Origin of the sequence: Streptomyces sp. NPDC051105, from assembly GCF_040682795.1 — a bacterium.
Classification (GTDB): domain Bacteria; phylum Actinomycetota; class Actinomycetes; order Streptomycetales; family Streptomycetaceae; genus Streptomyces.
The window spans coordinates 172503-286946 of sequence record NZ_JBFBBR010000002.1; the positions used below are offsets into that span (position 1 = coordinate 172503).

Here is a 114444-nt window from a genome sequence, read left to right on the forward strand (position 1 = left end):
GCGCCGAACCTGTACAAGAACATCGGCATCACCGACCAGATCACCAGCACCGGGCACGTCAACATGTACGTGATGGGCGTGATGGTCAATTCCAAGACCAAGCACACGCCGGCCGCCGTCGCCTTCGCGCACTTCGTGACCGACGCGCAGAACCAGATGTCCTTCGCCAAGAAGGTCGCCATCTTCCCCAGCACCGCCGGCTCCCTCGACGACCCGTACTTCACCGAGGAGGACGGCACCGACGAGACCCGGGTGCGGGTCGCCGCCGCCAAGTCCCTGGAAAGCGCGGTCAATTACACGCCGGTGCTGTTCAGCGAGCAGATGAAGACCGCGCTGCGCAACGAGGTCGCCAGGGCCCTGCAGGGCAAGGAGAGCCCCAAGACGGCTCTGGACAACGCTGTCAAGGCCTGCGACCAGCTGCTCCAGCAGCAGGGCTGAGGGGCGAGGCATGGCCGGCGTGTCCCGCGTGCGGCGTCAACTGCCCACCAGTCCGTGGCTGTTCGCCGCTCCCGGGCTGCTGGTCATCGGCGCCTTCGTGCTCTATCCGTTCGTCTCGACGGTGGTCAACTCCTTCACCGACCGCCGCACCCTGATCCCCGGCGGGTTCGTCGGCCTCGCCAACTTCCGTGAGCTGATCCACGACGACATGTTCTGGACCGGTCTGCGCAACAGCACCCTGTACGTCGTCGTGGTCGTACCCGCCCTCGTCGTCCTGCCGCTGCTGCTCGCGCTGCTGGTGCAGAAGAACATCCCGGGCATCACCTTCTTCCGGTCCGCCTTCTACACCCCGGTCGTCGCCTCCATCGTCGTCGTCGGGCTCGTCTGGGTCTGGCTGCTCGACGAACGCGGCCTGGTCAACTCCCTGCTGGAGACGGTCGGGATCGGCCGGATCGGTTTCCTCAGCGATCAGTGGCTGCTCCTGCTGAGCGCCATGGCCGTCACGGTCTGGAAGGGCCTCGGCTACTACATGATCATTTATCTGGCGGCGCTCGCCAACGTCCCGCGCGAGCTGCACGAGGCCGCCGCCGTGGACGGCGCGGGGGCGGTGCGCCGCTTCCTCTCCGTCACCGTGCCCGCCGTACGTTCCACGATGGTGCTGGTCGCCGCGCTCTCCTCGGTCGCCGCGTTCAAGGTGTTCTCCGAGGTGTACCTGATGGCCGGCCCGAGCGGCGGCCCGGCCGGCGAGGACACCACCCTCGTGATGCTCGTCCAGCGCACCGGCACCGGACTGACCGGCCGCGTCGGCTACGCCTCGGCGCTCTCCGTCGTGGTCTTCGTCGTCACCGTCGCGCTGATGCTCCTGGTGCTGCGCGCCGACCGGAGGGACCGCCCGTGAGCGCCCACCGGGCACGCCTCACCGACGAAAACGGGCGCCGCATCCGGATCGGCGAGCTGGTCCTGCGCTACGCCCTGCTGCTGCTCGTGCTGGCGGTCACCGTCGGACCGTTCCTGTGGCAGCTGTCCACCTCGCTCAAGGGACCGACCGAGGACATCTTCAGCTCGCCCCCGAGCTTCCTGCCCGAGCATCCCACCCTGCACAACTACCAGCGGGTCGCCGACACCATCCCCGTCTGGGACTACGCCCTCAACTCGCTGAAGGTGGCGAGCGCGAGCGTCGTCACCAACTGCGTCGGCTCGGCGCTCGCCGGATACGCCCTGGCCCGGCTGCGCTACCGAGGGCGCCGGACCGCCACCCTCGTCTTCGTCCTCGCGATGCTCGTGCCGGTGGAGGGGATCATCATCGCCCAGTTCACCACCATGCGGGAACTCGGCCTCAACAACACCCTGATCGGCGTCGTGCTGCCCGGCTCCATCGGCGCCATGAACGTACTGCTGATGCGCAACGCCTTCCTCAACCTGCCCTACGAGATCGAGGAGGCCGCCTATGTCGACGGCGCCGACGTCTGGCAGCGGTTCCTGCGGATCGCCCTGCCGTCGGTGAAGGGCACCGTCGCCGTCGTCGCGATCTTCGCCTTCATGGGCGCCTGGGACGACTTCCTCTGGCCGCTGATCGTGCTCAGCGACCCGTCCAGGTTCACGCTCACCATCGGACTCAACTACCTGCACGGCACCTTCGCCAACGACGAACGCCTCGTCGCCGCCGGCACCGTGATCGCCGTGGCCCCGCTCATCGCCCTGTTCGCCTGCCTCCAGCGGTACTTCTTCCGCGGGGTCGGCGAAGGCGCCGTCAAAGGCTGAACCCCCGTTCCCGCAAGGAGACCGCATGCCTCCGGCCGTGCGCTTCGGCGTCAACTACACCCCCAGCGAAGGGTGGTTCCACCACTGGCTCGACTTCGACCTGGACTCCGTACGCGCCGACCTCGACTCGATCGCCGCTCTGGGACTCGACCACATCCGGGTCTTTCCGCTGTGGCCCTACTTCCAGCCCGACCGCACCCTGATACGGCCCCGCGCGGTCGAGCAGCTCGTCGCCCTCGCCGACGCGGCCGCCGAACGCGGTCTCGACGTCAACGTGGACGGACTGCAGGGGCACTTGAGCAGCTTCGACTTCCTGCCGGCCTGGACCCGGACCTGGCACCGGCGCAACCTCTTCACCGACCCCGAGGTCGTGGCGGGGGAGACCGCCTATCTCCGCACCTTGGCCGCGGCGCTCGCGGACCGGCCCAACTTCATCGGCATGACGATCGGCAACGAGGTCAACCAGTTCGCCGCGGGACCGCATCCGGATCCGGACCGGGCCACCGAGGAGGAGGCGGAGCGCTGGCTGGTACGGCTGCTCGCCGCCTGTGCCGAGGGCGCCCCCGGCAGGCTCCATCTGCACGCCTCCTACGACGCCGCCTGGTACCAGGACGACCAGCCCTTCACCCCCGCCCAGTCGGCCCGCCTCGGCGACCTCACCGCCGTGCACTCCTGGGTGTTCGACGGCACCGCCCAGCGCCACGGCCGTACCGCGCCGCAGACCGAGCAGCACGCCGCGTATCTGGTGGAGCTGAGCAAGGCCTGGGCCGAGGACGCGCACCGGCCGGTATGGCTCCAGGAAGTGGGCGCGCCCGCGCCGCTGATCCCCGCCGAGCACGCGGCCGCGTTCACCGAGGCGACCCTCACCGCCGTGCTGGACTGCCCCGATCTGTGGGGCGTCACCTGGTGGTGCTCGCACGACGTCAGCCGGAGCCTCGCCGACTTCCCCGAACTCGAATACGGGCTCGGTCTGTTCACCAACGACCGCAAGCCCAAGGACCTCGCCCACGCCCTCGCGGCGGCCGAGCCCAGGGTGGCGAGCGCACGCGACACCGCGCTCGTCGTGCCCTCCGACCCGGCCCGGCGCTCCCGGTGCGCGCCCGGCGGGCCCGTCTTCGACGCCTGGTTCCGGCTCGCCGCCGACGGCGCCCGCCCCACCACCGTCCTCGACACCCATGCGGACGACCAGAACCATCTCGCCGCGCGGGGCATCACCGAGGTCGTCACTCCCGATCAGGTACTCCCCACCCCACCAGGAGGCACCCGCTCGTGAACCCCAGCAGACGTACCGTCCTGATCGCCGCCACCGCGGCGGCCCTGGCCCGCTCCCTGCCGGCGACGGCAGCGACCGAGGCGACGGCAGCGACCGAGGCGGCGGCCGTCACCCCGCCGCACGCCTCCTACTGGTACCCGGACTCCTTTCCCTCCGGCAGCCCCGGTGCCGGTATCACCTGGCGCAGCCTGAAGAGCTGGACGGCGGCGGGTGACACGGACCTCGCCTTCAACGCCGCCTCAGTGCCGCTGGCCGCCCGCTTCACCCCGACCCCGGCCAACACCACCGCCCGCTCCGGGCAGGCCCGCGTCCAGGCGCTGGTGTCCTTCGGGCCCACCTCCAGCAACCCCTCCCAGGGCTCGGCCACCGCCGACTACTACGCGCTCACCCACTGGTCCTACCTCGACGAGCTGGTCTTCTGGGGCGGCTCGGCGGGGGAGGGGCTCATCCTCGCCCCGAACGCTCCGATCGTCGACGCCGCCCACCGGCACGGCGTGCCCGTCCTCGGCAACATCTTCCTGCCGCCCACCGCCTACGGCGGCCAGCTGCAGTGGACCCGCGACCTGGTCCAGCAGGACTCCACCGGGCACTGTCCACTCGCCGCCCAACTGGTCGCGGTGGCCGCCGCCTACGGCTTCGACGGCTGGTTCGTCAACGCCGAGACCGGCGGCGGCAACACCGCCCTCGGCACCGCCATGCTCGGTTTCATGACCGAGCTGAAGTCCCTCGCCGCCGCCCGGGGACAGCGGGTCACCTGGTACGACGCGATGACCGTGAACGGCACGGTCAGCTGGCAGGGCGCGCTCAACAGCCAGAACCAGGCCTTCTTCCAGGCCGCCGACGACATGTTCGTGGACTTCCGCTGGAGTGCCTCGACGCTCGCCGCGTCGGGCACGAAGGCGGTCCAGCTCGGCCGCAGCCGCTACGAGCTGTGGGCCGGCGTGGACGTCGAGTCCAACGGCTCCAACACCTCCGTGAACTGGGACGCGATGGTGCCCAGTGGCTCGGCGCACATCACGTCCGTCGGCTTCTACCGGCCCGAGTGGACGCGCAACCACCTCCCCGCGAGCCGTACCCCCGGTGACTTCCACGCCGCCGACGACCGGTTCTGGACCGGGCGGTCGCTGGACCCGTCCCGGCCGGACGGCACGGACCCGTGGCGGGCGCCGGCCGTGTCGGTGGCGGACCGGTCGACGGTCTCGGCGGTGCCGTTCGCGAGCGTCTTCAACACCGGGCACGGGCTGCGCTGGTACGAGGACGGCGAGGTCACCTCGGACGCCGCCTGGAACCACCTCGGTCTGCAGGACCGGCTGCCGTCCCGGCGGTGGGCGGTGCGGACGGCGGGCACCAGGCCGACCGTGACCTTCGACTTCGCGGACGCCTGGCGGGGCGGCAGCAGCGTGCTGGTGAACGGTGCGCTGGACCAGCCCGTCGTGCTGGACCTCTACGCGACCCAGCTGCCGATCTCGGCCCAGACGGTTGTCGAACTGACCTACCGGACCGACGCCGGCGGCGTGGACGTCGAGCTCGCCGTCGCCACCGCCGAGCCGGGCAGCGCCGGTGCGGCACCGCCGTACACCTATCTGCCGGTGGACCCGGGCGACGGCTGGTCGACCGCGACCGTCCCGCTCACCGGCCTCTCCGGCACCGTCCACGCCCTCGGTGTCCGGCTCACCGCGACCGGCGGGCCCGTGCGGTGGCGGCTCGGCGCGATAGCCGTGCGGGAGGCGGTGAGCACCCCCGCCGCCCCCGCCGACCCGGCGATCACAGCGGCCGACGGGGGTTCCCTCCGCTTCGCCTGGAGCGCGGCGCCCGGGGCCGACGACGAAGTAATGGCGTCAGCCCCACGGCACTACACCCTGCACCGGCTGCTCCCCGACGGCACCCGGCGCTTCCTCGGCGCCACCGGCCAGCGGGCCTACTACCTGACGGGGCTCCAGCCGGAGCAGGGCGAGGCGTCGGCACGGTTCGAAGTACGTGCGGTAGGGGAGCTGTACACCTCGTCGGATCCCGTGACCGTCACGCACACCTGGTAACCGGTAACGAACAAACGGAGCACCCCACATGCATGACGACCGCAGCTTGGTGGAAGCCCGCCTCAGGCGCGTCCTCGACGAGCGCGTCCGCCCCGCCGTGTACCCCGAGTCCGTGCCGCTCGACGTCGCCGTGTGGCACGCGCCCGGCGAGCCCGTGCCGGTCGCCGAAGGGCTCGCCGCCGAGCCCGGGCCGATCGAGGTGGGCGCCCGGTGGGGTGCTCCGTGGGGCACCAGCTGGTTCCGGGTGACCGGAACCGTCCCCGAGGAGTGGGCAGGGCGGACCGTGGAGGCCCTGCTCGACCTCGGATTCGACGAGAACATGCCCGGCTTCCAGTGCGAGGGCCTGGTCTACCGGCCCGACGGCACCCCCGTGAAGGGCCTCAACCCGCGCAACCAGTGGGTCCGGATCGGCGCCCCGGTGGCGGGCGGCGAGCAGGTACGGCTGCACATCGAGGCCGCCTCCAACCCCGTCATCCTCGACTACCACCCCTTCCGGCCCACGTGGCTGGGCGACAAGGACACCGCCGGGCACGAGCCGCAGTACACACTCACCCGGATGGACCTCGCCGTCTTCGACGAGACCGTCTGGCAGCTGGTGCTCGACCTGGAGGTGCTCGGCGAGCTGATGGCCGAGCTGCCGGCGGACGCACCACGCCGCTGGGAGATCCTGCGCGCGGTCGAGCGGGCCCTGGACGCGATCGACCTCCAGGACGTCAACGGCACGGCGGGGCAGGCGCGTGCACGGCTCACCGACGTGCTGTCCGTCCCCGCCGCGCCCTCCGCGCACCGGATCAGCGCCGTCGGTCACGCGCACATCGACTCGGCGTGGCTGTGGCCGTTGCGCGAGACGGTCCGCAAGGTGGCCCGTACGACGGCCAACATGACCGCCCTCATCGAGGACGAGCCCGACTTCGTGTTCGCCATGTCGCAGGCCCAGCAGTGGGCGTGGGTGAAGGAGCACCGGCCCGAGGTGTGGGCGCGGGTGAAGAAGGCGGTCGCGGACGGCCGGTTCGTGCCGGCCGGCGGGATGTGGGTGGAGTCGGACACCAACATGCCGGGTTCGGAGGCGATGGCCCGTCAGTTCGTGCACGGGAAGCGGTTCTTCCTGGACGAGTTCGGCATCGAGAACGACGAGGCGTGGCTGCCGGACACCTTCGGCTTCGCCGCCGGGCTCCCGCAGATCATCAGGGCGGCGGGCTCCACCCGGCTCCTCACCCAGAAGATCTCCTGGTCCCAGACGAACAAGTTCCCGCACCACACCTTCCAGTGGGAGGGCATCGACGGCACCCGGATCTTCACCCACTTCCCGCCCGTCGACACCTACAACTGCTCCATGAAGGGCAGCGAACTCGCCCACGCCACCCGCAACTTCAAGGACAAGGGCCGGGCCCGGCACTCCCTCGCGCCGACCGGCTGGGGTGACGGCGGCGGGGGCACGACCCGGGAGATGGTGGCGAAGGCGGCCCGGGTACGGGATCTGGAGGGCTCGCCGGCGGTCGTCTGGGAGACCCCGGCGGAGTTCTTCGAGAAGGCGGAGGCCGAATACGCGGACCCGCCCGTCTGGGTGGGCGAGCTGTATCTCGAACTCCACCGCGCCACCCTCACCAGCCAGGCCAGGACCAAACAGGGCAACCGGCGCAGCGAACACCTCCTGAGGGAGGCCGAGCTGTGGGCGACCACGGCCGCCGTACGGACCGGATTCCCCTATCCCTACGAGGAGCTGGACCGGATCTGGAAGACGGTCCTGCTCCACCAGTTCCACGACATCCTGCCCGGTTCGTCGATCGCCTGGGTGCACCGCGAGGCCCGGGCGACCTACCAGCGGGTCGCCGCCGAACTCGACGGGATCATCGACGCGGCCCAGCGGGCCCTGGCGGGGCAGGGGACGCGGAGCCTGGTCTTCAACTCGGCACCGCACAGCCGCCATGGCATCCCCGCCGGGGGCGCAGGCGAGGAGGAGCCGCCCGGGGAGGTGACGATCTCGGAGCGCCCCGAGGGCGGCCGGATCCTCTCCAACGGCCTGCTGCGGATCGAGATCGACGCCCGGGGCCTGGTCGTGTCCGTGTACGACCTCGCCGCCGACCGCGAGTCCGTCGCCCCCGGTACGGCCGCCAACCTGCTCCAACTCCACCCGGACTTCCCGAACATGTGGGACGCCTGGGACGTCGACGCCTTCTACCGCAACGCGGTCACGAACCTCACGGACCTCGACAGCCTGACCGTCGGCGAGGAGGGTCATTCCGTCCGGATCATGCGGTCCTTCGGCTCCTCAGGGGTCACCCAGGTGCTGTCGCTGCCGCCGGGCGAGCGCCGGCTGCTGATCGACACGGAGGTGGACTGGCACGAGACGGAGAAGTTCCTGAAGCTGGCCTTCCCGCTGGACCTGCACGCCGACCGCTACGCGTCGGAGACCCAGTTCGGCCACTTCCACCGCCCGACCCACACCAACACCTCATGGGAGGCCGCGAAGTTCGAGGCCTGCAACCACCGCTTCATCCACCTGGACGAGCCGGGCTGGGGCGTGGCGATCGTCAACGACTCCACGTACGGCCACGACGTGACCCGCACGGTCCGCACCGACGGCGACCGGGGCACGACGACCACGGTCCGCGTCTCCCTGCTGCGCGCCCCGCGCTTCCCCGACCCCGAGACCGACCAGGGCGTCCACCGCTTCCGGCACGCACTGGTACCGGGCGCGGGAATCGCGGACGCGGTGCGGGAGGGGTGGCGGATCAACCTGCCGGAGCGAAGGGTGGCAGGCGGGCATGAGGTGGCTCCGCTGGTCACGGTCGACGACGACGCCGTGGTCATCACCGCCGTGAAGCTGGCCGATGACGGCAGCGGCGACGTGGTGGTCCGCTTCCACGAGGCGCACGGGGGCCGCGCCCGCGCGACGCTGACGGCTGGCTTCGAGGTCGCGGGAGCCGAGGTGACGGACCTGCTGGAACGACCGTTGCCTGACCTTCCCGAGTGGGCGGGAAACCGCGTCTGTGTGCGCCTACGGCCGTTCGAGTTGGTGACTCTGCGACTGGCGCGGGTCTGAGCGCCCCTTCAGGGGCGCGGGGCTGTATCCATGGGCGGCTACCGCCGCGTGGGCGCGACCAGCCACAACGCACCCGCGGCCGAAGTCCACGGTCCTAACCCCTCAGCTGCACCCGCAACCACTCCTCCACCTCACCCACATGCGCAGCCGCCGCAGCCCTCGCCGCCTCCGGATCCCGGGCGACGAGGGCCCGGTGGATCGCCGCGTGCTCCCGCCGCGTCCGCGCGAACGCCCCCTCCTCCTGAAACCCCCGCCACACCCGGGCCCGGAACGTCCGCGACGACAGTCCCTCCAGGATCGCTGCCATCGTGTCGTTGCCGGCGGCGCCGGCGATCACCCGGTGGAACGCGAGGTCGTGGGCGAGGATCTCCTCCGGGTCGTCCGTGGCGTTCATCGCCGTCAAGTGCTTCTCCACCTCGGCCAGTTGATCGGCCGTGATGCGCGCGGCGGCCAGCGCCGTCGCCGTCGACTCCAGGACCCGCCGCACCTCCAGCAACTCCACCAGCTGCGGCCCGCGTGACAGATCGGCGACCACCCCGAACGTCTCCAGCAGGTCACCCGCCTCCAACTGGGTGACGTAGATGCCGGAGCCGTGCCGGGCCTCCAGGACGCCCAGGACCGTCAGCGCGCGGATCGCCTCGCGCATGGAGCTGCGGGACATGCCCAGCTGGGCGGCGAGATCCCGTTCTGTCGGCAGCCGCTGGCCCGGCTCCAGGCGGCCCTCCCCGATCATCGCCTTGATCCGCTCGATGGCGCGCTGCGTCACCGTGCCCTTCTGCGGGGCCGGCCCGTCCACACCGCTCTCGTCCACACCGCTCCTCCTGTCGCCGGTGCGCCGCAGTCTAACCAGCGATGTGGTCGGACCACTACGGCTCGAATCGCCGAAAAATCGCGTCCGAAGGGTGTTGACGGCCCCGAGTGGTCTGATAAGTATGCGGGCATCTGCTCGAACACGCTCGATGAGGAGCTGCCAGATGCCCGGCAGAACACTGGGGAAGCGGAACAGGTACCGGATCATCGGCGCGACGGCCGTGGCCGTCGGCGCCTCGCTCGCGCTCGCCGCGTGCGGCAGTACGAAGGACACCGGCAGCGGCAGCGCCGGAGGCGGCGGCACGGGCAAGGTCGGGGTGATCCTGCCCCTGCTGACCTCGCCGTTCTGGCAGTCGTACAACGACTACGTACCCAAGATGGCGAAGTCCGAGGGTGTCGAGGCGCTGAAGACGGTCAACTCCAACAGCGACCCCTCCCAGCAGATCACCGACATCAACAACGAGCTGAACCAGGGTGTGAAGGGGCTGGTCGTCGCCCCGCTGGACAGTGCGGCCATCGAGGCGGGTCTCGACCAGGCCGAGCGCAAGGGTGTGCCGGTGGTCGCCGTGGACGTGGCGCCCGACAAGGGCAAGGTCGCCATGGTGGTGCGCGCCGACAACGTCGCCTACGGCACCAAGGCCTGCGACTACCTCGGCCAGCACGTCACCAGCGGCAAGGTCGTGCAGATCATGGGCGACCTGGCCTCGGTGAACGGCCGGGACCGCTCCGAGGCCTTCCGCGACTGCGTGAAGAAGAAGTACCCGAAGCTCAAGGTGCTGGAGATCCCCGCCAAGTGGGAGTCCGACACGGCCGCGTCCAAGCTGGACACGCTCCTCAACGCCAACCCCGACATCAAGGGCATCTACATGCAGGCCGGCGGTGTCTATCTCGCCCCGACCCTGCAGACCCTGAAGTCCAAGGGCATGCTCAAGACGGCCGGGCAGAGCGGGCACATAGCGATCGTCTCCAACGACGGCATCCCGCAGGAGTTCGACGCCATCCGCAAGGGCGAGATCGACGCGACCGTCTCCCAGCCGGCCGACGCCTACGCCAAGTACGGCATGTACTACATCAAGGCGGCGATGGAGGGGAAGACGTTCAAGCCGGGTCCGACCGACCACGACTCCACGATCGTCAAGCTGCCCAGCGGCATCCTGGAGGACCAGCTGCCCGCGCCGCTCGTCACCAAGGACAACGTCGACGACCCGAAGCTGTGGGGCAACACGGTCAAATGAGCACGCCACTTGTTGAGGCCCGGGACATCGTCAAGCGGTACGGCCCCACCGTCGCCCTCGCCGACGGCCGGCTCACCGTGCTGCCTGGCGAGTCCCACGCCCTCGTCGGCCGCAACGGCGCCGGCAAGTCCACTCTGGTCAGCGTCCTCACCGGCCTCCAGGCCCCGGACGAGGGCACGGTCCGTTTCGACGGCGAGCCCGCGCCCCCGCTCGGCGACCGGGACGCCTGGCGGAGCAAGGTCGCCTGCGTCTACCAGAAGCCCACGGTCGTACCGGAGCTGACGGTCGCCGAGAACCTGTTCATCAACCGGCAGCCGCTGCACCGGGGTCTCATCAGCTGGCGGCGGCTGCGGAGCGAGGCGGCCGCCCTGCTCGACACCTGGGACGTCCATGTCGACCCCGAGGCGCGTACCGCCGACCTCAAGGTCGAGGACCGCCAAATGGTGGAGATCGCCCGGGCGTTGAGCTTCGGCGCCCGGTTCATCGTGCTCGACGAGCCGACCGCCCAGCTCGACAACCGGGAGATCGAGCGGCTGTTCAGCCGGATGCGGGCGCTCCAGGACTCGGGCGTGACCTTCCTGTTCATCTCGCACCACCTCCAGGAGGTCTACGAGGTCTGCCAGACCGTCACGGTGCTCCGTGACGCACGCTGGATCACCACCGCGTCCGTCGCCGAACTCCCGCGCCGGGCCCTGGTGGAGGCCATGGCGGGGGAGTCGATCGCCGAGCAGGACCACAGCCGCGAGGCGGTGGCGGACGAGTCCCCCGTCGTGCTGGACGCGCGAGGGCTGACCTCACCGTCGTACCAGGACATCGACCTCACCGTGCGCCGGGGCGAGGTCGTCGGGATCGCCGGATCCAGCGGCAGCGGCAAGATCGAGCTGGCGGAGTCCTTCGCCGGGCTGTACACCCCGACCGGGGGTGCCGCCCGACTCGACGGCGAGCGGCTGCCGTTCGGCGATGTGAAAGCGGCCCTGAAGGCCGGCGTCGGCTGTGTGCCGCGCGACCGGCACGGACAGGGACTGGTCTTCGGCATGAGCATCGGCGACAACGCCACCATGAGCGTCCTCGACCGGCTCGGCCGCTTCGGTTTCATCGCCGGCGACCGCAAGCGGCGCTTCGCCGACGAGCTGATCGAGCGCCTCGACATCCACGCCGAGGGACCCGAGCAGCCCGTCTCCGACCTGTCCGGCGGCAACGCGCAGAAGGTCGTCATGGCCCGCGCCCTCGCCTCCGACCCCCGGCTGCTCGTCCTGATCAACCCCACCGCGGGCGTCGACGTGAAGTCCAAGGAGTCGCTGCTCGCCCGCATGGACAACGCCCGCGAGGACGGCACCGCCGTACTGGTCGTCTCCGACGAACTCGACGACCTGCGCCGCTGCGACCGGGTCCTCGTCCTCTTCCACGGCCGCGTCGTCGCCGAGCACCCGGCGGGCTGGCGCGACCACGAGCTGATCGCTTCCATAGAAGGAGTGGACTCCATGCCCGCAGGAGCCGGCTCCCCGGCCGAAGGAGTGGACCATGGCTGACACGAAGGCCCCGTCGGCCTCGACCGCCGGCCCCGTGCGCGTCCCCGACGCCCGTGCCGCCAAGACCGTGCTGCTCCGCAGGGTCCGTGAACTCGCCCTCGTACCCGCGCTGTTGGTTCTGCTGATCCTCGGTGCGATCGTCAACGACTCGTTCCTCACCGAACGGAACCTGATCTCCATCCTGGGCGCCTCGGCGGCCCTGGCGATGGTGGTCCTCGCCGAGTCGCTGATCCTGATCAGCGGCAAGATCGACCTCTCCCTGGAGTCGGTGGTCGGCATCGCCCCCGCCGTCGGCGCCCTGCTGGTGCTGCCCACCGCGGAGTCCGGCTGGGGCACCGGGTGGCCGGCCGGGCTCGCCCTGCTCGCCGTCCTCGTCGTCGGCGGCGTCATCGGCGCCTTCAACGGCGTCCTGGTGGTGAAGTTCAAGCTCAACGCCTTCATCGTCACCCTCGCGATGCTGATCGTGCTGCGCGGGCTGCTCGTCGGCGCCACCAAGGGCAAGACGCTGTTCGGCATGCCCGACGCGTTCTTCTCCCTGGCCACCTCCACCTTCCTGCGGGTCCCGCTGTCCGTGTGGCTGGCCGCGGTCGCCTTCGGGGTGGCCGGACTGATCCTCAAGTACCACCGGGTCGGCCGCGCCCTGTACGCGATCGGCGGCAACGCGGAGGCGGCCCGCGCGGCCGGTATCCGCGTCGACCGGGTGGTGCTGGGGGTCTCCGTCGTCGCGGGTGTCCTCGCCTCCGTCGGCGGGATCATGCAGACCGGCTACGTCGGCGCGATCAGCGCCAACCAGGGCAACAACATGATCTTCACGGTGATGGCGGCGGCGGTGATCGGCGGCATCAGCCTGGACGGCGGCAAGGGCACCATGTTCGGCGCTCTGACCGGCGTACTCCTCCTGGGTGTGGTCCAGAACCTGCTCACCCTGGCGCAGGTCCCGTCGTTCTGGATCCAGGCCATCTACGGAGGCATCATCCTCGTCGCCCTCATGATCGCCCGTGTCACCACGGGACGGGCCCAGGACTGAGCGGCCCGCGTCCCGAACTCCCCCTGACGGAAAGGCAATCCGTGTCCCCGAGCCCCGGCCCCTCCGCTCGCGTCACCGCGGTCGACACCTACGACATCCGCTTCCCCACCTCGCGCGAGCTGGACGGCTCCGACGCGATGAACCCGGACCCCGACTACTCGGCGGCCTATGTCGTGCTGCGCACCGACGCGGCCGATGGGCACGAGGGACACGGGTTCACGTTCACCATCGGGCGGGGCAACGACGTCCAGGTCGCCGCGATCGGCGCGCTGCGGAACCATGTGCTCGGCCGCCCGGTCGACGAGATCTGCGACGACCCCGGAGCGCTCTACCAGGACCTGATCGGCGACAGCCAGCTGCGCTGGCTCGGCCCCGAGAAGGGCGTGATGCACATGGCGATCGGGGCGGTGATCAACGCGGTGTGGGACCTGGCCGCCCGCCGGGCCGGCAAGCCGCTGTGGCAGTTGCTCGCCGACGCCGAACCCGAGTGGATCGTCCGCCAGGTCGACTTCCGCTACCTCACCGACGCCCTCACCCCCGAGGAGGCCCTCGGTATCCTCCGGCGCGCCCGCGAAGGCGCCGACGAGCGCCGGACCCGGCTGCTGGAGCGCGGCTTCCCCGCCTACACCACCTCCGCCGGCTGGCTCGGCTACGACGACGAGAAGCTCACCCGGCTCGCCGCCCAGGCGGTCGCCGACGGCTTCCGGCAGATCAAGCTGAAGGTCGGCGCCGACCTGGAGGACGACATCCGGCGCTGCCGGGTCGCCCGCTCGGTCGTCGGCCCGGACATCCGGATGGCCGTCGACGCCAACCAGCGCTGGAGCGTCGACGAGGCGATCCGCTGGACCAAGGCCCTCGCCGAGTTCGACCCGTACTGGATCGAGGAGCCCACCAGCCCCGACGACATCCTCGGCCATGCGGCCATCCGCCGGGCGGTGACCCCGGTCAAGGTCGCCACCGGCGAACACGTGCAGAACCGCATCGTCTTCAAGCAACTGCTCCAGGCCGGCGCCCTCGACATCGTCCAGATCGACGCGGCCCGGGTCGCCGGCGTCAACGAGAACCTCGCCATCCTGCTGCTCGCCGCCAAGTTCGGCGTCCCCGTGTGCCCGCACGCGGGCGGCGTCGGACTGTGCGAACTCGTCCAGCACCTCTCGATGTTCGACTACCTGGCCGTCTCCGGCACCACCGAGGACCGGGTCATCGAGTACGTCGATCATCTGCACGACCACTTCCGCGACCCGGTGGTGATCCGGGAGGGTCACTACACGGCACCCACCGCACCGGGCTTCTCCGCCGCCATGCGACCGGAGTCCATCGCGGAGTACACCTATCCGGGCGGCACCTTCTGGGCCGCCGACGCACAGACACAGACACAGACACAGACACAGACACAGACGCACACGCAGACGCGGAAGGGACAGGCGGCATGACCGACTTCGAGGGCCTGAAAGCACTGGTCACCGGCGGGGCCTCCGGGATCGGCCGGGCCACCGCCGAACTCCTCGCCGAGCGCGGCGCCCAGGTCGCCGTCCTCGACCTCGACCCGTCCGCCGTCGAGAAGCCGCTGCTCGGCTTCCGGGCCGACGTCACCGACGACGCCTCCGTACGCGCGGCCGTGGAGAGTGCGGTGGAAGCCCTCGGCGGCCTCGACGTCCTGGTCAACAACGCCGGCATCGGCGCCCAGGGCACGGTCGAGGACAACGACGACGACGAATGGCGCCGCGTCTTCGACGTCAACGTCCTCGGCATGGTCCGCACCGCCCGCGCGGCCCTCCCGCACCTGCGCCGCTCGGACCACGCGGCGATCGTCAACACCTGCTCCATCGCCGCCACCGCGGGGCTGCCGCAACGTGCCCTGTACAGCGCCACCAAGGGCGCCGTGTACTCGCTCACCCTTGCCATGGCCGCCGACCACCTCCGCGAGGGCGTCCGCGTCAACTGCGTCAACCCCGGTACGGCGGACACCCCGTGGATCGGCCGGCTGCTCGACCGGGCCGCCGACCCGGCCGCCGAACGCGCCGCCCTGGAGGCCCGCCAGCCCTCCGGGCGCCTGGTCTCCGCCGCCGAGGTCGCGAGCGCGATCGCCTACTTGGCGAGCCCGCTCTCCGGCGCCACCACCGGCACCTCCCTTGCCGTCGACGGCGGCATGCAGGGCCTCAGGCTGCGCCCGGAGGGCCAGTGAACACCCTCGGCCGAAGCGGCGTCCGGGTCGGCCCCCTGGGCCTCGGCGCCGCCGTGATCGGAAACCTCTACACCGAAGTCCCCGACCAGCAGGCCCACGACACGGTCACCACCGCCTGGCAGCAGGGCATCCGCTACTTCGACACCGCCCCCCACTACGGCCTCGGCCTGTCCGAACGGCGGCTCGGCGAGGCGCTGCGGGAGTACGACCGGGACACCTACGCCCTCTCCACCAAGGTCGGCCGCCGCCTGGAGCCGGGGCCCGGAGACGGCGACGACCTCGCCCACGGCTTCGCCGTGCCGGACACCTACCGCCGGGTCTGGGACTTCAGCGCCGACGGCATCCGCCGCACCCTGGAGTCGAGCCTGGAGCGGCTCGGCCTCGACCGGGTCGACGCGGTCTACCTCCACGACCCCGACGACCACGCCGAACAGGCCTTCCGCGAGGGCTACCCGGCCCTGGAGAAGCTCCGCTCCGAGGGGGTCGTCGGTGCGATCGGCGCTGGCATGAACCAGACGGCCATGCTCACCCGGTTCGTCCGCGACACCGACATCGACGTGGTGCTGTGCGCCGGCCGCTACACCCTCCTCGACCAGAGCGCCCTGGCCGATCTGCTCCCGGCCGCCGAGGAACGCGGTACGTCGGTGGTGATCGGCGGGGCCTTCAACTCCGGTCTGCTGGCCGACCCGAAGCCGGCCGCCACCTACAACTACTCCCAGGTCTCCGACGAGTTGCTCGCCCGCGCCCTGCGCCTCAAGGAACTCGCCGAACAGCACGGCACCACGCTCCGCGCGACCGCCCTCGCCTTCTGCGCCGCCCACCCGGCCGTGGCGAGCGTGCTGGTCGGCGCCCGCTCGGCGGCCGAGATCGAGGACGGGGCCCGGCAGTTCGCCACGCACGTCCCCGCCGCCTTCTGGCAGGAGCTGCACGCCACCGGCCTGCTGCCCGCCGACGCCCCCGTACCCACGGAGGACCCGTCATGACAGCGACCCCGCACACCACGGTCCGCGCCGCCCGCATCCCCGCGTCCGAGGCCACCCACCGCGAGCTCCCCGTAGAACTCACCGAAGCCATCCGGGCCGTCGGCGCCGGCGCGGACCACGGCCGCCTCCTCGCCGAACTGGAGAAGCTCCCGGTCGACGCGGCCTGGCAGGCCCGGACGGCCGAGCTGCTCGACGTCGTCCACCACCACTCCGAGGCAGGCCCGGACGTCGGCCTGCCCGTCGTAGGGGAGCTGCCATGACCGTCGACGCCCACCACCACGTCTGGGACCTCTCGGTACGGGACCAGGACTGGATCGCGGGACCGGAACTCCAGCCGCTCAGAAGGAACTTCACCGTCGAGGACCTCGAACCCGAGGCGCGGGCGGCCGGTGTCACCCGCACGGTCCTGGTCCAGACGATCACCGTCCCGGAGGAGACCCCCGAGTTCCTGGCCCTCGCCGACACCCACGACCTGGTCGCGGGAGTCGTCGGCTGGACCGATCTCACCGCCCCGGCGATCGCCGACGAACTCGCCCGCCTCAGCGAACTCCCCGGCGGCACCTACCTGAAGGGCATCCGCCACCAGGTCCAGGGCGAACCGGACCCGGAGTGGCTGCTGCGCCCGGAGGTCCACCGGGGCCTGGCCGCGATCGCCGACGCGGGCCTCGTCTACGACCTGGTCGTCCAGGCCCACCAGCTTCCGGCCGCCGTCAAGGCCGCCGAGTCCCACCCGCACCTCACCTTCGTCCTCGATCACCTGGGCAAACCGCCCATCGCCTCCGGCACCCTCGAACCCTGGGCCACCGCCGTACGCGCCCTCGCCGCCCTGCCCAACACCGTGTGCAAACTCTCCGGCATGGTCACGGAGGCCGACCCCGCCTCCTGGACGGTCGACGACCTCCGCCCGTACGCCGAGACGGTCCTGGACGCCTTCGGCCCGGACCGCCTGATGTTCGGCTCGGACTGGCCGGTGTGCGTCCTGGCCGGGACGTATGGCGAAGTCCTCGACGCGGCGACGCAGTTGGTCGGACCCGACGAACGCACCCGTGTCTTCGAGACGACCGCCACCCGCGTCTACGGCCTCTGAGCGGCCCCCGTCAGCCGCGTCGGCGGCATGAACTCCCGTACATACGTCCGCTCCCAGCACGCCCCCGTCTCCCGCAGCTCCCGCCAACTGGTGTAGCGGTAGCGGAAGAGGCGGGCGCGGACGAAGCGCGGGGGCTCGTCGGGCGGGAAGGGGGAGCGGCGCAGCAGCCGTAGCGTGTCGCGGTCGTTCTCCAGGAGGCGCTCCACCAGGCCGCCGAACCAGTCGCCGGCGTACGCGGGGGAGAGGGCGGCGAACCACATCAGCCAGTCCAGGCGCAGGTGGTAGGGCGCGAACTGGCGCGGCCAGTACCGTGGATCGCCGGGCTTGCCCTTGAACTCGTACTCCCGCCAGTCCGAGTCCTCGCGCGGCGCGTCGTCCAGCGTGCCCTCGACCACCACCTCGTACCGCACCCGGCTGACGCTGCCGAAGGCGCCGTAGGTGTTGACCAGGTGCAGTGGGTCGAAGGAGCGGTTCATGACCTGGCGGCGCGAGACCATGTTCACCACCGGGCGGTAGCTCAGGAAGAGCAGCAGCGCGGCCACGGCGAGGACGACGATCTCGTACCAGAGCGGGGTGCCCGGCGCGGAGGAGCGGCCGGCCGGCAGCCGCAGCGCCGACACGGCCAGCACGATGGTGATCCAGTTCAGCCAGGAGAAGTTGCCGGAGACCACCAGCCACAGCTGGGTGAGGATCATCAGCGACGCGGCCGCCGTCGCGATCGGCTGCGGAGTGAACAGCAGGACGGGGACCACGAGTTGGGTGACGTGGTTCGCGGCCACCTCCGCCCGGTGCACCGGCTTCGGGAGGTGGTGGAAGAACCAGCTCAGCGGGCCGGGCATCGGCTGGGTCTCGTGGTGGTAGTAGAGGCAGGTCAGCTTGCGCCAGCAGGCGTCCCCGCGCATCTTGATCAGACCCGCCCCGAACTCCACCCGGAACAGGATCCAGCGCAGCAGGAACAGGACGACGACCGGCGGGGCCACCTCGTCGTTGCCGAGGAAGGCGGCGAGGAAACCGACCTCCAGGAGCAGCGACTCCCAGCCGAACGCGTACCAGGTCTGGCCGACGTTGACGATCGAGAGATACAGGGCCCAGGGGACCAGCCACAGCACCATCGCGGCCCACAGCGGGAGCAGGGAGTCCAGGCCGGCCAGCAGCGCCGCCGACACCGCGCAGCCCGCCCAGGCGCAGGCCGCGAAGAAGCGGTCCGAGTAGTGCAGGTGGAAGAGGCTCGGCGCCCGCCGGAAGGGGACCCGGTCGACGAACCTCGGGATCGGCAGCATCCCGCGCTCGCCCAGCAGGGCCCGGAACTGGAGCGCCGCCACCAGGAACGCGACGAGATACACACCGGCCAGCGCCCGCTGGAAGACCAGTCGGCTCAACCAGTACTCGTGTGCGGTGAACCAGTCCACGGCCGTGCGCTCCTGCCTCTCTCCGGCCTGCGGTCCCGGCGATGGGAAAGGGCCTGTCACCCTGTGTACCGCGTCCCTCCGCTCACGTAACCCGGGCGGGTGAAGTGGGCCATACGGGAGAAATTGCCCGGCTGTGGTTCCCCTGGCAAGGTGGCCCCATGGCTGATCGGGGAGCGAGCGCTCCGTCTCTCCCGGACGACTGGCCCGCCCACCCGGACCACCCGATCCTGGCGCTCAACCGCCTGGGCACCTTCGACTGGGACCTGGACGCCGGTCTGTTCCACATGGACGCCCCGGCGTACGAGGTGTTCGACCTGACCCCCGAGGAGTACGACGGGCACCCCGAGAGCCTCGCCGTCCGGGTACCCCTGACGGAGGGGATCCGGCTGGACGCGGTGGTGGCCCAGGCCATCAAGGACGGCAGCGAGAACTACGGGGCGTACTTCCGCATCCGCCGCCGCGACGGCACCCCGCGCTGGACCCACACCCAGGGCTACATCCGGCGGGACGAGACCGGCCGTCCGCGCCGGGTCGTCGGCGTGGTCCGGGACGCCACCCAGGAGCTGGAGGACAGCGAGGCGCGCAGTCTGCGGGCCGCCCAGGACCAGGCGCTGCGCCAGCAGTCCGGCGTCGTCCAGGTGGTCACCGCGGCCCTCGCGCACGCCCGCAGCGTCCAGGACGTCATCGACGCCCTCAAGGACACCCAGGGCATCCCCAACCTGGGCGCGACCAGCCTGGTGATGGGCCTGGTCGAGGCCGGCCGGATCCGGCTGGTCGCCGAGGGACCGGCGGGCAGTTTCGTGCCCGGTACCCGGATCACCCGGACAGACGAGCCCTATCCGATGGGCGAGGTGGTGCGGACCCTCAGCCCGTGCTTCATCGAGTCACCGGAGGAGTTCGCCGAGGGGTACCCGATACTGTGGCCGCACATCACCGAGCTGCACATCACCTCGGCCGCCTACCTCCCGCTGATCGCCCAGGCCCGCCCGATCGGCGCCATGGGTCTGCTCTACAACGACCGGCTCGGCTTCTCCACCGAGGAACGCGCCGTCCTGGTCGCCCTCGGCAGCAGCATCGCGCAGAGCCTGCAGCGGGCCATGCTCTACGAGCAGGAGAAGGACCTCGCCCAGGGACTCCAGCAGGCGATGCTGCCGCGCACCATTCCCAGCGTGCGCGGCGCCGACATCGCTGTCCGTTACCGCTCCCCGACCGCCGCCGGTGCCCTGGGCCGGGACATCGGCGGCGACTGGTACGACCTGATCCCGCTGCCCGGCGGCCGGGTCGGCGCGGTCATCGGGGACGTCCAGGGGCACGACACGCACGCGGCGGCCGTCATGGGCCAGCTGCGGATCGTGCTGCGCGCCTACGCCGCCGAGGGCCACGCCCCCGCCACCGTGATGGCCCGCGCCTCCGTCTTCCTGAACGAACTCGACACCGACCGCTTCGCCACCTGCCTGTACGCCGAGGCCGACCTGACCACCGGCGTCGTCCAGGTGGTCCGCGCCGGGCACATCGACCCGCTGATCCGCGGTGCCGACGGAAGCTGCCGGCGGGTCCCCGTGGAGGGCGGCCTGCCGCTCGGCCTGTCCGCCGAGTTCAAGAGCCTCGAATACCCGGTGTCCGCCCTGGAGCTCGACTCCGGCGAGACGCTGCTGCTGTGCACCGACGGGCTGGTCGAGCAGCCGGGCACCGACCTGGGGGACGGGATGCGGTCCCTGATCCAGCAGGTCACCGAGGGGCCGGAGGATGTGCGGAAGCTCGCCGACCGGCTGATCGAGATCGCCGAGAAGCGGGGCGGCGACGACGACGTGGCGCTGCTCCTGCTGCGCCGCCGCGGACCGGACGCCGCGCAGGCCGTCGGCCGTCTGCAGCAGCATGTGGCCTCCGGCGACCCCGAGGCGCTCACCCTGGCCCGGCACATGATCCGGGCCGCCGTCCGGGCCTGGGGCGCCGGGGACCGCGCCGACGAGATCGAGCTGGTCGCCGACGAACTGATCACCAACGCGCTGATGCACACGGAAGGCTCCGCGATCGTCACCCTCCGGGTGCTCGGCGGCGGTGACCGCCGGCTCCGCGTCGAGGTCGAGGACTCCTCCAGCGCCCTGCCGCGCCGGCGCGAGGCGGGGGCGGACGGGGTGTCCGGGCGGGGCCTGCTGCTGGTCGACGAGATCGCCGACGTGTGGGGCGTGGAGGCACGCGGCGGCGGCAAGGCGGTCTGGTGCGAGTTCCGGATGCCGGAGCCCACCTGACCCCCGGCGCCACGGATGGCACCCTGGACGCATGCCCGAACTGCCCGAGGTCGAAGCGCTCAAGGACTTCCTGACCGACAACCTGGTCGGCCACGAGGTCGTGCGCGTCCTGCCGGTCGCCATCAGCGTCCTGAAGACGTACGACCCGCCCGTCGGCGCCTTCGAGGGCAGCGAGGTCGTCGCCGTGCACCGGCACGGCAAGTTCCTGGACATCGAGGGCGACGGCGGCCTGCGCTTCATCACCCATCTGGCCCGGGCGGGCTGGCTGCACTGGAAGGACCGGCTGCCGGACGGACCGCCCCGGCCCGGGAAGGGTCCGCTCGCCCTGCGGGTGGCGCTGGAGACCGGCGCGGGCTTCGACCTCACCGAGGCCGGCACCCAGAAGAAGCTCGCCGTGTACATCGTCCGTGACCCGGCGGAGGTCCCCGGGATCGCGCGGCTCGGTCCGGACCCGCTCGCCGCCGACTTCGACGAGGCCCGGCTCGCCGCCCTGCTGGGGGACGAGCGCCGGCAGCTCAAGGGCGCCCTGCGCGACCAGAGCCTGATCGCCGGAGTGGGCAACGCCTACAGCGACGAGATCCTGCACGCGGCGAAGATGTCCCCGTTCAAGCTGGCCGCGTCCCTGACGCCCCAGGAGGTCCACGGGCTGTACGAGGCGCTGCGCACCACACTCACCGAGGCGGTGGAGCGCTCCCACGGCCTGGCGGCGGGCCGGCTCAAGTCGGAGAAGAAGAGCGGGCTGCGGGTCCACGGCCGGACCGGCGAGCCCTGCCCGGTCTGCGGCGACACCATCCGCGAGGTCTCCTTCAGCGACTCCTCGCTGCAGTACTGCCCGACCTGCCAGACGGGCGGCAAGCCGCTCGCGGACCGCCGGATGTCCCGGCTGCTCAAGTAGCCGGCGGTCACCTGGGGTCCAGGGTCACCAGGCGCTGCCCGTCGGCGTCGCGCACCTCGTAGCGGTCGATCTCGTCGGGGTGCATCGAGGAGCCGCCCGTCATGGTGGACACCCGGTCGTCGTGGTCCCGCTCGGCCCAGGTGGTCACGATCTGCTCGGAGCCGTCCCGGCCGACCGCGACCAGCCGGCAGGAGCGCGGCCCGTCGGCATCCTTCACCTGCAACTCGATCATGCTGCCCGAGTCCGTGTCCGCCGACTTCACCTGCGCCCAGATGCCCGACTGCGCGTCGGTGGCCGCGGTGACCTGTACGGCCGGCGGGGCGTCATGGCCGGCGTAGGCCACGATGCCGGGGCCGACGACCGCGAACACCACCGAGGCGGCGAGGCCGTACAGCAGCCTGCGGCGCTTGGCCCGGTGCCGGGTCGCGACCTCGGCGAGCAGCCGGTCAAGGAGCCGGGGGCCGGGCTGGGCCATGGGGTGCACGAAGCGCGGCGTGGCCCTGCGGTACAGCATCAACTGCCGTGCCGCCGGGCCGAACTCGGTCACGTGTGCCGAGCAGCTCGGGCACTCCATGAGATGGTCCTCGAAGCGGAAGGCCTCCGCCTCGTCCAGCACGCCGAGCGCGTACGCGCCGACGTCGCGATGCCTTTCCAGGGACCTCATGCCGAATCCTCGTGCCGTGAGTGCGGGTGGGGGTTACTCATTGCTCCTTGCTCCCACCCGTACGCAGTCGGCCGCTGTTTCACTCAAGGCACGTACAGAATCGTAATCAACGGATTCGGAGCGGCCGGGCCCGCGGATTGGTGCCGATTCAGAAAAGATGGATGGCGAGATGTCCCAGGGGCAGACCGAGCCGCCAGGCGGGGGTCCACACCTTCGGTCCGTCGTCCTCGCCGAACACCGAGCCGCCGCCCGGTACCGCGTCCAGGTCGGGTGCGAGCAGCTCGGTCTCCTCCAGCCAGCGCCAGGCGGCGGTGGCCAGATCCAGGTCGGGTGACGGCCCGCCCGACTCGACCGTCTCGGCGGCCAGCCTGGACATACGTTCCCCTACCCAGGCCTGCCACGGCTGGTCGTACGCCGTCAGCGAAAGCCAGTTCTCCAACTGGGACACGACCCGGATGCCCGACAGTTCGCCGTCCGTGTCGGAGAGGAAGATCGTCAGCGCCAGTGCGTCCCGGCCGGCCCGGAACTCGAAGGACGTCGGGGGCATGAGATCGCCGGTGCGCAGCAGCTCGTCGGCGATGTACTCGGCGTACAACCAGGCCATCGGGACCGCCAGTTCCCCGCTCCCGGCCCCGTCCGTGCTCTCTTGACCTCTGTGCAGCATCCCGTCCTGCCTTCCTCCGGTGCGCGCGTGGCCCCGACCCCGGGTCCGTCCCTCTCCCGGTGCGGAACACGGATGAAGACAGCTGATTGCTCAAACATGGTCCTCAGCAAGGCGCTTTACCGAGGTTTGACCTGGCTTACGGTTTCATCGCAGGTCGGGTGCATAACCGGGCAGAACCCGGCGCAGGGCGCGCAGCGCGTAGTACGCCCGCGACTTCACGGTACCGGGTGGAATGCCGAGGGTCTCCGCGGCCTCCGCAACACTCGCCCCTTGGAAATACACCAGCACCAGGACTTCACGGTGTTCCGGGGTGAGAGTCTTCACAGCCTCCCGCACGTCCAGCGTCGCGGCGGCGCGCTCGGCGTGGTCGCCGAGGGCCCGGGTGTTCTCCAGCACGGCGTCGTGCACCTCGGGCGGCCGCGCCTGCCGGGCCCGGCGCGCGTCGATGGCGAGCCGCCGGCCGACCGTCAGCAGCCAGGGCAGGACGGAGTCGAAGTCGTCGGCGCGCAGTGCCTCGGGGTGCTGCCAGGCACGTACGAGGGTCTCCTGCACGAGGTCCTCGGCCCGTTGCCGGTCCCCGTCGCTGAGCCGCAGCAGCAGCGCGAAGAGCGGGCGGCCGTGCTCGCGCTGGAGTGCGGCGAGCTCGTGCTCGGCGGTCGTCGTCCCGTCGGGAAGGGTGGTTCCGGCCGTCATGGCCGTATGGCATCGCAGGGCCGGGCCGGGGGACAGGGGGCGCACAGGGGTCTGCGGCGGACGGTCGATCGCGTCGGCGAACGGTGCGACGAACGGTCCGTCACACCCCTTACCCGACCCGGATGGGTCAATCGGGGCGCCTGAGTTGTTTGCGACCCTGCTCGGCTTCGTACCCATTGATCTGTAAATCGGACAAGGCTTGCGACTCTGGGGTGCTCCTGATGATCAATCGCAGACGCCAGGTGGCTCTGGCCCTGACCGCCCTCCTCGCCACCGCAGCCGCCTGCCAGAACCACGTGCGGCAGGAGAACGCCGCCCCGCCCGGCCAGCCGGCACCCGCCGTGCCCGCTCCCGGTGGCGGCTTCACCCTCGTCGCCTCCGGCGACGTCATGCCGCAGAAGTCCGCGATCGACCACGCGAACTTCGACGCGGGCGGCAACGGCCACGACTTCCGCCCGATGCTCGCCGGCGTCGAACCCGTCGTCTCCCATGCCGATCTGGCGCTCTGTCACCTGGCGACGGTGACCGACGCGGAGGGCGCAGAGTCCGGCTCCGCCGGTGTCACCTCCCCGCCGCAGCTCGCCGAGGGCCTCGCCGCCGTCGGTTACGACAGCTGCTCCACCGCCTCCGACCGGGCCCTGGACGGTGGCGCCGACGGGATCCAGCGCACCCTCACCGACCTGGACCGGACGGGCCTGCGGCACACCGGCACCGCCCGCACCCAGGCCGAGGCGGCCGCCGTCACCCTGCTCAACGCGGGCCGCACCAGAGTCGCCCACCTCTCCTACACCTTCGACGTCAACGGGAACACCCTGCCGCCGGGACAGCCCTGGGCGGTCAACCTCCTCGACGAGAACCGCATCCTCGCCGACGCCCGCGCCGCCCGGCAGGCCGGCGCCGACGTGGTCGTCCTCTCCGTGCACTGGGGCACCGACGGCCAGGACGCCCCCGACCAGCAGCAGCTCACCCTCGCCAAACGACTCACCGCCGCCCGGACCGGCGGCCGCCCCGACATCGACCTGATCCTCGGCACCCACGCCCACATCCCGCAGGCGTACGAGAAGGTCAACGGCACCTGGGTCGTCTACAGCCTCGGCGACCAGATCGCCGGCGAGCTGAACAACGGCCAGGGGCACCAGGACCCGCGCGGAAACCAGTCCACCCTGGCCCGCTTCACCTTCACCCCGCCCACCCGCCCCGGCGGCCGCTGGGAGGTGGCCAAGGCCGAGTTCATCCCCCAGCTGTACGACCTCGACGCCGGCCGGGTCGTCAACCTCAACGCGGCCATCGACCAGGGCGCCGACTTCACCTCCGTGCGCGACGGCATCCGGGACGTCGTGCTCGGCCGCGGGGCCGCAAAGGACGGGCTGGTGATGGGGGAGTAGCGGCGGTCACTCCACGTCGACGTGGTCGAACGTGCGCAGCAGTTCCTTCAGCACTCGCACGCACGCCGTGATCTCGGCGTCGGTCAGGTCGCCGCCGACCTGCCGGTTCAGGGCGTGCTCGCGGGCCAGGACCGCGGTGATGGTCGACCGTCCCTCGTCCGTGAGCCGGATCAGGGAGGAGCGCTGGTGCGCCGGGTTGGGGGTGACCTCGGCCCAGCCGCGCGCCACCGCGTCGTTCACCATGCGCTGCACGAACTGCCGGCTCAGCGCCATGATCCGGGCCATCTGGGGCACCGTCATGGGCTCGTACCGGCGCAGCAGGTCCAGCACCGAGCGCACCCCGACCGAGGCCCCCTCGATCTGCTCGCCCTGCTCGACCTTGCGGAAGGCGTGCCGGTAGAGCGGGCCGATCAGATCGAACACCTCGGTGATGCGCTCGCCCAGCTCGTCGGGGGCGAGGGGCTTGTCGATGTCGTTCACCCGGCCATCATGCACCGGGCCGTCTCGACAACCGGGGTGTCGAACTCATGATGACAATCCAGTTGTCAAACTTCCCCAGAGATGACACCTTGGTTGTCATGAACGATGTTGCGGACGTCCGCTTCTTCCCGTCCTCCGACGGCGACCTGGCCTACCTCGACACCGGCTCCGGCGACCCGGTGGTCCTGCTCCACGCCGGGTACGTCGACCACCGCTTCTGGTACCGGCAGATCCCGGCGCTCGCCGACGAGTACCGGGTGATCGCCCCGGACGTGCGCGGCCACGGCTTCTCCGCCAACGCGAGTGAGCCGTTCCGCTGGGCCGACGACCTCGCCGGACTCCTGCGCCACCTGGACGCCGGACCCGCCGTCCTGGTCGGCGTGTCGATGGGCGGGGTGATCGCCACCGACACCGTGCTGGAACACCCCGAGCTGGTCCGTGCGGTGGTCACCTGCGGCGCCGTCACCGGTGACTTCCGGTACACGGATCCCTGGCACCGGGAGCTCCAGGCCGAGTACGCCCGCACCCTGGGCGCCGGTGACATCGATGGCTGGCTCGAGGCCTTCGTAAAGGTCGTACCGGGTGAGCACCGCACCCTCGATGCCGTGGACCCGGAGATCCCGCGCCGACTGCGGGAGATGGCCCTGCACTCGATCTCGAAACACACGCCCGACGAGCCCGACCGGCACGTGCGGGTAACCGACTCCTGGCCCCGGGTCCCGAAGATCGACGTCCCGGTCCTCACGATCAACGGCGGCCTGGAACCCGCCGATCTGCTCGCCGCCGCCGAACGCCTCGCCCGCGAGGTCCCGAACGGCCGCGCCGAAGTCGTCGAGGGTGTCGGCCACTATCCGAACCTGGAGCAGCCCGAGATCTTCAACTCGATCCTGCTGGGCTTCCTGCGCGACCTCTAACGCCCGGCCAGCCGGGACCTCTTGTACGAGTAACCGAAGTAGATCACGCACCCGATCACGAACCAGACCGCGAACCGCACCCAGGTCTGCCACGCCAGGAACGTGATCAGCCAGACCGAGAAGACGACACCCAGCGCCGGCACGAACGGCATCCACGGGGTACGGAAGCCGCGCGGCAGATCCGGCTGCCGGTAGCGCAGCACGATCACCGCCACGCACACCACCACGAACGCCAGCAGGATGCCGATGTTGGTGAGTTCGGCCGCCTCGCCGATCGGCACGAACCCGGCGAGCAGGGCCGAGGCGGCCCCGACGATCCAGGTCACCCGCGTCGGCACGTGCCGCGTCGGGTGCGTCTTCGCGAACCAGCCGGGCAGCAGCCCGTCCCGGGACATCGAGAACCAGACCCGGGTCACGCCCAGCATGAAGGTGAACATCACGGTGAGGATGCCGATGATCGCGCCCACCGCGATCACGTCCGCGAGCCCGCTCAGCCCCACCGACTTGAACGCCGTCGAGAAGCCGCTCTCCGGGTCGATGTCCTTGTAGTTCTGCATGCCGGTCAGGACCAGACAGGCCGCCACGTACAGCACCATGGAGATCGCCAGCGAGTAGATGATCGCCTTCGGCATGTGCCGCTGCGCGTCCTTCGACTCCTCGGCCGCCGTGGACATCGCGTCGTACCCGAAGACCGCGAAGAACACCGTGGCCGCACCCGTGAACGCCCCGCTGACGCCGAACGGGAAGAAGGGGTGGTAGTTCCGCGAGTTGATGTGGAACACACCGACGCCGATCACCAGCAGCACCACCAGCACCTTCAGCACCACCACCACCGTCTCGAACCGGGCCGCGCTGCGGATGCCGAGGTTGAGCAGGTAGGCGATCAGCAGACAGAGCAGGGCGGCGAACAGGTCGACGCGGTGACCGGCCCCGGTGCCGGGCGCGCCCAGCATCCACCGCGGCAGCTCCGCGCCCATCTCCTCGACCAGGAAGCCGAAGTACCCGGAGATGCCGATCGCGACCACCGCCACGATCGCCGTGTACTCGAGGAGCAGGTCCCAGCCGATGAACCAGCCCGCGAACTCGCCGAGCACCGCATAGCCGTACGTGTACGCCGAACCCGCCTTCGGGATCAGCCCGGCGAACTCGGCGTACGACAGCGCGGCGCAGGCGCTCGCCAGCCCGGCGATGAGGAAGGAGACAAGCACGGCCGGTCCGGCCGTGCCGTTGGCGACCGTGCCGGCGAGGGTGAAGATGCCCGCGCCGATGATGCCGCCCACCCCGATCGCGGTCAGCTGCCACAGCCCGAGCGATCTGTCGAGCTGGGGTCCCTCGCCGACCTCCGTCTCCTCGATGTGTTCGATGGGTTTGCGACGGAGAATTCCTTCACCCAGACGGAGCTTGGCCATGTGCCTCACCTCTTCGCCGATCGCGAACGGCTGACGGCGGATCATGATGGCTCAGGGGCGTCACGGACGGAAGACGCCACGCACGCTCTCGGCCCAGCCGGGCACCCAGCTCCGGGTCGCGGGGCGGGGCGGCCGGGTGCCGGCGAGATGGGCGCGCAGGGCCGCCAGCGCCGGGTGCGGGTTGGTGGCGGTCCACACCAGCGAGTGCGGGTACACGGGGATCGGGTCGAGCAGCGGGACACGACGCAGATCGTGGCCTTCCGGCCAGACCAGCCGGGTCCCCTCGCTGACCAGCGTCGCCAGGGTGTCGGAGGCGGCCACCGCGTCCTGCACCGCCCCGCTGAAGTTGGGGCCCGAGGAGTCGATGGTGAGACCGAACTCGGCGGCGAGGGAGGCGTAGTAGGCGGCCCACTCGGTGCCCTCCACGATGCCCGGCATCCAGATCCGGTGCCCGGCCAGCTCCGCGGGCGAGACCGCGCGACGGCCGGCCAGGGCGTGCCCCGGGCCGGTGAGCAGCTGGACCGGCTCGTCGTACACCCGGGCCGCCTCGACGCCCCTGGGCAGCGGGCGGCCGGGCATCGCGACGGCCCGGAAGGACGCGTCGATCGCACCGGAGCGCAGGGCGGCGAGTGCCGAGTCCACGTCGAAGAGCGTGACGACGTCCAGGGCGGTCTCCGGGTGCGCCTCGTGGAAGCCGCGCAGCAGCGCCGCCGGAGCGAGTCGCGCGCCGACCACGTCGACCCGCAGCGGACGCCGCCCGGACCGCACGGAGGCGGTCGCGCGCTCCTCGGCGAGCAGCAGCTCACGCGCGTGCGGCAGGAAGGTCCGGCCGTCCACGGTCAGGTCGGCGCCGCGGGGGGTACGGCTGAACAACCGCACCCCCAGCTCCTTCTCCAGCGCCGCGATCCGCTTGGACACGGCCTGCTGGGTGACCGCAAGCACGGCGGAGGCCTCCTGGAACTGTCCCGAGTCGGCGACGGCGACGAAGGTGCGTACGGCTCTGAGGTCCACCCCGACACCGTACAACCGCTGGTTGTGGCAGATGGTCCGTGAGTTGTTTGATTCGGCGGCCACCTGCACGTTTTCATGTCCCGGGTCAACGGGAGGTTGTGCATGGGGCGGCGGTTCGGGTGGCTGTGGGCCGCGTACTCGGTGAGTGCGGTCGGCACCTGTCTCGCCTTCGACGCGTTCTCGGTGATCGCGGTCATCGCGCTGCACGCCGACTCCGCCGAGGTGGCGCTGCTCGCCGCGAGCGGGCCCGCCGTGGGCGCGGTGGCGGCCGTGCCGCTCGGGCCGTGGGTGGAGTTCCGGCGCAAGCGGCCGGTGATGATGGCGATGGACCTGGTCCGGTGCGCCGCGCTGCTCACCGTCCCCGCCGCCTACGCGCTCGGCGGCCTGGGCCTCGGCCAGCTGCTGCTGGTCTCGGTACTCGTCGCGGCGGCCGACATCACCTTCAACGCGGCTTCCGGCGCCTTCCTGAAGAGCCTCGTCCCCGCCGGCCGGCTGCTCACCGCGAACGCCCGGTTCGAGTCCTCGAACTGGACCGCGCTGGTCCTCGGACCGCCGCTCGGCGGTGCCGCGATCGGCGTGTTCGGCCCGGTGACCACCGTCATGGCGAACGCCGTCAGCTTTCTGCTGTCGGCTCTCGGCATCCGGGCCGTCGGCGGCGGCGAGCCCAGGCCCGAGCGCACCGGTACGGACCGCCTGCGCGCCACCGACCTCCTCGACGGCTGGCGGCACATCCTCGGCAGCCCGGAGCTGCGGCCGCTGTTCTTCAACAACCTCGCGGCCAACGCCCTGATCATGGTCGCCGCACCACCCCTGGCCGTCCTCATGCTCGGCCCGCTCGGCTTCGCCCCCTGGCAGTACGGCCTCGCCTTCGCCGTGCCCTGCCTGGGCGGCCTCCTCGGTTCCCGGCTGGCCCGCCCGCTGGCCGCCCGGTACGGGCAGCAGCGGGTGCTGCGCGGCGCGGCCACCCTGCGCACCCTCTGGCCCCTCGGGCTGGCCTTCGTCCGGCCCGGGCTGCCCGGTCTGCTGCTGGTGATGGTCCTGGAGTTCGGGGTGATCAGCTGCTCGGCCGTCTACAGCCCGGTGTACGCCACCCGCCGTCTGGAGTGCACCCCGAACGACCGGGTCGCCCGCACCCTGTCCGCCTGGTCGATCACCGGCAAGGCCACGACGGCGGCGCTCACCGCACTCTGGGGCCTGCTGGCGAGCCTCACCGGCCCCCGCACCGCGATCGCCGTGGCCGGTGTCCTGCTCCTCACGACCCCGCTCCTGCTCCTCGGGGAGCCCCGGAAGGCGGTTACGGCACCACCGTCACCGGCCACCGTCCCGCCTTCACCAGACGGATCGCCACCGAGCCGATGAACCGGTGGCCGGCCTGCTCGGAGGCGCCCACCACGACCGCGTCCGCCTTCAGCTCGTCGGCCGCCTTCACCAGACCGGTATAGGGGTCACCGCGGAAGGTGTGGAACTCCCAGCGCACCTCGAATATCCCCTTGAGCCGTTCGGCCGCGTCCCGGATCTGGGCGACCAGGTCCTCCGCGATCTCGTCGGTCGTCTCCGCCACCGGCGCCCCGAGCGCCGCGCCGGCCGCCAGGACCGGCTGCACGTACACGACGGCGAGCAGCGCGTGCTGCCGCCGGGCCAGACCACCGGCGTAGGAGGCCGCGCGCCACGAGGAGTCCGAGCCGTCCACGCCGACCACGATGACCTTGGGGCCGTCGGTGCCCCGCTCGAACTGGTGTTGTTCCGCCACGTCCCGAGGCTATCGGAAATCGCAGGTCCCATGGCTGCCGGGGCTCCTCGACGGGCAAGCGGTGCCCACTTGGCCGCAGGCCGCTCGACGGGCGAGGTGGACGGGCGCTTCCTACAGTCGGAACATGAGTTCCGCCGTCGAGCCCGCCCCGGGGAAGGAGACCGCGGGGCCGCCGCGCCCGCGCGGCGGCGGGCGGCTCACCTGGGTGCCCGAGGCCTTCGGGACCTTCTTCGCCGCCCTCGCCCTGCTGTGCGCCCTGCTCTCCTTCATAGCCCCGCTGCGCACGCTGCTCCGCCCGGTCGTGCACTTCCTCAACGCCGTCGTGGTGCCCGTCAGCCCCAACCTGGCCTACGCCGTCTTCCTGTTCCTGCTCGGCGGCGCCACCGCCGCCCGCAAGAAGGTCGCCTGGTGGCTGGTGGTGATCTACCTCGGCCTCCTGGTGCTGGCGGACATCCTGACCGTCGCCTTCGGCTTCGACTGGTACTCCTTCAGCTCACTGCTGGTGTGCGGACTCGCCCTCGCCCTCCTGATCGCGGCCAGAGGCGAGTTCTACGCCGCCTCCCGCCGCGCCGCCGTGCGCCGCGCCCTCGCCGTTCTCCTCGTCGGCCTGCTGGTGGCGATCCTGGCCGGCTGGGGCCTGGTCTCGCTCTTCCCCGGCTCGCTCCCGCACGGCCAGCACCTGGCCTGGGCCGCCGACCGGGTCTGCGGCGGCCTGGTCGACGGCGGCAGCTACCGCGGCCGTCCGCCCCGGTTCGTGGCCTTCCTGCTCGGCCTCTTCGGCGCCCTCGCCCTGCTCAACGCCGCCGCCACCCTGTTCCGTTCACAGCGCCTGGAAGCGGCACTGCACGGCGACGAGGAGACCCGCATCCGCGCCCTCCTCAGGGCCTACGGCGACCGGGACTCCCTCGGCTACTTCGCCACCCGGCGCGACAAGGCCGTGGTCTTCTCGCCCAGCGGCAAGGCCGCCGTCACCTACCGCGTCGAAGCCGGCGTCTGCCTGGCCAGCGGCGACCCCGTCGGCGACCCGGAGGCCTGGCCGCACGCCGTCGCCGCGTGGCTGGACGTGGCCCGCCGGCACGCCTGGGTGCCCGCGGTGATGGGCGCCTCCGAGGGAGGCGCCAAGGCCTACGTCCGCGCCGGGCTCGGCGCTCTGCAACTGGGCGACGAGGCGATCCTGCACGTCGCCGGCTTCGACCTCGGCGGCCGGGAGATGCGGGTCACCCGGCAGGCCGTCAACCGGGTCCGGCGTTCCGGCGCCACCACCCGGGTGCGCCGCCATGCCACCCTCACCGAGGCCGAGATGGAGGAGGTCGTCGACAAGGCCGACGCCTGGCGCGACACCGAGACCGAGCGCGGCTTCTCCATGGCCCTGGACCGGCTCGGCGACCCCGCCGACGGCGACTGCCTGCTCGTCGAGGCCCTCGCGGAGGACGGCCGGCTGCTCGCCCTGCTCTCCTTCGTGCCCTGGGGCGGCGACGGCGTCTCACTCGACCTGATGCGCCGTGACCGCGCCGCTCCCAACGGGGTCATGGAGTTCATGGTCGCCGACCTGTGCGCGGCCGCCCCCAAACTCGGCGTTCGCCGGATCTCGTTGAACTTCGCCGTCTTCCGCTCGGTCTTCGAGGAGGGCGCCCGCATCGGCGCCGGACCGGTGCTGCGCCTGTGGCGCCGGCTGCTGCTGTTCTTCTCCCGCTGGTGGCAGCTGGAGGCCCTGTACCGCTCCAACGCCAAGTACCGCCCCGAGTGGTACCCGCGCTTCCTCTGCTACGGCGAGGCCGGCTCCCTCGCCCGTATCGGCGTCGCCTCCGGGATCGCCGAAGGCTTCGTCTCCGTACCTTCCTTGCGCAAACTCTGGGGAAAAGGGCACCCGAAGTCCGGACCGCGGCCCGTCGAGGCGCGGCGGTCTTCGCCGGTGCCCGGTCTCGACGGAGGGGACGAGCCCGGGGCCGGCGCCCCCGAGCCTGGCCTGCCGGACCAGTTCCGCGTCCGGCGCGGCAAGCTGGACCGGCTGCGCGCGGCGGGCGTCGACCCCTACCCGGTGGCGACCGTACGGCCCACCCGCGCCCTCGCCGACATCCGGGACGGCGAGACGGTCACCGTGGCCGGGCGGATCATGCTGGTCCGGGACTTCGGCGGCATCGTCTTCGTGACGCTGCGCGACTGGTCCGGCGACCGCCAACTCGCCCTCACCCGGGACCGGTCGGGCCCCGCCCTGGCCCGCTTCACCGCCGACACCGACATCGGCGACCAGATCACCGCCACCGGCCGGGCCGGTCTCAGCGACAAGGGCGAGCCCACCGTCTTCGTCACCGACTGGCAGCTCGCCGCCAAGTGTCTGCGGCCCCTGCCCGACAAGTACCGGGGCCTGGCCGACCCCGAGGCGAAGGTCCGCCGCCGCTACCTCGACCTCGCCACCAGCCCCGCCGCCCGCGCCGTGGTACGCGAACGCTCCATCGCCGTACAGGCGCTGCGCCGGGGCCTCCTCGACCGCGGCTACCTGGAGGTCGAGACCCCGATGCTCCAGCAGATCCACGGCGGCGCCAACGCCCGCCCCTTCACCACCCACAGCAACGCCTACGACCTCGACCTCTATCTGCGCATCGCCCCGGAGCTGTATCTGAAGCGGCTGTGCGTCGGCGGGATGGAGAAGGTCTTCGAGCTCGGCCGCACCTTCCGCAACGAGGGCGTCTCCTACAAGCACAACCCCGAGTTCACCATGCTGGAGGCCTACCAGGCGTACGCCGACTACGACGTGATGCTCGAACTCGCCCGCGAACTGATCCAGGGCGCCGCGACCGCCACCTTCGGCTCCCCGGTGGCCCGCAGGGACGGGCGGGAGTACGACATCTCGGGCGCCTGGCCGGTCAAGACCGTGTACGGGGCGATCTCCGAGGCGCTGGGGGAGGAGATCGGCCCCGGCACCGAACTACTGCGGCTGCACCGGCACTGCGACCGGACCGGGGTGCCGTACACCGCCGACGACGGGCCCGCGGACGTCGTCCTGGAGATGTACGAGCGCCTGGTGGAGGAGCGGACCCAGCTGCCCACCTTCTACAAGGACTTCCCGACCGACGTCTCCCCGCTCACCCGGCAGCACCGCACCGACCCGCGGCTCGCCGAACGCTGGGACCTGGTCGCCTTCGGCACCGAACTCGGCACCGCCTACTCCGAACTGACCGACCCCGTCGAACAGCGCCGCCGGCTGACCGCCCAGTCGCTGCTCGCCGCCGGCGGGGACCCCGAGGCGATGGAACTCGACGAGGACTTCCTGGACGCTCTCGAATACGCGATGCCGCCCACCGGCGGACTCGGTATCGGCGTCGACCGGCTGGTCATGTTCCTCACCGGCCTGACCATCCGTGAGACGCTGCCCTTCCCGCTGGTCCGCCGCCGCTGAGCCTCCCCGGTGCCCGGACACGCCTTCGGTCCGGGGCACCTGACCATTTCTTTCCGAAACCTCCCCGCGCTGGTCCGTGCGGGTGTTTTCACGCCGCCCGCAGGGTGTCTAAGTGGTGCGCCCCAGCCCGGCCGGGCGACTGATGAGTCATGCAGAAGGATCAGTTGTTCACCCGACGCCGGCTGCTGCTCGCCGGCGCCGCCGCTCTGGGCGCCGCGGGCACCGCGGGCATCGTGCTGGCGAGCGACGGCGAGGAGGCCGCGGGCACCGTGGCCCCGGCCGCCGGGCCGCCCGTCCGTCAGGCGCTCAAGTCCTCCGCCTTCCGGCTCCAGCCGCTCACCGGGTACGGCCCGCCACCCAACGAGCCGCGCAAGCTCAAGGTCCGCAAGGAACCCATCATGCGGATCTCCTCGAGCGACCAGCGCATGATGCTCACCTTCGACGACGGACCCAACCCGGCCTACACCCCGCACATCCTGGACACCCTCGCCAAGTACGACGTGCGCGCGATGTTCTTCCTTTGCGGGGAGTGCATCGTCGAGAACCGGGAGCTGGTGGCGCGCATGGCCGCCGAGGGGCATGTCGTGGGCAACCACACCTGGACGCATCCGCTGCTGACCACCCTGAAGCGCCGTGAGATCCGCGACGAGATGGAGAGCACCAGTGACGCCATCGAGGACACCTACGGCGAACGCCCCCAGTGGTTCCGCGCCCCCTACGGCGCCTGGAACCGCGCGGCCTTCCAACTCGGCGCCGAGATGGGCATGGAGCCCATGGCCTGGACCGTCGACAGCACCGACTGGACGACCCCCGGCACCCGCACCATCGTCGACACGATCGAGAAGGGCGCCGCCCCCGGCGTCGTGGTCCTCTCCCACGACGCCGGGGGCGACCGCTCGCAGAGCGTCCAGGCCCTGCGCGAATATCTGCCCTATCTCCTGGACAACGGCTACCACCTGACCGTGCCGCGCCGCCGGACCTGAACCGGATCGGCCCGTTGCCGTGCAGGGGGCCTTGCCCGCCCGGCCGGGTCCGCCTCAGCGGGCCTCGACCAGGCGGGCGAAAACCACCACGTTGCCGTCGTAACCGTTCTGCTTCGAGAAGCCGCCGCCGCAAGTGATGACCCGCAACTCCGGGGTGCCCTTGGAACCGTAGACCCGGTCGCCGGGGAAATCGGCCTTCGCGAAGACCTCGATGCCGTAGATCTCGAACACCGCGGTCCTTCCGTCGGTGCGCCGGATCTCGATCCGGTTTCCCTTCTTCAGGGAACCGAGCCCGTAGAAAACCGCCGGGCCCTTCGTGTTGTCGACATGGCCGACGATCACGGACGTGCCCTTTTCGCCGGGCGAGACGGCCCCGGTGAACCAGCCGGCCAGATTCGGGTCGTCCGGCGGCGGTGCCGCGACCCAGCCGTCCGCGTCCAGACCCACCGGCATCACGGGCGCGTCGACCCGGATCGCGGGGATCCTGATCCGGTCCGCCGCCGAGTACGGCAGCGAGGCGGGCGCGGTGGCGAAGGCGTCCGGAACCGTGCTACGGCTGTCCGGGGCGGCGGCCGAGGCCGGCTGCGGCGGACCGACGTCGAACTCGCCCGAACCATTGCGGATGAGCGCCAGACCGGTCAGCAGAACAAGCGCTATCACCCCCCAGGGGGCACGCTTCCGCCGCCGCTCCTCCTCGTCGGCCAGCTCGGAAAGTTCGGACGCAGACATTCGCCATCCCCTCTCGACGCGGTGGCCGCGATGTCCGTGGCGCGCATGTCCGTAGCGCGCATGGGAAAACGCTAAGTCCCGCGCGCGCGAGCGGCGACGGGGCAACGGGCGAACGGGTGGCCCGCGCCCATTCCGGTGCGCCATCCGAGTTGCCGTTCCCAGGATTTTTCTGACGGTCCGTGACCTGCGGCAATATCCGATTGTGTGCTTTTCGCTCGGCGTGTCCCCTCACCAGGACGGACCATTCTCGAAATGCGGGCGTGTTCAAGGCATCTGAGGGTCTATTCGGGAGGTGCTTTCTCGCCGATCTACCGGGGACGGTTCCCGGGGCGCCTTCCGCGGAGGAAGAGATGCGAAACTCACGTGCGCTGGCGGCCGCGTGCACCGTGGTCGCCGTTCTCGGCGCCGCCGCGCCGGTGGCCGTCGCCGACGGCCTGGGCAACCCCGGCGGCCCGCCCAACACCCAGGCTCCGGTCGTCGGTGGGACGGGCGTCGCACCCGGGGCCGGTGTCGCCCCCGGGGCCGGCGTCGGTGTCGCGCCCGGCGTCGGGGTCGCCCCTGGCATCGCGGCGGTTCCCGGGGTCGTCGTTCCCGGGTACGGCGTCGGGGGGTTCGGCGTCGGCGGCTTCGGTGGGCGGGGCGGGGAGGGCTTTGGCGGTCGGGGCGGAGAAGGGTTCGGTGGGCGGGGCGGAGAAGGGTTCGGTGGGCGGGGCGGGGACGGGTTCGGTGGGCGGGGCGGCGAGGGCTTCGGTGGGCGGGGCGGGGACGGGTTCGGCGGGCGGGGCGGCGACGGGTTCGGCGGCGGCCGCGGTGACGACGGGTTCGGCGGTGGCCGCGGTGACGACGGGTTCGGGGGCGGGAACGGTGACGACGGGTTCGGGGGCGGGAACGGTGGTGACGGGTTCGGCGGCCGGGGCTTCGGGGTGCGCAACATCCTCGCCCAGCCCAGGGCGATCACGACCGGCGCCCGCCTCACCGTCACCGTCAACGGCTGCCGCAGGGGCACCATGAGCTCCCGCGCCTTCGGGACGGCCTCGCTGTTCCCGTTCGGCGGCGACATGGCGCGCGGTGTCGCCACCATCAACCGGGACGCCCGCCCCGGCCCTTACGACCTGACGGTCCGGTGCGACGGGCGGACCCTGACGCGGCCCTCCGCGTTCTTCGTGCTCGGCGGGGTCAGGGGCGGCCTCGGCGGCAGCGTCTCCAGCGGGGCCACCCCGGCCGACATGGCGATCGGCGGTGGGCTGGTGGGCGCGGCCGTGCTCGCCGGCTGCGGGTTCTGGCTGCGTCGTCGGCACGAGAAGCGGCTCTGACCCGTGCGGGCCGTCTTCGCCCCGGCCCCGCGCAGGACCGGGGCGGAGATCCGCACGCCGGGCCGACGGGTCGGGAGCGATCAGGCGCCGCCCTCACCGCCCTCGCCGGTCCGCCGGCGCGCGATGCGGTACGCCGTGCCGACCGAGCCCACGACCAGCGCGGCGCCGAGGCCGATCTCCTTCGGATCGAACCCGCCGACACTGCCGCCGGCACCGGCCCGCACACCGCGATCGGGCGGGAGCGGCTGCGGGTTGAGTTCCGCACGCCCGTCGCTACGGCTGTCCGACTGCCCGTCGGCACCGACGTCGGTACCACCGTCGGTACGGCCGTCCGCGCGCTCGTCGGTGCGGTCGTCGAACTGGTCATCGGCCTGCTCGTCGGTGGGGCTGTCGGTACGCCCTTCGGACTGGCCGTCGGTGCGTCCGTCGGTGTGCCCCTCGGACTGGCCGTCCGCGCGGCTGTCCGTGCCGCCGTCGCCGTGTCCCTCCGACCGGTTGCCCGCGATGCTGAGTTCGGTCGACCCGCTGGTCCCGTCACAGTCGAACGTCACCCGGTACGAGGCCTGTGTTCGCGCGTCCCGGTGGACCGTGGCCGCCGCCGAGTCCCGTCCCGCCGGGATCCGCACCGTGTCGAACACGTCCGAGCTGACCGTCGCGGCACCCCGGCAGCCGTCGTCGCGGTTCAGTCGCAGGCTGACCCGGCCGCCGGCCGAGACGGTGGACGGCGTGACGTGGACGCCGAAGGAGGCACTCCGGCCGCTGTCGCGGCCCCCGTCGGCCCGGTCGTCCGTGAGGGCGGCCGGAGCGCCGAGGACGAGGGCGCCGACGCCGAGCAGCGCGGCCGAAGCGAGGCGTATTGCGTGCATGGTCGTTCCTCCGGTCCCCGAGGAGCTGTCCGCGGACCTGTTCCGCTCGTGCCGGAAACGCACCTCGATGATCGGAACGCTAGGAACATCCGCACATGCGCGCGAACGCAGTAGTGCGAACGGGGGAGGTGGCTGGGCCGACCGGGGGATGCGGATACGGCACCCGGGGGACACCCGCGGTGTGGCGCGGCGGGATGTCCCCGCGGATGGCCCCCGGCGGTCCGGGACCCCTAACCCCTGATGTGCGGGAAGAGGTTCAGGAAGGGCTGCGCCGTCGCCGTGATGCCCCGACTGTACGGTTCGTCGAAGTCCCAGATCAGGAACAGCATGAAGGCGATGGTCGCGGAGAACAGCCCGGCCAGGATCAGTTCGCGCCGGGTGCGCCTGATCTGCAGCGCGAAGACCATGCCGATGGTGACCGCGGCCCCGGTCAGCAGCCCGAACCACACCACGTTCGGCATGGTCGCCCCGGTCGAGTCGGCCCGGGCGCTGCGTGACTGGTCGAGAGCGGCCACCTGGTCCACCAGCGGCTGGTAGGCCTGCGCCTGGAAGTCGGTCTTCGGCTGGTAGTCGGTGACGTCCTGACGGATCTTCGCGAGCAGTTCCGCACCGCGCGGGGTGAGACGGCCGTGGTCGGCCATCTCCTTCCACTCCTTGCCGACGACCTGCTGGGCATAGGCGTCGGCGTCCGCGCGGATCCGGTCGCGGGCGTCGGGCGGATAGACCCGTACCCGCTCATAGATCTCGTGCAGCGCCTGCGCCTCCGCCTGCACATGGTCCTGGGCGGCGCTGCGGGCCTCCCACACCCCGGCCACCGCCAGACCGAGGACGATGGCGTAGATGACGCCGATCCACATGGTCATGTATTCGATGACGTCCGGCGTCTCGGAGGGATCCTCGTCCTCCGCCGCCCTCTTGTGCCGAACGAGGGTGATGATGACCACCACGGCACAGGCCGCGAGCATCGCGAGGACGAGAACAAGCCAATCCGGCAACGGAAGCCTCCAGAAATCAGCGGGCCGGCCGTCAGCGCGCGCGGAACGCGGCGATGGCGACGATGGCGGGTACGGCGATGAGCAGGACGTAGGTGACCGGAGAGGTACGGTTCGGGGCCGTCGTCCCGGTCGACTGGATGCGGTACGGCGGATAGGTCACCGGGGTCGGTGAGGGCCGCGGGGTGGGCTTCGGTGACGGGGTCGGGGTGGGCGTCGGCCTCGGCTTGGGCCGGGGAGCCGGTGGCGGGGTGGGCACGGGCTCCGGGGCCCGCCGGGGTGGCGGCGGTGGTGCCGGGGCCGGCGGCGTGGGGCGCGGCGGCTTCGGGGTGGGTTTCGGTGTGGGCTTGGGGGTGGGCGTGGGGGTCGGTTTCGGAGGTGGTGTGGGCGTCGGAGTAGGGGTGGGCGTGGGTGTCGGCGTGGGGCAGGGCGGCGGCGTGGGAGGCGGGCAGGGCGGGGGAGTGGGCCAGGAGCCGCCGGCGACGGCCACCGCGTGAATGCCGTCGGGGCCCGTCGATGCGTAGGCGCAGGCGTCGGCCGACGCCGTGCCGACCGGGCAGCCCACCAGGGTCCAGGTGAGTGTCAGCAGAGCCAACACCCTCGGGACGGGCGCGAGTCGGGTCGCTTCGGGTGCATGCACGACCGAGATCATGAGGCGTCGGGTGCCGTCGCACGCCGGAGTGCGGAGGGATTGCCCCGAACGGGGGACAGATGGCGTAAACCGGTTTGAATCACATGGCCCGTCGATTGGCTCGAAGCGTACGTCCGTGCGGGACGGGCGCCGGCGGCACAGTGTCCGGAAAGAAATTTGTGCGGCCGTTGAACACTTCGGCCCCCGGCGTCCGTACCTGGTGTCGTGCGGCGGAACACAGGCGCTGCAATATCCAGGCGATGTATGGGGAGTTGAAGATGAAGACCTCCTGGAGGAGCGCCTCTCTGGTGGCCACGGCCGCGGGCGTGCTTGCCTTGACGACGGGATGCGGTCAGGACAATGTGACCACCCCGTCCTCGGCGGCCCAGAACGTGGGTGCCACGGCCCCAGCCGGTGTCGGCAGCGTGGGCAGTGTGACCAGCCCCTCCACCGGTGCGGGCAACGGTTATGGCGCGGACGGCAGTCAGGCTTCCAGCTCTCCGGCCGCGGTCGCCCCCGCGGGGAAGCTCACCGTTGCCGGCAACCCCGATCTGGGCAAGGTGCTGACCGACGGCAGTGGCCTCACCCTCTACCGTTTCGACGCGGACACCGCCAATCCCCCCAAGTCGAACTGCGACGGTGACTGTGCCACCACCTGGCCGCCGGTGCCCGCGGACGACGCCACGGCCGGTGAGGGCATCGACAAGGCGCTGCTCGGCGAGGTCACCCGCACCGACGGCACCAAGCAGCTGACCGTCGGCGGCTGGCCGGTCTACCGCTACGCCAAGGACGTCAACGCCGGTGACGTGAACGGCCAGGGCGTGGGCGGCAAGTGGTTCGCGACGGCCCCCGACGGCAAGAAGGCCACCCTGGCCGACCTGCCCGGCCTGTCCGTCCGCAAGGACGCCAAGCTCGGTGACATCGTCGTCGACAAGAACGGCATGACGGTCTACCGCTTCATCAAGGACAAGGCATGGCCCAAGGTCGTCTCGAACTGCACCGGTGACTGCCTGGCGAAGTGGCCGGCCGTCGCGGAGGTCGCCTCCAGTGACACCAAGGGCATCGTGAAAAAGGGCCTGATGGGCTTCACCCGGCCCGACAACGGCGCGAAGCAGCAGACGGTCAACTGCTGGCCCATCTACACCTTCTCCGGCGACGCGAAGGCCGGAGACACCAACGGCCAGGGCGTCGGCGGCACTTGGTACGCCGTCTCGCCCGAAGGAAAGCTGGTCGGCGCGCCGAGCAAGTAAGGGATCACCTCCCCAGGGTTGATCGCCCCGCCCAAGTCCACATTCGCGCATCGCGGAAGGGAGGGCAGAGGCCAGCGAGAGTCCCGGACGACGAAACAACGGCGCACGACCGCCCGCCCCCTCCACACCGCACGGAGGGGGCGGGCTCCTGTGCTTTGTGTCGCTCCCGCAGGTGCCCTGCGTCGCTCCCGCAGGTGTCCTGCGGCGCACCCGCATCCGGCGGACTGCCCGAACACCCCCAAAGCGCGCACGGATTTCCCAGGTGGTGACCGGGAACGGACGGTCAATTTCCGGTTCCGCTCGCCCAGTTCGCGGGCGATCAGTAGCCTCTGCTCGAACACCGGATCGCCTCAGCCTTGGAGAGATACATGGAGCGTCCTGCCTGGGCCCCACGGAGCATCGACATCTCGGTGCCGAGCGTTTCGCGTATCTACGACTACTACCTGGGCGGTTCGCACAATTTCGAGGTCGACCGGGAAGCGGCCCGCAAGGCGATGACGTACCTGCCGGGCCTGCCGAAGATCATGCAGGCCAACCGCGCCTTCATGCGGCGCGCCGTCCACTTCGCCGCGGGGGCCGGCATCGACCAGTTCCTGGACATCGGCTCCGGCATCCCCACCTTCGGCAACGTCCACGAGGTGGCCCAGACGGCGCACCCCGGCGCACATGTGGTGTACGTCGACCACGACCCGGTGGCCGTGGCCCACAGCCAGGCCGTGCTCGCGGGCAACGAGGACGCGGACGTGGTCGCCGCGGACCTCCGCAAGCCCCAGGAGATCCTGTCGAGCCCTCAGGTGAGCAGCCTCATCGACTTGAATCGGCCAGTCGCCCTGCTCCTCGTTGCCATACTGCACTTCGTGGAAGACGCGGACGACCCGTACGGGACAGTGGCACAGCTGCGCGAAGCACTCGCGCCCGGCAGCCTGTTGATCCTCACGCATGCCTCGTACGAGGGAATCCCGCTGGCACCCGAGCGGGCCGAGAGCGCGGTGGACGTATACAAGGACATTCGAAACCCGCTCGTCATGCGCTCGCGCGACGAGATCGCAAGGTTCTTCGAGGGGTACGACATGGTGGAACCCGGACTGGTGCCGATGCCGCACTGGCGGCCGGAGTCGGCGCCGGAGGACGAGGATCCGTATGCCTTCTCCGGATTCGCCGGCGTGGGGATCGCGGCGTGATCGCGGAGCCGGACGGCCCGGAGGACAGACTGCGCCGGTTCGCGACGATCTGGAGCCGGGCGGTGTTCCCGGTGACCTCGACGTCCCTGACCCGGCCGGAGTTCGAGGAGCAACTCCTCCCGCTGGCCCGCCGGTTGAGCGAGGTGCTGCTGGCGCACGGCTTCGACGCCGAGGAGACCCGGCAGGTGGGGGCCGCGCTGATCGACGCGCACTGCACCGACCCCGAGGCGCTCACCCGCACCCTCGACTGCGTCGACGCCTATCTGGCCCTGTACTGCGGCGCGGACGGCCCCCAGGACGAGCTGCGGATGCGTTCCTCGCGGATCCAGCACGCGATGGCCGCCGGGTTCGCCCAGGCGCTGCGTGAGCGTACGCTGGCCGAGCAGGAGGCCATCGCCCAGGCCGCGTTGCGGGCCCAGGGCGTGGTCGCGCAGGCGCTGCACGCCAGCGAGGCCCGTTTCCGCGCCGTCTTCGAGGGCGCGGCGATAGGAATCTGCATCGCCGATCTGGAGGGCAACGTCCTGCAGGTCAACGGTGCGCTGCTGCGCATGTTCGGCGGCTCCGAGCAGACCCTGCGCGGCCGCAAGGTCATGGAGTGGGCGCATCCCGAGGACGCGCCCCAGACCTGGCGGCTCTACGAGGAGCTGGTGCGCGGCGACCGCGAGCACTACCACGTCGAGAAGGCGTTCAACCGCTCCGACGGAACGGTCCTGTGGACCAACCTGACCGTCTCCCTGCTCCGGGACCCGGACGGCGACCCGCAGTACCAGCTGGCCCTCATGGAGGACACCACCGAGCGCCGGCTGCTCAACCTGCGGCTGCGCTACGAGGCCACCCATGACGCGCTCACCGGCCTGCCCAACCGCACGCTGTTCTTCGAGCGTCTGGAGAAGGCCCTGGCCGCAGGTGAGGGCCAGCGCTTCGGGCTGTGCTACCTCGACCTGGACGGCTTCAAGACCGTCAACGACAGCCTCGGCCACTCCGCGGGTGACCGGCTGCTGGTGGAGGTCGCCGACCGGCTGCAGTCCTGCGCGACCGCGCCCGGCGAGATGGTCGCCCGGCTCGGCGGCGACGAGTTCGTGGCGCTGACCACCGGACCGGCCACCCAACGTGAGGTCGACGACCTGGCCGACCGCATCATGAACGCACTGGTGACCCCGATCAGCATCGACGGCCGCGAACTCATGGTCCGGGGCTCCATCGGCATCGTCGAGGGCCCGGCGGGCGAGCGCACCCCGGCCGAGGTGCTGCGCAGCGCCGACATCACGATGTACCGGGCCAAGTCGGCGGGCGGCAACCGCTTCGAGCTGGCGGACCCGGAGGCCGACGCCCGCGCCATCACCCGGCACGGCCTGACCACCGCGCTCCCCGCGGCCCTGGACCGGAACGAGTTCTTCATCGAGTACCAGCCGCTGGTCCACCTCGGCGACGGCAGCGTGCGCGGCGCCGAGGCGCTGGTCCGCTGGCTGCACCCGCAGCACGGTGTCCTCGGCCCCGACCGGTTCATCCCGCTCGCCGAACACACCGGCCTGATCGTGCCGTTGGGCCGCTGGGTGCTGGAGGAGTCGATCCGCCAGGCGCGCGAATGGCGGGAACGCTACGGCGAGCAGACCAGCGCCGGCCCGCTGCGGATCAACGTCAACCTGTCCCCGTGCCAGCTCAGCCACCCCGGGCTGGTCCAGGACACGGTGGACATCCTGGAGCGGACCGGAGTGGCTCCCGACGCGCTCTGCCTGGAGGTCACCGAGTCGGCCCTGATCGGCGCCGACGACGACCTCCTCAAGCCCCTGCGCCGCCTCGCCGAGATGGGCGTCGACATCGCCCTGGACGACTTCGGCACCGGCTACTCCAACCTCGCCAACCTCCGCCGGCTCCCGGTGAGCATCCTCAAACTGGACCGCTCCTTCACCCAGAGCATGCAGCAGTTCCCGGCGGACCCGGTCGACCTCAAGATCGTGGAGGGCATCGTCTCCCTGGCCCACAGCCTGGACCTCGCGGTCACGGTGGAGGGCGTGGAGACGGGTGCCCAGGCGGAACAACTCCGGATACTGGGCTGCGACACGGCCCAGGGCTGGTACTACGCCCGTCCGGGCCCCCCGGAGCGCCTGCACGACCTGGCGCTGGTGGACGCGACGGGCTGACGACCCGGCGTCCCTTCGTGGGCCCTCAGTCGAGGTGGAAGACCTCCTCGGCGGGGGCCCACCACTCGCCCTCGGCGGCGGTGTCCAGCGGCTGCTGACAGGGGTCGGTCAGCGCCCACCACTCGCGTGTCACCGGGTCGGCGGCGATCCGCGCGGTGTCGGCGGCGTAGTCGGTGCCCGAGTATTCGAGGTAGCTGAACAGCAGCCCGTCCCGCAGGAAGATCGAGTAGTTGCCGATCCCGGCACGCTTGAGCGCCGCCAGCACGCCCGGCCACGCGGCGGCGTGCAGCGCGCGGTACTCCGACTCCTTCTCCGGGCGCAACCGGATGACGGCGGCGAAGCGCTGCATCGCACTCACCTTCCTTCCTGAAGGACGAACAACGAAGAATCAGCTTCATCTGATGGGCAGGACCCTAAGGATCTGATCCTTCCCGCGCAATGGTTCCGCGAGATGTCGCCTACGGGCGGTATTCCCTTGCCTCATCCGGCACTTGAAACCAGTTCGGTCCGGCATCTTCCCTCCGTGTAACGCGGATGTCATAGTGACCACCGCCGATGAACCTGATTAATCCGAACATCGATGAGGTGGTACATCGTGGCCGATCCGTCACCGGTCTCCGACGGTCCCTACCGGCCGGGATACGAGCTGGTCGCCGAACAACTCCTGGAGTACATCGCCGAGCAGGACCTGCGACCGGGCGACCGGCTCCCCACGGAGGCGGGCCTGGCCGAGATCCTGGGGGCGTCCCGCAATGTCACGCGTGAGGCCGTCAAGGTCCTCGCCGCCATCGGCCGGCTGAGCGTGCGGCGGGGTGCCGGCATCTTCGTCGCGGAGGTGTCCGGCGGGCTGGTGGACGACCAGCTGTCGCACTTCCGGCCGACCAGCATGGAAGACGTGCTGATGCTCCTTGACTACCGCACGGTGATCGAGTCGGAGACGGCCCGCCGGGCCGCCGGCCTCGCCACACCCATCGAGGTCCGCACCATCCGGGAGGGCGCGCGGAGTTCACTGACGGCGGCGCAGCAGAACGACGGACATGCCTTCGCCCGGGCCGACGAGGCCTTCCACGACGCGGTGGGCGTGGCCTCGCACAACGTGTTCCTGCGGTCGAGCGTCGCCGGGGTACGGCGCCTCGCGTCCCAGTCCGACGTGCTGCTCTTCCACGGCGACGCCCCCGGCTCGCTGGAGGTCGCCGCACGGCAGCATCTCGCCATCGCAGAGGCGGTCGCCGCGGGGGAGGCCGATCTCGCGAGCGAGTTGATGGTGGAGCACATCGCCACCACCCAGAGTCAGTTCGAGCGGAAGATCCGCGACCGGCTGTTCAACCTCGGCGACCGCGCCGTCCCCGGGGCACCCACGCGGCCGTCGGCGGACAGCGGTCCCGGGGACTCCGGCCTTCCGCCGCAGACATCGGTGTCGTAGGCCGGTCGACGCCGTACGGGTGCGGGCCGGTGGGGGCTGGTCGCCCAGTTCTCCGCGCCCCTGAAGGGGCGTCAGGTGCACGCCCCTGAAAGGGGGGCGGGGCCGTATCAATGTGCGGCTCCGCCGCGTGGGCGCGAGCAACCACTCACCGGCCCGCACCCGTACGACGAAGGCCCGCACCCCGGGAACCGGGCGGACGACCCAGTTCCGATGCTTCATTCCTCAGACGATTGGATCTCCGTGTCTCTTCTGTCTGCGCGCAGGGGCAGAGCCGTGCCCCTGCCGAGAACCCTCATAGCCGCCCTGCCCCTCGCCCTGGCGGTGGCTCCGCTGGCCGTCGCCCCGGCCCAGGCGGCCTCGAAAGCGGCCGGGCTCACCGTCTACGTCTCCCCGACCGGCACGGACGCCGGCCGGGGCAGCGCCGACCATCCCTTCAAGACCTTGGAACACGCACGGGACTACGTGCGCGACACCAAGAGCAAGGTCGACGGCGACATCCATGTCCGGCTGCTGTCCGGCACCTACCGGCTCAGCCGTACCTTCGCCCTCACCGCCCAGGACTCCGGCCGGGACGGGCAGCGGATCGTCTACGAGGCCGCGCCCGGGGCGCACCCGGTGGTCAGCGGCGGCAAGCAGGTCACCGGCTGGACCAAGGCCGATGCCGACGGCAAGGTCTACAAAGCGAAGCTGACCGGCCTCGACACCCGCCAGCTCTATGTCAACGGCGAGTCGAAGACCCGCGCCCGCAGTGGGAAGAACCCCTCCGGCTTCAGCAAGACGGCCACCGGTTACACCTTCACCGACAGCGCCATCAGCGCCTACAAGCACCCCGCGGACCTCGAAGTCGTCAGCTCCTGGGGCTGGAAGCTCATGCGCTGCCCCGTGGCGTCGATCTCCGGCACCACGATGACGATGCGGCAGCCGTGCTGGCACAACGCCAACCTCCAGCAGGGGCAGGAGATCCAGAACCCGACCTGGCTGGAGAACGCCCGCGAGCTGCTGGACAGCCCGGGGGAGTGGTACCTGGACACGAGCGCCGGCGAAATCTACTACATGCCCGAGCAGGGCGAGAACATGAAGACGGCGGACGTCACCGTGCCCGTCGTCCAGGACCTGGTGGACCTGAACGGCACCCGTGACCACCCCGTCGCGAACGTGTCCTTCCAGGGCATCACCTTCTCCTACTCCACCTGGCTCGAACCGAGTTCGGCCGACGGGCTCATCGAGGGCCAGGCCGGCTTCCGGATGGTCGGCGACGACAACCCGACCTTCGACTCCACGCGCCTGAACTGGAAGAAGACGCCCGGAGCCGTCAACGTCAGCCACGGCCAGGGCATCGAGTTCACCGGCAACACCTTCACGCACCTCGGCGCGGTCGGCCTGAACCTGAACACCGGCACCCAGCACACCACGATCACCGGCAACGTCTTCCGCCAGATCGCCGCGACCGGCATCCAGATCGGCGGAGTCACCTGGGGCGACGCCCACCCGGACGACCCCCGTGACATCACCAAGGACACCCTGGTGAACGACAACGTCGTCACCAAGGCCGCCGACCAGTACAACGGGTCGCTGGGCATCCTGGCCGGCTACACCGACTCCACGGTGATCACCCACAACAAGGTCCACGACCTGCCCTACAGCGGCATCTCCGTCGGCTGGGGCTGGGGCCTGACCGACCAGGGCGGCAACTCGGCCTACCCGGGCAACGCCGGCGTCCCGGTCTCCGACACCCCGACCATCAGCCGTGACAACGTCGTCAGCGACAACGAGATCAGCGACATCATGCGGTCGCAGGCCGACGGCGGAGCGATCTACACCCTCAGCAGCGACCCCGGCGGCAAGGTCACCGGCAACTACATCCACGGCGTCCCGGCGCCCGCCTACGGCGCCGTCTACCACGACGAGGGCAGTCGGCACTGGGAGAACTCGGGCAACGCGTTCTGCGACGTCGCCTTCCAGTGGCTGCTGATGAACCACGCCCAGGACAACACGGCCCGGGGCAACTACACGACCCAGCCCGCCTTCAGCGTCCAGTACCTGAGCCAGAACAACGACGTGGGCGGCAACATCACGGTCGGCTCCTGCGACCAGCTCCCCGCGTCCGTCGTGCACAACGCCGGTCTGGAGAAGGCCTACCAGCACCTCGACCCGGGCCCCACGGTCACCGACCACCAGGCGCCCACCGTCCCCGGCACCCCGGCCGCGGTCACCGACTTCCCGACCGTCGCCGACCTGAGCTGGACCGCCGCCACGGACGACACCGGCGTCACCGGCTACTCGGTCTTCCAGGACGGCAAGCTGGTCAACGCCTCCGGCAAGCCCTCCGTACGCGTCTTCGGCCTCACGGCGGGACGGACGTACACCTTCACCGTCACCGCCCGCGACGCCGCCGGCAACGAGTCCGCGCCGAGCGGGTCGCTGAAGGTCACGATGCCCGACGGCGCGGACCTGGCGCTGAAGAGGCCGGTCACCGCGTCCTCCGACTCGGAGGGCAACGTCCCGGCGAAGGCGGTCGACGGTGACCTGTCGACCCGCTGGGCGCAGGGCCTGGGCCTGCCCGACCCGTCCTGGATCCAGGTCGACCTCGGCGCGTCGTACGACGTGAGCGGCGCGATCACCACCTTCGAGAAGAGCAGCGGCTACAAGTACCGCATCGAGGTGTCACCGGACGAGGTCCACTGGGGGACCCTCGCGGACCACACCGCCGACAGCACCACCGCGCAGACCGACTACGCCGACGCCGGCACCCCGGTCACCGGCCGCTTCGTACGGCTCACCGTGACCGGCTCCAGCGGCAACGGCGGCAGCATCTACGACTTCCAGGTCTACGGCACCGCCCGCGCCCCCGGCTCCGACCACACCGCCCCCAGCAGCCCCGGCCGGCCCACCGCCAAGGCGCTGCTGCCCAGCCTGCTGGACGTCAGCTGGCCCCCCGCCACCGACGACACCGGCGTGACCAGCTACGTCGTCTACCAGGACGGCACCCGGATCGGCGTCACCGGAGACACCACCTACCGGGTCTCGGACTTGAAGCCCGGTACGAAGTACTCCTTCACCGTCGTCGCCCGCGACGCCGAGCTCAACGCCTCCGACCCCAGTACGGCGGCGGAGGTCACCACCCCGCCCGACGACGACCTGGCCCTGGACAAGACGGCGACGGCCTCCTCCGACTCGGAGGGCAACGTCCCGGCGAAGGCGGTCGACGGCGACCTGTCGACCCGCTGGGCGCAGGGCCTCGGCCTGCCCGACCCGTCCTGGCTCCAGGTGGACCTCGGCAAGGACACCGGCGTCTCCGCCGTCGTCACCACCTTCGAGAAGGCGAGCGGCTACAAGTACCGCCTGGAGTACTCCACCGACGGCGCGACCTGGTCGACGTTCGAGGACCACACCGCGGACAACACCGTCGCGCAGACCAACTACTCCTTCGCCGACGAGCCCGTCACCGCCCGATATCTGCGCCTGACCGTCACCGGCTCCAGCTGGAACGGCGGCAGCGTCTACGAGCTCCAGGCGTACGGCGGCTTCTGAACGGTCAGCCGAAGTGCCGTCCCCGCACCCACAGAAACGAAAGCCAGGATGAAGATCACCCATGTCGAAGTACACCGGATCGACGTTCCGGCGGCCAGTCCGCCCTTCCGCTGGCGGGAGGGTCTGAGCGGCAGCGCTCCGGTCGGCGACGGCGCGGTGCTGCGCATCGGCACGGATGAGGGGGCCGAGGGAGTGGCCCTGTTCGCCCGCCCGGGAGCCTTCACCACGCTCACCGAGCTGGTGGACCGGGTCTTCCGCGAGGAACTGGTCGGGGCCGACCCGTTCCAGCGGGAGTGGCTGTGGCACCGGGTGTGGGAGCTGGACCGTATCCACGAACTTCCGCTCCCCACCCTGGGCCTGATCGACATCGCCCTGTGGGACCTGGCCGGCCGCTACCACGGCCAGCCGGTCTGGCGGCTGCTCGGCGGCTTCCGGGAGTCCATCCCCGCCTACGCCTCGACGTCGACGTTCGCCACCACCGAGGAGTTCCTCGACGTCGCCGACCAGTGCCTGGACCTCGGTTACCGGGGCATCAAACTGCATGCCTGGGGCGACGCCCGCCGGGACGCCGCGCTCTGCCTGGCCCTGCGCGCGCACGTCGGCCCGGACGTGCCCCTGATGTACGACGGCTCGGCCGGCTTCGACCTGCCCGACGCGATCCGCCTCGGGCGGGCCCTCTCCGAGGCCGACTACCTCTGGTACGAGGAGCCGATGCGCGAGTTCAGCGTCTCCGCCTACCGGCAGCTCGCCGCGGCCGTGGACGTCCCGCTGCTGGTCGCCGAGACCTCCGACGGCGCCCACATGAACTCCGCCGACTTCATCCGGGCCGGCGCCGCCACCTTCGGCGTCCGGGCCGGCACCACCCTGCGGGGCGGCATCACCGGCGCCATGCGCACCGCCCACCTCGCCGACGCCTACCGGCTCCGCGCCGAGGTGCACGGTTCGGACATCCCCAACCACCACCTGTGCATGGCCATCTCCAACACCACCTACTACGAGTCCCTGGTGACCGCGACGACGGTCGTACGCGAGCGCCACGTGGACGACCGGGGTCTGGTGCACGCCCCCACCGCACCCGGCATCGCCCTTCCCCTCGACTTCGGCTACGGCAGCGAACTCCTGCCGTTCGTCGAACAGCCGCGCTGAGCGGCAAGAACAGAAAGGCAAGACGATGAGGTCTTCCGTCTCCAGGAGAGCGGGCGTTCTGCGTACGGCCGCCGCCGCGCTCTCCCTGACCACCGCGGCGCTCCTGGCCGGCTGTGCCAGCGCCGACACCACCGCGCAGCCCTCTTCCGGGCAGTCGACCTTCGAACCGGTCACGCAGAAGGTCGGTTCACAGATCACGGTCTGGGCGGACTCGACCCGCCTGCCCTCCGTGCAGGCGTACCAGAAGGCCCACCCGGACGTGAAGATGGACATCGTCACGTACGACGGCGGCGCCGACGGCTCGACCTACCTCCAGTCCAAGGTGCAGCTCTTCGACCGGACCGGCAGCGGCTGGCCCGACGTGGTGTTCGGCTCGCCCACCGACGTCACCTGGGCCTCCGAGCCCACCAAGCCGGGCGTGCGGCCGTTCGCCGCCCCGCTGGACGACAAGCTCGTGCCGCAGAACACACTGGACGGCTTCGCCAAGGGTTCCCTGACCCCCTGCCAGTTCAACGGCCACACCTACTGCCTGCGCAACGACATCGCGCAGGTCGTCCTCTGGTACAACAAGTCCCTCATGGACAAGTGGGGTTACCAGGTCCCCACCACATGGGAGGAGTACGAGGCCCTCGGCAAGAAGGTGGCCAAGGAGCACCCCGGCTACCTCGTCGGCTCGGTCGGCGACACCAACTCCCACGAGTCGTACTTCTGGTCCGGCCAGTGCCCGGCGTTCGACCTGGTGAAGCCGGACACCCTGCGCACCGACCTGCAGGACCCGAACTGCACCCGCACGGCCACACTCCTGGACGGCCTGATCGACGCCAAGGCCGTCACCACCAAGGGGTTCTTCAGCCAGGGCTTCGCCAAGGAGAGCGGCGGCAAGGTCCTGATGGCGTACGGCCCGTCCTGGTACGGCCAGTACCTCTTCAAGGCGGCCTTCAACACCCCGGCCAAGCAGGTCGCCGCGGCGCCCCCGCTCACCTGGCAGGGGGAGACGAAGGCGGCCACCGGCAACGTCGGCGGCGGGGTCTGGATGGTGTCCTCGCACAGCGCCAACCTCAAGGCCTCCACGGACCTGGTCACCTGGCTGACCACGTCCGACGAGAACCAGGCGTCGGCGCCCACCTACCCCGCCTACACCAAGGCCGCGCAGGCGTGGCTGAAGAACCCCGCCAACAGCGACTACTTCGCCGACGACGTCAGCGCGGCGTTCGAGCAGGCCGCCGACGAGGTGTGGACCGGCTGGTCGAACACCAGGTTCTCGGACGCCACCGCCTGGTCCAGTGTCGTCCTGCCCGCGCTGACCGCCGGAAAGAGCCTGACCGACACGCTCCCGGCCTGGCAGAAGGAGATCGGCAACGAGGCGAAGGCACACGGATACAAGGTGGAGAGCCAGTGACCCTGCTGGAGACCGAGCGCGTCGCCGTCTCCCCGCTGCGCCGCGGCGCCCCGCCGCGGCGCGGCGGCCGCGCGGGCTACTGCTTCGTCGCCGGCTACGCCCTGCTGCTGCTCGCCTTCGGCATCGTGCCGACCGCGTACTCCTTCTACCTGGCGTTCACCAACGACCGGGGCCAGTTCACCGGCCTGAACCAGTTCGTGAAGGTGGTCCAGGACTACCGCTTCGGACCGGCTTTCACTCACATGCTGGTCTACCTGCTGCTGTGGCTGGCGGCGCTCGTGGTCCTGGTCGTCCTGGTCGCCGTGATCCTGCGCAGCCGGGTCCGACCCGGCACCTCGGCCCTCTTCCGCTTCCTCTACTACATCCCCGGCGCCCTCGCCGGTGTGGCCAGCGTCCTGGTCTGGCTGTTCATGCTGGATCCCGACGTCAGCCCGGTGTCCTGGCTGCTGAAGAGCATGGGCATGCAGACCTTCGCGGCCGTCCTCGCCCCCGCCAACCTGCCGTGGATCCTCATGCTCATCGCCTTCTGGACCGGCGCGGGCGGCTGGATGGTGGTGATGTACGGGGCGCTCAACAACATCCCCGACGAGGTCATCGAAGCCGCCCGGATGGACGGCGCGGGCCCCTGGCGGACCGCCTGGCACATCCAGATCCCGATGATCCGGCAGTGGATCGTCTACATGACCATCATGGCGTTCGCCACCGGCACCCAGCTGTTCGTCGAACCCCAGCTGCTCCAGACGGCCAGCCTCGGCCGGGTCAGCCCCACCTGGTCGCCCAACCAGCTTGCCTACGTGTACGCCTTCCAGCAGGGCGACTTCAACGGTGCCGCCGCCATCTCCGTCGTCCTGCTCGCCGTGGGACTCCTGGCCGCGGGCCTGCTGGTCGCCCGCTCGAACCTGTTCAAGTTGGATGAGTCATGACGCCATCAACTCTCCCCCCGGCCGCGGCGACCCGGCGCGTCCGGCCGACTCGGGCCCTCTCCTTCCTGATCGTGGCCCTCCTGCTGGCCTTCCTCCTCGTCTTCTTCGTCCTGCCGGTGATCTGGCTGCTGCTCGCCCCGTCCAAGACGGCGGGGGAGGTGGTCCGGGACAATCCCCTGTCCTTCGGATCGTTCGGGCAGATCGGTGCGGCCTGGCACCATCTCTTCGCCTTCCAGGACGGAGCGATGCTCACCTGGCTGCGGAACTCGGCGATCTACTCCGGCGGTTCGCTGGTCCTGACCCTCGCGGTCAGCGTCCCCGCCGGCTACGCCCTGGCCCTGACGAAGTTCAGGGGCCGCAGAACGCTTCTCGTGATCACCCTGGTCACCATGATCATGCCGCAGGCCACTCTGGTCCTGCCGATCTTCCTGGAACTCAACCGCTTCCACCTGATCGGCACCGTCTGGTCGGTGATCCTGCCTTTCTCCTTCTACCCGTTCGGCGTGTACCTCGTGTACATCTACTTCGGCAGCAGCCTGCCCAGGGACCTGCTGGCGGCGGCGCGGATCGACGGCTGCACCGAATGGCAGCTCTTCTCCCGCATCGCGCTGCCGCTGGCGAAGCCGGTGATCGGCCTGGTCGCGTTCTTCAGCTTCGTAGGCAACTGGAACAACTTCTTCCTCCCCTACCTGGTCCTTCCGAACAGCGACGAGTTCCCGATCCAGGTAGGCCTCAACCAACTCCTCACCTCCACCCCGTCGTTCAACCCGGTGGCAGGGGCGGGCCTGAACATCACGATCCCCGAACTGGCGCTGGCGATCATCATCGCAATCCTGCCGGTCCTGGTCCTGTTCCTCTTCTCCCAGCGCACGCTGGTGTCGGGGATGCTGGCTGGGGCGACCAAGGAATAGACGTTGCCTGCAACGCACCCTCTTGGGGGGCGGGGCTGTATCCATATGCGGCTCCGCCGCATGGGCGCGACCAGACCCCACGCACCCGCACCCCACAACGACCCGTCACCTCTCCAACAGCATCCTCTGAAGCTCCCGAGCAGCCCGAGGCGGGGCAACATCACTCCGGTGAGCCAACGCAATGGTCCGATGCAACCCCGGCTTGGCCAACGGAGTGACCCGCAACCCCCGCCCCGACCGAGCGGCAACCATCCGAGGCACCACGGCCACCCCCAGCCCGGCCCGCACAAACCCCAACACCGCGTCCATCTCACCCCCCTCAACAGCGAAACCCGGCTCGAACCCAGCGGAGCGACACGCCGCGACGGTCAGCTCCCGCAGGTCGTACCCGTGCCGGAACATCACCAGCCGCTCCCCCTCCAGGTCGGAGATCCGCACCCCGCCCCGCCCCCGCCCGGGCGCCGTCGCCTCGGGCGAGGACACCACCACCAGGTCCTCCCGCAACAGCTCCACCGTGGTCAGCGCGGGCGACGCCGGCGGCAGCGGCAGCACGATCAGCGCCAGGTCCAGCGCCCCGCGCGCCAGCTCCCGTACCAGGTCGTGGGAGCCGCTCTCCTCGATCAGCAGCTGGATCCCGGGATACCGGTCGTGGAAGGCCCGCAGCACGTCCGGCAGCAACCCGGTGCACAGGCTCGGCGTCGCCCCCAGCCGCACCCGCCCGCTCCGCAGCTGCACCAGCTCCTGCACCTCGTGCCGGGCGGTGTCCGCGTCCGCGAGGATCCGCCGGGCCAGCGGCAGCAGTGCCTCGCCCGCGTCGGTGAGGGTGATGTTGCCCCGGGCCCGCAGGAAAAGATCCGCCCCCAGCTCCCGCTCCAGCGCCCTGATCTGCTGGGACAGCGACGGCTGGGCGACATGGACCAGCTCGGCGGCCCGGGTGAAGTGCCGGGTCTCGGCGACGGCGACAAAGTACTGAAGCTGCTGGAACTGCATGGTGACACGATAGCTTCTGGCTATGGAATCGAGCCGGACCATGTCTTGGACCGATCGGGTGTCCGGGCCCTACCGTCCTGAACATGGCTCTGGCAACGCGGACGGACCGACGGCCGTCCATGGCACGCACGATGTGGGACAGCTCCGTCGGCAAGAAGAGCGTGATGGCCGTCAGCGGCCTGATCATGCTGGCCTACCTGGTCGTGCACATGATCGGCAACCTGAAGATCTACTTCGGGGCGGGCGAGTTCAACCACTACGCCCACTGGCTGCGCACCGTCGGCGAACCCTTCATGCACTACGAGTGGACGCTCTGGCTCATCCGGATCGTCCTGGTCGTCGCCGTGGTCGCGCACGCCACGTCCGCCTACCAGCTCAGCCGCCGTGACATCAGGGCGCGCCCCACCAAGTACGTGCACGGCAGGCCCCGGGCCAGCTACGCGACCCGCACCATGCGCTGGGGCGGGATCATCCTCGCCCTGTTCATCGTCTGGCACATCCTCGACCTGACCACCGGTACCGTGCACTCCGGCGGCTTCCAGGAGGGCCACCCGTACCAGAACGTCGTGGACACCTTCTCCACCTGGTACGGCAACGTCATCTACATCGTCGCGATGCTCGCGCTCGGCCTGCACGTCCGGCACGGCTTCTGGAGCGCCGCCCAGACCCTCGGCGTCGGCAGCCGCACCCGCGACCGCGCCCTCAAGGCCACGGCCAACGTCCTCGCGCTGCTGCTCACGGCCGGCTTCATCGCCGTACCGGTGGGCGTCATGACCGGAGTGGTGAGCTGAACATGACCGACTACGTGAACTACACGACCGGCGAGGCCCTCGCCGACGGCAAGGCCCCCTCCGGACCGGTCAACGAGCGCTGGGACACCCGCCGCTTCGAGGCCAAGCTGGTCAACCCGGCCAACCGGCGCAAGCACACCGTGATCGTCGTCGGCACCGGTCTCGCCGGCGGCTCCGCCGGGGCCACCCTCGCCGAACAGGGCTACCACGTCGTCCAGTTCTGCTACCAGGACTCCCCGCGCCGCGCCCACTCCATCGCCGCGCAGGGCGGGATCAACGCGGCGAAGAACTACCGCAACGACGGTGACTCCGTCCACCGGCTGTTCTACGACACCGTCAAGGGCGGCGACTTCCGGGCCCGGGAGTCCAACGTCCACCGGCTCGCGCAGATCTCCGTGGAGATCATCGACCAGTGCGTGGCGCAGGGTGTGCCGTTCGCACGGGAGTACGGCGGTCTGCTCGACACCCGGTCCTTCGGCGGTGTCCAGGTCTCCCGCACCTTCTACGCCCGTGGGCAGACCGGGCAGCAGCTGCTCCTTGGCGCCTACCAGGCGCTGAGCCGGCAGATCGCCGCCGGGAACGTGGAGATGCATCCGCGTACCGAGATGCTCGACGTGATCGTGGTCGACGGGCGGGCGCGCGGGATCGTGGCCCGGGACCTGATCACCGGGAAGATCGACACCTACTTCGCGGACGCCGTCGTCCTGGCGAGCGGTGGCTACGGCAACGTCTTCTACCTGTCGACGAACGCCATGAACTCCAACGCCACCGCCGTCTGGCGGGCGCACCGGCGCGGCGCCTACTTCGCCAACCCGTGCTTCACCCAGATCCACCCCACCTGCATCCCGCGCACCGGCGACCACCAGTCCAAGCTCACCCTGATGAGCGAGTCGCTGCGCAACGACGGCCGGATCTGGGTGCCCAAGGCCAAGGGCGACACCCGGCCCGCCAACCAGATCCCCGAGGACGAGCGCGACTACTACCTGGAGCGCATCTACCCGTCCTTCGGCAACCTGGTCCCACGCGACATCGCCTCCCGCGCCGCGAAGAACGTCTGCGACGAGGGGCGGGGTGTCGGGCCCGGCGGACAGGGCGTCTATCTGGACTTCGCCGACGCCATCGCGCGGCTGGGGCGCAAGGCCGTCGAGGCCAAGTACGGCAACCTCTTCGACATGTACCAGCGGATCACCGACGAGGATCCGTACCAGGTGCCGATGCGGATCTACCCCGCCGTGCACTACACGATGGGTGGGCTGTGGGTCGACTACGACCTCCAGACCACCGTCCCCGGGCTGTTCGCGATCGGCGAGGCCAACTTCTCCGACCACGGCGCGAACCGGCTCGGCGCGAGCGCGCTGATGCAGGGCCTGGCCGACGGCTACTTCGTGCTCCCCGCCACCATCAACGACTACCTCGCCCGCAACCCCCACCAGGAGGCGGTGACGGTCGAGCACCCCGTCGTACAGGAGGTGCTGGCCGAGACCGAGGACCGGTTGAACCTGCTGCTGTCCGTCGACGGCGACCGCACCCCCGACTCCTTCCACCGAGAACTGGGCGAAGTGATGTGGGAGTTCTGCGGCATGGCCCGGACGGACTCGGGGCTGCGCAAGGCACTCGAGCGCATCCCGCAGATCCGGGAGGAGTTCTGGCGGCGCATCAAGGTGCCGGGGACCGGCGAGGAGTTCAACCAGTCCCTGGAGAAGGCCAACCGCATCGTCGACTACCTGGAACTGGCCGAGCTGATGTGCCTCGACGCGCTGCACCGCGCCGAGTCCTGCGGCGGCCACTTCCGGGAGGAGTCCCAGACGCCGGACGGCGAAGCCGCCCGCAAGGACGACGAGTTCGCCTACGCGGCCGCCTGGGAGTTCACCGGTACCGGGGACGCCCCGGTGCTGCACAAGGAAGACCTGGTCTTCGAGTACGTCCACCCCACCCAGCGGAGCTACGCATGAAGCTCACCCTGCGCGTCTGGCGGCAGCGGAACGCCGACGCCGACGGCGCGATGTCCACGTACGAGGTGGACGGCATCTCCTCCGACATGTCCTTCCTGGAGATGCTCGACACCCTCAACGAGGAACTCATCCTGCGCGGCGAGGACCCGGTCGCCTTCGACCACGACTGCCGCGAGGGGATCTGCGGCGCGTGCTCCCTGGTGATCAACGGCGACGCGCACGGTCCGGAGCGGACCACCACCTGCCAGCTGCACATGCGGTCCTTCAAGGACGGCGACACGATCGACATCGAGCCGTGGCGGGCGTCCGCCTTCCCGGTGATCAAGGACCTGGTGGTCGACCGGTCCGCGTTCGACCGGATCATCCAGGCCGGCGGCTACATCACCGCGCCGACCGGGGCCGCGCCGGAGGCGCACGCCACGGCGGTGCCGAAGGCCGACGCCGACTTCGCGTTCGAGCACGCGGAGTGCATCGGGTGCGGGGCGTGCGTGGCGGCCTGCCCCAACGGAGCGGCGATGCTGTTCACCTCCGCCAAGATCAACCACCTGAACGTCCTGCCCCAGGGGGCGCCCGAGCGGGAGACGCGGGTGCTGGACATGGTGGCCCAGATGGACGACGAGGGCTTCGGCGGCTGCACGCTGACGGGGGAGTGCGCGACGGCCTGCCCCAAGGGCATCCCGCTGGTGTCCATCACGAGCATGAACAAGGAGTGGCTGCGGGCCACCCGGAAGGCGGGAAAGCGGTAGCGCCGTAGGAGGCGCGTAAATGAACGTTCGCCGACAAGTGCGGACGGGCGGGGCCGGGGCTGGTGCTCCCCGGCCCCGTTTCGCCGTTCGCCAACCGTCGTGCCAGGGGCGCGCAACGGCCCGGCCGGGTCACGGTAGCGTTGCTTCAGCGCGTCCATAGGGGCACGCGCGGGGGTGGGTCACCCACCGAATCCCGGCATTCAGCAGCCGCACATCCACGGGTCCCGCGCACGTCACGCCGAGTCCAGCCTGCCAAGGAAGAAAGCAGGTGCAGATTTCCTCAGCTACCGCTCGGCGCAGGAGACCTCCATGACCGCCATGCCCGCCTCACCCCCTGCTCTCGCCGCCCCGCCCGGGGACTCCGGCTATCTGGTGCAGCTCGCCCGTGACGAGGACGACGTCCGGGCCGCGCAGCGACTGCGCTACCAGGTGTTCGCCGGAGAGATGGGCGCCCGGCTCGACGGGCCGGAACCGGGGCTGGACGTGGACGCGTTCGACGCGTTCTGCGACCACCTCCTGATCCGGGAAGCCCTCACCGGCGAAGTAGTCGGTACCTACCGGCTGCTGCCGCCCGAGCGCGCCGCCGTCGCCGGCCGCCTGTACTCCGAGGGCGAGTTCGACCTGAGCCCGCTCGCCGACATCCGCTCCGGACTGGTCGAGGTCGGCCGCTCCTGCGTGCACCCCGCCCACCGCGACGGCGCCGTCATCGGCCTCATCTGGGCCGGCATAGCCCGTTACATGGTGGACCGCGGCCACGAGTGGCTGGCCGGCTGCTGCTCCGTCCCGCTCGCCGACGGCGGTGCCCTCGCGGCCGCCACCTGGGAGCGGGTGCGGGCCAAGCACCTGGCCCCGGAGGAACTGCGGGTACGACCGCTGCGCCGGTGGGTGCCCGAGGGGCCGGCCCCGGAGGGCCGTGCCGAACTGCCCGCGCTGCTCCGCGGCTACCTGCGCCTGGGCGCCTGGGTGTGCGGCGAGCCCGCGCACGACCCCGACTTCGGGGTCGCCGACATGTACGTCCTGCTGTCGATGCGCCGGGTCAACGCGCGCTATCTGCGGCACTTCCTCTCGCTCGTCCCGGCCTGATGAGCGTCTGGCTGCCCAGCGCGCCGTGCACCCCCGGCGCGTGCGTGGAGTCCGCGGGGTCCCTCACGGTCCTGCCCCGCGCCGTGCTGCGGTTCGCCGCGGTCGTGGCCCTGATGCTGGTCGCGATCGTGCTGCTCCCGGTCGGCGGGCGGATTCCCACCGAGTGGGTGCGGCGGTTCTCCCGGCTGGTCGTCCGGGCCGCCGGGGTCCGGGTCCGGACCACCGGCAGTGCCCCGGGCACCGGTGGGGTGCTCCTGGTCGCCAACCACATCTCCTGGATGGACATCCCGCTGCTCGCCGCCGTACGGCCCGCGCGGATGCTCGCCAAGAAGGAGATCCGCGAGTGGCCGGTGGCCGGCGCGCTGGTGGCCGGCGCCGGGGCGCTGTTCATCGACCGGGACCGGCTGCGCGCGCTGCCGGACACGGTCGGCCGGATCTCGGGCGCGCTGCGGGAGGGCGCCGCGGTGGTCGCCTTCCCGGAGGGCAGTACCTGGTGCGGCCGGGCCCAGGGCCGGTTCCGCCGGGCCGTGTTCCAGGCCGCCCTGGACGCCGGCGCGCCCGTGCAGCCGGTGCGGCTGCACTACCGGCTGGAAGCAGGCGAGGCCAGCACCGTGCCCGCCTATGTCGGCGAGGACACGCTGCTGGCCTCCCTGTGGCGAGTGGTGTCGACCCGCGGCCTGGTGGCCGAGGTGGACATACGGCCACTGATACCGGCCGGCCGCCACCCGGACCGTCGCACCCTCGCCCGCGCCGCCCAGCCGGTGACCCACGGGCCGGCCTGGACGCACGCGGCTCTGGTGAGTCCCGGCGAGGGCTCTCAGTGGTCGGTCTCCAAGTGGAGCTTGAGCAGGTCGACGCCGTAGTCGGCGCCGTTGGGCGTGCGGATGATGGTGTGGATGTGCTGCTGGGTCGGCGTGCCGCCCGGACCGCCCATGCCCCCGCCGCCGCCCGGCTGACCGGTGGGCATGCCACCGGTGGGCTGCCCGGTCATCTGACCAGTGGGCTGCCCCGAGGGCTGGCCGCCTCCGCCGGTCGTGGTGCCGTAGGCCAGCGGGGACTGGGCGTCGTACTCGATGAGGACGACCGGGCTGTGCACCCGGTAGTAGAAGGCCGAGGTGTCCTTGGTCCCGCCGAGCCAGTAGAAGTACGTCTGGTCCAGGTGCTCCTTCACCTCCTTCATCCTCACCCCGGCGTGGCCGTCGTCCAGGTAGCCGACGTAGACGCCGACCAGGTCGAGGAGTTTGTCCCGCTGGGCCGGGGTGAGTTCGGAGCCGGGCAGGCCCTGGTAGGCGAGCTTGAGGTTGTCGGCGCCCGCGCCCGCCTTCATGTCGGTGCCGGACTTGCCGACCTCGGCGTCGATCACCTTGGCGCGCTGGGCCGAGGAGAGGGAGCGGAGCAGGGCCAGACCGGCCTTGGTCTCCGGCTTGAACAGGGTGATCTTCTCGCCCTGGTAGGTGGCCGAGGTCGGCTCGGAACCCATGAAGGTCGGCGTCATGACGACCTGGTCGCCCAGGACGAAGTAGTTGATCGCCACGTGGTGGCCCTCGTACTGGAAACCCCACGGCTTGCTCGTCGACGGGGTGCCCATGAAGGTGAAGAAGTAGGCGCCCTCGGTGAGGGTCTCCCGGTTGCCGCCGTTGTAGTCGCCCAGGAACGCGTTCAGCTTCATGATGTTACGGGTCTGGGTGAGCCCCTTCGCGGAGAGCGCGGCGCCGAGCAGCGCATAGCCCAGCTCCCGCTTCGCGTCCGTGATGTCGCCCATCCGGACGCCCCTGCGCTCGTAGCCGTCGACATTGCTCCAGGCCAGCCACTCGTCGTCGGCCACGCCAAAGGTGCACGAGGTGCGCTCCTGCGTGCTGAGGCCGTCGAGGAAGGCCTGCGCGGCCTTGACGACCTTGTCCGTGGAGACGTCGGTGGAGTGGACCGAGTACAGGCCGTCGACGACCTTGCCGTCCGTGGTGAGGCCCACGAAGTCCTTGTACTTGACCTCGGACTGGCCGGGGCCCATGCCGCCGGGGCCGCCGGAGGGCATACCGCCACTGGGGGCGCCGGAGGCCGAACTCGACGTGCCGGACGAGCCGTTGGAGCAGCCGGTCATGGTCGCCAGCGCGGCGGCACCGCCGGCGAGCAGCGCCTTGTTCATGAACCAGCGGCGGGTGCGCTCGGCTTCGGGGGTGCGGGGGTGGTGTCCATGCATACGCCCAAACTCCAGGGGCAACCTGAAGCGTTCCTGAAGACCATCAGGGGAGGGACCGGGACAGATAGGGCCCCGTGACACTGCCCGCGGCCCGCGCGACCTCCGCCGGCGGGCCCGCCGCGACGACCCGGCCGCCCCGGTCCCCGCCGCCCGGACCCAGGTCGATCACCCAGTCCGCGCCCGCCACCACCGCCATGTCGTGTTCGACCACCACGACCGTGTGCCCGGCGTCCACCAGCCCGTGCAGCTGGCGCATCAGCACCTCGACGTCGGCCGGATGCAGTCCCGTCGTCGGCTCGTCCAGGAGGTAGAGGGTGTGGCCGCGCCGACCGCGCTGCAACTCACTGGCCAACTTGATCCGTTGGGCCTCGCCACCGGACAACTCCGTGGCGGGCTGGCCCAGTCGCAGATAGCCGAGCCCCACGTCGAGCAGGGTGCGCAGGCTGCGCGCCACGGCCGGGAGGTCCGCGAAGAACTCCGCCGCGCTCTCCACGGTCAGGTCCAGCACCTGGGCGATGTTCCGGCCCCGGTACGGCACTTCGAGCGTCCCGGGGTTGTAGCGGGCCCCGCCGCAGTCCGGGCAGGGCGCGTAGGTGCTGGGCAGGAACAACAGCTCCACACTGACGAAACCCTCGCCCTGACAGGTCTCGCAGCGCCCTCCGGCCACATTGAAGGAGAACCGTCCCGCGCCGTAACCACGCTCCCGCGCCAGGCCGGTGGCCGCGAACACCTTCCGTACGACGTCGAACAGGCCGGTGTACGTGGCCAGGTTGGAGCGCGGGGTGCGGCCGATCGGCTTCTGGTCGACGGAGACCAGCCGCCCGACCCCGTCCAGCTCCTCGGTGATCTCGCCGATCAGCGTCGACTTGCCCGAGCCGGAGACTCCGGTGACGGCGGTGAGGACACCGAGCGGGAACTCGGCGGTGACCGCGCGCAGGTTGTGCCGGGTGACCGGGCCGACCTTCAACCACCCGACGGCGGCGCGGAGCCGACGGGCCGGAGCGGGCTCCGCCGCGTACAGGTAGCGGGCGGTGGCGGACTCCTGGACCCCGGCCAGCTCCGCCACCGGCCCGCTGTGCAGCACCCGGCCGCCGTGCTCACCGGCGCCCGGACCCACGTCCACCAGCCAGTCGGCGCCGCGCACCACGTCCAGGTGGTGCTCCACCACGAACACCGAGTTCCCGGCCGCCTTCAGTCGCGCCAGCACCGTGAGCAGCGCCTCGGTGTCCGCCGGGTGCAGCCCGGCCGACGGCTCGTCCAGGACGTACACGACACCGAACAGCCCGGAGCGCAACTGCGTCGCCAGGCGCAGGCGTTGGAGCTCGCCCGCCGAGAGCGTGGGAGTCGCCCGGTCCAGGCTCAGGTAGCCGAGGCCGAGTTCGACGACCGGTGCGATGCGGGCGGTGAGATCGTCGGTGAGCACCCGCGCGGTCTCCGACGAGGGGCCGCCGCCGAGCAGCCCGGCCAGCTCGGTCAGCGGGAGCCCGGCCAGGTGCGCGATCGTACGGCCCGCGAAGGTCACGGCGAGAGCCTCCGGCCGCAGCCTCCTGCCGCCGCACACCGGACAGGGCGCGCTGGTCAGGAACCCCTCCGCCTTCGCCCGCAGCGCCGGGCTCCGGGAGTCCGAGAAGGTCTTCATGACGTACCGGTGGGCGCTCATGTAGGTGCCCTGGTACGGCCGTTGGATGCGGTCGGCGTCCCGGACCGGGTGCACGGTGACCACCGGCTGCTCGTCCGTGAAGAGGATCCACTCCCGTTCCCCGGCGGGCAGTTCACGCCAGGGCCGGTCCACGTCATGGCCGAGCGCGTCCAGGATGTCCCGCAGGTTCTTGCCCTGCCAGGCACCCGGCCACGCGGCGATCGCGCCGTCCCGGATCGACAGCGACGGGTCGGGGACCAGCGACTCCTCCGTCGCACGGTGGACCCGGCCCAGGCCGTGGCACTCCGGGCAGGCGCCCACCGCCGTGTTCGGGGAGAACGCGTCGGAGTCGAGCCGCTCCGCGCCCGGCGGATAGTCCCCGGCACGCGAGAAGAGCATGCGCAGGGAGTTGGAGAGATTGGTGATCGTGCCGACGGAGGAGCGGGAGGTCGGGGCCGAGCGGCGTTGCTGGAGCGAGATCGCCGGCGGCAGCCCGCTGATCCCACCGACCTTCGGCGCCCCGACCTGGTGGATCAGCCTGCGCGCGTACGGTGCGACCGACTCGAAGTAGCGCCGCTGTGCCTCGGCGTAGACCGTGCCGAACGCCAGGGACGACTTCCCCGAGCCGGACACACCGGTGAAGACGGCCAGCACGTCCCGCGGGATGTCCACATCGACGCCCTTGAGGTTGTGCTCACGGGCGCCACGGACGCGGACGTACGGATCGTGGGGGCTGGGCATCGGGGGAGGCTCCGTACGGACGACTCGCCGGGCAGGGACAAACCCCGCGAGTCTAGCCCGTGCGGTCCGTCAGGGCTGCGGAGGGTTGTTCCGGTTCCGCTCCTGGTCGAGGTAGTCGTCGGCCTTCTTCTGGCCCATGTCGACCTGGGACTGGTACTTGTTTCCGGTCCGCTGGTCGATCATGTCGCCGCCCCTGTCGACGCCCTGTTTGGCCTGGTCCTCGTGGCCCTTGAGCATCCCCTTGAGCTTGTCCAGCATGGACATGGCAGCCCTCCTCGCTGGTTGAGGCTTCCCCACCAGCGTCACCGGCCCCGGCCCGGTCCGCATCTCGGGCGGGCGTCCCCATGCGGGCCCGGCGCGCCTGTGCGAGGTTGGAAGACGCGGAATCCCGTCGATCACAGAGCCGACCGCAGAAAGGCCCGGGCCTCATGAGCACTCCCGGTTTCGGATTCGGACGCAGTCCCTTCGAAGACTTCGACGAGCTGATGTCCCGCTTCTTCGGCGGATCCGGACCGGGCACACCGGCCCGCCGCCCGCAGCGCGTCGACATCGGCAGCCTGCTGTCCGAGCGGGCGCGCGAGCTGGTGGCCGAGGCCCGCGACCTCGCCGCCGTCGAGGGCAGCGAGGAGCTGGACGCCCGCCACCTGCTGGCCGCGGCCACCACGCACGACTCCACCCGGCGGCTGCTCACCGAGGCGGGCGCGGACCCCGACCAGCTCCGCGAGCGGCTCACCGCCGGCCACGGCGGCGGTGAGAAGACGGAGCCCACCACCCTCACCCCGGCCGCCAAGCGCGCCCTGCTCGACGCCTACCAGATCTCCCGCGCCGAGGGCGCCTCCTACATCGGCCCCGAGCACCTGCTGCGGGCGCTCGCCGCGAACCCGGAGTCGACGGCCGGGCGGACCCTCGGCGAGAGCGGCTGGGAGCCGACCCGGATGCCGGTCGAGGGCGCGGCGGAGCGGAAGAAGCCCAGCACCACACCGACCGTCGACGAGTACGGCCGTGATCTCACCGAGGACGCCCGGGCCGGGCGCCTGGACCCGGTGATCGGGCGGGACGACGAGGTCGAGCAGACCATCGAGGTGCTCTCCCGGCGCAGCAAGAACAACCCCGTCCTGATCGGTGACCCCGGCGTCGGCAAGACCGCCATCGTCGAGGGCATCGCGCAGCGGATCGTCGCCGGGGACGTGCCCAAGACCCTGGAAGGCAAGCGACTGGTCTCCCTGGACCTGGCCGGGATGGTGGCCGGCACCAAGTACCGGGGCGAGTTCGAGGAGCGGCTGAAGAAACTCCTCGACGAGGTCCGTGAGCAGAGCGACGGACTGGTGCTGTTCCTGGACGAGTTGCACACCGTCGTCGGCGCCGGCGGAGGCGGCGACGGATCCCTGGACGCGGGCAACATCCTCAAACCCGCCCTCGCCCGCGGCGAGTTGCACCTGATCGGCGCGACCACCATCGACGAGTACCGCAAGCACATCGAGAAGGACGCGGCCCTGGAACGCCGGTTCGCACCCATCCTGGTCGGTGAGCCCACGGTCGACGACACCATCGAGATCCTGCGTGGCCTGCGCGACCGTTACGAGGCCCACCACCAGGTCCGTATCACCGACGAGGCGGTCGTCGCGGCGGCCGAGCTCTCCGACCGGTACATCACCTCCCGCTTCCTGCCCGACAAGGCGATCGACCTGATGGACCAGGCCGCCGCCCGGGTCCGGCTGCGCTCGAAGACCCCGCCCACCGACACCCGGGACATCGAGGACCGGATCGCCGCCCTGAACCGGGAGAAGGATCAGGCCGTCGCCGACGAGGAGTACGAGCGCGCCAAGGAACTCCGCGACCGGATCCGGGAGACCGAGGCCGAGCTGGAACAGGCGGGCACGGCCGAGGAGCACGCGCCCAAGGTCACCGCCGAGGACATCGCCGAGGTCGTCTCCCGCACCACCGGCATCCCGGTCGCCCAGCTCACCGAGGAGGAGCGGGAGCGGCTGATGAAGCTGGAGGAGCATTTGCACGAGCGGGTCGTCGGCCAGGACGAGGCGATCACCGCCGTCGCCCGCGCGGTCCGCCGCGCCCGGGCCGGCATGAGCGACCCCAACCGCCCCGTCGGCAGCTTCCTGTTCCTCGGCCCGACCGGCGTCGGCAAGACCGAACTGGCCCGCGCCCTGGCCGCCGCCCTCTTCGGCGACGAGACCCGCATGATCCGTCTCGACATGAGCGAGTTCCAGGAGCGCCACACGGTCTCCCGCCTGGTCGGCGCCCCGCCCGGATACGTCGGCCACGAGGAGGCCGGTCAGCTCACGGAGGCGGTGCGCAGGCAGCCGTACGCCGTGCTGCTCCTCGACGAGGTGGAGAAGGCGCACCCGGACGTCTTCAACACCCTGCTCCAGCTGCTGGACGACGGCCGGCTCACCGACGCCCAGGGCCGCACCGTCGACTTCAAGAACACCGTCGTCATCATGACGTCGAACATCGGTGCCGACCGCATCCTGGCCGCCGGCACCGAGGATTACGCCAAGGTCCGCGAGGCGGTCATGCCGGCTCTCCAGCAGCACTTCCGGCCGGAGTTCCTCAACCGCATCGACGAGATCATCGTCTTCCGCGGCCTGGACCGCACCCAACTGCGCGAGATCGTCGACCTGTTGCTGGAGCACACCCGGCGCCGCCTGCACGCCCAGGAGGTCGGCCTCGAAGTCACCGACGAGGCCGCGGGGTTGCTCGCCGACCTCGGTCACGAACCCGACTTCGGCGCCCGCCCGCTGCGCCGCACCATCCAGCGCGAGGTCGACGACCGCCTCGCCGACCTGCTGCTCTCCGGCCAGCTCACGGCGGGCGACCGGGCGGTGGTGGACGCGGCCGACGGACAGATCGTCATCCGCTCCGACAAACCGGCCTCGGTCTGATCAGGCGCTCACGATGCCGGCCAGCCGCCGGTAGGAGTCCAGCAGCGCCGGGCGGTCGTAGCTGCTGGTGGTGACCAGCACCTCGTCGGCGGCCGTCTCCTTCAGAACCGACTCCAGCTCGTCCGAGACCTGCTCCTCGGTACCGGCGAGGTGCCCGGCGAGTCCGGACTCGTAGAAGCCGCGTTCCTTCACGGTCATCGTGAGGGTCTCCACCGCCTCGGCCGGGGGCAGCGGCGGGAAACTGCCGTGGGTGCGGGAGTACGCCATCGACCAGGCTTCGGGGACGAGCAGCCGGCGGGCCGCCTCGGGGGTGCCGGCGACGGCGACGGTCCCGGAGATCACGACATAGGGCTCGGCCGCCCAGGGGGAGGGGCGGAAGCGGTCGCGGTAGTGGTCGATGCCGCGTCGCATCCTCTCCCGGTCGCGCAGATCGCCGATGACCATCGGCAGCCCCGCGCGGGCCGCGATGTCGGCGCCCTCGCCCATCGCCAGCACGAACGGCGGCACCCGCAGCCCCTCGGCGGGGCGGGCCCGCACCCCGGTCGGCGAGGTGCCCTCGAACCAGCCGAGCAGCTCGCCGAGTTGCGCCGCGAAGTCCTCGGCGTCGTCCTTGTCGCGCCCCAGCGCCTTGCGGACCCCGCCGGTGAAACCCACCGACCGGCCGAGCCCCATGTCGATCCGCCCGGGGAACAGCGACTCCAGAACCCCGAACTGCTCGGCCACGACCAGGGGTTGGTGGTTCGGCAGCATGACACCACCGGTGCCCACCCGGATGGTGCCGGTGGCGGCGGCGACGGCCGCGGCCAGCACGGTCGGCGCCGAACCGGCGACCCCCGGCACCCCGTGATGCTCCGACACCCAGAACCGGTGGTAACCGAGCGCCTCCACCTCGCGCGCCAGCGCCACGGTGTCCCGCAGCGCCGCACCGGGGGTGTGTCCCTCCCGGGTGCGCGAGCGGTCGAGGACGGAGAACCGGGTCCGGGCGATCAGCGCGTTCACAGAGGGTTCAACACCGGAGCGGTCCCAGGATTCCCGCCGCCGGTCAGTCCCCGGGGCGCAGCAGACCGCGCTCGTAGGCCCTGACCAGGTGCTGCGGAACCAGGTGGCGGACACCGCCGACGGTCACCGGGACGAGCGCCGGGGTGCTCGCCTTCCACTGGGCACGGCGGTGACGGGTGTTGCTGCGCGACATCTTCCGTTTGGGTACGGCCATGGTGATCCTCCTCGGTGCTGCTGTGACGGTGCCGGGCGGCACCGAGGAGGCTATATGAAAATGGATCCCATGAGCAATTGGCCATCGGGTGCCCGGGACCGATGCCGGTGTCCGACTAGGGTTGCCGCGTGACCGACAGCAGCAAGCGTCCGATCGCCGTGTTCGACATCGACGGCACCCTCGCCGACACCGCGCACCGGCAGCGGTTCCTGGAGCGCAGGCCCCGGGACTGGGACGCGTTCTTCGCGGCAGCGCCGCACGATCCGCCGATCGCCGAGGGAATCGCACTGGCCGTGGCGAGCGCGCGGGAGTGCGAGATCGTCTATCTCACCGGGCGGCCCGACCGCTGCCGGCGCGACACCCTGGACTGGCTCGCCGCCCATGGGCTGCCCGAGGGCCGGGTGCACATGCGGCGCAACGCCGATCGCAGGCCCGCCCGGCACACCAAGCTGGAGATCCTGCGCCGCCTCTCCGAACGGCGTGAGGTCCGCGTCCTGGTCGACGACGACGAGCTGGTGTGCGACGACGCCGAACGGGCCGGGTTCACCGTGGTGCGGGCCCGCTGGGCCGATCGCTCGGCCGCGCTGGAGCAGGCTCAGGAGGGGGAGGGCCGGACCTGAGCCCGCCCGGCACGGGTCCCGCGGTCGTCAGCCCTCGTCGTCGATGCGGAAGCCCACCTTCAGGCCCAGCTGGTAGTGCTCGATCTGCCCGTTCTCGATCTGGCCCCTGACCTGCGTCACCTCGAACCAGTCCAGGTTGCGCAGGGTCTGGTTGGCGCGTGCGACACCGTTGCGGATGGCCTGGTCGATGCCCTCGTGCGAGGTGCCGACGATCTCGGTGACCCGGTAGGTGTGGTTCGGCATCGGGATGCTCCTCTCGTCGTCACTCCAAGGTGCCGCATCCGGGAGCGGAGCGCGAGGCGTCGGTGATCGTGATCCCGGTGGCCGGTGGCCGGTGGCCGGTGGCCGGTGGCCGGTGGCCGGTGGCCGGTGGCCCTGGGCCGGTAGCCGGTCAGCCGGTCAGCCGGTCCTGGTGGCGAAGGGGCCGCCGGGGCCGAACGCGAGCCGCCCGAAGTTCTCGGCGATGCGTCGGTGCCCCGCCGGATCGGGGTGGACCTCGTCGGGCAGCGGGAACTCCGCGTAGTCCCGCTCGCCGTACAGGTCGCGGCCGTCGAGGTAGTGCAGGTTCGGGTCGTCGGCCGCACGCTGTTCGACGATCCGGGTGAGTTGGGCACGGATGACGTCCTTGATGCCGGCGGGGAGACCGGTGAACCGGGCGGTGCCGGCCGGCCCCTCCGTCAGCTCGGCGGACTGGGTGAACATGTCGGTGATGGTGTGCACGTTGCCGCCGGCCACCGTGGCCTGGGCCGTGAGGCGGCCGTCCACCAGCAGGTCGTACACGCCGTCCGCCGGGGCCGGGAACCCGCGGTACACCCGTTTGGTGGGCCGCGTGTCCAGTTCGACGGTGGTGGCCCGGGTGCGGAAGACCAGCCGCACGCCGGAGGGCTGGGCCTCGGCCAGGGCCAGTTGGTCGTCGGGGATCTGCCGGCGCGCCCGGGCGGGCAGCCGATGCGGCAGCAGACCGTGCGTGGTCGCTTCCACGTCGAGGAAGCCGCGCAGGATGTCCATCGTCACAGGTGTGGTGATCCAGTCGGGTTCGGTGCTCATCGCCTCAGCCTGTTGATCGATATGCCCGGATGGTTCGGAGGAGGGGGCGGTGCGGGACGCATCGCACCGCCGCCGGTCAGGACGTGGCCCGGTTCCGCAGCAGAGCGTCGAGGGAGTCCACCATCCAGGCCCACGACTCCCGTGCGTCGGGGGCGCTGTGCTCGAAACCCCCGGCGAGCTCCAGGCTGACGTAACCGTGGAAGACGCTGCCCAGCATCCGGACCGCGTGCGTCTGGTCCGGCTCCGGCAGGTCGTAGCCGCGCAGGATCGCCCGCGTCATCTGGGCGTGCCGGACCCCGGCACTGGCGGCCGCGGTCTCGGGATCGAGCCGGAGCCGGGCGGCGGCGTACCGGCCGGGGTGCTCCTGGGCGTAGTCGTGGTAGGCGTCCGCGAAGGCGGCCAGGGCGTCCTTGCCGGCCCGCCCGGCCAGGGCGTCGGCGACCCGGTCGGCGAGTTCCTCCAGGGCGAACAGGGCGATCCTGGTCCTGAGTTCCTGGGAGTTCTTCAGATGCGAGTACAGGCTCGCGACCTTGACGTCGAACCGCCGGGCGAGTGCCGAGACGGTCACCTGGTCGAAGCCGACCTCGTCGGCCAGCTCCGCCCCCGCGACGGTCAGTCGCTCCGGGGTCAGCCCTGCTCTAGCCATAGCCTTCCTCCTGTCTGGCGATAACGATAATGCATTTGCCTAAAGGGTTTAGGCAAATTAGCCTACGGCGCATGAGACCCCTGAACGAGCGGGAGATCCGCGCCGCCTTCGTGAACTGCACCAAGGGCGAGGCCAAGCGCCTGTCCGTCCCCCATGACCTGGCCGACCGGCCGTGGGACGACCTGGACTTCCTTGGCTGGCGGGACCCCCAGGCGCCCGACCGGGCCTACCTCGCCGTCGAGCTGGATGGCCGCCCGGTGGCACTCGCCCTGCGCTCCTCGACCGCCACGTCCTGGCAGACGCGGCGCAGCATGTGCTCGCTGTGCCTGACCACCCACACCGGAGGCGTCTCGCTGATGGTCGCCGCGAAGGCCGGCAAGGCCGGGCAGCAGGGAAATTCCGTCGGCGTCTACCTATGCAGCGACCTCGCCTGCCCGCTGTACGTGCGGGGCAGGAAGGACGCGGGCATCGGTGCGCGCCTGCCCGAGTCGCTCACCTTGGAGGAGAAGATCCAGCGGACCGTCGGGAACCTCGCGGCGTTCATCGCCAGGGTCACCGCCTGAGCCCTCATTGGCTTGCGGCCCTTGACCCTGCGCATTGGTCCATACCAAAATCCCGTACACCCGTACGAGCACCCGTGCTCGTTCCCCCACGTCGGGCCTTCTCCCCTGTCCGCCAGACAGAACAGGAACCCCCTCGTGAGACGTCGTCGCCCGCTCGCCCTCGTCTGTGTGTCCGCCGCGCTGCTCAGCGCCTGTGGCGTCCTGCCGGGCGGATCGGGCGGGCGCCACACCGTCACCGTGTGGCTGATGCAGAACAGCGCGTCACAGGAGTTCCTGCACCGCTTCACCGCTGACTTCGAGCGCACCCACAAGGACATCCGCCTCGACATCCGTATCCAGCAGTGGACCGGGATCGTGGACAAGGTGCAGACGGCGCTCAAGTCCGACTCCGCGGACGCCCCCGACGTCATCGAGGTCGGCAACACGCAGGTCCCGCAGTACGTCGAAGGCGGACGGCTCACCGACCTCACCCTGGAGTCGATGCGGGACTGGGGCAAGGAGCACTGGCTGCCCGGCCTCGCCGAACCCGGCCGGGACGAATCGCGTCAGTACGGCATCCCCTGGTACGCGGCCAACCGTGTCGTCATCTACCGCAAGGACCTCTTCGAGAAGGCCGGTATCACCTCCCCACCGAAGAGCCGCGACGAGTGGCTGGCCGACACCGAGAAGCTCGACTCGGGCGGGAACCAGGGAATCTACCTCGCCGGACAGGACTGGTACACGCTCTCCGGGTTCGTCTGGGACGAGGGCGGTGAGCTCGCCGAGCAGACGGACGCCGGCTGGAAAGGCACCCTGGACAGCCCGGCCGCACTGCGCGGGATGGACTTCTACCGGCGGCTCCAGGCCCTCGGCAAGGGGCCCGTGGACGCCGACGAGGAACACCCGCCCCAGGCGCAGGTGTTCGCGGGCGGTCAGGTCGCACAGCTCGTCGCGGTGCCCGGCCTCGCCCAGTCCATCGTGCAGGAGAACCCCGAACTCAAGGAAAAGATCGGCTACTTCCCGGTGCCGGGCCGCACGGGCGACCACCCCGGAGCCGTCTTCACCGGCGGCTCCGATCTCGTCGTACCGCAGAACACCGACCGGCCCTACGACGCGACCGCCGTCGTCGGCGCCCTCGCCGGAGCCAAGTGGGACATCGAACTGGCCCGCACGATGAACTACGTGCCCAACAAGACCACGCTGGCGGGCGCGGTCGCCGGGTCGGAGGGGGTCGCCGCCATGGCGGCGGGAGCCGCGCAGGGGCGGGCGACCCCCCACACCCCGGACTGGCCGGCGGTCGAGGCCGACAACCCGATCAAGGGCTACATGTCCAAAGTGCTCAGCGGGGCGGACCCCGCGACCGAGGCCCGCCGCGCCTCCCGGCGGATCACCGAACTGCTCGCGCCGGACTTCGGGTGAGTCGGCGCGCGACGCCGAGGGAGCGCGCGAAGCGTCCCCGCGAGTGACGGCGGGGGCCGCACGATCTTCCCATCCGGCCTGCGCTCGAAGCGGGGAACACGGTGTTCAGCGAGTGGCCGCTGGGTGCCGACCTCACGCAGGCCGAGGAGGTGGCCGACCTCGCGCAGCGCAGGGGGGCGCCGGATCGCCTGCGGTTCCTCCAAGGTCTTCGACGGCTGGGCGCGTAGGAACTCGCGCCAACTCCTGCTGCGGGGAGACCGACCAGGTCGCGGGCATCGGGCGCCGGCGGTATGTGCGCGCCGGCACCCGATGCTGACCGGGGTTCACCACCCGGGCGGTCTCGGGCACTGTCGCCGAGGGGTGATCACGGTGACGACAAGCCTCGGTAGGTGACCACTGTCGTCGGCAGTCACGGCCACCGAGGTCACCGGGATCACCCGGCCGTGCTCAGCGACAGCGCGAAGCGGCCCGCCTCGTCCGTCCACCAGTGGGTCAACTCGAAGCCAGTCGCGGCCAATTCACTGCGCACGCCCTCTTGGCGGAACTTCGCCGAGATCTCGGTGCACAGTTCCTCGCCCTCGGTGAATTCGACCGCGAGGTCGAGCGCGGGGATCTTCACCGTCTGGTCGGTCAGCGACCGCAGTCGCATCTCGATCCACTCGTGCTCGTCGTCCCAGAGGGCGACATGGGCGAACGCGTCGGGGTCGAAGTCGGCGCCCAGCTCCCGGTCGACGACGGCCAGGACGTTCTTGTTGAACTCGGCCGTCACCCCCGCCGCGTCGTCGTACGCCCGGACCAGAACGTCCTTGTCCTTGACCAGGTCGGTGCCGAGGAGCAGCGCGTCACCGGGTGCCAGCAGCCCCCGCACCGAGGCGAGGAACCGGGCCCGCTCGGCGGGCAGCAGATTGCCGATCGTGCCGCCGAGGAACGCCAGCAGCCGCGGCCCCGGGGTCTCGGGCAGGCTCATCCGGCCGGTGAAGTCGGCGATCAGGGCGTGCACGGACAGTGCCGGCCGCTCCTCGATGAGCGCCTGCCCGGCCTGCGTCAGCGCGCTCTCGCTGACGTCGACCGGGACGTACACCTCGAGAGAGGTGAGCGCGTCGATCAGCAGGCGGGTCTTCTCGGAGGAGCCGGAGCCCAGCTCCACCAGGGTGCGGGCACCGCTCGCGGCGGCGATCTCGCCGGACCGGGCGAGCAGGATCTCCCGCTCGGCCCGGGTCGGGTAGTACTCGGGCAGCTCGGTGATCTGCTCGAAGAGTTCACTGCCCCGGGCGTCGTAGAACCACTTGGGGGGCAGTGTCTTGGGGGTGGTGGTGAGGCCGTTCAGGACATCGGCGCGCAGCGCGGCGTCCGTCGCGTCCTCGGGAAGGGTGCGGGTGACACGGAGGGGACTCACGTACAGGGCTCCTTCGGGGATGCGGGTGCCCCCGCTCGAACGGAGTCGAGAGTGGGGGAGGATGCCGGGGCCTCGACCGGGTTCTCGACCGGGTCGTCCTGGGTCCGGGCGTCCTGGGCGATGCCGTCCTCGACCGGCGTCCCGATCGGCTTCCCGACCGGGGTGAGGGTGACGCCCCGGCGGCTCGCGATGAGCAGCGTGCGGTCGGGGACCTCCCGCCAGCGCGGGTCGTCGTCGTACGGCTCGGAGGCGACGACGGTGTGGTGGCCGGGTTCCGAGAGGTAGCAGAGGCTGTCGCCCCAGGCGGTGGCGGCGATGGTCTCGCCGTCGGTGAGCAGGAGGTTCAGCCGCGCGGTCGGGGCCGCCTCGGCGACCTGGAGAACCGTTTCGGCAAGGGCTGGGCCCGGCGCTGTGCCGGACCGCAGCCGGTGCAGGGCCAGTGCCCAGACGAACGCCGAGTCGGTGCGTGCCTCCATCGACAGCAGGTCGACCGGGGGCAGCAGCGGGGCGAGGGACGCCACGGCCTGCGGCCAGCCGGGGATCGCCCCGTTGTGGCTGAACAGCCAGCGGCCCGCGGCGAACGGCGCCGCCGCGGCCTCCGCGTCCGCGCCCGCCAGGGTCGCGTCCCGTACGGCGGCCAGCAGTGCGCCGGCGCGCACCACCCGGGCCAGGTCGGCGAAGGACTGGTCGGCCCAGATCGGCCCGGCCCGCCGGTAGCGGGCCGGCTGCGGATCCTCGGAGGCGTACCAGCCCACGCCGAAACCGTCGGCGTTGACCGTCCCGTACCGCTGGCGCCGAGGCGCCCATGACTGGCGGTACAGGGAGTGCCCGGGCTCCACGAGCAGCCGGCCCAGCGGCTCCTCGGGGCCCAGATACGCCAGATGGCGGCACATCAGACGGTCTCCGCGGTACGGGCGGTGCGGAAGCCGGAGAAGATCTGCCGTCGGATCGGGTAGTCCCAGTTGCGGAACGTCCCCCGGCAGGCCACCGGGTCGACGGCGAACGAGCCGCCGCGCAGCACCTTGTAGTCGGGGCCGAAGAACACCTCCGAGTACTCCTTGTACGGGAAGGCGCTGAAGCCTGGGTAGGGGAGGAAGTCGCTGGACGTCCACTCCCAGACGTCACCGATCAACTGCCGTACGCCCAGCGGCGACTCGCCCTCCGGATAGCTGCCCGCCGGGGCGGGGCGCAGATGCCGCTGGCCGAGGTTGGCGTGTGCCGGTGCCGGTTCGGCGTCGCCCCACGGGTAGCGCCGGGACCGGTTCTCGCCGGGGTGGTGCCGGGCGGCCTTCTCCCACTCGGCCTCGGTGGGCAGCCGGCGGCCGGCCCAGCGGGCGTAGGCGTCCGCCTCGTACCAACTCACGTGCAGCACCGGCTCCTCGGGCGGCACGACCTCGGTGACCCCGAACCGGCGGCGCAGCCACTGGCCGCCCTCACGGTGCCAGAAGTGCGGGGCGACGATCGAGTGCTGCCGGATGTGCGCCCAGCCCTCGGGCGTCCACCAGCGCTCGTTCTCGTAGCCGCCGTCCTCGATGAAGGCCAGGTACCGGCCGTTGGTCACCGGAGTGGTGTCGATCCAGTAAGGCGCCACCTCCCGCCGGTGCGCGGGGCGTTCGTTGTCCAGCGCCCACGGCTCGGTGGAGGTGCCCATCGTGAACGGGCCGCCGGGGACCAGGACTTCGGCCGGTCCGGTGAACGGCGGCGCCGGGTCCGGGTCCGGGGCGGTGAGCGCCTGGGGGCCCTTGCGGAGCTGATGGGTGATCAACATCGTCTCGTCGTGCTGCTGTTCGTGCTGGGCGATCATCCCGAAAGCGAACCCGGCCTCGGTGAGCCTGGTGCCGCCGCTGAACGCGGAGCCCTCCAGCAGGTCCAGGGCCCGCCCGCGTACTTCCGCCGCATAGCGCCGGGCCTCGGCGGGCGGCAGCAGCGGCAGTGTGGGCCGTTCGGAACGCGGGTGCTCGAAGGCGTCGTAGAGGCTGTCGATCTCGGGGCGCATAGCCTCCCGGCCGCCGACGTTGCGCAGCAGCCAGAGTTCCTCCTGGTTGCCGATGTGCGCCAGGTCCCAGACCAGCGGGGACATCAGCGGGGAGTGCTGGGCGGTGAGGTCGGGTTCCTCCACGCAGCTGGTCAGGAGCGTGGTGCGGTCCCGGGCCGTGATCAGGGACTTCAGGGCCCGGTCCCGCAGGGTCTCGATGTCGATGTCGGTCTCGGGGGCGGTCATGCGGGGATGTCCTTCCCGTGGGCGCGGCCCGATGTGCCGCGCAGGGGGTCCAGCAGGTCGTCGGCCGGGCAGCGGCCCTGGAGGACGTACCGGTCGTGGTACGCCGCCACGGCGGCCACGACCTCGGGGGTCGCGCCCAGCCGGGGCAGGGCCTCCAGTGCAGCCGCGAAGCAGGCGACGGCGGCCTCGTGCAGCTCCGGATCGCCGAGTCCGGTCCGGGCCGCGTCGATCCACAGCGGATTGTGCGGGGCCGACCGTGGCCGCGCACGCTCGGTCAGCGGTTTCACCGTCCGGTACGCGGTCTCGGCGGCCTCCGGGTCGTCGAACAGCGCCGTCGTCACCGCCAGCGGCACGATCCAGCCGTCGTCGCCGGGCTGCGCGTCGATCATCCGCAGCTCCAGATGACCGCGCGGCCGGACCGGCGGGAACAGCGTGGTGAGGTGGTAGGCGAGATCGGCCCTGGTGGGCGACCCCGACCGGGTCCACTCCCGGAAGGTGAGCCCTTCGGGCACCTCCCAGGGGCCGCTGTCCCGCCGTACGCACATCACCGGAGCGTCCAGCACGTGCCGGGCCCAGGACGTGCGCGGGTCGCCGGCCAGCGGGGGCGCTCCCGCGCGGCCCGCGCCGATCTCCATCCACAGCAGCTGCCGGGTGGAGACCCAGCCGGTGGGCCGGCCTGCCACCAGGGGGGAGTTCGCGAAGGCGGCCACCAGGACCGGGCCCAGCTGATGGGCCAGCCACCAGCGGCGCGTGTGCCCCAGCGGGCCGGGCTCCTCCTGGCCGGCGTCCAGGCAGACCTGTACGGAGGCCGAGGCGCACATCATGTGCCGGCCGGCCGGTCCGGTCCGGTCCAGGCACGCCTCCATCGCGTCGTAGCGCGGCTCACGCAGGAAGCGGCGGGGCGGGTGCCAGGGATCGTGGCCGGCGCCGACGAGACCGAGGCCGAGATCGGCCAGGACCGCCCGTACGGCGTCCAGGTCGGCGGACACGGTGCCGACGCACTCCATCAGGGAGGCGGCGGGCGGCGAGCTCAGCTCCAGCTGACCGCCGGGTTCGACGGTGAGCGCCGACCCCAGGGGCACCGTGCGCAGTGCGGCGTAGGCCGCTTCGAGTCGTTCGGGTGTCACGGGGAGCTGCGGTCGCCGCAGCTCGTGGACCAGCCATTCCACTTCGACCCCGACCGTGCAAGGTGGGCCGGTCTTGAAGCAGATGCCCTTGACCAGGGCCTCCACCTCGGCTTCGGTGACGGCGGTGCGGTCGTCCGAGAAGTCGGTCTTCACCGAGCCGTCGGTACAGTCGCCGCCGTCGGATATCGAGTCGGACATGTAGGGATCCTCCTGAGATTCCACCATGCCGCCGGCCCGGCCGTGGATGGGTCCGGAACGGCTTCGTCCGTCCTACCCAAGACCTTCGCGCCGATTCACACAAGGGCACCTATCGGGACGTTCTAGATCGGTAACCTGTGCTTCTTTGCACGTTTCGGAACTGTTTCGGGCGCGGGAAACTCCGTTGCGCCGCCTCACCAGCATCGCCCAGGATGCGTGTATGAGCACGACGGGGGAGACCGCGCGGGCCGCGGTCATGGCGTCCACGGGGGTGGCGCCATGAGCGCACGCCTGCGCGGGATCGCCCAGGAGACCGAACGGATCGTGGCGGCGGGGGCCTACCGGACCGCCGACGGCCGGGAGGTCCTCCTGGCCGCGGACATCGCGGCCGCACAGGCCGGGACACGGATCCACGGCCCGGAACCGGTGCCGGTTCCGGCGACCGCCTCGGTGCGGACGACCGTCGAGGTCACCGGCGAGAGCAGCCTGGAGGCCGCCGGCCGGCTGGCCGCCGCCCCGGTCGCGGTCCTGAACTTCGCCTCGGCCCGCAACCCGGGCGGCGGCTATCTGAACGGCGCCCAGGCGCAGGAGGAGGCCCTGTGCCGCGCCTCCGCGCTCTACGCCTGCCAGTTGCACGCCCGCGCCTTCTACGACCACCACCGCAGCGCCCGGGACCCGTTCTACTCGGACCGGGTGATCCACTCCCCGGCCGTCCCGGTCTTCCGCGACGACCGCGGACGCCTCCTCGCGGAGCCCTCTCGGGCGGGCTTCCTCACGTCCGCCGCGCCCAACGCGGGCGTGATCCGCCGTACGGCACCGGAACGCACCGGTGAGCTGCCGGGCGCTCTCGCCGGACGGGCCGAGCGGGTCCTGGAGGTGGCCGCCGCGTACGGCTACCGGCGGCTGGTCCTGGGGGCCTGGGGCTGCGGGGTCTTCCAGAACGACCCGCGGCAGGTCGCCGGGGCCTTCCGGGGGCTGCTGGGCCCCGGCGGACGGTTCGCGCGGACCTTCGAGCACGTGGTGTTCGGGGTCCTGGACCGTACGCCGGGATCGGCGGTCCGGGGTGCTTTCGCCGAGGCTTTCCGGACCGCTGAGGTCTAAGCGGATCTGGTGAAGCCGGCTGCGGGCCCGCGCCCCGTAAGGGGCGCTGGGGGTACCCCCGGCCGAAGGCTGGCGGAGGAACTGCGCGACCAGCCCCCACCGGCCCGCGGTGAACGAACCGCGCAACCAGCGGAGCGCCCGGTTCACTTCCAGCCGTAGCGCTCGTGCAGCCGGTGGCGTACGAGGTTGAAGCGGCCCCGGTCCAGCGCGCACGCCTCCCGGCGCATGCCGTCCTCGTGCAGCCGCAGCACGCGGTCCACGGCCACCCAGGAGTCGCGCCCCGACCGGTCCCAGGGGCCGCTGCCGATCGCCACCCACTCGCGGTCGTTGTCGTGCCGCTTGCTCGACAGCTGTACGGCGAGCAGGGTGCCGGCCGCCTCCCGGGCGACGACCAGCACCGGCCGGTCCTTGCCTCGTCCGTCGTTCTCCTCGAAGGGCACCCAGGTCCAGACGATCTCCCCGGGATCCGGGTCGCCGTCGTGGGCGGGGGAGTATTCGGTGCGCACCGGGCCGACCTTGTGCGGGTCGGCCTCGGTGGTCGCGGTGGGGCCGTAACGGCCGGGGATGTTCTCGTCGTCGGTAAGCGCAGTCACGAGGGCACCCTAAGGGGCCTCAGCCTGCGAGAACAGGCGGGGTCCCGGTACGGCGCAGTTCGGCCTCGACCAACTCGGCGGTGACGTCGGCGCGTTCGATGTGCGGAAGGTGGCCGGCGCCCGGGATCGGCTCGAACCGGCCCTGGGGGAAGGCCTTCGCGTAGGCGGCTCCGTAGGCGGGGGTGACGACACGGTCGCTCTCGCCCCAGATCACCAGCACCGGCTGCGCCACCCGCCCCAGCCGGGGCAGCAGCTTCGGGCTGGTCATCCGGCCGCCGTCGGTGAGCAGCCGCATGGTCGCCATGTTGGCCTGGCGGCGGGCGAGTTCGGCGGCGGGAAGGGTGGCCGGGTCGACGTAGAAGCGGTCCGGGTCGTGCCAGGAGTGCTCGGCCTGGGCGCGCGGATCCAGCGCGAAGAAGTCGGTGACCTGCTCGCCCTCGATGTCCGCGCCGACCGCGTTGACCAGGACCAGGCCGGTGATCCGCCCGGCCGTGTCGCGTATCGCCATCTCGGCGGCGAGCTGGCCGCCCAGCGAGGAGCCGACCACCAGGACGTCGCTCAACTCCCTGTCCTGGAGCAGGTGCAGATAGGCGATGGCGAGGTCGTCGACGCTCGTGAACCAGTCGGGGCGGGGGGTTCCGTCCCAGCCGGGGTGGACCGGCGTGAGGACACGGCCCGACCCGGCGAGGCGGGCGGCGAGACCGGCGACGGTGGCGGGGCCGCCGCCTCCGTGCAGGACGAGCACCGGACGGCCGGAGCCGGCCTCGGTCAGGGAGATGGGCAGGTCGGGATACACCTGGGCGGTGCGGTTCGTCGTCATGCCGAGGACTCTAACTAAACATCCTTATATAAACAAGCTTATTCATCGGGTAGACTTGGCCCATGCACGATGACCTGCAAGTTCTCGGAAGAGCGGTGAAACAGGCCCAGTACCGGCAGCACCGGGCCCTGGACAGCGCGCTCTCGGCCGTCGGCACCACCCTCGCGCAGTGGGACGCGCTGCGCGCCATCGACCGGACGCCGGGCGCCTCGGCGCGCGAGCTGGCCGCCGCCACCTTCCAGAGCGAGCAGGCCTTCGGCACACTGGTGGGCCGCCTGGCCGCGCAGGGCCTGGTGGAACGGCGGCCGGGCCACGGGCGGCGCCTCCAGCACCATCTGACCCCGGACGGCGAGCGGATGCTGGCGGCCGGGCACGGGGTGGCCGGCGAGGTACTGGCCGGATGCTTCGCCGGGCTGACGGCGGCGGAACGGACCACCCTGCTGGAGCTGTTGCGGCGGCTCAACGAGCCGGAGTGAACACGGAGGTGCCCCCGGTCCGGCCGGGGGCACCCGTCTTCCGCCATCGGTCACTCGGCGGTCTTCCGTTCTCGGCTACTCGCCGTCCTGCTCCACCGGCACCTTCTGGGTCTTCGGGGCCGTGACCCCGTTGAGAATCGGCGAAGTCTCGTTCGAGGCCTGACCGTTCTGGTTCATCGACGCCAGCAGCTGGCGGGCCAGCCCCAGTCCGGTACCGCCCATCGTGAGCGCCTTGGCGAACATCTCGCCCATCCCCTCGGCACCGTTGAGCAGCACCATGTTGTCGACGTTGCCGAACGCCGAAGCACCCGCCTTGACGATCTCCGGCCAGTTCTCGGCGAGTTGCTGGGCGACGACCGCCTCTTGGTTCTCGGCCAGGGCGGCGGCACGGGCCTTGATGGCCTCCGCCTCCGCGAGACCCTTGGCCTTGGCCGCTTCGGCCTCCGCCAGACCCTTGGCCTGCGCGGCGGCCGCCTCGGCCTCACCGGTGGCGCGGGTCGCCGCGGCGCTCGCCGTACCCCGGGCCTTGGTGGCCTCGGCCTCGGCGCCCGCGGCCGCCTTGACCCGGGTCGCCTCGGCCGCCGCCGCCAGCTCCGTCTCCTTCGCCTTGGCCTGGGCCGCCGAGATACGCGCGTCACGCTCGGCCTCGGCCAGCGTGCGCTTCTCGTAGGCCTTGGCGTCGGCCGGCTTGCGGACGTCCGCCTGGAGCTGCTGCTCGCGCCGGTGCGCCTCCAGCTCGGCGACCCGCGTCTCCTGGACGACGACCTCCTGCCGGGCGGCCGCGTCGGCGAGCGGACCGGCCTGGCGGGACTGGGCCGCCGCCTTGTCGCGCTCGGCCTGGTAGCCGGCCTGGAGGATCTCGCTGTCCCGGGTGGCCTCCGCCATCCGGGCGAACGACGCCTGCTCCGCCTCGGTGGCGAGACGATTCGCCTCCGCCTGCGCGATCCGCGCGTCCCGCTGGACGGCGGCCGCGTGCGGCATCGCCAGGTTCTTGATGTACCCGGTCGGATCCTCGATCTCATGGATCTGCAGGGAGTCGACGATGAGCCCCAGCTTCTCCATCTCCGTGCCGCAGGCGGCCCGGGTCTGTCCGGTGAGCTTCTCGCGGTCGCGGATCATGTCCTCGACCGTCAACCCGCCCACGATGGACCGCAGATGACCGGCGAACACGTTGTGCACCCGCTCGGACATCATCTTCTGCTGGTCCAGGAACCGGCGGCCCGCGTTGGCGATCGACACGAAGTCGTCGCCCACCTTGAAGATGACCACGCCCCGCACCCGCAGCGGAATGCCCTGCTGGGTCACGCAGTCCACCGACAACTCGGTCTCGTTCAGGTCCAGGGAGAGCTTGCGCACCGCCTGCACGCCCGGCAGCACCAGCGTGCCGCGCCCCGTGACGATGCGGAATCCCATGCCTTCCTCAAGACCCTCGGTCCGATGCTTCGAACCGGAGATGATGAGCGCCTCGTTCGGCTCGGCGACCCGCCACATCATCTTGAACACACCGATCAACACGAGAACGGCGAGAACCGCCACCCCCGCAACGACGCCGACAACCATCGGCATACGCCCCCTTTGCATGGTGCCCTTTCGGCACCGAACGAAGGGAGTGTGCGCTCGCGCAAGCGCGGGGAGAAGACGCTGACGGTTCCTTGTTGCAATCTTGACGCATACGCCCTCACCTGGGGCTCCGCTTGCTCAACTGTCGTATGCGGGCGTGACGTAGACCGTCCGCGGCGGCAGGTACTCGACCACCATCACCACCGTGCCCGGCTCGATCCGGGTGCCGCCGTCGGCGGAGTAGGCGAGGAAGTGCTCGGCGCCCCCGCGCACCCGGACGATCACCTCACCGACGAGCCCGGGCCCGATCGTTCCGGTGACCCGCCCCATGAGCCCGACCATCGACGCATCGTCCATGGTCAGAGGGTACGGTCAGGTCAAGCCACGGGAAAGCCGCGGGTCGTCGAGCGTCGAGCGTCGAGCGTCGAGCGTCGAGCGCGGGACGCAGGGTGTCTGCCGTCTGCCGTCTGCCGTCTGCCGTCAGGTGTGGGTCGTGGGTCGTGCGTGGGCCGTCAGCTGCCGGTCGTCGGGCGCGGGTTGTGCGCCGCGGGTCCGTCATGGGGCCGGCGAGTCCGTGACCATGGCCCGGGCCGGCCAGCGTTCGTGCCAGCGCAGTTCGGCCTCCAGCTGGGCGGCGACGGACACGAGCAGCGGCTCGCTGTCGGCCGGCCCGAGCAACTGCGCGCCCACCGGCAGCCCGTCCCCCACGAACCCGGCGGGCACATTGACCCCCGGCCAGCCGAGCACGTTCCACGGCCAGGCGTAGGGGCAGGCGGCGATCATCGCCCGGTCGGTGGCGAACTGGCCCAGCTCCAGCATGGCGCCGATGCGGGGCGGGGGAGTGGCGGTGGTCGGCGCGAGGACGGCGTCGTACGACGCGAAGAAGCCGCCGATCCTGTGCCGCAGGGCACTCTCGGCGCGCCGGGCGGCCCGCAGCGGGGCCCCGCCGAGCAGTCGTCCCAGGCGGGCCGCCTCCAGGGTGCGCCGGTCGAGCAGGCCGGGCGCCGGTACCTCGCGGACGCGTTCGGCGATCCCGACCGTGGCGCGTGGAACGAACGTGAGCCCGATCTGGCCGTAGGGCGGGTCGGCCTCCTCTACCGTGTGGCCCAACGCGGCAAGTTTCTCGGCGAGTTCGAGAACCCGGGCGCGTACGTCCGGCTGGAGGCGGGCGGGCAGCGCGGTGAAGGGCGGCTTCAGGGAGAGCGCGATACGCAGCCGCCCGGGATCGCGGCCGACCGCGTCGGAGACCGTCAACTCGCTTGGCCGGTGCGGGTCCTTGAGGTGGTTGCCGCTCGCCGCGTCCAGCAGCAGGGCGGCGTCGGCGACCGTGCGGGCCAGGGTGCCGTTGACGGTGATGCCCTGGAAGGACTCGCCGCGCGGCCAGGTGGAGATACGGCCGCGCTGGGGTTTGATGCCGACGAGGTGGGTCCAGGAGGCGGGTATGCGCACGGATCCGGCGCCGTCCGAGCCGAGCGCGGCCGGGACGAGGCCAGCCGCGACGGCCGCCGCCGACCCGCCCGAGGACCCGCCGGGCGTGTGCCGCGGCTGCCAGGGATTACGGGTGGCGCCGAAGGCCGGACCCTCGGTGAACGGCCACTGTCCCAGCTCACAGGTGTTGGTCTTGCCGATGATCACCGCCCCGGCCGCGCGCAGCCGTCGTACCGCTTCCCCGTCCTCCGCCACCGGTGGGAAGTCGCCCCGGCAGCCGAAGGCGGTCGGTTCGCCGGCCACGTCCGTGTCGTCCTTCACGGCGACCGGCACCCCCAGCAGCGGACGGCGCACCCCGTCGGCCAACTCCCGGTCGGCGGCGTCGGCTTCGGCGAGCGCGGCGGACGTGCGGACGATCCGGAAGGCGTTGAGGGAGCTCTGGGTGGCCTCGATCCGCGCGAGACACTCCTCGACCAGCTGACGGGACGTCAATTCGCTGGCCGCCAGGGCGCGTACGGACTCGGCAAGGCCCGGTGAACGGTCATGCGGCATGAGAACCCACCTCCGGAAGCATGATGCTTACCGGAGGGTAACGTCGAGTCGGGTCCTGCAGTACAGATTTCGCACAGCCGGCACCCAGCCGCACCCCAGTCCTGTTCAGGCCATTGACGTGAACCTGCTACTCCTCCTACTTTCTGCTCGCATTCTCGAACTGTGTTCGAGATTACGGACGCCGGGATCGCCCGCGTCCGCGACAAGCCCAGGGAGAGCCGCCCGTGACCACACGTCCCCCCACCCCGTCCCGCCGCACCCTGCTCCGCGCGCTGACCGCCCTGCCCGCCTCGGCCCTGGTCCTGGGCGAACTGCCCGGACTGCTCGGCACGGCCGAGGCCGCCGCGCCCACGAGCGGCCACGCGACCCGCTACACGATCGTCCCGTTCCTCAACAGCGACGACGGCACCGTGAACGTCTACCAGTCCGACGACGCGGCCGACTTCCGCCTCCTGCAGTCCTCGGCCTACACCCCGCCGAGCAACCGCATCCGCGACGCCAGCATCTTCAAGCACGCGAACGGCTATTACTACCTCACCTACACCACCCACACCTGGGAGGACGTCAGCACCACCATCGGCTTCGCCCGTAGCGCCGACCGGGTCAACTGGACGTTCCTGTACGACTACCCGGTCCCGATCACCGACCTGTCCCGCGCCTGGGCGCCGGAGTGGTTCGTGGACAGCGACGGCAGCGTCAACGTCATCGTCTCCTGCTCCACGACGGACGACGAGTGGATCTTCACCCCGTATGTCCTGACGGCCACCAACTCGGCCCTCACGGCCTGGAGTTCACCCGTCGCCCTGTCCGGTATCGGCTCCAACCACATCGACACGTACATCGTGAAGGTGGGCTCCACCTACCACGCGTTCACGAAGAACGAGACGGCGAAGTACATCGAGTACGGCACCGCCGCCAGCCTCAAGGGCCCCTACGCGATCTCCAGGACCGGCGACTGGGCGGGCTGGGGCAGTTACCGCGAGGGCCCGTCCGTGGTCCAGCTCGACAACGGCGGCTGGCGGATCTTCTTCGACGGCTATGGCGACGGCACCTACTACTACAGCGACAGCTACGACACGTTCGCGACCTGGAGCACGCCCACCGCCCTGCCCACCCTCTCCGGCACGGCCCGCCACTTCACGGTGATCAAGGAGGCGGTGACGGGCGGCGCATCGGTGACGAAGAACGCGACCCGCTCCTTCCAGTCCGCCAACTACACCACGAGGTACTGGGAGGAGCAGTCCGCCCTTCTCAACCTCCCGGTCGTGACCGGCTCCAGCACCGCCGCGGACAAGCAGGCGGCGACCTTCACGGTCGTCGCGGGCCTGGCGGACTCCAACGGCTACTCGTTCCGCGACGCGTCGGGCAACTATCTGCGGCACTACGACTTCCGCGGCCGCTTCGATGCCAACGACGGCACGACGACGTTCGCGCAGGACGCCACGTTCATCGCCCGCACGGGCACGACCAGCGGCTCGGTGCGCTTCGAGTCGTACAACTACCCCGGTCACTACCTGCGCCACTACAACTACCAACTCCGTGTGTCCCTCACGGACGGCACGGACCTGTTCCGCCAGGACAGTTCGTTCGTTCCGGTGACATCCTGGGCCTGACCCGCACCGCTGCTGACCTGGGCTGACGTCCGGCCGGCCCGTCACGACGGCCCGTCACGAGTTCCCGCGAGTTCCCGCGCCCCGGTGTCCCGGGATTTCCCGCGGGAACACGCACCAGTTGCGCACTGGGCCCAGGGCGGCGGAGGGCAGATCCCCCAGGTACCGCAACTCCTGGGCGTCATGCCAGCCAAGCGGACTCCTTCGGACGGGTGAGCGGTGAGCTGTCGGTGCCGCCGTGCGCGGCGGTGCGGCCCAGGTAGCGGTGCACGAAGTGGATGCTCATCGCGCCTTCGCCGACCGCGGAGGCCACCCGCTTCACCGAGCCGCTACGGACGTCCCCTACCGCGAAGACCCCGGGCAGGCTGGTCTCCAGGGTCATGCTCGAGCGCCCGCGGCCTTGCCACACCTCGGGGCAGGCGCAGGCTTCCTGGGCCTCCGGGCCGGTGAGGACGAAACCGCGGGAGTCGAGGGCGATGATGCCGGCGAGCCACTCGGTGTGGGGGTCGGCGCCGGTGAAGACGAACAGGCCCCGTACCGTGAGTCGGCGGTGTCCGCCCGTGCGGTTGTCGACCACGTCGAGCTCCTCCAGCACCTCCTGGCCGATGACCTCGCTGACCTCGGTGTGCAGCATGACCTCCACCCGCGGATGGCGTTCGACCTGGTCGACAAGGTAGCGGGACATGTTGGCCTCAAGGCTGGGTCCTCGGACCAGCAGGTGCACCTTCGGCGCGTACCCGGCGAGGAACAGCACCGCCTGGCCCGCCGAGTTGCCGCCGCCGACGACTGCCACCGCGTCGGTGCGGCACTGCTGGGCCTCGTAGACGGTCGCCGAGTAGTGGACGCTCGTTCCCTCCAGGCGTTCGATGCCGGGCACCTGGAGCCGGCGGTAGCGGGCGCCCGTGGCCAGGACGACCGCGCGGGCGGCGATCTCGCTGCCGTCGGCGAACGCCACCACGTAGTGGTCCTCGTCCTTGGGATGGAGACCGGTCGCCTCCAGCGGAATGCTGGTCCTGGCGCCGAACTTGTCGGCCTGGAGCACGGCGCGTTCGGTGAGTTCGGCGCCCGAGATGCCGGCGGGGAAGCCGAGCAGATTCTCGATGCGGGACGACGTGCCGGCCTGGCCGCCGGTGGCCATCGCCTCCACCACGGTGGTGCTCAGGCCCTCGGAGGCGGCGTACACCGCGGCGGCGAGGCCGCCGGGTCCGGAGCCGACGATGAGGACGTCGCCGTGACGGTTTCCGGCGGGCAGTGACGGCAGGCCGATGAGCCGGGCCAGTTCCGCGTTGCTGGGGTTGCGCAACAGGGTGGTGTCCCGCCAGATGACGAGCGGTGTCTCCGCCGGGCCGACGCCGAAGCGGCGCAGCAGGTCCTCGGCCTCCTCGTCGGTCTCCAGGTCGATCCAGCGGTGCGGCAGCCGGTTGCGGATGGCGAACTCGCGCAGCCGCCGGGTGTCGGGCGAGTAGCGCGAGCCGATGATGCGGAAGCCGGCGCCCTGTCCGACGAGCAGCGCGCGACGGCCCAGACAGGCGCGCAGCACGAGGTCTCCGATGGTGGAGTCCTGGGCCACCAGGTGGCGCAATCGGTCCAAGGGGACGACGAGGACCTCGCCCGGGTCCCTGGCGACAGCGGTGTAGAAGGCCACCTGTCCGTGCAGCAGCCCGAGTTCCCCGATGAAGCGACCGGGGCCGTGCACGCGCAGCACGTGTTCCTCGGGAGTGCCGTAGCCCTCGACGACGGCGACGGTACCGCTGAGGACGACGAAGAGCGTCTCGCAGCGCTCCCCCTCCTGGATCAGCACGTCGTTCGGAGCCATGCTCCGGCGTTGCCCGTGCTCCGCCAGACGTGCTGTCTGGTCCTCCGTAAGGCGCGGATACGCGCCGTAGATGTCCGGGGTCTCCCAGAAGACGGCCTCCTCCGCTTCCTCCGGCACCGGTTCTCCGCCCGGCAGCGGCTGGTCGCCGGACATCAGACGAACGCCTCGTGGACGTAGCACCAGCGCCAGTCCTCGCCCGGCTGGAACGACTGCACGATCGGATGGGCGTCGGCAGCCGCGTGCCTACGCGCGTGCTTGTTCGGCGACGAGTCACAGCAGCCGACGTGCCCGCAGGTCAGGCAGAGCCTCAGGTGGACCCACGGGGAGCCGCGCAGCAGACACTCCTGACACCCCTCTGGGGTCAGCGGCTGGACCGGCCGGACAAGCGCGAGGTGGGGGTCTGCGTGCAGGGTCATCCGGATCACCCTTCCCGGGCTGTGATCGACTGTTCCACCCACTGGCGCAGAACGTCCGCGGGTGCCGCGCCGGCCTGCCGGGCGACCGTCTCGCCCTGGTCCAGGACGAGGAGCGTCGGTACCGCCTGGACCTCGAAACGCCGCGACAGCCGCGGGTTCTTGTCGACGTCGACCTTGACGAGTTTGATGCGGCCGGCGAGATCGGTGGCGACCTTCTCCAGCGCGGGGCTGACCATGCGGCAGGGGCCGCACCAGGTGGCCCACAGGTCGACCACGACGGGGACGCCGGCCCGCTCGGCGACCTCGGTGAAGTCGTCGTCGCCCGCGTCCACCATCCACGGCAGGGGCTGCTTGCAGTGGCCGCACTTGGGGCGGCCCTCCGCGGCCACAGGCACTCGGTTGGTGCGCCCGCAGTTGGGACAACTGACGGTCGTCGCCTGCATCGTGCTCATGCCGCCCGCGCTCCCTTCACGTCCTCGGACTGGTCGTAGGTGACCACCAGCTCTCCGTGTTCGGCGTCGACGCGGACCGTCGCGCCGTCCTGGACATCGCCGCGCAGCAGGGCGCGTCCGACCAGTGATCACTTCTCTGGCGGCGTCGGTGAGTTCGACGGTGATGCGGCGTTCGGCGAGGCGGCGGCGCAGTTCGTCGAACTGCAGTTCCACGATCCGCTCGATCTGCCGCTCGCCGAGCGGTTTGAACAGCACGATGTCGTCGACGCGGTTGAGGAACTCCGGGCGGAAGTGCCCGCGCAGCTCGCCCATCACCAGGACGCGGGCGTTCGGCTTGATCTCACCCTCCGCGGTCGCGCCGTCGAGGAGGTGCTCGGAGCCGATGTTGGACGTCATGATGATCACGGTGTTGCGGAAGTCGACGGTGCGGCCCTGCGCATCGGTGATGCGGCCGTCGTCGAGGATCTGCAGCAGGGTGTTGAAGACATCGGTGTGCGCCTTCTCGATCTCGTCGAACAGCACGACCGAATACGGCTTGCGGCGTACGGCCTCGGTGAGCTGGCCGCCTTCCTCGTAGCCGACGTATCCGGGCGGTGCGCCCAGCGCCAGGGAGGGGCGGCCGCCTGTCTGGCCTCGGCGGCGGTTGATCGACGGCATACGGTTCCGGGTCCGTACCGGTGTGCCGTGGCGGGACATGCCCGCCGAGTACGGGCCGTAGGGCCGGGTGCTACGACCTTGTCCGCCGATGGCAGTGCCCGAGCCGAGCCGCGAGATAGGGGGCGGTGGCGCTGCGGCGGGCCCTCGCCACCTCGGCCGGCGGGCCCGTCGCGACCACCCGCCCGCCCGCGTCGCCGCCGCCCGGCCCGAGGTCGATGACCCAGTCGGCGGTGGCGATCGTGTCCAGGTCGTGCTCGACGAGGACGACCGTGTTGCCGGCGTCGACCAGCCGGTGCAGCTGTCGCAGCAGCAGCGCGATGTCCGAGGGGTGCAGCCCCGCCGTCGGCTCGTCGAGCAGGTAGAGCGCGTGCCCGCGGCGGGCTCGCTGCAGTTCGGTGGCCAGTTTGATGCGCTGCGCCTCGCCACCGCTGAGTTCCGTCGCGGGCTGGCCCAGCCGCAGGTACCCCAGTCCCACCTCGCGCAACGTCTCCAGACTGCGGGAGGCGGCCGGGACGGCGGACAGGAACTCGGCGGCGGCGTCGACGGACAGCGCCAGCACTTCCGCGATGTTCTTGCCGCGGTAGGTGACTTCCAGCGTTTCGGCGTTGTACCGGGCGCCCTGGCAGGTCGGGCACGGCGCGTAGGTGCCGGGCAGGAACAGCAGTTCCACCGCGACGAATCCTTCGCCCTGGCAGGTCTCGCACCGCCCTTCGGGCACGTTGAAGGAGAACCGCCCGGCCGAGTAACCGCGCGCCCTGGCCTCCTCCGTCGCCGCGTACAGCTTGCGCACCGCGTCGAACATCCCCGTGTACGTGGCCAGGTTGGACCGGGGAGTCCGGCCGATGGGCCGTTGGTCGACCAGGACCAGCCGGTCGAACGACTCGACCCCCGACGCGTCCTGGACATCGACCTCCAGCTGCGCCTCCTCGGGCTCCTCGGGTACGAGTCCGAGGTGGCCGCGGACGACCTCGGCGAGCACCTGCGTCACCAGCGTCGACTTTCCGGAACCGGACACGCCCGTCACCGCCGTCAGTACGCAGAGCGGTACGTCGACGGACACGTCGTGCAGATTGTGGCGGGAGACGCCGCGCAGGTGCAGCCAGCCGTGCGGGGTGCGCGGGCGGTGATCGAGCGGCTGGGCGCGCCCGAACAGGTACCGGCTCGTGGCCGACTCCCCGACTTGCTCAAGACCGGCGACCGGGCCGCTGTACAGCACGCGTCCGCCGCCCTCACCCGCGCCGGGGCCGATGTCGACCACCCAGTCCGCCCGCCGTACGACGTCCATGTCGTGTTCCACGACGAACAGCGAGTTGCCGGCCGCCTTGAGGCGGTCCAGCACGTCCAGCAGCGGTTCCGCGTCAGCCGGGTGCAGGCCCGCGGAGGGTTCGTCGAGGACGTAGACGACGCCGAACAGCCCCGAGCGCAGCTGGGTGGCGATCCGCAGGCGCTGCGCCTCGCCGGGCGACAGGGTCGTCGAGCGGCGACCGAGGCTGAGATATCCGAGGCCCAGGTCGAGCAGTACGTCGACCCGCGCGACCAGATCGCCGCAGATCCGGACCGCGACCTCGGTCGTCTCCCCGGATCGGGCGGTCGACGTGGTGGCGTCGGCCTCGGACCGCCCCGCGACGGGCCGCAGCAGCGCCACGACCTCGGTGAGCGGCATCGCGTTGATCTCGGCGATGGAACGTCCGGCGAAGGTCACGGCGAGCGCCTCGGGTCGCAGCCCGCTGCCGTGACACTCGGGGCAGGGCACACTCCTGACGAACCGGAGCGCCCGTTCGCGCATCTTCTCGCTCTTGGAGTCGGCGAGGACGTGCATGACGTGTTTGCGGGCGCTCCAGAACTTGCCCTGGTAGCCGTAGTCGATCCGGTCCTCCTCCGGCTCGATGTACACGGAGGGCTGCTCGTCCGTGTACAGCAGCCAGTCCCGGTCCTTTTTCCTGAGCCTGCGCCACGGCCGGTCGATGTCGATCCCCAGGCCGTTCACGACACTGCGCAGGTTGGCGCCCTGCCAGGCGCCCGGCCAGGCGGCGATCGCCCCCTCGCGGATGCTCAGCGAGGGATCCGGGACGAGCAGGTCCTCGGCGACGTCGTGCACGACGCCCAGTCCGTGGCACTCGGGGCAGGCGCCGGCCGCGGTGTTGGGTGAGAACGACTCGGCTTCGAGCCGTGCGGCCCCGGGCGGGTAGGTGCCGGCGCGGGAGTACAGCATGCGCAGCAGGTTGGACAGCGTGGTGATGGTGCCGACCGTCGAGCGCGAGCTGGGCGACCCGCGGCGCTGCTGCAGGGCCACGGCCGGTGGCAGTCCGGTGATCTCCTGTACGTGCGGTGCGCCGACCTGTTGCAACAGCCTTCGGGCGTACGGTGCCACGGACTCGAAGTAGCGCCGCTGGGCCTCCGCGTAGAGCGTGCCGAACGCGAGCGAGGACTTGCCCGAACCGGAGACGCCGGTGAAGGCGACCATCGCGTCCCGCGGAACGTCGACATCGATGTTCCGCAGGTTGTTCTCACCGGCGCCCCGGACATGCACGAAGGGGTCGGTCGCGTCCTTGTTCACCGTTCCTGATTACCTGATCGCACCGGAAACCGCGCGACAGGCGCCGTCACCGGGCCCCGCTCACACGAGCGTCCGGAGAATCCCGGTATGAGCCGCTCCCAGGGAACATTCGAGGGTGCTTCAGCGTTGACACGTATGTGGGCGTGAAGGGAACTGTGTCCCCGGGCCTCACCCTTTGCCCATGAGGACGATCGTTCGGCTGAAGCCTTATGGAGCCCCCGCCGCGAGGCGACCGCCCTTCGCGCCCACTCTCGATCGGCCCCGGCTGGGGATCCCCCGAACCAGTCGGGGCCTTGCTCTCGGGACGGACACCGAAGCGGGGTGGCCGGTGGCGCGGTGTGCGGTGCCGACCGGGGTGGCGCGGAGCGGGTGTTCGCGGTGGTGCTCGCTACCGTGGCCCGGCGGTGGAGCAGGGCTGCACGGGGTGGACGAGGAGAGCTGACCGTAGCGCCCGCACCTGCCGGCAGGGGCCAGCGTGTCACGCGGCGTCGGTGATACCTCGAGGGCATCCTGTGGGCACGGGCGGTCACGGGGGCAGCCGACGAGAAGGAGTCATGCGGGTGTCGTCTCAGGGCGTTACGGTCGTGGCTCTCCTGGCGGATCCCGACGCGCCCACGGAGATCGCGCAGCGCATGGCCCGGACACTTCCCGCTCGGCTCGCCGACAAGTCAGGCCAGGGGCGACGGTTCGACGTCGAGGTGGTCAGTGAGCCCTTCACCGCGGGGACCGAGGACCCGCCCACCTTGATGCGCCGGATCATGGACCGCGGAAGAGCGGAGAGTTGGGACGTCGTCGTGGCCCTCACCGACCTTCCGCTGCACTCACACGGGCGCAAGCTCGTTGTGGACCTGAGTCACGCACACGGCTTGGCCCTGCTGTCTCTTCCTCCGCTGGGGGGCTTGCGTCTGCAGACGAGAGCCCGGCGGGCCGTGGAAGAAGCCGTGCTCAGCTTGGCGGGCCCGCGGGCCACCGAGGCTGAGGGACCTCCGCGGAGTCAGCCGCTGCTGGGACCCTTCGTCAGCCGCCTCGCGCCTATTCACCCGGGACAGGTTGGTGAGGAGGAGACCGCTGATCTTCGGTACGTCGTCAGCGGACCGCGCGGTTACCTGAGGGTGCTCGTCGGTATGGTCCGCGCCAACCGGCCGTGGCGCTTGGTGCCGGGCTTGTCGAAAGCCCTGGCGGCCGCACTCGCCACGGGAGCGGTCGCCACCGTGAACTCCACCATCTGGAACCTGGCCGAGTCCCTGAGCGTGCCACGCCTCGTGATCGCCGCGGTCGGGTCCGTCGCGCTCATGATCGGCTGGCTGATCGTGGACGCGCAGCTGTGGCATCGATCAGGGGAGGTCTCGCGGGAGGCGAGGCAGAGGGCGAGGCTCTACAACGCCTCGACGGTCGTGACCGTGGGTATCGGGGTGCTCGTCTGCTACGGGGGTCTGATCGTCATCAACTTGGTGTGGGCCCTTTTCATCCTCAACGGCCAAGTGTTCGCCGCTACGACACGAACCCCGCTTCACGCCGCGGAATACTGGACGTTGGCCTGGTTCGTCGCTTCGGTCGCCACGGTGGGCGGGGCGCTGGGATCAGGCTTGGAGAGCGACGAGGCGATCCGGGCAGCCGCCTACTCCAAGCGCGAACAGGAGCGCCGCCACATGCTCCAAGACGGCGACGGCGACTAGCTGGTGACCCAGTCGGAGATTCGTTGGTGGTTGGTGGTTGGTGGCTGGTGGCTGGTGGTCGTCCCGTACGAAGATTCCGCTGATCGATCGGTGCGTGGGTGTTTCGCGTGAAGGGCCGACGGGGACTCGGAAGGCACGCCGCCGGAGCGCCGAAGCTCCGCCGAGCAGGCCCACGGCGGCCCCACCGTTCATCCGAACCGGGGTGAACGGCCACAGTGGCATGCCGGAGTCAGGGCCCCCGTCGCACCAACTGCCGGGAGTCAGGCTCGGTGCGCCGTCTCCATCGCACCCGTGCTGCGGTCCTGCCGCTGCACCGAAGGAAGCGATCATGAAAGCAGCGGTATATGAAGGCCCGCGAACCGTCACGGTGAAGGACGTACCGGACGCGAAGATCGAACACCCCTGCGACATCATCGTCAAGATCACCACTACCAACATCTGCGGTTCGGACCTGCACATGTACGAGGGCCGCACCTCGTTCGAGTCCGGCCGCACCCTGGGACACGAGAACATGGGGCAGGTCGTGGAGGTCGGCTCGGCCGTCCGCAAGGTCCAGGTCGGCGAGTATGTGGTCCTGCCCTTCAACATCGCCTGCGGCTTCTGCAAGCAGTGCGAGCGGGGTCTGACCAACTACTGCCTGACCATGCAGCCGGAACCGGCCCTCGCCGGAGCCGCCTACGGATTCGCCGACATGGGCCCCTACCAGGGCGGCCAGGCGGAACTGCTGCGCGTGCCCTACGGCGACTTCAACGCGCTGCGTCTGGGTGAGGACGCCGCCGAGCGGCAGACCGACTACGTGATGCTCGCCGATATCTTCCCCACCGGCTATCACGCCACCGAGATGGCCCACGTCAAACCGGGTGACCAGACGATCGTCTTCGGGGCCGGTCCCGTCGGGCTGATGGCGACCTACTCCGCCCTCCTCAAGGGCGCCGGGCGGGTCTGGGTGGCCGACCACCAAGCCGACCGGCTGCGCAAGGCTGAGGAGATCGGGGCCATCCCGATCAACACCGCCGAGCAGAACCCGGTGGAGGTCGTCAAGGAGGCCACCCTCGGTCTGGGCGCCGACAACGGCTGTGAGTGCGTCGGCTACCAGGCACACGATCCCGAGGGACACGAGGACGCCAGCCTCACGCTCAACGGACTGATCGACTCGGTCAGGTTCACGGGCGACATCGGTGTGGTGGGCGTGTTCCTGCCCCAGGACCCCGGCGGCGCGGAGGCCCAGGGGGAACTGGAGGCGCAGGGCAAGGTCCCGATCGACTTCGGCATGATGTGGTTCAAGGGCCAGCACATGGGCACCGGGCAGGCGCCCGTGAAGAGGTACAACCGAGCGCTGCGGGATCTGATCGCCGGCGGGAAGGCGAAGCCGAGCTTCGTCGTCTCCCACGAACTCAGCCTGGACGAGGCCCCCACCGCCTACGAGCACTTCGACGCCCGTGACGAGGGCTGGACCAAGGTGGTCCTGCATCCGAACGGACACGGGAACGGCCACAAGCGGTAAGAGACCGGCGGCCGCCGTCCCGCCCGGCCCCCGGACCCGTCCGGGGGCCGGGCGGCGATCTGCCCGTCCTGCCGCCGGGGCTGGGGGCAAGCGCCCGCGCTCCGGTCGGACCTGAAGCAACGTTCAGCTCGGACCGAAGGAACGTTCCGCCCGGACCTGAACCAACCCGGGTGACGGCAACCGGCGACGGGGAGCGCCGCGCCTCCTGGAGCGGGAAGTAGTCTCCCGGCCGCGTCGAGCGCCGCCACACGTACGTCGCTGTCGCCATCACAAGGATCAGCCCCGCCAGGATGAGCAGTTCGATCCCGTCGACGTTCCACCGGAAGGAGTTCTCCGACCGGACTGGTGCACGCCGCGGTGACCGCACTGGTCGCGGATCTCGTCGCACGTGGTCTGGTGGCGGAGGCCGGTGCCGCGGCCTCGGGTGGGCGGGGACGCCCGCGCCGCCTGCCGCGGCTCATCGACGCCTTCAGCGACCGTTCCGGTCAGCCGGCGGTGAGTTCGGAGTCGTCCTGGGGGCGGGCGCCGGGCAGTTGGTGCCGGGCCGTTTTCTGGGGTACTCGGGGTCTCGCACACGCTGAGGCGAGCCGGACCGCCCCTGAGGCCGCCTCGGCGAGGACCACCTAAGGAGGGACGCATGAGTACGGTCAAGGAAGCGGTCGACGTGGAGGTCCCGCTCCGCACGGCCTACGACCAGTGGACTCAGTTCGAGGAGTTCCCGCAGTTCATGGAAGGTGTCGAGGAGGTCAGGCAGCTCGACGACCGGCACAACCACTGGATCACCAAGATCGGCGGGGTGCGGCGCGAGTTCGAAACCGAGATCGTCGACCAGCTGTCGGACGACCGGATCACCTGGCGATCCGTGGGCGGCGACACCCGGCAGAGCGGATCGGTCCGGTTCGAGCGGCTCGACGACACGCACACCCGGGTCGAGCTGACCATGGACGTCGAACCCACCGGTGTCGCCGAGAAGGGCGCGGACGCGCTGGGCATGATCGACCGGCGGGTGAAGGGGGACCTGCAGCGATTCAAAGACTACGTGGAGCGCGAGGGCGGCGGCGACGGCTGGCGTGGACGCATTCGGCCCGGAGATTCCGGCCCGCTCCTGTGACGGCGTGACCCCGTAGCGCTCTTGCGTGAGCAGGCGTCCGGGGCCCCTTGCCCCGTCCCGGCCGAACAGGGCCGGGGCGGGGCAACGAACGTTCCTTGAGATGACTCCTGAGTCCGCCACGCTCCGTGACCTGCGAGACTTCAGGGGCCGCGCAGCCTCACATCCGGGATCTCAGCACGTCGACCTCACAGCCGGGCGCGAACGGGTCGAAGCCGTGCTCGCTCAGCCAGCGAACTATCAGCAGGCTTCGCAGCGACCACCACGCGCGGATCACGTCGAGGTCGACGTCGGTGCCGTAGCCGGTGAGAAGGTCGTCGAGGTGCTCCTCGTGTCCGAGCGTGAAGGTGGCGAGGTCGTACAGGGCATCACCCTGGCCCGCCTCGGACCAGTCGATGATGCCGGTGACCTTGTCGCCGTCGACGAAGACGTGCGCGATCTGCAGGTCGCCGTGCGTGAACGCCGCAGTCCACGGCCGAAGCGCGGCCTCGGCGACCTGGCGGTTGCGGGCGACCAGGTCGGCGGGCAGGAGGCCGCTCGTCACGAGCAACTCGCACTCGGCGTCGAGTTCCGCTGCCAGCGCGCCGATGCTCCGCCCGGCCCCGCCGGGCCGGGGTGGCAGCGGCGCGTCGTGCAGCTTCCGGATGGCGGCGCCCGCCGCGGCCCAGGCCGCCGGCGACCCGGTCGAGGGCCCACCGAGGCGCCCGAGCGTCGTCCCCGGGAGTGCGGCGAGCGCGAGCACGTGCGGCTTGTGCCACAGGACCTGCGGGGTCGGGACCGGCGCGAGGGACATCGCCTCCACCTCGGCGTCGATGCGTGCCTGATCGGCGTCCACCTTCAGGAACACGTCACCCACGCGCAGGGTCGCGCGCTCGGAATGGGCGACGACGACTTTGACCTCATCCATGGGCGACCAGTATCCCGGGGATCATCGCCGAGGTCGCCGGGTTTATCGCGTGCCATGACGCGGCTGACCGCGTCCCGCTACCCGGCGGCCTCGTGCGCGGCACCGACCTCCCACCAGCTCAAGCCCACGACTTTCGGCAGGAGTCGTCACTCGCACTGCCACGTGGCCAGGACGGCGTCCTGGGTGGCCTGTCCTGGACCTCGTTTTCCGGGGCAAGTCCCGGCGGGCGAGGGCCTGATCGTAGATTGTGCGGATGATCGAGGAGACGTCGCCCCAGCGGTTAGAGCAGTCCACGAGACGCAGGCACGCGGCACCGAAGAAGCCGAAGGGCGGGGGCGGGCTGCTGCGTTCGTCCGCGTTGATGGCGGCGGGCACGGTGGTCTCGCGTGCCACTGGGCTGATCCGGCAGGTGCTGCAAGCGGCCGCGCTGGGTACCGGGTTGCTGGCCACTACCTACAACCAGGCCAACACGGTGCCCACGAGCTTGTACTTCCTGCTGATCGGCGGCGCTCTGAACTCCGTCCTGGTTCCCCAGCTGGTCCGGGCCCGGGCGGAAGACGCTGACGGCGGGGCCGCCTTCGAGCAGCGCCTGGTCACCCTGGTGCTGTGCGTGCTCGGTACAGGGACCGCGGTTGCCACGTGGGCCGCCCCTGAGATCATCAGCGTCTACCAGCGGGACACCCCCGCCACGCACGACGCGTTCGAGTTGACCGTGGTCTTCGCCCGCTTCCTGCTCCCGCAGATCTTCTTCTACGGCGTGTTCAGCATCTTCGGCCAGGTCCTCAATGCCCGGAACCGGTTCGGCGCGATGATGTGGACCCCGGTCCTCAACAATCTCGTCCTGATAGCCATGTTCGGCCTCTATCTCGGTCTCGTCACCGCCCCCGAACAGGTCTCGGACATCACCGACTCCCAGGTCAGGCTGCTCGGGGTCGGAACCACACTCGCGTTGGCCCTCCAGGCTCTCGCCCTGATCCCCTACGCGCGCGCTGCCGGCTTCCGGTTCCGCCCGCGCTTCGACTGGCGAGGCACCGGACTGCGCAAGACCGTGAACGCGGCCCGCTGGACGTTGCTGTTCGTGCTGGCCAACCTCGTGGCGAGCACCGTGGTCACCCGGCTGGCTTCCGCCGCCGACGCTGCTCTGCCCCACGATGGCGTCGGCTACACCGCCTACAGCTACGCCCAGCAGATCTGGATGCTGCCCCAGTCGGTCGTCACGGTCTCCCTCGTGACGGCCCTGCTCCCGCGGATGAGCCGGGCCGTGGCCGAGCACCGTCTCGACGACCTGCGGGCCGACCTGTCACGGGCACTGCGGGTCAGCGGCGTCATCATCGTCCCGGCCGCCTTCTTCTTCCTCGCTTTCGGCCCGCAGATCGCTCAACTCCTGTTCGCCCACGGCGCCGCCGACACGGCCGCCACCGTCCCCCTGGGGCACATGCTGCAAGCCTTCGGCCTGGGCCTGATCCCGTTCTCCGCCCAGTACCTCCTGCTGCGCGGCTTCTACGCCTTCGAGGACACCCGTACGCCGTTCCGGATGGCGTTGTGGATCAGCGGCATCAACATCGTCCTCGCCGTGGCCTGCCACCTCCTGCTGTCCCCGCACCGGGCCGTGACAGGGATGGCCGCCGCCTACGCTCTGTCCTACGCGATCGGCCTGCTGCTGACCGCCTTGCGCCTGCGGCGACGCACGGACGGGCTGCTCGATGGCCGACGGATCAGTCGCACCTACGCGAAACTGACCGTGGCGGCCACCGTCGCCGGCGGTGCCGGGTGGGTCATCGACCGCTCCTGCGACCAGAGCCTGGCATCGGCCTCCTGGACGCCGGCGCTTTCGCTGGCCGCGGGCGGCATCGTCATGGTCCTTCTGTTCCTGCTCTTCGCGCGGATCCTGCGGATCGCGGAACTGCGCAGCCTGCCGGGGCTGGGCTGACCCGGCACCATCGGTCACAATCGTTCAGTCCTCTCCCTGCGTCCGTCGCCGGCGCCCCCTGCTCGCGGGAGCCGGCCCCTCCGCCCAGCCTGGTGGCACCGTCCCTCGCGGTAGAGGGTCCACTTGACGTTGACGCGGCGGCGGGCGACGGCGAGACGGCCTGGGGGTGGCGCTTGCCTTCGGCTCGTTCGCGGTCGTAGAACCGGCGGGACTCCCCGCACCGTCGGATGCCGGACAACGCGGTCCCGAGCATGGCCGTATCGCCGCCGGTGGCGGCCAGGAACTCGGCGCCGAGGATGACGTCGATGCCTCGCCCGGCGGGTCATGCCGCAGACACGGGGCTGCGTGGGCCCGTGTCTGCGGCGTTGCCGGGCCGGGCACGGCCCGGTCTGGTCGGTTGGGTTTCCGCGGCTGTGCTCAGCCGTCGATCTCGTACTGGCCGACCGTCCGGAAGTACCGGAGGGCCTCCGGGCTGCCGTCGTCGAGGACCGCCTGGATCGCGTCGAACATGGCGTCGCTGATGTTCGGGTCCGTGAGCATACGGACGATGTACACGGAGTCGTCCTCGGCCTGCGCGAGCCGGTATCCGGTCCACCGGAAGTAGCTCAGGGCTTCGGCAGTACCGGCATCGAGGGCGGCGTTGGCCTCCTTGATCACCCTCTTGTCACCGTTCTGCGTGGCCACGAAGAGGATGTGGACCACGGCCACGGAGTCGTCCTCGGCCTGGGCCTGGGCGTACCCCGTCTCCAGGAAGGCACGCAGCGCTTCCGGGGTGTTGGCGTCGAGGGCGGCGTTGGCGTCCTTGATCACCCTCTTGTCACCGTTCTGGGCGGCCACGGCGAGGATCCGAGCGATCGCGACGGAGTCGTCCTCGGCCTGGGCGACGCGGCATCCCGTCTTGAGGAAGGCACGCATATCGACCGCAGTACCGCGCAGCGCCTTGTTGGCCTCGCGCAGAACGCCCGTCCCGGCGTTGTCGTCCGTGAGGATGTCCTGGATCGCGGCCCTGACTTGGTCGTCCGTCAGCTCATCGACGGGGGTCCCGGTGTCGGACGAGATGTCCGGGCAGGCCGTGGCAGGCGTGGGTGTGACGGGCGTGGTGGACGCGACGGGCGTGGCCGACGTGGACGCGTCGGCGGCGAAGGCCGGTGCGCTGAACAGGAGGGCGGGCGTCAGAACGGTCGCGGCGACCAGTATCGCGGCGCGGGTCGGTCTCATGGAGGTGCCTCCGTACTCGGGTGTCGGTCGGTATGAAGCATCCACGTGCCAGGTACATAGATCAACACCGTTTCGCGGCAGCGGCACCATGGAACGGACCCTCAACTGCATAGCTGTGGTGGTGAGTTCGGATTTGCCGACACCAGCGTCCGCTCACTCCGAACCCTCGGTTCGGCCAGCCGCTGCCCGACGTCCGACCGCCGAGGACGCTCCCGGTCGACCAGGGACCGGGCAAGCACCGCGGCCTCCCACGGAGGATCACGTGAGAGGCCGCTGGTCTGCCCTCTGATGGGGGTCAGGCGCGGTTCACCTGCCGCTGCCTTCCGCGAGGGTGTGCGCAACGAGCGCGTTGGCGTGGCCGTGGCCCAGGCCGTGCTCGGTCTTGAGCCAGGAGACGAGCTCCATGTGCTTGGACGGCGCATGGTGGCCGCGCTTCGACCGCGACGTGATGGCCAACTCTCTGGCCGAGAACGCCCAGCGTTCCTACTGGGATGAGTGGGCAAGCATCACCTGCCCGACGCTGGCCGTCCTCGGTCAATCCGGCATCATCGCTCCGGAGGAATGCGGCAGGATGCTCCAGCAGCGACCCGGGACGGTGGCCATGAGCGTCCCCGGGGCTGGACAAGACCTCCACCTGGAACAACCCCACACCCTGCGAACGGTGCTCGAACAGTTCCTCCGGGACACCATGGAACCGTCGAGCGCCAAGCAGACCTGACTCAGGGGCGAAACGACCGGGACCGCGCGCGGACCCCATTGCCATCGCGGCCCCTCAACAGCCGGAGCTGCCCCGCTGTGGGGAACAGACCAGAACTCCGCCACCACCGAACGCGCACAGCGGCGACTTCACCAGGCCGAGCGAAGATCACCAGAACCATCCAGAAGTGCCGGCAGGATCAGACTGGGCCCGGCCCTCGCGAGGTGGATGCTCGGTGCGGCCTTGGGGCAGAAACGCCTCGTTCGGTCAGGGGCCCGCCTCGGTCGCAATGCCCCGGCCGGTGCCCTGGCCGTCGTCATCGGTGGTGAGCCGGCTGTCCAGACCCGTGATGATCGTGTCCAGCACCAGGCGGAACATGCGGTCCTCCCCAGGACCTGGGTCCGCGGGTCCGTCTTCGCCGACGGCGGGGGCGGTCGGCTCGAGGTTCGACCACCGGTGAAGCGCGCCGTTCAGTTCGGCGGTGAGGACACCGGCGACGACCGCGCACACGAGGGCGGCGGTCGGCCGGATCTCTGGTTGCGGCACCCCTGCGGCGTCCAGTGTCGCGGTGAGCGCGGTCCAGAAGGGGTCTTCGGGCTGGATGAAGTCCGGCTGGCTGAACGAGTAGGCCATGAGGTTGGGGTGCCGGTGTGCCAGCGTCCGGAAATCCGTGGCGAGCAGGCGGGTGCGCTCCTGCCAGGGAGCGTCTTCCAGGGTCACGGTGCGGAACTGGGAGCCAACGGTCCTTGCCACGCCGCGCAGCAAGGCGCCCTTGTTCGGTACGTGGTGGTACAGCGACATCGGGTTCGCGTCCAGCGCGGTCGCGAGTTTGCGCATGGTGAGCGCCTCGACCCCGTCCGCGTCGATGAGCCGCAGGGCGGCGGCGTAGATCCCGGTCTCGGTCAGAGGCACGTCTCTCTTCCTTGTTCCCCGCGGAGGGATCTTCGCCTTTGTCATGCGCCGTACGGTACCCGTTTCGTACAGCGTACGGAAATGGGCCGCGCCGCTCTGTGGCGGAGCGGACACTTCCGCACCCTGGGTTGCGTGCGGTGTTTCGTACGTCGTATGGTTTTTTTCCGTACGGCGTATGTTTCTATGGTGCACCGCGCGTCGCCCGACCCCCTTGCCCATCCCTCTCCGCACAAAGGAGCAAGCCATGACCACGTCGAACGACCTTCGCCCCATTCGATCCCCGCGCGGGGTCCCCCTCCTCGGCCACACGCCGCAGATCCCCGACACCAACCCGTTCGGGTACTTCGCCGAACTGTCCAAGCAGTTCCCCGAGGGCATCTACGGCATGGACATCGCCGGTATCGAGCAGGTCTTCGTCTACGACCCGGACCTGGTGGCCGAGGTCAGCGACGAGACGCGGTTCTTCAAGCAGATCGACAAGACGCCGCTGGCCCACGTCCGGGACTACTTGAACGCGGGCCTGTTCACCGCGCACCAGCACGAAGAGGAATGGGGCAGGGCGCACCGGATCCTGCTGCCGGCCTTCAGCCAGCGGGCCATGAGGGGCTACTTCGGGCAGATGCTGGAGATCGCCCAGAACCTGGCGGGCAAGTGGGAGCGCCGGGAGGGGAAGCCGGTCAAGATCACCGACGACTACACCCGGCTGACGCTGGACACGATCGCCCTGTCGGGGTTCGGCTACCGGTTCGACTCCTTCGACAAGGAGGAGCTGCACCCGTTCCTGAACGCGCTGCTGGAGGCGCTGATCGAGTCGCTGCGGCGCTCGCAGGAGCTGCCGATGATGACCAAGCTGCGCAAGGCGGACGACAAGAAGTACCGCGCGAACATCCGGCTGATGCAGGACCTGGTCGAGAGCGTGATCAAGGAGCGCCGCGAGGGGAAGGGCGGCGGTGAGGAGGACCTGCTGGGTCTGATGCTTGAGGCCACCGACCCGGAGACCGGCAAGCCGCTGACCGACGACAACGTCCGCGACCAGGTGCTGACGTTCCTGATCGCCGGGCACGAGACCACCAGCGGCCTGCTGTCGTTCGCCACGTACTCGCTGATGCGCAACCCGCACATCCTGGCCCAGGCGTACGCCGAGGTGGACCGGCTGATGCCCGGCGACACCGTCCCGGCCTACGACACGATCATGCAGATGGACGTCATCCCGCGGATCCTGGACGAGACCCTGCGCCTGTGGGCCCCCATCCCTTTGATCGGCAAGGCCCCGCTCGAGGACACCGTCATCGGCGGCCGCTACCTTCTCAAGAAGGGCACGCGGGTCAACATCCTCGAAGAACCGCTGCACACCCACCCCAAGGCATGGGACCGTCCCGACGAGTTCGACATCGACCGGTGGCTGCCGGAGAACCGCGCCAAGCAGCACCCGCACGCCTACAAGCCGTTCGGCAACGGCGTGCGTGCCTGCATCGGCCGCCAGTTCGCGCTCACCGAGGCCCGCCTGGTCCTGGCGCTGGTGCTGCAGAAGTTCAAGTTCTCCGACACGGCCGACTACAAGATGGACGTCAAGGAGGCGCTGACCCGCAAGCCCGGCGACTTCGAACTGGTCGTGCGCCGCCGCAAGGAGCACGAGCGGAACGTCTTCGCTGCCGTGGACCTGAAGACCGACGACACCCAGGCCCAGGCCGCGGTCAGCGGTGTGGGTGTGAACCTGACGGTGGCGTACGGCTCCAGCCTGGGTTCGTGCGAGGACCTCGCCCGCACCATCGCCGACCGCAGCGAGCGCTCCGGCTTCGGCACCACGCTGGTGAGCCTGGACGAGCTGGGCGACAACCTGCCCACCGAGGGCCTGCTCATCGTGGTCGCCGCCAGCTACAACGGCAAGGCGCCCGACAACGCCCAGCGCTTCGACGACCTGCTCGCCGCCGGGCTGCCCGAGGGCTCGCTGTCGAACGTGCGGTTCGCGCTGCTGGGTGCCGGCAACACCCAGTGGGTGGCCACCTACCAGGCCTTCCCCAAGCGGATCGACGAAGCCCTGCTGGCCGCCGGTGCCACCCCCGTCATCGAGCGCGGCATCGCCGACGCCGCCGGTGACTTCGACGGCATGGCCTCCCGCTGGATGGACACCCTGTGGACCACGCTGGCCGAGGAGTACGCCGCCGACACCTCCGATGCGAGCGGCCCGCGCTACCAGGTTCAGCTGCTCACCGAGGCGGACGTGCGTCCCGCGATCGTCTCCGAGCAGGCCTACCCGCTCACCGTGGTGGCCAACGAGGAACTCGTGGCCGACGCGACCGGCCTGTGGGACTTCAGCCTCGAGCCGCCGCGCCCGTCGGCGAAGTCCATCACCATCGAGCTCCCCGACGGAGTCACCTACGACACCGGCAACCACCTGGCCGTCTTCGCCAAGAACGAACCAGCCCTGGTCGACCGCGCCCTCGCCCGCCTCGGCGTCGACCGCGACCAGGTCCTGCGGCTGGACCAGCCGGCCGGCGGCCGCACCCACCTGCCGGTCGGCACCCCCGTCACCGCAGGCCTGCTCCTCACCGAGTTCCTGGAGCTCCAGGACGTGGCGACCCGCACCCAGGTACGCATCCTGGCCCAGCACACCGAGTGCCCGTGGACCCGGCCGCAGCTCCAGGCCTACACCGCCGACACCGAGGAGGCCGAGGAGCGCTACCAGAACGAGATCCTCGGCAAGCGCGTCTCCGTGCTGGGCCTGCTGGAGCGCTTCCCCGCGGTCGAACTGCCGCTGGCGGTGTTCCTGGAGATGACGGGTCCGATCCGTCCGCGCTTCTACTCCATCTCCTCCGCCCCGCTGGCCAACCCGCGCCACGTGCGCCTGACCGTGGGCCTGCTGGAGGGCCCGGCCCTGTCCGGCGACGGCCAGTACCGCGGCACCTGCTCCTCCTACATCGCCGGACTCGAGCCCGGAGACGTCTTCTACGGCTACGTCCGCGTGCCCTCCCCGACCTTCGCCCCGCCCGCCGACCCCGCCACGCCGCTGATCCTCATCGGCCCCGGCACCGGCATCGCACCACTGCGCGGATTCCTTGAGGAGCGTGCCGCACAGCAGGGGAACGGTACCGAGGTGGGCCTGTCGCAGGTCTTCGTCGGCTGCCGCCACCCCGAGCACGACTACTTCTACCACCAGGAGATGCAGGCCTGGGAGCAGACCGGGATCGCACAGATCCACACCGCCTTCTCCGCGGTGACCGGCCACCCGGCCCGGTTCGTGCAGAACGCCATCGCCAACGCCGCCGACACCGTGTGGCAGGCCATCCAAGACGGCGCGTACATCTACGTCTGCGGTGACGGCCGCCGCATGGCCCCCGCCGTCCGCGGGGCCCTCGCCGCCATCCACCGTCAGAAGACCGGCAGCGACGACGAAACCGCCCAGCAGTGGCTCGCCCAGCTCGAAGCCGACGAGCGCTACCAGCAGGACGTCTTCGCCTGATCCCCCGACGCCGGGAGGCGTGCGGCCGTCCTGCCACCCCGCACGCCTCCCGGCCACCACTCACTCGCGCGGCATCACACGGCACCCCTCGGCCCGCATCGCCGGGAAAAAATGCCACTCACAGAAGGAAAATCACCATGGACACCATGCTCGCCGGACGCTTCCACCTGGACAGCAAGAAGTTCGTCGTGGAGGAGGTCCCCGTCCCCGTGCCGGGTCCAGGCGAGATCCTCATCGAGGTGAAGGCCGCGGGCGTCTGCCTTTCGGACGTCCACCTGATCGACGGCTCCCTCGTCCCGCTGTTCGCCACCTCCGACACGGTCACCGTCGGCCACGAGGTCTCGGGCGTGATCCACACCCTCGGCCCCGACCTCAAGCGCGGCCTGACAGTGGGCACCCGCGTCACCCTGGAGGCCGGCAAGACCTGCGGCCAGTGCGCCGGCTGCGTGCGCCGCCGCCCATGCACCCGGATGCTCACCGCCGGCATCGACTACGACGGCGGCTGGGCCCAGTACACCCTCGCCCGCGAGGACACCCTCATCCCCATCCCCGACAGCCTCCCCTTCGACCAGGCCGCGATCATCCCCGACGCGGTCTCCACGCCCTATGCCGCCGTCGTCGCCACCGCCGGAGTCCGCCCCGCCCAGTCCGTCGGCGTGTGGGGCGTGGGCGGCGTCGGCGCGCACAACGTCCGCGTCGTCCGCCTGGTCGGCGCCGCACCGATCATCGCCGTCGACCCGCTGCCCAGCGCCCGGAAACGCGCCGTGGCCTTCGGCGCGGACATCGCACTCGACCCGACCGCCGACGACTTCGCCGACCAGGTACGCGCCGCCACCGCCGGACGGGGCCTCGACTTCGCCTTCGACTGCGCCGGCGTGCCCGCCGTCCGCGAGCAGGCCGCCTCCGCACTCGGCCTGGGCGGCTCCCTCATCCTGGTCGGCATCACACCCAGGCCCCTCACCATCGCCGAGGGCCTGACCTTCAACTACCTGCAGAAGCAGGTGCGCGGCCACTACGGCGGCTACCCCGAGTCCGTCACCGAGCTCGTGCAGCTGACCGCGGCCGGCCGCCTCGACCTCGCCCCCTCCATCACGGACCACATTCCGCTCGCCGACGCCGCCGACGCGGTCCACCGACTGGAGAACAAGATCGGAGACCCGATCCGCCTCATCCTCGTCCCCTGACACCCGTCAGCGGGACACCAAGCCACCTCGGGCAGGGGTGAGTGGGTGCCGGTGCTTGAGGGAACACCGGCACCCACGGCTTTCCGGTAACCACCGGCCTGGTACGCGCCGACTCCTCCCTCCGAAGGCCGCGGGACCCCGTTGCCGCCGGTTCGTAGCCGGGGCCGGAACCCGCCGTCCTCCGTGGCGGCGCACACGATCCGCAGTGGACGCACACGATCCGCAGTGGAGAGGGGAATCACGCAGATGGCCGTTGCCCTGGGCCGGACTCCGCGGCGCAGCGATGCTCGCTCGAACCGCACGCGCATTCTCGCGACCGCTCGGCAGCAACTGGGGGACAACCCCGACGCGAGTCTCGACAGCATCGCTCAGGCGGCCGGCGTCGCCCGGCGCACCCTCTACGGACACTTCTCCAGCCGGCAAGCGCTGGTCACCGCCCTGGCGCAGGAAGCAGGCCAAGCGCTTCAACGGGCGTTCGCAACGGCCCGTATTCCAGGTGCCGACCCGCTGGAGGCGATGACGCGGATGGCCCTGGCGGCATGGGCGGTGGGCGACCGGTACCGCATGCTCACCTCCTTGGGCCGCCGCGATCTGGGAGACGAGGCGATCCGGGCCACCCTGGCCCCGGCGCGCGAAGAGGCCACCGCGACCGTGCGCCGTGGTCAGGACGAAGGCGTGTTCGCGGACCATGTTCCCGCGCCTGTCCTCGTCCTGGCGCTGGAAGCGATGATGTCGGTCCTCACCGCGGAGAACGCCGCGTCCCACTGGGCGGATCCCGCGGGTGAGGCTGCGGCGACCGCGCTCCTGGTCGCCGTCGGCGTGGCACCCCAGGTGGCTGCGCTCCGCGTGCGGGACGTTCTGCACGAGTCGGAGGGGAATGAACGGCGTTCTGACGTCCGCCACAGCCGCTTCGCTCCGTCACCGCTCCTGGCGGGTTCGTGCGATGTGGCTCTCCAATCCGACGATCGTCGCGTCCAGCGCACAGGTGAACATCGCGTCGATCACGTCCCTCGCTGGTGAGGGGGCGCCTTCACCGTCGGGGCCCGCCGGGGCCGGCGGCAGAGTGGTCCACCGCTGCAGCGCCCCGGTCAGTTCACTGACCAGCAGGCCCGTGAAAACCGCGCACAGGGAGGCAGCGACGCGCGGGATCTCCGAGGCCGGCAGGTCCGCGGCAGACAGGATGCTGGTGAGCCCCTGCCAGAAGGGGTCCTCCGGCTGGACGTAGTCGGCTCGTGCGAAGGAGTACGCCATCAGTTTCGGATGGCTGTGCGACAGTTCACGGAAGTCCAGAGCCAGTTGGCGCAGGCGGTCCTGCCAGGGGAGGTCCTCCCGCGCCCCCGTGCGGAACTGCGAGCCGACGCGCTCGGCCAGACCACGCAGCACGGCGTCCTTGTTCGGCACGTGGTGGTACAGCGACATCGGGTTCGCATCCAGCGCGGTCGCGAGTTTGCGCATGCTCAGCGCCTCGACCCCGTCGGCGTCGATGAGCTGCAGCGCCATGGCGTAGATGCCGTCCTTGGTGAGCGGGACGTCCCTCTTCCTGGTTCCCCGGGGAGCCTTCTTTTCCATACGTCGTATGGTAGCAGCGAGGCGGTTCCATGCGTTTCATGAGACTGGGGCGCCGCCGCAACGGCGGCTTCTCGAGGTCGCCTCGGGGGTGGAATCAGGTGAGGTCGGGCAGGGCGCGTCGGATGACCTCGCCGGCCTCGTCGGCCGGGACGCCCAGCATGCGCAGGACCATCTCGGCCAGGTCCGAGGCGGCCTCGTCGCCGTCGACGTCGGGGCGGGCCAGTCTCAGTGCCACGAGGGACAGGAGGGTGCCGCCCAAGGCGGACAGGGCGGTGGTCGCGTCGCGGCAGGTGAAGCGGCCTGAGGCGATGCCGATCTCCAGGTCGCGCAGGGCTCGCGGGGCGAGTCCGCGGTCGGAGTGGATGTAGGCCAGACCGCGGTCGGCCAGAATCCGCATGAGTTCAGGATGGGAGTCAGCCATCCGGGCGGTGAGCCGGAAGCCCGCGGCGACGAGTTCGGCCGGGTCGTCGATCCCTTGCACGCGCTCGTCTATGACCTGCCCGAACTCGTCCAGGGCGTCTGTCACCGCGGCGTCGAACAGCTCTGTCTTGGACTCGAAGTGGTTGTAGAAGGAGCCGAAGCCGACGTCCGCGCGCTCGGCGATGGCCTGGATGCTGGCGCTGGTGTCCCCGGTCTCCGCGAGGATCTGACGGGCCGCGCGGACGAGCGCCTGACGGGTCTCGGCGCGGCGACGCTCGAAACGGTTCTTGGGCGGGGCTGACGTCGGCATGCGACGAGTGTAACAACCGTCGCGATGAGTCTGCCATTACTGATGAGATCATCAATTATTTGGGTCCATCCTATTGACGATGGGTAACGGCAAAGTTGATGATTTCCTCATTACAGCAGTGTTGCTTGGAGGACACCATGTCCCACACCCCCGTCAAGAGGGCCGCTCCCCGGACGCCCCACCAAGACCTCCACAGTGAGCAGGGCGCCCTGCGTGGAGAGCACCCCGGACGCTCCCGCAATCCCGTGATCAAGGTGGCGGACCTGGCCTGGCTCGAGTTCGAGAAGCCGGATCTGGACCGGGCGGAGGTCTTCGCGCGTGACTTCGGGTTCGCGGTCGCCGCCCGCACCGAGGGGGAGCTGTGGCTGCGCGGCACTTTCGCGGGCTCGCCGTGCATGGTCATCCGGCGGGGGAGTGCGTCCCGGTTCGTCGGGCCGGCGTTCCGCGCGGCCGAGCGGGCCGACCTGGACCGGCTGGCTCGCGCCACCGGCAGTACCGTCCGCGACGTCGGCGTACCGGGCGGTGGGCAGTCGGTCGCCCTGCTCGATCCCTCGGGCCTGCCGGTCCGGGTCGTGCACTGCGCGGAACGGCTGCCCGCGCTGCCCGAGCAGGAGCCGCTGATTCTCAACTTCGGTACCGGCCATCGTCGTACGAACGCCACTCAGCGGCCGCCCCGTGAGCCGTCCCGTATCCAGCGGCTGGGCCATGTGGTGCTGGAAACACGGGTGTTCGCCCGCACCCTGGACTGGTACCTGGACACCCTCGGGATGATCGTGTCCGACTTCCTCTTCCTGGACGGGCAGCGCGGGCGCGGTCCGACGATGGCGTTCGTCCGGTGCGACCAGGGGAGCGTGTCCGTCGATCACCACACGCTGGCCCTGCACCTGGGGCCCGGAACCGGCTATGTCCACTCCGCCTACCAGGTCACCGACCTCGACGCGATCGGCGCCGGCGGCGAGTACCTCGCCGAGCGCGGTTACCAGCGCAGCTGGGGCATCGGCCGGCACATCCAGGGCAGCCAGCTCTTCGACTACTGGCGCGACCCCGACCACTTCATGCTGGAGCACTTCGCCGACGGCGACCTCTTCTCCTGCGACCTGGAGCCCGGCTGGGCACCGATGTCGGCGAGCGGCCTGGCCCAGTGGGGCCCGCCGGTCACCCGCGACTTCCTGGGCGCCACCCCTTCCCCCGCCAAGCTGCGCGAGGTCATGACGGCCCTGCGTGGCGACAACGAACTCGACCCCGCACGCCTGCTGGGCCTGATGAAAGCGATGAGCTCATGAGCACCAATGTTCTGCGCACCACTGGGGGTACCTCCCGCTCGAGCGAAGCCGAGAGTGGGGGAGGCTGGTGGGTCGTCCGGGACGAACGCGCCGTCCGCATCGAGACCAAGGCCGTCACCACCGCCGAACTGCTCGCCGACCGGGACGCGGTCCGCGCGGCCGCCGCCTCCACCGAGAGCGGCACGCCCGTCGCCGATCTGGTGGCGCTGCCTCCGGTCACCACCCCGTGCCGGGTGGTCGCCCAGATGGTCAACTACCGCAGCCACGCCAAGGATTCGGGCTTCACCGGCGACATCCCGCCCACCTTCTTCCGCAAGGCGTCCGGCTCGGTCAGCGGCCCCCACGACACGATCGTCCGACCCGCGCACGTCAAGTTCCTCGACTACGAGGTGGAACTGGGCCTCGTCATGGGCGCGACCCTGCCCGTGGGCACCGTCGTCGAGGAACAGGACCTGCCGCGCTACGTCGCCGGCCTCGTCCTGACCAACGACGTCAGCGCCCGCGACGTGCAACTGACCAAGACCCAGTTCTACGAGAGCAAGTCCTACCCGACCTTCACGCCGACGGGTCCGTACCTGGCCCTGCTGGAGCCCGAGGACTTCACCCACCTGCTGAATCTGCGGCTGCGGCTGTCGGTCAACGGCGTCTCCCGCCAGGACCGCACGCTCGCCGACATGATCGTACGGCCCGCACAGGCGCTCACCCTGCTCGCCCGCTTCCAGACCCTCGACCCGGGCGATCTGCTGCTCACCGGCACTCCCGGCGGCACGGCCCTGAAGGCCCCGCCCAAGGCGGCCGAGAAGATCGCCGCGCTGCTGCCGCCCGCACTCAAGTGGAAGGCGTTCTTCAAGGGCCAGGCCCAGAACCCCAAGTACCTGCACAGCGGTGACCTCATCACCGCCACGATCGCCACCCCGGACGGACGGATCGACCTCGGCGAGCAGCGGACCCCCGTTACGGACGCACCATGAAGGCCACAGCCCGTACACCGGTGGTGATCATCGGTGCCGGACCCGTCGGGATCACGGCCGCGCTGCAGCTCGCCCGGCAGGGAGTACGCAGCGTCGTACTGGAACGCCACCGGGACATCTACCCGTTGCCGCGCGCCGTCGTCGTGGACGACGAGATCCGCCGGATCCTGCAGAGCGTAGGTGTACACGAGGAGTTCGCCGCCCTGGCGCGACCGGCGCCCGGACTGCGGCTGCTGGACGCCGGGCGCCGCGTGATCGCCGAATTCCCGCGGTCCATGCACGGGCACCACGGCTTCCCCCAGACCAGCATGTTCGACCAGCCCGAGCTGGAGCGCCTGCTGCGTGACGCCTTGGCGCGCCGCCCCGAGTGCGAACTGTGGAGTGGGGTGGAGGCGGTGTCCGTCACCCAGTCCGTCGCACGGGACACCGAGGGACCGAACGATCCGACGGGCCCGGTCCGGGTCACCTTCCGGCGCGCCGGCAGCGACGACGAGGAGCACCTGTGGGCCGATGCCGTCCTCGGCTGCGACGGCGCGGGCAGTCGCACCCGTGACGCCATCGGCGCCGTCTGGGAGGACCTGCGCTTCGAGGAGAGCTGGCGGGTCATCGACGTGCGCACCAGTCGCGCTGTGCGCACCTGGGAAGGCGCCGAGCAGATCTGCTCTCCCACCCGGCCGGCCACCTTCATGCGCGTCGGCGAGGACCGCTACCGCTGGGAGTTCCGGCTGGCCGACGACCAGAACCTGGACGGCCCGGACGGATGGGAGCGCCTGCGCGAGCTGGTCGCCCCCTGGGTGGACCTGCCGCCCGACGCCTCGCAGGGCACCGGCTTCGAGGTGATACGGCAGGCGCAGTACACCTTCCGGGCCCGTCTCGCCGACCGGTGGCGCAGGGGGCGGGTCTTCCTGCTGGGCGACGCCGCCCACCTCACCCCGCCCTTCGTGGGGCAGGGGCTGTGCGCCGGCCTGCGCGACGCCAACAACCTCACCTGGAAACTCACCCGCGTCCTCCAACAGGGCGCCCCCGAGGGGCTGCTGGACACCTACGAACGCGAACGCAAGCCGCACGCCCGCCATGTGATCCGCGTGGCGGTCTCCGTCGGCTGGGCCATGACCGGCGGCCAGGACCGCGGTGCGGCGTTCCGCCGGGCGGTCGTGGGCACGGCCTGTCGCATCCCCGGTGTGACCGCGGCGGTGGCCCGTGACCTCAGTCCCGCCCTGACCGCCGGTCCACTCGTACGGCGCCGCCCCAGGCTGACCGGTCGCGTGCTGGCCGGCACCTTCTGCCCGCAGCCCTGGGTACGACATGACAGCAGGCGAACACGCCTCGATGACGTCCTCGGGGACTCCTTCACCGTCCTGACCGCTGTGCCGCCCACGGCGCAGATGACGGCCGTGGCCACGGCACTGGGCGCCCCGACGATCCACGTCGACGACCTGGGCGACGACGGCACCCTGGCCGGCTGGCTGGCCCGCGGCCGTGCCGACGCCGTCCTGCTGCGACCCGACCGCATTGTGATGGACACCGTCCCGGCCGGCACCGGCGACTTCACGGACACCGTCGCCTGGGCCCCCTTGCTGCACACGGGCCGCCGTCCCGCCGATGCCCGGCCAGCCTGACGAGGAGCACCACACCATGACCAGCCCGCACCCTGAGCCGTATACGGAACCCTTCTTCACTCCCGACCCGCAGTCGGCCGCCCGTAGCCGCATCGCGGACTTCGCCCGATGGGCGGCCCGGCACCGGGGCGCCGAAGGGATCCAGGACCCCACGGACTACCGAGCCCTGCACCAGTGGTCCGTCACCGACCTCGAAGGGTTCTGGGCCGCGGTGTGGGAGTACTTCGACATCGACGCGACGACCGGGTACGAGCGGGTGCTGGCCGAGGAGACCATGCCCGGCGCCCGCTGGTTCCCCGGCGCCACCCTCAACTACGTCCATCACGCGCTGCGCAACCTGCAGCCGGACGCTCCCGCGATCACCGCCCTGGACGAGACCGGGGCCGGCTACGAGATCACGGGCCGGGAGCTGCGCGCCCGGGTCGCCTCTGTCGCTGCCGGCCTGCGCGACCTGGGCGTCGGACAGGGTGATCGAGTGGTGGGCTATCTGCCCAACACCCCCCACGCCGTCATTGCCTTCCTCGCGACCGCAAGCCTGGGCGCGGTGTGGTCGGTGTGCGGCCAGGACTACGCACCCAGGGCCGCCGCCGACCGCTTCGCCCAGCTCGAACCCACGGTGCTCATCACCGCGGACGGTTACCTCTTCAACGGCACGACCCACGACCGCCGCGCCGCCTCGCTCGAACTGGCCGCCGCCCTGCCGACGCTGAAGGCCACGGTGCTCGTGGACCACGTGGGCCTTGAGTGGCCCGAGGGCGGCAACTCGGGGCTGAGAGTTCCCTGGGAGGACGCGGCCACCCGCATCGAGTACCTCACCATCGTCCCGGTGCCGTTCGACCACCCCCTGTGGGTCGTCTTCTCCTCCGGCACCACCGGCCTGCCCAAGGGCATCGTCCACGGGCACGGCGGCGTCCTGCTCGAACATCTCAAGATGCTCGGCCTGCACACCGACCTGGGCACCGGGGACCGGCTGCTGTGGTACACCACCACCCACTGGATGATGTGGAACCTGGTCGTCTCCACCCTGCTGACCGGAGCCACCACCTGCACCTACGACGGCAGCCCGGTACCGCAGACGCGTCCGGACATCCTGTGGGAGCAGGCGGCCCGTCACAAGGTCACCGTCTTCGGCACCAGTCCTCAGTACCTGCTGGCCATGGCCAAGCTGGGCATCGAACCCTCCGCGCACGACCTGTCGGCCATCCGCGTCGTCGGCTGCACCGGCTCCGCTCTGCCCGCCTCCGCCTACCCCTGGGTCCGCGACCACATGGGCGCAGGCGTCCAGTTGGCCTCCACCAGCGGCGGCACGGACATCGTCTCCGGCTTCGCCGGCAGCGCCTCCACGACCCCTGTCTGGGCGGGGGAGCTGTCCGCCCCCAGTCTCGGCGTGGCCCTGGCCGCCTACGACGCGACGGGGACCCCTGTCCTCGACCGGGTCGGCGAACTGGTCGTCACCCGGCCCATGCCGTCCATGCCGCTGTACTTCTGGAACGACCCCGACGGCAGCCGCTACCGCGACGCCTACTTCGGCGCCTACCGCGGTGTCTGGCGGCACGGTGACTGGATCACACTCACCTCGCACGGCTCGGTGATCGTTCACGGCCGCTCCGACGCCACCCTCAACCGCAACGGCGTGCGCCTGGGCAGTGCCGACATCCACGACGTCGTCGAACGCCTCCCCGAGATCACCGAGGCTCTCGTCATCGGCGCGGAGGAACCCGACGGCGGCTACTGGATGCCGCTCTTCGTGGTCCTCGCCGACGGGGTGGACCTGGACGACTCCCTACGCGAGAAGCTCCGCGACGCCATCCGCACCGGCGCCTCGCCCCGCCACGTCCCCGACGAGATCCTCGCCGTACCGGCGCTCCCGCACACGAAGACCGGCAAGAAGCTCGAGGTTCCCATCAAACGCCTGCTCCAGGGTGCCCCGGCCGAGCAGGTCCTGAACCCCGAGGCGGTCGACGATCCCGACCTGATCGCCTACTTCGCCCGCCTGGGGGCGGAGCGGAACAAGCGGTCGGCGCAGGACACATGACGTCGGCCAGGGGACCCACAGGCCCCCGTGACGGCAGCGGGTCCCTGTGCCCTGCCCGGCTCCGCGAACCCCGTCCCCAGGGGGTGGTGCCGGGGCGGTCGACCCGCCCCGGCACCACACACAACCGAAGCAAGAGAGAAATGGTGAGCATGACCGACCCTGAACCGCAGGCCCTCGATGTCCTCGACGACGCCGGACGAAAGGTGCTGTTCACCGAGGCCCGCACCGCGAACACCTTCGCCGAGGTGGCCGTCGCCGACGACGAACTGGCCCTGATCTGGGAACTCGCCCGCTGGTCGCCGAGCGCCGCCAACGGCCAGCCGCTGCGCGCGCTCTTCGTACGCACCCGCGAGGGCAAGGAGCGACTCGTCCGGCATCTCGACGAGGGC

97 protein-coding genes and 4 pseudogenes (2 of these 101 running past the window's edge) are annotated in these 114444 nt (G+C 70.9%); 57 read left to right on the plus strand and 44 right to left on the minus strand.

What is annotated here, in order from left to right; all coding sequences use genetic code 11:
- The 6 genes in view from AB0N16_RS04750 to AB0N16_RS04775 are tightly spaced (at most 28 nt apart) and all read left to right on the plus strand, a layout consistent with a single transcriptional unit that may run on beyond the window.
- Window positions 1-438, plus strand: the end of a protein-coding gene (locus AB0N16_RS04750) for a sugar ABC transporter substrate-binding protein (protein ID WP_365793069.1). Its footprint begins 855 nt before the window's first position; only the last 438 of its 1293 coding nucleotides appear in the window; its start codon lies off the left edge, out of view; it ends in the stop codon at window positions 436-438.
- A gap of 10 nt (window positions 439-448) precedes the next feature.
- Window positions 449-1336 (plus strand): sugar ABC transporter permease, encoded by an 888-nt coding sequence (locus AB0N16_RS04755; protein ID WP_365793071.1) that lies wholly within the window; start codon window positions 449-451, stop codon window positions 1334-1336.
- Window positions 1333-2199 (plus strand): carbohydrate ABC transporter permease, encoded by an 867-nt coding sequence (locus tag AB0N16_RS04760; protein WP_365793073.1) that lies wholly within the window; start codon window positions 1333-1335, stop codon window positions 2197-2199. Before AB0N16_RS04755 ends, AB0N16_RS04760 begins: the two co-directional genes overlap by 4 nt.
- A gap of 25 nt (window positions 2200-2224) precedes the next feature.
- Window positions 2225-3472: a glycosyl hydrolase gene (locus AB0N16_RS04765; protein WP_365793075.1), complete on the plus strand. Its 1248-nt coding sequence runs from the start codon at window positions 2225-2227 to the stop codon at window positions 3470-3472.
- Window positions 3469-5508, plus strand: a complete 2040-nt coding sequence (locus tag AB0N16_RS04770; RefSeq protein ID WP_365793077.1) for an endo-beta-N-acetylglucosaminidase — start codon at window positions 3469-3471, stop codon at window positions 5506-5508. The genes AB0N16_RS04765 and AB0N16_RS04770 overlap by 4 nt, the downstream gene beginning before the upstream one ends.
- Before the next feature lie 28 nt (window positions 5509-5536).
- Window positions 5537-8551 (plus strand): glycoside hydrolase family 38 C-terminal domain-containing protein, encoded by a 3015-nt coding sequence (locus AB0N16_RS04775; protein ID WP_365793079.1) that lies wholly within the window; start codon window positions 5537-5539, stop codon window positions 8549-8551.
- A gap of 94 nt (window positions 8552-8645) precedes the next feature.
- On the opposite strand, the gene AB0N16_RS04780 is transcribed toward AB0N16_RS04775, so the two are convergent.
- Window positions 8646-9347, minus strand: a complete 702-nt coding sequence (locus tag AB0N16_RS04780; RefSeq protein ID WP_365794029.1) for a FadR/GntR family transcriptional regulator — start codon at window positions 9345-9347, stop codon at window positions 8646-8648.
- A gap of 178 nt (window positions 9348-9525) precedes the next feature.
- Between AB0N16_RS04780 and AB0N16_RS04785 the strand changes: the two genes are divergently transcribed.
- The 8 genes from AB0N16_RS04785 to AB0N16_RS04820 are packed head-to-tail and all read left to right on the plus strand — an operon-like array spanning window position 9526 to window position 17407.
- Window positions 9526-10596 carry a sugar ABC transporter substrate-binding protein gene (locus AB0N16_RS04785; protein WP_365793081.1) on the plus strand — a complete coding sequence of 357 codons (1071 nt, stop codon included), beginning with the start codon at window positions 9526-9528 and terminating at the stop codon, window positions 10594-10596.
- On the plus strand, window positions 10593-12125 hold the full coding sequence (locus AB0N16_RS04790) for a sugar ABC transporter ATP-binding protein (RefSeq protein ID WP_365793083.1): 1533 nt from the start codon (window positions 10593-10595) through the stop codon (window positions 12123-12125). The genes AB0N16_RS04785 and AB0N16_RS04790 overlap by 4 nt, the downstream gene beginning before the upstream one ends.
- The gene (locus AB0N16_RS04795; RefSeq protein WP_365793085.1) at window positions 12118-13152 is read left to right on the plus strand and encodes an ABC transporter permease; all 1035 of its coding nucleotides are present in this window, start codon (window positions 12118-12120) and stop codon (window positions 13150-13152) included. Before AB0N16_RS04790 ends, AB0N16_RS04795 begins: the two co-directional genes overlap by 8 nt.
- A 41-nt stretch (window positions 13153-13193) precedes the next feature.
- The gene (locus AB0N16_RS04800; protein ID WP_365793087.1) at window positions 13194-14585 is read left to right on the plus strand and encodes an L-fuconate dehydratase; all 1392 of its coding nucleotides are present in this window, start codon (window positions 13194-13196) and stop codon (window positions 14583-14585) included.
- Window positions 14582-15337, plus strand: a complete 756-nt coding sequence (locus AB0N16_RS04805) for an SDR family oxidoreductase (protein WP_365793089.1) — start codon at window positions 14582-14584, stop codon at window positions 15335-15337. The genes AB0N16_RS04800 and AB0N16_RS04805 overlap by 4 nt, the downstream gene beginning before the upstream one ends.
- A complete protein-coding gene (locus tag AB0N16_RS04810) occupies window positions 15334-16320 on the plus strand; it encodes an aldo/keto reductase (protein WP_365793091.1) in 987 nt (328 codons plus the stop codon). Before AB0N16_RS04805 ends, AB0N16_RS04810 begins: the two co-directional genes overlap by 4 nt.
- A complete protein-coding gene (locus tag AB0N16_RS04815) occupies window positions 16317-16580 on the plus strand; it encodes an L-rhamnose mutarotase (protein WP_365793093.1) in 264 nt (87 codons plus the stop codon). The genes AB0N16_RS04810 and AB0N16_RS04815 overlap by 4 nt, the downstream gene beginning before the upstream one ends.
- A complete protein-coding gene (locus AB0N16_RS04820; protein ID WP_365793095.1) occupies window positions 16577-17407 on the plus strand; it encodes an amidohydrolase family protein in 831 nt (276 codons plus the stop codon). Before AB0N16_RS04815 ends, AB0N16_RS04820 begins: the two co-directional genes overlap by 4 nt.
- Here AB0N16_RS04820 and AB0N16_RS04825 read toward each other — a convergent pair.
- A complete protein-coding gene (locus AB0N16_RS04825; RefSeq protein ID WP_365793097.1) occupies window positions 17395-18816 on the minus strand; it encodes a lipase maturation factor family protein in 1422 nt (473 codons plus the stop codon). The two genes, AB0N16_RS04820 and AB0N16_RS04825, sit on opposite strands and share 13 nt — an antisense overlap.
- Window positions 18817-18974: 158 nt before the next feature.
- Here AB0N16_RS04825 and AB0N16_RS04830 point away from each other — a divergent pair, with 158 nt between their 5' ends.
- Both AB0N16_RS04830 and AB0N16_RS04835 read left to right on the plus strand, forming a co-directional pair.
- Complete coding sequence (locus tag AB0N16_RS04830) at window positions 18975-21065, plus strand: SpoIIE family protein phosphatase (protein WP_365793099.1); 2091 nt, start codon at window positions 18975-18977, stop codon at window positions 21063-21065.
- Window positions 21066-21096: 31 nt separating this feature from the next.
- A complete protein-coding gene (locus tag AB0N16_RS04835; protein WP_365793101.1) occupies window positions 21097-21960 on the plus strand; it encodes a DNA-formamidopyrimidine glycosylase family protein in 864 nt (287 codons plus the stop codon).
- Between the two features lie 7 nt (window positions 21961-21967).
- Here the strand turns inward: AB0N16_RS04835 and AB0N16_RS04840 are convergent, their stop codons facing one another.
- The 3 genes from AB0N16_RS04840 to AB0N16_RS04850 all read right to left on the minus strand — a co-directional run bounded on the left by AB0N16_RS04840 (window position 21968) and on the right by AB0N16_RS04850 (window position 23981).
- A complete protein-coding gene (locus AB0N16_RS04840) occupies window positions 21968-22624 on the minus strand; it encodes a zf-HC2 domain-containing protein (protein ID WP_365793103.1) in 657 nt (218 codons plus the stop codon).
- 148 nt (window positions 22625-22772) lie between these two features.
- Window positions 22773-23288, minus strand: coding sequence for a hypothetical protein (locus AB0N16_RS04845; protein WP_365793105.1), 516 nt, complete (start codon window positions 23286-23288; stop codon window positions 22773-22775).
- A 144-nt stretch (window positions 23289-23432) separates the two neighbouring features.
- A complete protein-coding gene (locus AB0N16_RS04850; protein ID WP_365793107.1) occupies window positions 23433-23981 on the minus strand; it encodes a sigma-70 family RNA polymerase sigma factor in 549 nt (182 codons plus the stop codon).
- Between the two features lie 221 nt (window positions 23982-24202).
- Here AB0N16_RS04850 and AB0N16_RS04855 point away from each other — a divergent pair, with 221 nt between their 5' ends.
- Window positions 24203-25366, plus strand: a complete 1164-nt coding sequence (locus tag AB0N16_RS04855) for a CapA family protein (RefSeq protein ID WP_365793109.1) — start codon at window positions 24203-24205, stop codon at window positions 25364-25366.
- A 6-nt stretch (window positions 25367-25372) separates the two neighbouring features.
- Here the strand turns inward: AB0N16_RS04855 and AB0N16_RS04860 are convergent, their stop codons facing one another.
- Window positions 25373-25846 (minus strand): MarR family transcriptional regulator, encoded by a 474-nt coding sequence (locus tag AB0N16_RS04860; protein ID WP_365793111.1) that lies wholly within the window; start codon window positions 25844-25846, stop codon window positions 25373-25375.
- A gap of 98 nt (window positions 25847-25944) precedes the next feature.
- Here AB0N16_RS04860 and AB0N16_RS04865 point away from each other — a divergent pair, with 98 nt between their 5' ends.
- The gene (locus AB0N16_RS04865) at window positions 25945-26760 is read left to right on the plus strand and encodes an alpha/beta hydrolase (RefSeq protein ID WP_365793113.1); all 816 of its coding nucleotides are present in this window, start codon (window positions 25945-25947) and stop codon (window positions 26758-26760) included.
- Here AB0N16_RS04865 and AB0N16_RS04870 read toward each other — a convergent pair.
- Window positions 26757-28169 (minus strand): amino acid permease, encoded by a 1413-nt coding sequence (locus AB0N16_RS04870; RefSeq protein ID WP_365793115.1) that lies wholly within the window; start codon window positions 28167-28169, stop codon window positions 26757-26759. The genes AB0N16_RS04865 and AB0N16_RS04870 overlap by 4 nt on opposite strands.
- A gap of 60 nt (window positions 28170-28229) precedes the next feature.
- Complete coding sequence (locus tag AB0N16_RS04875; RefSeq protein WP_365794031.1) at window positions 28230-29180, minus strand: LysR family transcriptional regulator; 951 nt, start codon at window positions 29178-29180, stop codon at window positions 28230-28232.
- Between the two features lie 102 nt (window positions 29181-29282).
- On the opposite strand from AB0N16_RS04875, the gene AB0N16_RS04880 reads away from it, so the two are divergent.
- The gene (locus tag AB0N16_RS04880) at window positions 29283-30539 is read left to right on the plus strand and encodes an MFS transporter (RefSeq protein WP_365793117.1); all 1257 of its coding nucleotides are present in this window, start codon (window positions 29283-29285) and stop codon (window positions 30537-30539) included.
- Here the strand turns inward: AB0N16_RS04880 and AB0N16_RS04885 are convergent.
- Window positions 30475-30930: a universal stress protein gene (locus tag AB0N16_RS04885; protein WP_365793119.1), complete on the minus strand. Its 456-nt coding sequence runs from the start codon at window positions 30928-30930 to the stop codon at window positions 30475-30477. The two genes, AB0N16_RS04880 and AB0N16_RS04885, sit on opposite strands and share 65 nt — an antisense overlap.
- 124 nt (window positions 30931-31054) lie before the next feature.
- On the opposite strand from AB0N16_RS04885, the gene lysX reads away from it, so the two are divergent.
- Both lysX and AB0N16_RS04895 read left to right on the plus strand, forming a co-directional pair.
- Window positions 31055-34327 carry a bifunctional lysylphosphatidylglycerol synthetase/lysine--tRNA ligase LysX gene (gene lysX / locus AB0N16_RS04890; protein ID WP_365793121.1) on the plus strand — a complete coding sequence of 1091 codons (3273 nt, stop codon included), beginning with the start codon at window positions 31055-31057 and terminating at the stop codon, window positions 34325-34327.
- A 149-nt stretch (window positions 34328-34476) separates the two neighbouring features.
- The gene (locus AB0N16_RS04895) at window positions 34477-35310 is read left to right on the plus strand and encodes a polysaccharide deacetylase family protein (RefSeq protein ID WP_365793123.1); all 834 of its coding nucleotides are present in this window, start codon (window positions 34477-34479) and stop codon (window positions 35308-35310) included.
- A gap of 54 nt (window positions 35311-35364) precedes the next feature.
- Here the strand turns inward: AB0N16_RS04895 and AB0N16_RS04900 are convergent, their stop codons facing one another.
- Window positions 35365-36039: a class F sortase gene (locus tag AB0N16_RS04900; protein WP_365793125.1), complete on the minus strand. Its 675-nt coding sequence runs from the start codon at window positions 36037-36039 to the stop codon at window positions 35365-35367.
- A 350-nt stretch (window positions 36040-36389) separates the two neighbouring features.
- Here AB0N16_RS04900 and AB0N16_RS04905 point away from each other — a divergent pair, with 350 nt between their 5' ends.
- Complete coding sequence (locus tag AB0N16_RS04905; protein WP_365793127.1) at window positions 36390-37352, plus strand: hypothetical protein; 963 nt, start codon at window positions 36390-36392, stop codon at window positions 37350-37352.
- A gap of 80 nt (window positions 37353-37432) precedes the next feature.
- Here AB0N16_RS04905 and AB0N16_RS04910 read toward each other — a convergent pair whose 3' ends face one another.
- From AB0N16_RS04910 to AB0N16_RS04920, 3 genes are all read right to left on the minus strand, one after another.
- On the minus strand, window positions 37433-38218 hold the full coding sequence (locus AB0N16_RS04910; protein ID WP_365793129.1) for a hypothetical protein: 786 nt from the start codon (window positions 38216-38218) through the stop codon (window positions 37433-37435).
- Window positions 38219-38448: 230 nt separating this feature from the next.
- Window positions 38449-39213 (minus strand): DUF4239 domain-containing protein, encoded by a 765-nt coding sequence (locus AB0N16_RS04915; protein ID WP_365793131.1) that lies wholly within the window; start codon window positions 39211-39213, stop codon window positions 38449-38451.
- 31 nt (window positions 39214-39244) lie between these two features.
- A complete protein-coding gene (locus tag AB0N16_RS04920; protein ID WP_352221304.1) occupies window positions 39245-39373 on the minus strand; it encodes a hypothetical protein in 129 nt (42 codons plus the stop codon).
- A 746-nt stretch (window positions 39374-40119) separates the two neighbouring features.
- On the opposite strand from AB0N16_RS04920, the gene AB0N16_RS04925 reads away from it, so the two are divergent.
- The 3 genes from AB0N16_RS04925 to AB0N16_RS04935 all read left to right on the plus strand — a co-directional run bounded on the left by AB0N16_RS04925 (window position 40120) and on the right by AB0N16_RS04935 (window position 44413).
- Entirely contained in the window at window positions 40120-41091 is a 972-nt protein-coding gene (locus AB0N16_RS04925; RefSeq protein ID WP_365793132.1) for an SCO0930 family lipoprotein, read from the plus strand.
- A gap of 368 nt (window positions 41092-41459) precedes the next feature.
- On the plus strand, window positions 41460-42272 hold the full coding sequence (locus tag AB0N16_RS04930; protein WP_365793134.1) for an SAM-dependent methyltransferase: 813 nt from the start codon (window positions 41460-41462) through the stop codon (window positions 42270-42272).
- Window positions 42269-44413, plus strand: coding sequence for an EAL domain-containing protein (locus AB0N16_RS04935; RefSeq protein ID WP_365793136.1), 2145 nt, complete (start codon window positions 42269-42271; stop codon window positions 44411-44413). The genes AB0N16_RS04930 and AB0N16_RS04935 overlap by 4 nt, the downstream gene beginning before the upstream one ends.
- A 25-nt stretch (window positions 44414-44438) precedes the next feature.
- Here the strand turns inward: AB0N16_RS04935 and AB0N16_RS04940 are convergent, their stop codons facing one another.
- Window positions 44439-44762: an L-rhamnose mutarotase gene (locus tag AB0N16_RS04940; RefSeq protein ID WP_365793138.1), complete on the minus strand. Its 324-nt coding sequence runs from the start codon at window positions 44760-44762 to the stop codon at window positions 44439-44441.
- A 246-nt stretch (window positions 44763-45008) separates the two neighbouring features.
- Between AB0N16_RS04940 and AB0N16_RS04945 the strand changes: the two genes are divergently transcribed.
- The 6 genes from AB0N16_RS04945 to AB0N16_RS04970 all read left to right on the plus strand — a co-directional run bounded on the left by AB0N16_RS04945 (window position 45009) and on the right by AB0N16_RS04970 (window position 53746).
- Entirely contained in the window at window positions 45009-45836 is an 828-nt protein-coding gene (locus tag AB0N16_RS04945) for a FadR/GntR family transcriptional regulator (protein ID WP_365793140.1), read from the plus strand.
- Between the two features lie 210 nt (window positions 45837-46046).
- Window positions 46047-49367 (plus strand): discoidin domain-containing protein, encoded by a 3321-nt coding sequence (locus AB0N16_RS04950; RefSeq protein WP_365793142.1) that lies wholly within the window; start codon window positions 46047-46049, stop codon window positions 49365-49367.
- 48 nt (window positions 49368-49415) lie between these two features.
- Window positions 49416-50513 carry an enolase C-terminal domain-like protein gene (locus AB0N16_RS04955; RefSeq protein ID WP_365793144.1) on the plus strand — a complete coding sequence of 366 codons (1098 nt, stop codon included), beginning with the start codon at window positions 49416-49418 and terminating at the stop codon, window positions 50511-50513.
- A 25-nt stretch (window positions 50514-50538) separates the two neighbouring features.
- On the plus strand, window positions 50539-51912 hold the full coding sequence (locus tag AB0N16_RS04960) for an extracellular solute-binding protein (protein ID WP_365793146.1): 1374 nt from the start codon (window positions 50539-50541) through the stop codon (window positions 51910-51912).
- Window positions 51909-52835 carry a sugar ABC transporter permease gene (locus tag AB0N16_RS04965; RefSeq protein ID WP_365793148.1) on the plus strand — a complete coding sequence of 309 codons (927 nt, stop codon included), beginning with the start codon at window positions 51909-51911 and terminating at the stop codon, window positions 52833-52835. The genes AB0N16_RS04960 and AB0N16_RS04965 overlap by 4 nt, the downstream gene beginning before the upstream one ends.
- A complete protein-coding gene (locus AB0N16_RS04970; RefSeq protein ID WP_365793150.1) occupies window positions 52832-53746 on the plus strand; it encodes a carbohydrate ABC transporter permease in 915 nt (304 codons plus the stop codon). The genes AB0N16_RS04965 and AB0N16_RS04970 overlap by 4 nt, the downstream gene beginning before the upstream one ends.
- Before the next feature lie 105 nt (window positions 53747-53851).
- Here AB0N16_RS04970 and AB0N16_RS04975 read toward each other — a convergent pair whose 3' ends face one another.
- Complete coding sequence (locus tag AB0N16_RS04975) at window positions 53852-54736, minus strand: LysR substrate-binding domain-containing protein (RefSeq protein WP_365793152.1); 885 nt, start codon at window positions 54734-54736, stop codon at window positions 53852-53854.
- 119 nt (window positions 54737-54855) lie between these two features.
- Here AB0N16_RS04975 and AB0N16_RS04980 point away from each other — a divergent pair, with 119 nt between their 5' ends.
- The 5 genes from AB0N16_RS04980 to AB0N16_RS05000 all read left to right on the plus strand — a co-directional run bounded on the left by AB0N16_RS04980 (window position 54856) and on the right by AB0N16_RS05000 (window position 60171).
- The gene (locus tag AB0N16_RS04980) at window positions 54856-55527 is read left to right on the plus strand and encodes a succinate dehydrogenase (RefSeq protein WP_365794033.1); all 672 of its coding nucleotides are present in this window, start codon (window positions 54856-54858) and stop codon (window positions 55525-55527) included.
- A gap of 2 nt (window positions 55528-55529) precedes the next feature.
- Window positions 55530-57479: a fumarate reductase/succinate dehydrogenase flavoprotein subunit gene (locus AB0N16_RS04985; RefSeq protein ID WP_365793155.1), complete on the plus strand. Its 1950-nt coding sequence runs from the start codon at window positions 55530-55532 to the stop codon at window positions 57477-57479.
- Window positions 57476-58225, plus strand: coding sequence for a succinate dehydrogenase/fumarate reductase iron-sulfur subunit (locus tag AB0N16_RS04990; protein WP_365793157.1), 750 nt, complete (start codon window positions 57476-57478; stop codon window positions 58223-58225). Before AB0N16_RS04985 ends, AB0N16_RS04990 begins: the two co-directional genes overlap by 4 nt.
- 318 nt (window positions 58226-58543) lie before the next feature.
- On the plus strand, window positions 58544-59308 hold the full coding sequence (locus tag AB0N16_RS04995; RefSeq protein WP_365794035.1) for a GNAT family N-acyltransferase: 765 nt from the start codon (window positions 58544-58546) through the stop codon (window positions 59306-59308).
- Window positions 59308-60171 carry a lysophospholipid acyltransferase family protein gene (locus AB0N16_RS05000; RefSeq protein WP_365793159.1) on the plus strand — a complete coding sequence of 288 codons (864 nt, stop codon included), beginning with the start codon at window positions 59308-59310 and terminating at the stop codon, window positions 60169-60171. Before AB0N16_RS04995 ends, AB0N16_RS05000 begins: the two co-directional genes overlap by 1 nt.
- Here the strand turns inward: AB0N16_RS05000 and AB0N16_RS05005 are convergent.
- The 3 genes from AB0N16_RS05005 to AB0N16_RS05015 form a co-directional block, all read right to left on the minus strand.
- Complete coding sequence (locus AB0N16_RS05005; RefSeq protein ID WP_365793161.1) at window positions 60126-61505, minus strand: DUF3500 domain-containing protein; 1380 nt, start codon at window positions 61503-61505, stop codon at window positions 60126-60128. The two genes, AB0N16_RS05000 and AB0N16_RS05005, sit on opposite strands and share 46 nt — an antisense overlap.
- 43 nt (window positions 61506-61548) lie before the next feature.
- Entirely contained in the window at window positions 61549-63885 is a 2337-nt protein-coding gene (locus AB0N16_RS05010) for an excinuclease ABC subunit UvrA (protein WP_365793163.1), read from the minus strand.
- 69 nt (window positions 63886-63954) lie between these two features.
- Window positions 63955-64149 (minus strand): antitoxin, encoded by a 195-nt coding sequence (locus AB0N16_RS05015; protein WP_365793165.1) that lies wholly within the window; start codon window positions 64147-64149, stop codon window positions 63955-63957.
- 164 nt (window positions 64150-64313) lie between these two features.
- Here AB0N16_RS05015 and AB0N16_RS05020 point away from each other — a divergent pair, with 164 nt between their 5' ends.
- Window positions 64314-66785: an ATP-dependent Clp protease ATP-binding subunit gene (locus tag AB0N16_RS05020; RefSeq protein ID WP_365793167.1), complete on the plus strand. Its 2472-nt coding sequence runs from the start codon at window positions 64314-64316 to the stop codon at window positions 66783-66785.
- Here the strand turns inward: AB0N16_RS05020 and AB0N16_RS05025 are convergent, their stop codons facing one another.
- The gene (locus tag AB0N16_RS05025; RefSeq protein WP_365793169.1) at window positions 66786-67784 is read right to left on the minus strand and encodes an LLM class flavin-dependent oxidoreductase; all 999 of its coding nucleotides are present in this window, start codon (window positions 67782-67784) and stop codon (window positions 66786-66788) included.
- 43 nt (window positions 67785-67827) lie between these two features.
- The gene (gene rpmF, locus AB0N16_RS05030) at window positions 67828-67998 is read right to left on the minus strand and encodes a 50S ribosomal protein L32 (protein ID WP_362560033.1); all 171 of its coding nucleotides are present in this window, start codon (window positions 67996-67998) and stop codon (window positions 67828-67830) included.
- Between the two features lie 128 nt (window positions 67999-68126).
- Between rpmF and AB0N16_RS05035 the strand changes: the two genes are divergently transcribed.
- Window positions 68127-68618 (plus strand): hypothetical protein, encoded by a 492-nt coding sequence (locus AB0N16_RS05035; RefSeq protein WP_365793171.1) that lies wholly within the window; start codon window positions 68127-68129, stop codon window positions 68616-68618.
- Between the two features lie 27 nt (window positions 68619-68645).
- On the opposite strand, the gene AB0N16_RS05040 is transcribed toward AB0N16_RS05035, so the two are convergent.
- From AB0N16_RS05040 to AB0N16_RS05050, 3 genes are all read right to left on the minus strand, one after another.
- Window positions 68646-68861, minus strand: coding sequence for a dodecin (locus AB0N16_RS05040; RefSeq protein ID WP_365793173.1), 216 nt, complete (start codon window positions 68859-68861; stop codon window positions 68646-68648).
- A 156-nt stretch (window positions 68862-69017) separates the two neighbouring features.
- Complete coding sequence (locus AB0N16_RS05045; protein WP_365793175.1) at window positions 69018-69665, minus strand: hypothetical protein; 648 nt, start codon at window positions 69663-69665, stop codon at window positions 69018-69020.
- A gap of 76 nt (window positions 69666-69741) precedes the next feature.
- Window positions 69742-70311, minus strand: a complete 570-nt coding sequence (locus AB0N16_RS05050) for a WHG domain-containing protein (protein WP_365793177.1) — start codon at window positions 70309-70311, stop codon at window positions 69742-69744.
- Between the two features lie 71 nt (window positions 70312-70382).
- On the opposite strand from AB0N16_RS05050, the gene AB0N16_RS05055 reads away from it, so the two are divergent.
- Both AB0N16_RS05055 and AB0N16_RS05060 read left to right on the plus strand, forming a co-directional pair.
- The gene (locus AB0N16_RS05055; RefSeq protein ID WP_365793179.1) at window positions 70383-70874 is read left to right on the plus strand and encodes an FBP domain-containing protein; all 492 of its coding nucleotides are present in this window, start codon (window positions 70383-70385) and stop codon (window positions 70872-70874) included.
- 135 nt (window positions 70875-71009) lie between these two features.
- Window positions 71010-72272, plus strand: a complete 1263-nt coding sequence (locus tag AB0N16_RS05060; RefSeq protein ID WP_365793181.1) for an extracellular solute-binding protein — start codon at window positions 71010-71012, stop codon at window positions 72270-72272.
- 433 nt (window positions 72273-72705) lie between these two features.
- Here the strand turns inward: AB0N16_RS05060 and egtD are convergent, their stop codons facing one another.
- From egtD to egtA, 4 genes are read right to left on the minus strand one after another with little or no spacing between them, the layout of a single operon-like run.
- A complete protein-coding gene (gene egtD, locus AB0N16_RS05065; RefSeq protein WP_365793183.1) occupies window positions 72706-73668 on the minus strand; it encodes an L-histidine N(alpha)-methyltransferase in 963 nt (320 codons plus the stop codon).
- Window positions 73665-74561, minus strand: a complete 897-nt coding sequence (gene egtC / locus AB0N16_RS05070) for an ergothioneine biosynthesis protein EgtC (protein ID WP_365793185.1) — start codon at window positions 74559-74561, stop codon at window positions 73665-73667. The genes egtD and egtC overlap by 4 nt, the downstream gene beginning before the upstream one ends.
- Complete coding sequence (gene egtB / locus AB0N16_RS05075) at window positions 74561-75889, minus strand: ergothioneine biosynthesis protein EgtB (protein WP_365793187.1); 1329 nt, start codon at window positions 75887-75889, stop codon at window positions 74561-74563. Before egtB ends, egtC begins: the two co-directional genes overlap by 1 nt.
- Window positions 75886-77214 carry an ergothioneine biosynthesis glutamate--cysteine ligase EgtA gene (gene egtA / locus AB0N16_RS05080; protein WP_365793189.1) on the minus strand — a complete coding sequence of 443 codons (1329 nt, stop codon included), beginning with the start codon at window positions 77212-77214 and terminating at the stop codon, window positions 75886-75888. Before egtA ends, egtB begins: the two co-directional genes overlap by 4 nt.
- A 279-nt stretch (window positions 77215-77493) precedes the next feature.
- Between egtA and AB0N16_RS05085 the strand changes: the two genes are divergently transcribed.
- A complete protein-coding gene (locus AB0N16_RS05085) occupies window positions 77494-78315 on the plus strand; it encodes a TIGR02452 family protein (protein ID WP_365793191.1) in 822 nt (273 codons plus the stop codon).
- 143 nt (window positions 78316-78458) lie between these two features.
- Here AB0N16_RS05085 and AB0N16_RS05090 read toward each other — a convergent pair whose 3' ends face one another.
- Together AB0N16_RS05090 and AB0N16_RS05095 are read right to left on the minus strand one after the other, a co-directional pair.
- Window positions 78459-78908 (minus strand): type II toxin-antitoxin system PemK/MazF family toxin, encoded by a 450-nt coding sequence (locus AB0N16_RS05090; protein ID WP_365793193.1) that lies wholly within the window; start codon window positions 78906-78908, stop codon window positions 78459-78461.
- Window positions 78909-78927: 19 nt separating this feature from the next.
- Entirely contained in the window at window positions 78928-79728 is an 801-nt protein-coding gene (locus AB0N16_RS05095; protein WP_365793195.1) for an alpha/beta hydrolase, read from the minus strand.
- 62 nt (window positions 79729-79790) lie between these two features.
- On the opposite strand from AB0N16_RS05095, the gene AB0N16_RS05100 reads away from it, so the two are divergent.
- Entirely contained in the window at window positions 79791-80204 is a 414-nt protein-coding gene (locus AB0N16_RS05100) for a MarR family winged helix-turn-helix transcriptional regulator (protein WP_365793197.1), read from the plus strand.
- Between the two features lie 75 nt (window positions 80205-80279).
- On the opposite strand, the gene AB0N16_RS05105 is transcribed toward AB0N16_RS05100, so the two are convergent.
- The 3 genes from AB0N16_RS05105 to AB0N16_RS05115 all read right to left on the minus strand — a co-directional run bounded on the left by AB0N16_RS05105 (window position 80280) and on the right by AB0N16_RS05115 (window position 83744).
- Window positions 80280-81770 carry an SPFH domain-containing protein gene (locus tag AB0N16_RS05105; protein WP_365793199.1) on the minus strand — a complete coding sequence of 497 codons (1491 nt, stop codon included), beginning with the start codon at window positions 81768-81770 and terminating at the stop codon, window positions 80280-80282.
- 132 nt (window positions 81771-81902) lie between these two features.
- Window positions 81903-82121 carry a hypothetical protein gene (locus AB0N16_RS05110; protein WP_351744060.1) on the minus strand — a complete coding sequence of 73 codons (219 nt, stop codon included), beginning with the start codon at window positions 82119-82121 and terminating at the stop codon, window positions 81903-81905.
- Between the two features lie 198 nt (window positions 82122-82319).
- On the minus strand, window positions 82320-83744 hold the full coding sequence (locus AB0N16_RS05115) for an amidase (protein WP_365793201.1): 1425 nt from the start codon (window positions 83742-83744) through the stop codon (window positions 82320-82322).
- 224 nt (window positions 83745-83968) lie between these two features.
- On the opposite strand from AB0N16_RS05115, the gene AB0N16_RS05120 reads away from it, so the two are divergent.
- Entirely contained in the window at window positions 83969-85357 is a 1389-nt protein-coding gene (locus AB0N16_RS05120) for a glycoside hydrolase family 43 protein (RefSeq protein ID WP_365793203.1), read from the plus strand.
- 178 nt (window positions 85358-85535) lie between these two features.
- Here AB0N16_RS05120 and AB0N16_RS05125 read toward each other — a convergent pair whose 3' ends face one another.
- The 4 genes and pseudogenes from AB0N16_RS05125 to AB0N16_RS05140 form a co-directional block, all read right to left on the minus strand.
- Window positions 85536-87323: an FAD-dependent oxidoreductase gene (locus AB0N16_RS05125; RefSeq protein WP_365793205.1), complete on the minus strand. Its 1788-nt coding sequence runs from the start codon at window positions 87321-87323 to the stop codon at window positions 85536-85538.
- Window positions 87323-87586 carry a UBP-type zinc finger domain-containing protein gene (locus AB0N16_RS05130; protein WP_365793207.1) on the minus strand — a complete coding sequence of 88 codons (264 nt, stop codon included), beginning with the start codon at window positions 87584-87586 and terminating at the stop codon, window positions 87323-87325. The genes AB0N16_RS05125 and AB0N16_RS05130 overlap by 1 nt, the downstream gene beginning before the upstream one ends.
- Window positions 87587-87591: 5 nt before the next feature.
- On the minus strand, window positions 87592-88038 hold the full coding sequence (trxA, locus tag AB0N16_RS05135; RefSeq protein WP_365793209.1) for a thioredoxin: 447 nt from the start codon (window positions 88036-88038) through the stop codon (window positions 87592-87594).
- A pseudogene (locus AB0N16_RS05140) lies at window positions 88035-88641 on the minus strand (AAA family ATPase); the annotation flags it as partial. The gene trxA and the pseudogene AB0N16_RS05140, both read right to left, overlap by 4 nt.
- 5 nt (window positions 88642-88646) lie before the next feature.
- On the opposite strand from AB0N16_RS05140, the pseudogene AB0N16_RS05145 reads away from it, so the two are divergent.
- Window positions 88647-88750, plus strand: a pseudogene (locus AB0N16_RS05145) (transposase); the annotation flags it as partial.
- 15 nt (window positions 88751-88765) lie between these two features.
- Here the strand turns inward: AB0N16_RS05145 and uvrA are convergent.
- Window positions 88766-91252: an excinuclease ABC subunit UvrA gene (uvrA, locus tag AB0N16_RS05150; RefSeq protein WP_365793211.1), complete on the minus strand. Its 2487-nt coding sequence runs from the start codon at window positions 91250-91252 to the stop codon at window positions 88766-88768.
- 554 nt (window positions 91253-91806) lie between these two features.
- Between uvrA and AB0N16_RS05155 the strand changes: the two genes are divergently transcribed.
- From AB0N16_RS05155 to AB0N16_RS05165, 3 genes are all read left to right on the plus strand, one after another.
- Complete coding sequence (locus AB0N16_RS05155; protein ID WP_365793213.1) at window positions 91807-92928, plus strand: hypothetical protein; 1122 nt, start codon at window positions 91807-91809, stop codon at window positions 92926-92928.
- 328 nt (window positions 92929-93256) lie between these two features.
- A complete protein-coding gene (locus AB0N16_RS05160) occupies window positions 93257-94432 on the plus strand; it encodes a glutathione-independent formaldehyde dehydrogenase (RefSeq protein WP_365793215.1) in 1176 nt (391 codons plus the stop codon).
- A 637-nt stretch (window positions 94433-95069) separates the two neighbouring features.
- Window positions 95070-95543 carry an SRPBCC family protein gene (locus AB0N16_RS05165; protein ID WP_365793217.1) on the plus strand — a complete coding sequence of 158 codons (474 nt, stop codon included), beginning with the start codon at window positions 95070-95072 and terminating at the stop codon, window positions 95541-95543.
- A 157-nt stretch (window positions 95544-95700) separates the two neighbouring features.
- On the opposite strand, the gene AB0N16_RS05170 is transcribed toward AB0N16_RS05165, so the two are convergent.
- Complete coding sequence (locus tag AB0N16_RS05170) at window positions 95701-96447, minus strand: aminoglycoside phosphotransferase family protein (protein WP_365793219.1); 747 nt, start codon at window positions 96445-96447, stop codon at window positions 95701-95703.
- A 361-nt stretch (window positions 96448-96808) separates the two neighbouring features.
- Between AB0N16_RS05170 and murJ the strand changes: the two genes are divergently transcribed.
- Window positions 96809-98377, plus strand: coding sequence for a murein biosynthesis integral membrane protein MurJ (gene murJ / locus AB0N16_RS05175; RefSeq protein WP_365794036.1), 1569 nt, complete (start codon window positions 96809-96811; stop codon window positions 98375-98377).
- Window positions 98378-98391: 14 nt separating this feature from the next.
- On the opposite strand, the pseudogene AB0N16_RS05180 reads toward murJ, so the two are convergent.
- The 3 genes and pseudogenes from AB0N16_RS05180 to AB0N16_RS05190 all read right to left on the minus strand — a co-directional run.
- Window positions 98392-98687: pseudogene (locus tag AB0N16_RS05180) on the minus strand (hypothetical protein); the annotation flags it as partial.
- Between the two features lie 107 nt (window positions 98688-98794).
- Complete coding sequence (locus tag AB0N16_RS05185) at window positions 98795-99595, minus strand: ALF repeat-containing protein (protein WP_365793221.1); 801 nt, start codon at window positions 99593-99595, stop codon at window positions 98795-98797.
- 306 nt (window positions 99596-99901) lie between these two features.
- A pseudogene (locus AB0N16_RS05190) lies at window positions 99902-100006 on the minus strand (DUF4287 domain-containing protein); the annotation flags it as partial.
- On the opposite strand from AB0N16_RS05190, the gene AB0N16_RS05195 reads away from it, so the two are divergent.
- Window positions 99999-100313 carry an alpha/beta hydrolase gene (locus tag AB0N16_RS05195; RefSeq protein WP_365794073.1) on the plus strand — a complete coding sequence of 105 codons (315 nt, stop codon included), beginning with the start codon at window positions 99999-100001 and terminating at the stop codon, window positions 100311-100313. The pseudogene AB0N16_RS05190 and the gene AB0N16_RS05195 overlap by 8 nt on opposite strands.
- Before the next feature lie 246 nt (window positions 100314-100559).
- Here the strand turns inward: AB0N16_RS05195 and AB0N16_RS05200 are convergent, their stop codons facing one another.
- Entirely contained in the window at window positions 100560-101204 is a 645-nt protein-coding gene (locus AB0N16_RS05200) for a TetR/AcrR family transcriptional regulator (protein ID WP_365793223.1), read from the minus strand.
- 244 nt (window positions 101205-101448) lie between these two features.
- On the opposite strand from AB0N16_RS05200, the gene AB0N16_RS05205 reads away from it, so the two are divergent.
- From AB0N16_RS05205 to AB0N16_RS05215, 3 genes are all read left to right on the plus strand, one after another.
- Window positions 101449-104664 carry a cytochrome P450 gene (locus AB0N16_RS05205; RefSeq protein WP_365793225.1) on the plus strand — a complete coding sequence of 1072 codons (3216 nt, stop codon included), beginning with the start codon at window positions 101449-101451 and terminating at the stop codon, window positions 104662-104664.
- 137 nt (window positions 104665-104801) lie between these two features.
- Complete coding sequence (locus AB0N16_RS05210; protein WP_365793227.1) at window positions 104802-105848, plus strand: zinc-binding dehydrogenase; 1047 nt, start codon at window positions 104802-104804, stop codon at window positions 105846-105848.
- A gap of 246 nt (window positions 105849-106094) precedes the next feature.
- Window positions 106095-106868 (plus strand): TetR/AcrR family transcriptional regulator, encoded by a 774-nt coding sequence (locus AB0N16_RS05215; RefSeq protein ID WP_365793228.1) that lies wholly within the window; start codon window positions 106095-106097, stop codon window positions 106866-106868.
- Here the strand turns inward: AB0N16_RS05215 and AB0N16_RS05220 are convergent.
- Both AB0N16_RS05220 and AB0N16_RS05225 read right to left on the minus strand, forming a co-directional pair.
- Entirely contained in the window at window positions 106767-107417 is a 651-nt protein-coding gene (locus tag AB0N16_RS05220) for a TetR family transcriptional regulator (protein WP_365793229.1), read from the minus strand. The two genes, AB0N16_RS05215 and AB0N16_RS05220, sit on opposite strands and share 102 nt — an antisense overlap.
- A gap of 94 nt (window positions 107418-107511) precedes the next feature.
- Window positions 107512-108147, minus strand: a complete 636-nt coding sequence (locus tag AB0N16_RS05225; RefSeq protein ID WP_365793230.1) for a TetR/AcrR family transcriptional regulator — start codon at window positions 108145-108147, stop codon at window positions 107512-107514.
- Window positions 108148-108284: 137 nt separating this feature from the next.
- Here AB0N16_RS05225 and AB0N16_RS05230 point away from each other — a divergent pair, with 137 nt between their 5' ends.
- From AB0N16_RS05230 to AB0N16_RS05250, 5 genes are all read left to right on the plus strand, one after another.
- Window positions 108285-109430: a VOC family protein gene (locus AB0N16_RS05230; protein WP_365793232.1), complete on the plus strand. Its 1146-nt coding sequence runs from the start codon at window positions 108285-108287 to the stop codon at window positions 109428-109430.
- Entirely contained in the window at window positions 109427-110401 is a 975-nt protein-coding gene (locus AB0N16_RS05235; RefSeq protein ID WP_365793234.1) for a fumarylacetoacetate hydrolase family protein, read from the plus strand. Before AB0N16_RS05230 ends, AB0N16_RS05235 begins: the two co-directional genes overlap by 4 nt.
- Window positions 110398-112020, plus strand: a complete 1623-nt coding sequence (locus AB0N16_RS05240; protein ID WP_365793236.1) for a bifunctional 3-(3-hydroxy-phenyl)propionate/3-hydroxycinnamic acid hydroxylase — start codon at window positions 110398-110400, stop codon at window positions 112018-112020. The genes AB0N16_RS05235 and AB0N16_RS05240 overlap by 4 nt, the downstream gene beginning before the upstream one ends.
- Window positions 112021-112036: 16 nt before the next feature.
- Complete coding sequence (locus AB0N16_RS05245) at window positions 112037-114055, plus strand: acetoacetate--CoA ligase (RefSeq protein ID WP_365793238.1); 2019 nt, start codon at window positions 112037-112039, stop codon at window positions 114053-114055.
- A 149-nt stretch (window positions 114056-114204) separates the two neighbouring features.
- On the plus strand, window positions 114205-114444 hold the beginning of the coding sequence (locus tag AB0N16_RS05250) for a malonic semialdehyde reductase (RefSeq protein ID WP_365793240.1). Its footprint extends 378 nt past the window's final position; 240 of the gene's 618 nt are visible here — the first part of the coding sequence; its start codon is at window positions 114205-114207; its stop codon lies off the right edge, out of view.

Bases quoted from the DNA above. Each gene is read 5' to 3' on its own strand.
- AB0N16_RS04755 (WP_365793071.1), top strand. From the start codon at position 449: ATGGCCGGCGTGTCCCGCGTGCGGCGTCAACTGCCCACCAGTCCGTGG.
- AB0N16_RS04765 (WP_365793075.1), top strand. From the start codon at position 2,225: ATGCCTCCGGCCGTGCGCTTCGGCGTCAACTACACCCCCAGCGAAGGG.
- AB0N16_RS04775 (WP_365793079.1), top strand. From the start codon at position 5,537: ATGCATGACGACCGCAGCTTGGTGGAAGCCCGCCTCAGGCGCGTCCTC.
- AB0N16_RS04785 (WP_365793081.1), top strand. From the start codon at position 9,526: ATGCCCGGCAGAACACTGGGGAAGCGGAACAGGTACCGGATCATCGGC.
- AB0N16_RS04790 (WP_365793083.1), top strand. From the start codon at position 10,593: ATGAGCACGCCACTTGTTGAGGCCCGGGACATCGTCAAGCGGTACGGC.
- AB0N16_RS04795 (WP_365793085.1), top strand. From the start codon at position 12,118: ATGGCTGACACGAAGGCCCCGTCGGCCTCGACCGCCGGCCCCGTGCGC.
- AB0N16_RS04805 (WP_365793089.1), top strand. From the start codon at position 14,582: ATGACCGACTTCGAGGGCCTGAAAGCACTGGTCACCGGCGGGGCCTCC.
- AB0N16_RS04815 (WP_365793093.1), top strand. From the start codon at position 16,317: ATGACAGCGACCCCGCACACCACGGTCCGCGCCGCCCGCATCCCCGCG.
- AB0N16_RS04820 (WP_365793095.1), top strand. From the start codon at position 16,577: ATGACCGTCGACGCCCACCACCACGTCTGGGACCTCTCGGTACGGGAC.
- AB0N16_RS04830 (WP_365793099.1), top strand. From the start codon at position 18,975: ATGGCTGATCGGGGAGCGAGCGCTCCGTCTCTCCCGGACGACTGGCCC.
- AB0N16_RS04835 (WP_365793101.1), top strand. From the start codon at position 21,097: ATGCCCGAACTGCCCGAGGTCGAAGCGCTCAAGGACTTCCTGACCGAC.
- AB0N16_RS04840 (WP_365793103.1), bottom strand. From the start codon at position 22,624: ATGAGGTCCCTGGAAAGGCATCGCGACGTCGGCGCGTACGCGCTCGGC.
- AB0N16_RS04845 (WP_365793105.1), bottom strand. From the start codon at position 23,288: ATGCTGCACAGAGGTCAAGAGAGCACGGACGGGGCCGGGAGCGGGGAA.
- AB0N16_RS04850 (WP_365793107.1), bottom strand. From the start codon at position 23,981: ATGACGGCCGGAACCACCCTTCCCGACGGGACGACGACCGCCGAGCAC.
- AB0N16_RS04855 (WP_365793109.1), top strand. From the start codon at position 24,203: ATGATCAATCGCAGACGCCAGGTGGCTCTGGCCCTGACCGCCCTCCTC.
- AB0N16_RS04865 (WP_365793113.1), top strand. From the start codon at position 25,945: ATGAACGATGTTGCGGACGTCCGCTTCTTCCCGTCCTCCGACGGCGAC.
- AB0N16_RS04870 (WP_365793115.1), bottom strand. From the start codon at position 28,169: ATGGCCAAGCTCCGTCTGGGTGAAGGAATTCTCCGTCGCAAACCCATC.
- AB0N16_RS04880 (WP_365793117.1), top strand. From the start codon at position 29,283: ATGGGGCGGCGGTTCGGGTGGCTGTGGGCCGCGTACTCGGTGAGTGCG.
- lysX (WP_365793121.1), top strand. From the start codon at position 31,055: ATGAGTTCCGCCGTCGAGCCCGCCCCGGGGAAGGAGACCGCGGGGCCG.
- AB0N16_RS04895 (WP_365793123.1), top strand. From the start codon at position 34,477: ATGCAGAAGGATCAGTTGTTCACCCGACGCCGGCTGCTGCTCGCCGGC.
- AB0N16_RS04900 (WP_365793125.1), bottom strand. From the start codon at position 36,039: ATGTCTGCGTCCGAACTTTCCGAGCTGGCCGACGAGGAGGAGCGGCGG.
- AB0N16_RS04905 (WP_365793127.1), top strand. From the start codon at position 36,390: ATGCGAAACTCACGTGCGCTGGCGGCCGCGTGCACCGTGGTCGCCGTT.
- AB0N16_RS04910 (WP_365793129.1), bottom strand. From the start codon at position 38,218: ATGCACGCAATACGCCTCGCTTCGGCCGCGCTGCTCGGCGTCGGCGCC.
- AB0N16_RS04925 (WP_365793132.1), top strand. From the start codon at position 40,120: ATGAAGACCTCCTGGAGGAGCGCCTCTCTGGTGGCCACGGCCGCGGGC.
- AB0N16_RS04930 (WP_365793134.1), top strand. From the start codon at position 41,460: ATGGAGCGTCCTGCCTGGGCCCCACGGAGCATCGACATCTCGGTGCCG.
- AB0N16_RS04940 (WP_365793138.1), bottom strand. From the start codon at position 44,762: ATGCAGCGCTTCGCCGCCGTCATCCGGTTGCGCCCGGAGAAGGAGTCG.
- AB0N16_RS04950 (WP_365793142.1), top strand. From the start codon at position 46,047: ATGCTTCATTCCTCAGACGATTGGATCTCCGTGTCTCTTCTGTCTGCG.
- AB0N16_RS04955 (WP_365793144.1), top strand. From the start codon at position 49,416: ATGAAGATCACCCATGTCGAAGTACACCGGATCGACGTTCCGGCGGCC.
- AB0N16_RS04960 (WP_365793146.1), top strand. From the start codon at position 50,539: ATGAGGTCTTCCGTCTCCAGGAGAGCGGGCGTTCTGCGTACGGCCGCC.
- AB0N16_RS04970 (WP_365793150.1), top strand. From the start codon at position 52,832: ATGACGCCATCAACTCTCCCCCCGGCCGCGGCGACCCGGCGCGTCCGG.
- AB0N16_RS04975 (WP_365793152.1), bottom strand. From the start codon at position 54,736: ATGCAGTTCCAGCAGCTTCAGTACTTTGTCGCCGTCGCCGAGACCCGG.
- AB0N16_RS04980 (WP_365794033.1), top strand. From the start codon at position 54,856: ATGGCACGCACGATGTGGGACAGCTCCGTCGGCAAGAAGAGCGTGATG.
- AB0N16_RS04985 (WP_365793155.1), top strand. From the start codon at position 55,530: ATGACCGACTACGTGAACTACACGACCGGCGAGGCCCTCGCCGACGGC.
- AB0N16_RS04990 (WP_365793157.1), top strand. From the start codon at position 57,476: ATGAAGCTCACCCTGCGCGTCTGGCGGCAGCGGAACGCCGACGCCGAC.
- AB0N16_RS04995 (WP_365794035.1), top strand. From the start codon at position 58,544: ATGCCCGCCTCACCCCCTGCTCTCGCCGCCCCGCCCGGGGACTCCGGC.
- AB0N16_RS05000 (WP_365793159.1), top strand. From the start codon at position 59,308: ATGAGCGTCTGGCTGCCCAGCGCGCCGTGCACCCCCGGCGCGTGCGTG.
- AB0N16_RS05005 (WP_365793161.1), bottom strand. From the start codon at position 61,505: ATGCATGGACACCACCCCCGCACCCCCGAAGCCGAGCGCACCCGCCGC.
- AB0N16_RS05010 (WP_365793163.1), bottom strand. From the start codon at position 63,885: ATGCCCAGCCCCCACGATCCGTACGTCCGCGTCCGTGGCGCCCGTGAG.
- AB0N16_RS05015 (WP_365793165.1), bottom strand. From the start codon at position 64,149: ATGTCCATGCTGGACAAGCTCAAGGGGATGCTCAAGGGCCACGAGGAC.
- AB0N16_RS05020 (WP_365793167.1), top strand. From the start codon at position 64,314: ATGAGCACTCCCGGTTTCGGATTCGGACGCAGTCCCTTCGAAGACTTC.
- rpmF (WP_362560033.1), bottom strand. From the start codon at position 67,998: ATGGCCGTACCCAAACGGAAGATGTCGCGCAGCAACACCCGTCACCGC.
- AB0N16_RS05040 (WP_365793173.1), bottom strand. From the start codon at position 68,861: ATGCCGAACCACACCTACCGGGTCACCGAGATCGTCGGCACCTCGCAC.
- AB0N16_RS05045 (WP_365793175.1), bottom strand. From the start codon at position 69,665: ATGAGCACCGAACCCGACTGGATCACCACACCTGTGACGATGGACATC.
- AB0N16_RS05050 (WP_365793177.1), bottom strand. From the start codon at position 70,311: ATGGCTAGAGCAGGGCTGACCCCGGAGCGACTGACCGTCGCGGGGGCG.
- AB0N16_RS05055 (WP_365793179.1), top strand. From the start codon at position 70,383: ATGAGACCCCTGAACGAGCGGGAGATCCGCGCCGCCTTCGTGAACTGC.
- egtC (WP_365793185.1), bottom strand. From the start codon at position 74,561: ATGTGCCGCCATCTGGCGTATCTGGGCCCCGAGGAGCCGCTGGGCCGG.
- egtB (WP_365793187.1), bottom strand. From the start codon at position 75,889: ATGACCGCCCCCGAGACCGACATCGACATCGAGACCCTGCGGGACCGG.
- egtA (WP_365793189.1), bottom strand. From the start codon at position 77,214: ATGTCCGACTCGATATCCGACGGCGGCGACTGTACCGACGGCTCGGTG.
- AB0N16_RS05085 (WP_365793191.1), top strand. From the start codon at position 77,494: ATGAGCGCACGCCTGCGCGGGATCGCCCAGGAGACCGAACGGATCGTG.
- AB0N16_RS05095 (WP_365793195.1), bottom strand. From the start codon at position 79,728: ATGACGACGAACCGCACCGCCCAGGTGTATCCCGACCTGCCCATCTCC.
- AB0N16_RS05100 (WP_365793197.1), top strand. From the start codon at position 79,791: ATGCACGATGACCTGCAAGTTCTCGGAAGAGCGGTGAAACAGGCCCAG.
- AB0N16_RS05105 (WP_365793199.1), bottom strand. From the start codon at position 81,770: ATGCCGATGGTTGTCGGCGTCGTTGCGGGGGTGGCGGTTCTCGCCGTT.
- AB0N16_RS05110 (WP_351744060.1), bottom strand. From the start codon at position 82,121: ATGGACGATGCGTCGATGGTCGGGCTCATGGGGCGGGTCACCGGAACG.
- AB0N16_RS05115 (WP_365793201.1), bottom strand. From the start codon at position 83,744: ATGCCGCATGACCGTTCACCGGGCCTTGCCGAGTCCGTACGCGCCCTG.
- AB0N16_RS05125 (WP_365793205.1), bottom strand. From the start codon at position 87,323: ATGTCCGGCGACCAGCCGCTGCCGGGCGGAGAACCGGTGCCGGAGGAA.
- AB0N16_RS05130 (WP_365793207.1), bottom strand. From the start codon at position 87,586: ATGACCCTGCACGCAGACCCCCACCTCGCGCTTGTCCGGCCGGTCCAG.
- trxA (WP_365793209.1), bottom strand. From the start codon at position 88,038: ATGAGCACGATGCAGGCGACGACCGTCAGTTGTCCCAACTGCGGGCGC.
- AB0N16_RS05155 (WP_365793213.1), top strand. From the start codon at position 91,807: ATGCGGGTGTCGTCTCAGGGCGTTACGGTCGTGGCTCTCCTGGCGGAT.
- AB0N16_RS05160 (WP_365793215.1), top strand. From the start codon at position 93,257: ATGAAAGCAGCGGTATATGAAGGCCCGCGAACCGTCACGGTGAAGGAC.
- AB0N16_RS05165 (WP_365793217.1), top strand. From the start codon at position 95,070: ATGAGTACGGTCAAGGAAGCGGTCGACGTGGAGGTCCCGCTCCGCACG.
- AB0N16_RS05170 (WP_365793219.1), bottom strand. From the start codon at position 96,447: ATGGATGAGGTCAAAGTCGTCGTCGCCCATTCCGAGCGCGCGACCCTG.
- murJ (WP_365794036.1), top strand. From the start codon at position 96,809: ATGGCGGCGGGCACGGTGGTCTCGCGTGCCACTGGGCTGATCCGGCAG.
- AB0N16_RS05185 (WP_365793221.1), bottom strand. From the start codon at position 99,595: ATGAGACCGACCCGCGCCGCGATACTGGTCGCCGCGACCGTTCTGACG.
- AB0N16_RS05195 (WP_365794073.1), top strand. From the start codon at position 99,999: ATGTGCTTGGACGGCGCATGGTGGCCGCGCTTCGACCGCGACGTGATG.
- AB0N16_RS05205 (WP_365793225.1), top strand. From the start codon at position 101,449: ATGACCACGTCGAACGACCTTCGCCCCATTCGATCCCCGCGCGGGGTC.
- AB0N16_RS05210 (WP_365793227.1), top strand. From the start codon at position 104,802: ATGGACACCATGCTCGCCGGACGCTTCCACCTGGACAGCAAGAAGTTC.
- AB0N16_RS05215 (WP_365793228.1), top strand. From the start codon at position 106,095: ATGGCCGTTGCCCTGGGCCGGACTCCGCGGCGCAGCGATGCTCGCTCG.
- AB0N16_RS05220 (WP_365793229.1), bottom strand. From the start codon at position 107,417: ATGGAAAAGAAGGCTCCCCGGGGAACCAGGAAGAGGGACGTCCCGCTC.
- AB0N16_RS05225 (WP_365793230.1), bottom strand. From the start codon at position 108,147: ATGCCGACGTCAGCCCCGCCCAAGAACCGTTTCGAGCGTCGCCGCGCC.
- AB0N16_RS05230 (WP_365793232.1), top strand. From the start codon at position 108,285: ATGTCCCACACCCCCGTCAAGAGGGCCGCTCCCCGGACGCCCCACCAA.
- AB0N16_RS05235 (WP_365793234.1), top strand. From the start codon at position 109,427: ATGAGCACCAATGTTCTGCGCACCACTGGGGGTACCTCCCGCTCGAGC.
- AB0N16_RS05240 (WP_365793236.1), top strand. From the start codon at position 110,398: ATGAAGGCCACAGCCCGTACACCGGTGGTGATCATCGGTGCCGGACCC.
- AB0N16_RS05245 (WP_365793238.1), top strand. From the start codon at position 112,037: ATGACCAGCCCGCACCCTGAGCCGTATACGGAACCCTTCTTCACTCCC.